The 115,343-nt window shown below is 47.2% G+C and carries 104 protein-coding genes, 2 tRNA genes and 1 riboswitch (2 of these 107 only partly in view); of the genes, 23 read left to right on the forward strand and 83 right to left on the reverse strand.

Annotated elements, in window-relative coordinates:
* Nucleotides 1-229, forward strand: partial view of a site-specific integrase gene (locus CHI14_RS09640; protein ID WP_095288222.1) — the 3' portion only. The gene continues 923 nt to the left of window position 1, outside the view; 229 of the gene's 1,152 nt are visible here — the last part of the coding sequence; its start codon lies beyond the left edge, outside the window; the stop codon is at nt 227-229.
* Nucleotides 230-290: 61 nt separating this feature from the next.
* On the opposite strand, the gene sufB is transcribed toward CHI14_RS09640, so the two are convergent.
* The 7 genes from sufB to CHI14_RS09675 all read right to left on the reverse strand — a co-directional run bounded on the left by sufB (nt 291) and on the right by CHI14_RS09675 (nt 6,999).
* Entirely contained in the window at nt 291-1,688 is a 1,398-nt protein-coding gene (gene sufB / locus CHI14_RS09645; protein WP_095288223.1) for a Fe-S cluster assembly protein SufB, read from the reverse strand.
* Between the two features lie 20 nt (nt 1,689-1,708).
* The gene (sufU, locus tag CHI14_RS09650) at nt 1,709-2,140 is read right to left on the reverse strand and encodes a Fe-S cluster assembly sulfur transfer protein SufU (RefSeq protein ID WP_095288224.1); all 432 of its coding nucleotides are present in this window, start codon (nt 2,138-2,140) and stop codon (nt 1,709-1,711) included.
* Nucleotides 2,130-3,350 carry a cysteine desulfurase gene (locus CHI14_RS09655; RefSeq protein WP_095288225.1) on the reverse strand — a complete coding sequence of 407 codons (1,221 nt, stop codon included), beginning with the start codon at nt 3,348-3,350 and terminating at the stop codon, nt 2,130-2,132. Before CHI14_RS09655 ends, sufU begins: the two co-directional genes overlap by 11 nt.
* A complete protein-coding gene (gene sufD, locus CHI14_RS09660) occupies nt 3,347-4,651 on the reverse strand; it encodes a Fe-S cluster assembly protein SufD (RefSeq protein WP_095288226.1) in 1,305 nt (434 codons plus the stop codon). The genes CHI14_RS09655 and sufD overlap by 4 nt, the downstream gene beginning before the upstream one ends.
* A 24-nt stretch (nt 4,652-4,675) precedes the next feature.
* Nucleotides 4,676-5,458: a Fe-S cluster assembly ATPase SufC gene (sufC, locus tag CHI14_RS09665; protein WP_095288227.1), complete on the reverse strand. Its 783-nt coding sequence runs from the start codon at nt 5,456-5,458 to the stop codon at nt 4,676-4,678.
* Nucleotides 5,459-5,823: 365 nt separating this feature from the next.
* Nucleotides 5,824-6,399: a DUF1802 family protein gene (locus CHI14_RS09670; RefSeq protein WP_095288228.1), complete on the reverse strand. Its 576-nt coding sequence runs from the start codon at nt 6,397-6,399 to the stop codon at nt 5,824-5,826.
* 138 nt (nt 6,400-6,537) lie between these two features.
* Nucleotides 6,538-6,999, reverse strand: coding sequence for a Dps family protein (locus CHI14_RS09675; protein WP_095288229.1), 462 nt, complete (start codon nt 6,997-6,999; stop codon nt 6,538-6,540).
* Between the two features lie 297 nt (nt 7,000-7,296).
* Here CHI14_RS09675 and mtnK point away from each other — a divergent pair, with 297 nt between their 5' ends.
* Nucleotides 7,297-8,514, forward strand: coding sequence for an S-methyl-5-thioribose kinase (mtnK, locus tag CHI14_RS09680; RefSeq protein WP_095288230.1), 1,218 nt, complete (start codon nt 7,297-7,299; stop codon nt 8,512-8,514).
* Between the two features lie 22 nt (nt 8,515-8,536).
* Nucleotides 8,537-9,610 carry an S-methyl-5-thioribose-1-phosphate isomerase gene (mtnA, locus tag CHI14_RS09685; protein WP_095288231.1) on the forward strand — a complete coding sequence of 358 codons (1,074 nt, stop codon included), beginning with the start codon at nt 8,537-8,539 and terminating at the stop codon, nt 9,608-9,610.
* 160 nt (nt 9,611-9,770) lie between these two features.
* Here the strand turns inward: mtnA and CHI14_RS09690 are convergent, their stop codons facing one another.
* Nucleotides 9,771-10,073 carry a YunC family protein gene (locus CHI14_RS09690; protein ID WP_095288232.1) on the reverse strand — a complete coding sequence of 101 codons (303 nt, stop codon included), beginning with the start codon at nt 10,071-10,073 and terminating at the stop codon, nt 9,771-9,773.
* A gap of 336 nt (nt 10,074-10,409) precedes the next feature.
* Here CHI14_RS09690 and CHI14_RS09695 point away from each other — a divergent pair, with 336 nt between their 5' ends.
* On the forward strand, nt 10,410-10,985 hold the full coding sequence (locus CHI14_RS09695) for a hypothetical protein (RefSeq protein ID WP_095288233.1): 576 nt from the start codon (nt 10,410-10,412) through the stop codon (nt 10,983-10,985).
* Nucleotides 10,986-11,123: 138 nt separating this feature from the next.
* Here CHI14_RS09695 and CHI14_RS09700 read toward each other — a convergent pair whose 3' ends face one another.
* Nucleotides 11,124-11,510 (reverse strand): DUF423 domain-containing protein, encoded by a 387-nt coding sequence (locus tag CHI14_RS09700; protein WP_095288234.1) that lies wholly within the window; start codon nt 11,508-11,510, stop codon nt 11,124-11,126.
* Nucleotides 11,511-11,791: 281 nt separating this feature from the next.
* On the opposite strand from CHI14_RS09700, the gene CHI14_RS09705 reads away from it, so the two are divergent.
* A complete protein-coding gene (locus CHI14_RS09705) occupies nt 11,792-12,226 on the forward strand; it encodes a hypothetical protein (RefSeq protein WP_095288235.1) in 435 nt (144 codons plus the stop codon).
* Nucleotides 12,227-12,279: 53 nt separating this feature from the next.
* Nucleotides 12,280-13,128 carry a DegV family protein gene (locus tag CHI14_RS09710; RefSeq protein ID WP_095288236.1) on the forward strand — a complete coding sequence of 283 codons (849 nt, stop codon included), beginning with the start codon at nt 12,280-12,282 and terminating at the stop codon, nt 13,126-13,128.
* A 102-nt stretch (nt 13,129-13,230) separates the two neighbouring features.
* On the opposite strand, the gene pdaA is transcribed toward CHI14_RS09710, so the two are convergent.
* Nucleotides 13,231-14,013 (reverse strand): delta-lactam-biosynthetic de-N-acetylase, encoded by a 783-nt coding sequence (pdaA, locus tag CHI14_RS09715; RefSeq protein ID WP_095288237.1) that lies wholly within the window; start codon nt 14,011-14,013, stop codon nt 13,231-13,233.
* Between the two features lie 120 nt (nt 14,014-14,133).
* The gene (locus CHI14_RS09720) at nt 14,134-14,532 is read right to left on the reverse strand and encodes a hypothetical protein (RefSeq protein WP_095288238.1); all 399 of its coding nucleotides are present in this window, start codon (nt 14,530-14,532) and stop codon (nt 14,134-14,136) included.
* 148 nt (nt 14,533-14,680) lie between these two features.
* Here CHI14_RS09720 and cysC point away from each other — a divergent pair, with 148 nt between their 5' ends.
* Nucleotides 14,681-15,316, forward strand: coding sequence for an adenylyl-sulfate kinase (cysC, locus tag CHI14_RS09725; protein ID WP_095288239.1), 636 nt, complete (start codon nt 14,681-14,683; stop codon nt 15,314-15,316).
* Between the two features lie 109 nt (nt 15,317-15,425).
* Here cysC and CHI14_RS09730 read toward each other — a convergent pair whose 3' ends face one another.
* The 9 genes from CHI14_RS09730 to CHI14_RS09765 form a co-directional block, all read right to left on the reverse strand.
* Nucleotides 15,426-17,261, reverse strand: coding sequence for an ABC transporter ATP-binding protein (locus CHI14_RS09730; RefSeq protein ID WP_095288240.1), 1,836 nt, complete (start codon nt 17,259-17,261; stop codon nt 15,426-15,428).
* Between the two features lie 3 nt (nt 17,262-17,264).
* Nucleotides 17,265-18,455, reverse strand: coding sequence for a nucleotidyltransferase domain-containing protein (locus CHI14_RS09735; protein WP_095288241.1), 1,191 nt, complete (start codon nt 18,453-18,455; stop codon nt 17,265-17,267).
* A complete protein-coding gene (locus CHI14_RS09740) occupies nt 18,445-18,927 on the reverse strand; it encodes a lasso peptide biosynthesis B2 protein (protein WP_095288242.1) in 483 nt (160 codons plus the stop codon). The genes CHI14_RS09735 and CHI14_RS09740 overlap by 11 nt, the downstream gene beginning before the upstream one ends.
* A 4-nt stretch (nt 18,928-18,931) precedes the next feature.
* Nucleotides 18,932-19,231 carry a lasso peptide biosynthesis PqqD family chaperone gene (locus CHI14_RS09745; protein WP_095288243.1) on the reverse strand — a complete coding sequence of 100 codons (300 nt, stop codon included), beginning with the start codon at nt 19,229-19,231 and terminating at the stop codon, nt 18,932-18,934.
* Complete coding sequence (locus CHI14_RS09750) at nt 19,228-20,172, reverse strand: HPr kinase/phosphorylase (protein WP_095288244.1); 945 nt, start codon at nt 20,170-20,172, stop codon at nt 19,228-19,230. Before CHI14_RS09750 ends, CHI14_RS09745 begins: the two co-directional genes overlap by 4 nt.
* A gap of 137 nt (nt 20,173-20,309) precedes the next feature.
* Nucleotides 20,310-20,441 carry a paeninodin family lasso peptide gene (locus CHI14_RS29680; RefSeq protein ID WP_127536564.1) on the reverse strand — a complete coding sequence of 44 codons (132 nt, stop codon included), beginning with the start codon at nt 20,439-20,441 and terminating at the stop codon, nt 20,310-20,312.
* Between the two features lie 55 nt (nt 20,442-20,496).
* Entirely contained in the window at nt 20,497-22,434 is a 1,938-nt protein-coding gene (locus tag CHI14_RS09755; RefSeq protein WP_095288245.1) for an asparagine synthase-related protein, read from the reverse strand.
* Nucleotides 22,431-23,702, reverse strand: coding sequence for a sulfotransferase family protein (locus CHI14_RS09760; protein WP_481856397.1), 1,272 nt, complete (start codon nt 23,700-23,702; stop codon nt 22,431-22,433). Before CHI14_RS09760 ends, CHI14_RS09755 begins: the two co-directional genes overlap by 4 nt.
* A 378-nt stretch (nt 23,703-24,080) precedes the next feature.
* On the reverse strand, nt 24,081-25,412 hold the full coding sequence (locus CHI14_RS09765) for an MFS transporter (protein WP_095288247.1): 1,332 nt from the start codon (nt 25,410-25,412) through the stop codon (nt 24,081-24,083).
* 260 nt (nt 25,413-25,672) lie between these two features.
* Between CHI14_RS09765 and yhbH the strand changes: the two genes are divergently transcribed.
* A complete protein-coding gene (yhbH, locus tag CHI14_RS09770; protein WP_095288248.1) occupies nt 25,673-26,839 on the forward strand; it encodes a sporulation protein YhbH in 1,167 nt (388 codons plus the stop codon).
* Complete coding sequence (locus tag CHI14_RS09775; protein WP_095288249.1) at nt 26,836-28,272, forward strand: SpoVR family protein; 1,437 nt, start codon at nt 26,836-26,838, stop codon at nt 28,270-28,272. The genes yhbH and CHI14_RS09775 overlap by 4 nt, the downstream gene beginning before the upstream one ends.
* Before the next feature lie 90 nt (nt 28,273-28,362).
* Here CHI14_RS09775 and CHI14_RS09780 read toward each other — a convergent pair whose 3' ends face one another.
* The 4 genes from CHI14_RS09780 to CHI14_RS09795 all read right to left on the reverse strand — a co-directional run bounded on the left by CHI14_RS09780 (nt 28,363) and on the right by CHI14_RS09795 (nt 35,478).
* Entirely contained in the window at nt 28,363-30,843 is a 2,481-nt protein-coding gene (locus CHI14_RS09780) for an EAL domain-containing protein (RefSeq protein WP_095288250.1), read from the reverse strand.
* Between the two features lie 354 nt (nt 30,844-31,197).
* Nucleotides 31,198-32,202 (reverse strand): LacI family DNA-binding transcriptional regulator, encoded by a 1,005-nt coding sequence (locus tag CHI14_RS09785; protein WP_095288251.1) that lies wholly within the window; start codon nt 32,200-32,202, stop codon nt 31,198-31,200.
* A gap of 130 nt (nt 32,203-32,332) precedes the next feature.
* Complete coding sequence (locus tag CHI14_RS09790; protein ID WP_095288252.1) at nt 32,333-33,337, reverse strand: globin-coupled sensor protein; 1,005 nt, start codon at nt 33,335-33,337, stop codon at nt 32,333-32,335.
* A 245-nt stretch (nt 33,338-33,582) separates the two neighbouring features.
* On the reverse strand, nt 33,583-35,478 hold the full coding sequence (locus tag CHI14_RS09795; RefSeq protein WP_095288253.1) for a PrkA family serine protein kinase: 1,896 nt from the start codon (nt 35,476-35,478) through the stop codon (nt 33,583-33,585).
* Between the two features lie 358 nt (nt 35,479-35,836).
* Between CHI14_RS09795 and CHI14_RS09800 the strand changes: the two genes are divergently transcribed.
* A complete protein-coding gene (locus CHI14_RS09800; protein WP_095288254.1) occupies nt 35,837-36,700 on the forward strand; it encodes a DUF2161 domain-containing phosphodiesterase in 864 nt (287 codons plus the stop codon).
* A 110-nt stretch (nt 36,701-36,810) separates the two neighbouring features.
* Here the strand turns inward: CHI14_RS09800 and CHI14_RS09805 are convergent, their stop codons facing one another.
* From CHI14_RS09805 to CHI14_RS09815, 3 genes are all read right to left on the reverse strand, one after another.
* Entirely contained in the window at nt 36,811-37,500 is a 690-nt protein-coding gene (locus CHI14_RS09805; protein WP_402873007.1) for an FMN-dependent NADH-azoreductase, read from the reverse strand.
* Nucleotides 37,501-37,683: 183 nt separating this feature from the next.
* The gene (locus CHI14_RS09810) at nt 37,684-38,907 is read right to left on the reverse strand and encodes an aminotransferase-like domain-containing protein (RefSeq protein ID WP_095288256.1); all 1,224 of its coding nucleotides are present in this window, start codon (nt 38,905-38,907) and stop codon (nt 37,684-37,686) included.
* 138 nt (nt 38,908-39,045) lie between these two features.
* Nucleotides 39,046-39,702: a response regulator transcription factor gene (locus CHI14_RS09815; RefSeq protein ID WP_095288257.1), complete on the reverse strand. Its 657-nt coding sequence runs from the start codon at nt 39,700-39,702 to the stop codon at nt 39,046-39,048.
* A gap of 428 nt (nt 39,703-40,130) precedes the next feature.
* On the opposite strand from CHI14_RS09815, the gene CHI14_RS09820 reads away from it, so the two are divergent.
* Together CHI14_RS09820 and CHI14_RS09825 are read left to right on the forward strand one after the other, a co-directional pair.
* Nucleotides 40,131-40,541, forward strand: coding sequence for a uroporphyrinogen-III C-methyltransferase (locus CHI14_RS09820; protein WP_095288258.1), 411 nt, complete (start codon nt 40,131-40,133; stop codon nt 40,539-40,541).
* Entirely contained in the window at nt 40,538-41,602 is a 1,065-nt protein-coding gene (locus tag CHI14_RS09825) for a phosphodiester glycosidase family protein (RefSeq protein WP_095288259.1), read from the forward strand. Before CHI14_RS09820 ends, CHI14_RS09825 begins: the two co-directional genes overlap by 4 nt.
* A 348-nt stretch (nt 41,603-41,950) precedes the next feature.
* Here the strand turns inward: CHI14_RS09825 and CHI14_RS09830 are convergent, their stop codons facing one another.
* The 7 genes from CHI14_RS09830 to CHI14_RS09860 all read right to left on the reverse strand — a co-directional run bounded on the left by CHI14_RS09830 (nt 41,951) and on the right by CHI14_RS09860 (nt 53,226).
* Entirely contained in the window at nt 41,951-42,967 is a 1,017-nt protein-coding gene (locus CHI14_RS09830; protein ID WP_095288260.1) for a LacI family DNA-binding transcriptional regulator, read from the reverse strand.
* Between the two features lie 154 nt (nt 42,968-43,121).
* Nucleotides 43,122-46,493: a GH36-type glycosyl hydrolase domain-containing protein gene (locus CHI14_RS09835; protein WP_095288261.1), complete on the reverse strand. Its 3,372-nt coding sequence runs from the start codon at nt 46,491-46,493 to the stop codon at nt 43,122-43,124.
* A 123-nt stretch (nt 46,494-46,616) separates the two neighbouring features.
* Nucleotides 46,617-48,782, reverse strand: coding sequence for a beta-glucosidase BglX (gene bglX / locus CHI14_RS09840; protein ID WP_095288262.1), 2,166 nt, complete (start codon nt 48,780-48,782; stop codon nt 46,617-46,619).
* 132 nt (nt 48,783-48,914) lie between these two features.
* Nucleotides 48,915-50,513: a type 2 periplasmic-binding domain-containing protein gene (locus tag CHI14_RS09845; protein ID WP_095288263.1), complete on the reverse strand. Its 1,599-nt coding sequence runs from the start codon at nt 50,511-50,513 to the stop codon at nt 48,915-48,917.
* 56 nt (nt 50,514-50,569) lie between these two features.
* Entirely contained in the window at nt 50,570-51,472 is a 903-nt protein-coding gene (locus CHI14_RS09850) for a carbohydrate ABC transporter permease (RefSeq protein ID WP_095288264.1), read from the reverse strand.
* Nucleotides 51,473-51,490: 18 nt separating this feature from the next.
* The gene (locus CHI14_RS09855) at nt 51,491-52,450 is read right to left on the reverse strand and encodes an ABC transporter permease (RefSeq protein WP_095288265.1); all 960 of its coding nucleotides are present in this window, start codon (nt 52,448-52,450) and stop codon (nt 51,491-51,493) included.
* Between the two features lie 11 nt (nt 52,451-52,461).
* Nucleotides 52,462-53,226 carry an alpha/beta hydrolase gene (locus CHI14_RS09860; RefSeq protein WP_095288266.1) on the reverse strand — a complete coding sequence of 255 codons (765 nt, stop codon included), beginning with the start codon at nt 53,224-53,226 and terminating at the stop codon, nt 52,462-52,464.
* 465 nt (nt 53,227-53,691) lie between these two features.
* On the opposite strand from CHI14_RS09860, the gene CHI14_RS09865 reads away from it, so the two are divergent.
* Complete coding sequence (locus tag CHI14_RS09865; RefSeq protein ID WP_095288267.1) at nt 53,692-54,615, forward strand: serine hydrolase domain-containing protein; 924 nt, start codon at nt 53,692-53,694, stop codon at nt 54,613-54,615.
* A gap of 97 nt (nt 54,616-54,712) precedes the next feature.
* On the opposite strand, the gene CHI14_RS09870 is transcribed toward CHI14_RS09865, so the two are convergent.
* The 15 genes from CHI14_RS09870 to thrS all read right to left on the reverse strand — a co-directional run bounded on the left by CHI14_RS09870 (nt 54,713) and on the right by thrS (nt 71,509).
* Entirely contained in the window at nt 54,713-54,967 is a 255-nt protein-coding gene (locus tag CHI14_RS09870; RefSeq protein ID WP_024629045.1) for an AbrB/MazE/SpoVT family DNA-binding domain-containing protein, read from the reverse strand.
* 171 nt (nt 54,968-55,138) lie between these two features.
* Nucleotides 55,139-55,603 (reverse strand): tRNA (uridine(34)/cytosine(34)/5-carboxymethylaminomethyluridine(34)-2'-O)-methyltransferase TrmL, encoded by a 465-nt coding sequence (gene trmL, locus CHI14_RS09875; protein WP_095288268.1) that lies wholly within the window; start codon nt 55,601-55,603, stop codon nt 55,139-55,141.
* Between the two features lie 137 nt (nt 55,604-55,740).
* A complete protein-coding gene (gene serC, locus CHI14_RS09880) occupies nt 55,741-56,829 on the reverse strand; it encodes a 3-phosphoserine/phosphohydroxythreonine transaminase (RefSeq protein WP_095288269.1) in 1,089 nt (362 codons plus the stop codon).
* Between the two features lie 229 nt (nt 56,830-57,058).
* Nucleotides 57,059-58,483, reverse strand: coding sequence for a type I glutamate--ammonia ligase (gene glnA / locus CHI14_RS09885; protein WP_095288270.1), 1,425 nt, complete (start codon nt 58,481-58,483; stop codon nt 57,059-57,061).
* A 402-nt stretch (nt 58,484-58,885) separates the two neighbouring features.
* Nucleotides 58,886-59,950: a 3-deoxy-7-phosphoheptulonate synthase gene (aroF, locus tag CHI14_RS09890; protein WP_095288271.1), complete on the reverse strand. Its 1,065-nt coding sequence runs from the start codon at nt 59,948-59,950 to the stop codon at nt 58,886-58,888.
* Nucleotides 59,951-60,187: 237 nt separating this feature from the next.
* Nucleotides 60,188-61,141: a 4-hydroxy-3-methylbut-2-enyl diphosphate reductase gene (locus CHI14_RS09895; RefSeq protein ID WP_095288433.1), complete on the reverse strand. Its 954-nt coding sequence runs from the start codon at nt 61,139-61,141 to the stop codon at nt 60,188-60,190.
* 67 nt (nt 61,142-61,208) lie between these two features.
* Nucleotides 61,209-62,669, reverse strand: coding sequence for a sensor histidine kinase (locus CHI14_RS09900; RefSeq protein WP_095288272.1), 1,461 nt, complete (start codon nt 62,667-62,669; stop codon nt 61,209-61,211).
* A gap of 1 nt (nt 62,670) precedes the next feature.
* Nucleotides 62,671-63,360, reverse strand: a complete 690-nt coding sequence (locus CHI14_RS09905; RefSeq protein ID WP_095288273.1) for a response regulator transcription factor — start codon at nt 63,358-63,360, stop codon at nt 62,671-62,673.
* Nucleotides 63,361-63,547: 187 nt separating this feature from the next.
* Entirely contained in the window at nt 63,548-65,230 is a 1,683-nt protein-coding gene (locus CHI14_RS09910) for a S1C family serine protease (protein ID WP_095288274.1), read from the reverse strand.
* A 147-nt stretch (nt 65,231-65,377) separates the two neighbouring features.
* Nucleotides 65,378-66,040, reverse strand: coding sequence for a response regulator (locus CHI14_RS09915; protein ID WP_095288275.1), 663 nt, complete (start codon nt 66,038-66,040; stop codon nt 65,378-65,380).
* Complete coding sequence (locus tag CHI14_RS09920; protein WP_170948079.1) at nt 66,037-67,071, reverse strand: HAMP domain-containing sensor histidine kinase; 1,035 nt, start codon at nt 67,069-67,071, stop codon at nt 66,037-66,039. Before CHI14_RS09920 ends, CHI14_RS09915 begins: the two co-directional genes overlap by 4 nt.
* 3 nt (nt 67,072-67,074) lie before the next feature.
* Nucleotides 67,075-68,124, reverse strand: coding sequence for a cell wall-active antibiotics response protein LiaF (liaF, locus tag CHI14_RS09925; protein WP_095288276.1), 1,050 nt, complete (start codon nt 68,122-68,124; stop codon nt 67,075-67,077).
* Between the two features lie 181 nt (nt 68,125-68,305).
* A complete protein-coding gene (locus CHI14_RS09930; protein ID WP_095288277.1) occupies nt 68,306-68,524 on the reverse strand; it encodes a hypothetical protein in 219 nt (72 codons plus the stop codon).
* Nucleotides 68,525-68,636: 112 nt separating this feature from the next.
* On the reverse strand, nt 68,637-69,362 hold the full coding sequence (locus tag CHI14_RS30630; protein ID WP_481856401.1) for a 3D domain-containing protein: 726 nt from the start codon (nt 69,360-69,362) through the stop codon (nt 68,637-68,639).
* A gap of 209 nt (nt 69,363-69,571) precedes the next feature.
* Entirely contained in the window at nt 69,572-71,509 is a 1,938-nt protein-coding gene (gene thrS / locus CHI14_RS09940; RefSeq protein WP_095288278.1) for a threonine--tRNA ligase, read from the reverse strand.
* Between the two features lie 75 nt (nt 71,510-71,584).
* Between thrS and CHI14_RS29685 the strand changes: the two genes are divergently transcribed.
* Nucleotides 71,585-71,788: a hypothetical protein gene (locus CHI14_RS29685; protein ID WP_141236654.1), complete on the forward strand. Its 204-nt coding sequence runs from the start codon at nt 71,585-71,587 to the stop codon at nt 71,786-71,788.
* Between the two features lie 138 nt (nt 71,789-71,926).
* Here CHI14_RS29685 and CHI14_RS09945 read toward each other — a convergent pair whose 3' ends face one another.
* Nucleotides 71,927-72,880 carry a putative sporulation protein YtxC gene (locus tag CHI14_RS09945; RefSeq protein WP_095288279.1) on the reverse strand — a complete coding sequence of 318 codons (954 nt, stop codon included), beginning with the start codon at nt 72,878-72,880 and terminating at the stop codon, nt 71,927-71,929.
* A 173-nt stretch (nt 72,881-73,053) separates the two neighbouring features.
* On the opposite strand from CHI14_RS09945, the gene CHI14_RS09950 reads away from it, so the two are divergent.
* From CHI14_RS09950 to CHI14_RS09965, 4 genes are all read left to right on the forward strand, one after another.
* Nucleotides 73,054-73,458 carry a hypothetical protein gene (locus tag CHI14_RS09950; protein ID WP_141236655.1) on the forward strand — a complete coding sequence of 135 codons (405 nt, stop codon included), beginning with the start codon at nt 73,054-73,056 and terminating at the stop codon, nt 73,456-73,458.
* 303 nt (nt 73,459-73,761) lie between these two features.
* Nucleotides 73,762-74,256: a cation:proton antiporter regulatory subunit gene (locus tag CHI14_RS09955; protein WP_095288281.1), complete on the forward strand. Its 495-nt coding sequence runs from the start codon at nt 73,762-73,764 to the stop codon at nt 74,254-74,256.
* 4 nt (nt 74,257-74,260) lie between these two features.
* Complete coding sequence (locus CHI14_RS09960) at nt 74,261-75,499, forward strand: cation:proton antiporter (RefSeq protein ID WP_095288282.1); 1,239 nt, start codon at nt 74,261-74,263, stop codon at nt 75,497-75,499.
* A gap of 110 nt (nt 75,500-75,609) precedes the next feature.
* Nucleotides 75,610-76,515, forward strand: coding sequence for a YitT family protein (locus CHI14_RS09965; protein WP_095288283.1), 906 nt, complete (start codon nt 75,610-75,612; stop codon nt 76,513-76,515).
* Between the two features lie 128 nt (nt 76,516-76,643).
* Here CHI14_RS09965 and CHI14_RS09970 read toward each other — a convergent pair whose 3' ends face one another.
* The 7 genes from CHI14_RS09970 to CHI14_RS29955 all read right to left on the reverse strand — a co-directional run bounded on the left by CHI14_RS09970 (nt 76,644) and on the right by CHI14_RS29955 (nt 84,419).
* Nucleotides 76,644-77,657: a zinc-binding alcohol dehydrogenase family protein gene (locus CHI14_RS09970; protein WP_095288284.1), complete on the reverse strand. Its 1,014-nt coding sequence runs from the start codon at nt 77,655-77,657 to the stop codon at nt 76,644-76,646.
* On the reverse strand, nt 77,654-78,619 hold the full coding sequence (locus CHI14_RS09975) for an aldo/keto reductase (protein WP_095288285.1): 966 nt from the start codon (nt 78,617-78,619) through the stop codon (nt 77,654-77,656). Before CHI14_RS09975 ends, CHI14_RS09970 begins: the two co-directional genes overlap by 4 nt.
* 215 nt (nt 78,620-78,834) lie before the next feature.
* Nucleotides 78,835-79,974, reverse strand: coding sequence for a cyclic dehypoxanthinyl futalosine synthase (gene mqnC / locus CHI14_RS09980; RefSeq protein WP_095288286.1), 1,140 nt, complete (start codon nt 79,972-79,974; stop codon nt 78,835-78,837).
* A 382-nt stretch (nt 79,975-80,356) separates the two neighbouring features.
* Nucleotides 80,357-81,526, reverse strand: a complete 1,170-nt coding sequence (locus CHI14_RS09985) for a trans-sulfuration enzyme family protein (RefSeq protein ID WP_095288287.1) — start codon at nt 81,524-81,526, stop codon at nt 80,357-80,359.
* A complete protein-coding gene (locus CHI14_RS09990; RefSeq protein WP_095288288.1) occupies nt 81,519-82,706 on the reverse strand; it encodes a PLP-dependent transferase in 1,188 nt (395 codons plus the stop codon). Before CHI14_RS09990 ends, CHI14_RS09985 begins: the two co-directional genes overlap by 8 nt.
* Before the next feature lie 24 nt (nt 82,707-82,730).
* A complete protein-coding gene (gene metA, locus CHI14_RS09995; RefSeq protein ID WP_095288289.1) occupies nt 82,731-83,648 on the reverse strand; it encodes a homoserine O-acetyltransferase MetA in 918 nt (305 codons plus the stop codon).
* A 240-nt stretch (nt 83,649-83,888) separates the two neighbouring features.
* Nucleotides 83,889-84,014, reverse strand: a riboswitch (SAM riboswitch).
* 261 nt (nt 84,015-84,275) lie between these two features.
* Nucleotides 84,276-84,419, reverse strand: a complete 144-nt coding sequence (locus tag CHI14_RS29955; RefSeq protein WP_170948080.1) for a hypothetical protein — start codon at nt 84,417-84,419, stop codon at nt 84,276-84,278.
* 49 nt (nt 84,420-84,468) lie between these two features.
* Here CHI14_RS29955 and corA point away from each other — a divergent pair, with 49 nt between their 5' ends.
* Nucleotides 84,469-85,404: a magnesium/cobalt transporter CorA gene (corA, locus tag CHI14_RS10000; RefSeq protein ID WP_095288290.1), complete on the forward strand. Its 936-nt coding sequence runs from the start codon at nt 84,469-84,471 to the stop codon at nt 85,402-85,404.
* A gap of 96 nt (nt 85,405-85,500) precedes the next feature.
* Here the strand turns inward: corA and CHI14_RS10005 are convergent, their stop codons facing one another.
* The 8 genes from CHI14_RS10005 to CHI14_RS10040 all read right to left on the reverse strand — a co-directional run bounded on the left by CHI14_RS10005 (nt 85,501) and on the right by CHI14_RS10040 (nt 92,647).
* Nucleotides 85,501-86,502 (reverse strand): HRDC domain-containing protein, encoded by a 1,002-nt coding sequence (locus CHI14_RS10005; RefSeq protein WP_095288291.1) that lies wholly within the window; start codon nt 86,500-86,502, stop codon nt 85,501-85,503.
* 181 nt (nt 86,503-86,683) lie between these two features.
* Complete coding sequence (locus tag CHI14_RS10010) at nt 86,684-87,562, reverse strand: ROK family protein (RefSeq protein WP_095288292.1); 879 nt, start codon at nt 87,560-87,562, stop codon at nt 86,684-86,686.
* 70 nt (nt 87,563-87,632) lie between these two features.
* A complete protein-coding gene (locus CHI14_RS10015; RefSeq protein WP_095288293.1) occupies nt 87,633-88,322 on the reverse strand; it encodes an MOSC domain-containing protein in 690 nt (229 codons plus the stop codon).
* A 30-nt stretch (nt 88,323-88,352) separates the two neighbouring features.
* A complete protein-coding gene (locus CHI14_RS10020; RefSeq protein WP_249281055.1) occupies nt 88,353-89,459 on the reverse strand; it encodes a phosphodiester glycosidase family protein in 1,107 nt (368 codons plus the stop codon).
* Between the two features lie 5 nt (nt 89,460-89,464).
* Nucleotides 89,465-90,358: a 5'-3' exonuclease gene (locus CHI14_RS10025; protein WP_095288295.1), complete on the reverse strand. Its 894-nt coding sequence runs from the start codon at nt 90,356-90,358 to the stop codon at nt 89,465-89,467.
* 174 nt (nt 90,359-90,532) lie between these two features.
* Nucleotides 90,533-90,898: an arsenate reductase family protein gene (locus tag CHI14_RS10030; protein WP_095288296.1), complete on the reverse strand. Its 366-nt coding sequence runs from the start codon at nt 90,896-90,898 to the stop codon at nt 90,533-90,535.
* Nucleotides 90,899-91,091: 193 nt separating this feature from the next.
* Nucleotides 91,092-92,075 (reverse strand): RluA family pseudouridine synthase, encoded by a 984-nt coding sequence (locus CHI14_RS10035; RefSeq protein WP_095288297.1) that lies wholly within the window; start codon nt 92,073-92,075, stop codon nt 91,092-91,094.
* On the reverse strand, nt 92,072-92,647 hold the full coding sequence (locus tag CHI14_RS10040) for a cob(I)yrinic acid a,c-diamide adenosyltransferase (RefSeq protein ID WP_095288298.1): 576 nt from the start codon (nt 92,645-92,647) through the stop codon (nt 92,072-92,074). The genes CHI14_RS10035 and CHI14_RS10040 overlap by 4 nt, the downstream gene beginning before the upstream one ends.
* Before the next feature lie 227 nt (nt 92,648-92,874).
* On the opposite strand from CHI14_RS10040, the gene CHI14_RS10045 reads away from it, so the two are divergent.
* The gene (locus tag CHI14_RS10045) at nt 92,875-93,486 is read left to right on the forward strand and encodes a DedA family protein (RefSeq protein WP_095288299.1); all 612 of its coding nucleotides are present in this window, start codon (nt 92,875-92,877) and stop codon (nt 93,484-93,486) included.
* A 115-nt stretch (nt 93,487-93,601) separates the two neighbouring features.
* Here the strand turns inward: CHI14_RS10045 and CHI14_RS10050 are convergent, their stop codons facing one another.
* The 7 genes from CHI14_RS10050 to CHI14_RS10080 all read right to left on the reverse strand — a co-directional run bounded on the left by CHI14_RS10050 (nt 93,602) and on the right by CHI14_RS10080 (nt 97,865).
* On the reverse strand, nt 93,602-94,141 hold the full coding sequence (locus CHI14_RS10050) for a bifunctional adenosylcobinamide kinase/adenosylcobinamide-phosphate guanylyltransferase (protein WP_170948081.1): 540 nt from the start codon (nt 94,139-94,141) through the stop codon (nt 93,602-93,604).
* Nucleotides 94,142-94,175: 34 nt separating this feature from the next.
* Nucleotides 94,176-94,727: a type 2 periplasmic-binding domain-containing protein gene (locus CHI14_RS10055; RefSeq protein ID WP_095288301.1), complete on the reverse strand. Its 552-nt coding sequence runs from the start codon at nt 94,725-94,727 to the stop codon at nt 94,176-94,178.
* A gap of 159 nt (nt 94,728-94,886) precedes the next feature.
* Nucleotides 94,887-95,075 (reverse strand): aspartyl-phosphate phosphatase Spo0E family protein, encoded by a 189-nt coding sequence (locus CHI14_RS10060; RefSeq protein WP_336780208.1) that lies wholly within the window; start codon nt 95,073-95,075, stop codon nt 94,887-94,889.
* A gap of 222 nt (nt 95,076-95,297) precedes the next feature.
* Complete coding sequence (locus tag CHI14_RS10065; RefSeq protein WP_095288303.1) at nt 95,298-96,506, reverse strand: aminotransferase class I/II-fold pyridoxal phosphate-dependent enzyme; 1,209 nt, start codon at nt 96,504-96,506, stop codon at nt 95,298-95,300.
* A gap of 13 nt (nt 96,507-96,519) precedes the next feature.
* Nucleotides 96,520-97,020, reverse strand: coding sequence for an Lrp/AsnC family transcriptional regulator (locus tag CHI14_RS10070; RefSeq protein WP_095288304.1), 501 nt, complete (start codon nt 97,018-97,020; stop codon nt 96,520-96,522).
* A 181-nt stretch (nt 97,021-97,201) separates the two neighbouring features.
* The gene (locus tag CHI14_RS10075; RefSeq protein WP_095288305.1) at nt 97,202-97,597 is read right to left on the reverse strand and encodes a spore coat protein; all 396 of its coding nucleotides are present in this window, start codon (nt 97,595-97,597) and stop codon (nt 97,202-97,204) included.
* 37 nt (nt 97,598-97,634) lie between these two features.
* Nucleotides 97,635-97,865, reverse strand: coding sequence for a hypothetical protein (locus tag CHI14_RS10080; protein ID WP_095288306.1), 231 nt, complete (start codon nt 97,863-97,865; stop codon nt 97,635-97,637).
* Nucleotides 97,866-97,964: 99 nt separating this feature from the next.
* On the opposite strand from CHI14_RS10080, the gene CHI14_RS10085 reads away from it, so the two are divergent.
* A complete protein-coding gene (locus CHI14_RS10085) occupies nt 97,965-99,185 on the forward strand; it encodes an NAD(P)/FAD-dependent oxidoreductase (protein WP_095288307.1) in 1,221 nt (406 codons plus the stop codon).
* A gap of 69 nt (nt 99,186-99,254) precedes the next feature.
* On the opposite strand, the gene CHI14_RS10090 is transcribed toward CHI14_RS10085, so the two are convergent.
* The 4 genes from CHI14_RS10090 to CHI14_RS10105 form a co-directional block, all read right to left on the reverse strand.
* Nucleotides 99,255-100,469: an MFS transporter gene (locus CHI14_RS10090; protein ID WP_095288308.1), complete on the reverse strand. Its 1,215-nt coding sequence runs from the start codon at nt 100,467-100,469 to the stop codon at nt 99,255-99,257.
* 120 nt (nt 100,470-100,589) lie between these two features.
* The gene (locus CHI14_RS10095; protein WP_095288309.1) at nt 100,590-101,156 is read right to left on the reverse strand and encodes a hypothetical protein; all 567 of its coding nucleotides are present in this window, start codon (nt 101,154-101,156) and stop codon (nt 100,590-100,592) included.
* Between the two features lie 125 nt (nt 101,157-101,281).
* Nucleotides 101,282-101,701, reverse strand: coding sequence for a DUF350 domain-containing protein (locus CHI14_RS10100; protein ID WP_249281056.1), 420 nt, complete (start codon nt 101,699-101,701; stop codon nt 101,282-101,284).
* A 70-nt stretch (nt 101,702-101,771) separates the two neighbouring features.
* Nucleotides 101,772-104,138, reverse strand: a complete 2,367-nt coding sequence (locus CHI14_RS10105; protein WP_095288310.1) for an endonuclease MutS2 — start codon at nt 104,136-104,138, stop codon at nt 101,772-101,774.
* Nucleotides 104,139-104,326: 188 nt separating this feature from the next.
* Between CHI14_RS10105 and CHI14_RS10110 the strand changes: the two genes are divergently transcribed.
* Nucleotides 104,327-104,692, forward strand: coding sequence for a phage holin family protein (locus CHI14_RS10110; protein ID WP_095288311.1), 366 nt, complete (start codon nt 104,327-104,329; stop codon nt 104,690-104,692).
* A 247-nt stretch (nt 104,693-104,939) separates the two neighbouring features.
* Nucleotides 104,940-105,329, forward strand: a complete 390-nt coding sequence (locus tag CHI14_RS10115) for a cupredoxin domain-containing protein (RefSeq protein WP_095288312.1) — start codon at nt 104,940-104,942, stop codon at nt 105,327-105,329.
* A 102-nt stretch (nt 105,330-105,431) separates the two neighbouring features.
* On the opposite strand, the gene CHI14_RS10120 is transcribed toward CHI14_RS10115, so the two are convergent.
* The 7 genes from CHI14_RS10120 to CHI14_RS10150 form a co-directional block, all read right to left on the reverse strand.
* Nucleotides 105,432-108,140 carry a hypothetical protein gene (locus CHI14_RS10120; RefSeq protein WP_095288313.1) on the reverse strand — a complete coding sequence of 903 codons (2,709 nt, stop codon included), beginning with the start codon at nt 108,138-108,140 and terminating at the stop codon, nt 105,432-105,434.
* 138 nt (nt 108,141-108,278) lie between these two features.
* Complete coding sequence (gene pheT, locus CHI14_RS10125) at nt 108,279-110,732, reverse strand: phenylalanine--tRNA ligase subunit beta (RefSeq protein ID WP_095288314.1); 2,454 nt, start codon at nt 110,730-110,732, stop codon at nt 108,279-108,281.
* A 69-nt stretch (nt 110,733-110,801) separates the two neighbouring features.
* On the reverse strand, nt 110,802-111,836 hold the full coding sequence (gene pheS / locus CHI14_RS10130) for a phenylalanine--tRNA ligase subunit alpha (protein ID WP_095288315.1): 1,035 nt from the start codon (nt 111,834-111,836) through the stop codon (nt 110,802-110,804).
* Nucleotides 111,837-112,253: 417 nt separating this feature from the next.
* Nucleotides 112,254-114,149 carry a ribosomal protection-like ABC-F family protein gene (abc-f, locus tag CHI14_RS10135; RefSeq protein WP_095288316.1) on the reverse strand — a complete coding sequence of 632 codons (1,896 nt, stop codon included), beginning with the start codon at nt 114,147-114,149 and terminating at the stop codon, nt 112,254-112,256.
* Between the two features lie 553 nt (nt 114,150-114,702).
* Nucleotides 114,703-114,773, reverse strand: a tRNA-Gly gene (locus CHI14_RS10140).
* Nucleotides 114,774-114,784: 11 nt separating this feature from the next.
* Nucleotides 114,785-114,858 (reverse strand) — tRNA-Pro (locus tag CHI14_RS10145).
* A gap of 142 nt (nt 114,859-115,000) precedes the next feature.
* Nucleotides 115,001-115,343 carry the 3' portion of a bifunctional diguanylate cyclase/phosphodiesterase gene (locus CHI14_RS10150; RefSeq protein WP_095288317.1) on the reverse strand. It continues 1,784 nt past the right edge of the window, so the window shows 343 of its 2,127 coding nt (coding positions 1,785-2,127); its start codon lies off the right edge, out of view; it ends in the stop codon at nt 115,001-115,003.

Raw genomic sequence — 115,343 nt, forward strand, 5'->3', positions numbered from 1 at the left:
CAGAGAATATTTCAAAAAAAATTGCAAACGAGCAAATTTACCAGACCTTTCACCCCATGCACTTCGACACTCGCATGCTGTACATTTACTTGAAGCTAAGGCTGACTTAGCATACGTTTCTAAACGTCTAGGACACGCAAGCATAAAAATGACTGGCGACACTTATACGCATATAACAAAAAAGATCGAGGATGATTCCCTCGACCTTTATCAGCTTTACATGAAATGATTTAGGACCAATTTAGGACTGTGACGCCCCAGAATACCGGATAGCCCTTGCCCCACAAGGGTTATCCAATAGATCCTTCCATTTCGAATTTGATCAATCTGTTCATTTCTACCGCATATTCCATTGGCAATTCTTTCGTGAACGGCTCAATGAAGCCCATGATGATCATTTGTGTTGCTTCAGCTTCGGTCAGACCACGGCTCATCAGATAGAAGAGTTGGTCCTCAGATACTTTCGATACCGTAGCTTCATGCTCCAGCATAATGTTGTCATTCATGATTTCATTGTAAGGAATTGTATCCGATGTGGACTCATTATCCAGGATGAGCGTATCACATTTGATATTGGACTTGGCACCTTCTGCTTGACGACCAAAGGAAGCCAGACCACGGTAGGTTACTTTACCACCATGCTTACTGATGGATTTGGATACAATCGTTGAAGTCGTGTCTGGAGCCAAGTGGATCATTTTCGCACCTGCATCCTGATGCTGATTTTTGCCAGCTACAGCGATGGAAAGTACGGAACCTTTTGCTCCACGGCCTTTCAATACAACGGCTGGATATTTCATTGTCAGTTTGGAACCGATGTTACCATCGACCCATTCCATTGTTGCGTTCTCTTCAGCAACTGCACGTTTGGTTACCAGGTTGTAGATGTTTGGTGCCCAGTTTTGAATCGTAGTGTAACGAACACGGGCATTTTTCTTACAGATGATCTCAACCACGGCACTGTGGAGTGAGTTCGTGCTGTAAATTGGAGCTGTACAGCCTTCAACATAATGAACGAAGCTGTCTTCGTCAGCAATGATAAGTGTACGCTCGAATTGTCCCATATTCTCGGAGTTAATCCGGAAATAGGCTTGCAGAGGCACTTCACATTTAACGCCCTTAGGCACGTAGATGAAGCTTCCTCCAGACCATACAGCACTGTTCAGTGCTGCAAATTTGTTGTCCGCTGGCGGAATTACCGTAGCGAAGTATTCACGAAGGATTTCCGGGTGCTCTCTAAGAGCCGTATCGGTATCCATGAAGATTACGCCTTGGTCTTCCAGTTCTTTTTGCATGTTGTGGTATACAACCTCAGATTCGTACTGAGCGGATACACCTGCAAGGAACTTTTGCTCTGCTTCAGGAATACCCAGTTTATCAAAGGTTTCCTTGATTTCGGAAGGAACCTCTTCCCATGTTTTACCTTGTTTTTCAGAAGGACGAACATAGTACTGGATATCGTTGAAATCCAGCTCATCGAGATCTCCGCCCCATTTTGGCATTGGCATTTTCTCGAACTGTTTCAGAGCTTTCAAGCGGAACTCGAGCATCCACTCCGGTTCGTTTTTAATCCGGGAAATTTCGGTAACGACTTCTGCAGTCAGACCTTTACCGGTTTGAAAGATGGATTTGTGCTCATCGCGAAAACCATATTTATACTCTTCCATTTCTGGTGCTTTTTTAGCCATCTTGCTCTACCTCCCTATCGTTATTGTACATTGTCCTCTTCGTCAATCCCTTTGCGTAATGCATTCCAGGCCAGAGTGGCACATTTGATGCGTGCAGGGAACTTGTTCACACCGGATAGGGCTTCGAGATCTTCATAATCGTCGAAATCGACTTCTTCCCCTTTCATCAGTGAGGAAAAACGGTCAGCCAGATCGAGCGCCTGTTCCATCGTTTTGCCTTTGACAGCATCGGTCATCATGGACGCCGACGACATGCTGATGGAACAGCCTTCTCCCGTATACTTGGCTTCCTGGACGATTCCGTCTTTCAGTAAAAGCTGCAATGAAATCCGGTCGCCGCACGTAGGATTGTTCAAATTCACCGTGACAGCGTCATTATCAAATGTTCCGCGATTACGCGGGTTTTTGTAGTGGTCCATTATGACACGCCGGTACAGATCATCAAGTTGCATCGCCAAAATACTCCTTTGTCTGAATTAAGGCGCTGACAAGCCGGTCCACATCTTGTTCATTATTATATAGATAGAAGCTTGCACGAGCTGTTGAGCTGACTTGCAGCCAGCGCATAAGCGGCTGGCAGCAGTGGTGTCCGGCACGAATGGCTACACCACTCGCATCCAGTACAGTTGCCACATCATGTGGATGTACATCCCCCAGGTTGAAGGTGACCACACCAACATGACGTTTCGCTGGACCATAGATGGTCAGCCCGTCAATCTCTGCCATACGTTCTGTTGCATAAGCTGCCAATACACTTTCATGATGGGCAATCTCATCCATGCCAATCTGCTCCAGAAAATCGATGGCTGCACCCAGACCAACCGCACCTGCAATAATAGGGGTTCCGCCTTCGAACTTCCACGGAAGCTCTTTCCAATTGGATTCATAGAGACCAACATCATCAATCATTTCACCGCCGAACTCAACCGGTTCCATGGACTCCAGCAGCGCCTTTTTGCCGTAAAGTGCACCGATCCCGGTTGGTCCGCACATTTTGTGACCAGACAATGCATAGAAATCACAGTCGAGATCCTGTACGTCCACCTTCATATGCGGAGTGCTCTGTGCGCCATCTACAACGATGACAGCGCCATTGCGGTGTGCAATTTCAGCAATTTGTTTTACCGGATGAATGACACCCATGACATTGGATACATATGCGATTGCTACAATTTTTGTTTTGTTCGTAATCGTCTTCTCCACATCTGCCAAATCGATATTGCCATCCGGCTGAAGCGGAATGTATTTCAATGTTGCACCTGTCTCCTTGGCAACCTGCTGCCAAGGAATCAGGTTGCTGTGATGTTCCATCGGTGTGATAACGATCTCGTCGCCTTCTTTGCAGACAGACCGGCCGTAGGACGAAGCCACCAAATTGAGGGCTGTTGTTGTCCCACGGGTGAAAATGATCTCCTGTGTACGACGTGCATTGATAAACTTGGCGACCTTCTCGCGTGCACCTTCATAGGCATCCGTAGCCCGGCTTCCAAGTGTATGCACACCGCGATGCACATTGGAGTTCTCAAATTCATAATAATGCTTAATCGCATTGATAACGGCCAGCGGCTTCTGGGAAGTCGCTGCGTTATCTAAATATACGAGCGGGTGTCCGTTAATTTCCTGGTGGAGGATCGGGAACTGCTCGCGGATGGACGGGTTCATTGTCCCAGTTTCCGTTCAATAAGGGACTGCAACTGGGTACGCAGTGCTTCCAGAGGAATATCCGCCACCACCGGAGCCAGGAAGCCGTAGATAATCAGACGTTCAGCATCCGTACGGTTAATCCCGCGAGACATCAAGTAATGGATCTGTTCAGCATTGACTTGACCTACGGAAGCCGCGTGACCTGCTGTAACATCGTCCTCGTCGATCAGAAGGATTGGGTTGGCATCTCCGCGTGCTTTCGGGCTCAGCATCAGTACTTTCTCTGTTTGCTGACCGTCCGCTTTGGTTGCACCTTTCTCAATCTTCGTGATTCCGTTGATAATGGCAGAAGCTTCTTCACGCATAACTGCGCGAGTAATCATCTGGCTCGGCGTGTTTTTGCCGAAGTGACGAGCTTCTGTAGTGTAGTTGATTTTTTGAGATCCGGAACCAACAGCGATGACTTTCGAATCCGAGCTGGAGCCATTGCCTTTCAGCACGGACATCGTGTTGCTGGCTGTATCGCCGTTGTTCATTTCACCAACGATCCACTCGATTGTGCCATCGTTCTCGACCACTGCACGGCGGAAGGAAACGTCAGTAACATTCGTAGACAGCTGATGAACAGACGCGAAACGTACTTTTGCACCGGATTTTACGAAGACTTCCACGACACCGTTATGGAAAACAGGTGCGGACAGTTCGCCGGAAACATAGTTGTCGACGTAAGTTACAGAGCTGTTCGCTTCAGCAACAACGAGGACATGAGGTGCAAATGTGGCAGTTGCATCATCTGTGAGCAAAACAGCTTGAAGCGGAACTTCAATTTCCACATTTTTAGGAACATAAAGGAATACTCCACCGTTCCAGAGGGCCGCATGCAGAGCGGCAAGGGAATGCTCATCTGCCTTCACAGCTGTGTTCAGATAAGGTTTTACCAGATCACCGTGCTCGCGAACCGCAGTAGCCAGATCCGTGAAAATAACGCCTTTGGCTGCCAGATCAGCAGATACCTTGGAGTATACTGTGCTGGAATTACGCTGGATAACCAGACTGCCTTCAGCTTGATCCTGAACGAGATCTTTAATCGAAGCAGGTACTTCTTCCAGAGAAGAAATAGCTTCACTTGCTTTATATGTGCCATATTCGCTGACATTCCAGCGTTCGATTTTTTGTTTTTCCAGTTTCGGAAGCGCAAGACCACTTGCAAGCTTAAGGGCTTCAAGCCGCTGCTCGGTCAACCAGCCGGGTTCGTTGTTACTTTCCGACAAGGCGCGAAGCGCTTCAGATTCAACCGGAAGAATTGTTTGTGTAGTCATCGATTATCCTCCTCCGTTTTGTCTTTACGCTTCTTGGCCTACAGTTTCATCCGTGATTCCCAGCTCTTCCTTAACCCAGTCATATCCTTCTGCTTCCAGACGGTGAGCTAGTTCAGGTCCGCCGGATTTCACGATACGACCTTGCATCATAACGTGCACATAATCAGGTGTGATGTAGTTCAACAAACGCTGATAGTGAGTGATGATGAGGAATCCACGATCTTCGCTCTTCATTGCATTTACACCATTTGCTACAATTTTCAGAGCGTCGATATCCAGACCGGAGTCGATCTCATCAAGAACTACGATTTTTGGATCGAGCAGCATCATTTGCAGAATTTCGTTACGTTTTTTCTCACCACCGGAGAAACCTTCGTTCAGGTAACGGTGTGCAAACTCTGGATTCATGTCGAGTTCTTTCATTTTGCCTTCCATTTGACGAATGAACTTGATCAGGGAGATCTCGTTACCTTCGCCGCGACGTGCGTTAATTGCACTGCGCAGGAAGTCGGAGTTCGTTACGCCTGCGATTTCGCTCGGATATTGCATAGCCAGGAATAGACCTGCACGCGCACGCTCATCTACTGCCATGTCCAATACATCTTCACCATCAAGGGTTACTGTACCGTCAGTTACTTCATATTTTGGGTGACCCATCAGAGCCGATGCCAATGTGGATTTACCTGTTCCGTTCGGACCCATGATTGCGTGGATTTCTCCACCTTTCATTTCCAGGTTAATGCCTTTCAGGATTTCTTTACCTTCGATCGTCGCTTTCAGACCTTCAATGACGAAATTCGTAGCCATGTGTATTGTTTCCCTCCATTGATTAAATTGATGTTTGCTGTCGAAAACGAAAAAGCGCCTATTAAATATCTGAACAGGGCTTCCCCTGAATTTCTACAAGTACCGCAATTTCCAAAGCAATAATCACTTTAGAATAATTCTAAACTGATTCTCATTGATTATCAAGTCATTTCCGAGAACACTTGTCCTCTCAGGAAACATGTTTCTACCTGATTCTATAATAAAAGCGGGTTTGAATCAAATGAGAAACCGTTATTTCTTCCAACTCACAGTGAGAAAAATCACTGTAATTCATTATTTCATTCCATATTAATCTGCCAAAAAGGGCTTATCCATAATCTGGACAAGCCCTTCCTTATTTCATTTTATATTTTGAGCATATCGTTAATCTTCTGTACCTGTTCGTCAAAATCCGCAACATCCACCACCGGCGTCATTTCGCGCGGCACCGGACCATTCGGAATGGAAATCCAGGAACGGCACCCATTATATTCGGGCAGCACCGGTATTTCCATCGGTTCATTCAAACGGTACACACGGAGTATCAATACATGTAACGGATCTTTCCGTTTCCACTTCAAGCGGTCTTCGGCAAAATCCGATGTCCACATATGAAAGTCATGAAGTCGGTCCAGCATTTCCTGATCTCTGATCTCCAAATCCTGTATCACTTCGGCATATGCAGTGATGCGGATTGTCGAAGCTTCGGGCACCCATTCGGCCAATGATTCTTCAACATACGAATGATCGGAGGACTTAATCAGTTCTTTACGCTGATGTTCATAAGTCGGATACAGATAAAATGCCGGACTTTTCAGCTCAAAATGTCTGGTTTCCTCCACAATACCGCCTTTGCGCATCACCAGAATCTGGCGACCGCTTTCCAGCGCTTTAATTGCGGAAGCCCACTCTTTTAATGCAGGTATCGTTGCACCTAACATGCGGATCTCCTCCCGTAATCTGTCTTGTCAGCAGTATAGACGCTTTGTCTGTTCCTGACAACAGCTTAAGATCAAGGGTTAGGGAAGTGTTCCTTTAAAGAAGACATTAACTTTATTATAAGGCTCTATAATTATGTCTTAACCCAAGAAGGAACGCAGCATCCACATGTGTTTCTCCAGATCGGCTTTGAAACCGGTCAGCATGTCGGATGTCGGCTGGTCTTCTGCAGCTTCCGCTACTTCGATACCTTCCTGGTACTCATTGGACAGCGTAGCAAAGTCCTCGATCAGGTTTTGGACCATTGTTTTTGCATCTTCGCCACCTGCGGCTTCCTGGATGGAAGCGAGCTCAAGGTACTCTTTCATGGTAGCTGCAGGGCTGCCTTTAAGCGTAAGAATACGCTCAGCGATTTCATCCATTTGTACAGTAACTTCATTATAGAACTCTTCAAATTTCACATGAAGCGTGAAAAAGTTTGGTCCTTTTACATACCAGTGATAGTTATGGATTTTGACGTACAGGACGTTCAGGTTAGCTACCTGACGATTAAGTACTTGTTCTACTGATTTCGCTTGATCTGTTTTGTTTTTTGTAGCCATGTGAATCCCATCCTTTATTATAAAATTAGTCTATTATGTTGTGTTGACAGATGAATCTGCCTTACATAACAGAGAGTTAAACAGTTCGTCACCGCTGCATAGCGGCTGGCCTTGTAGGCGGTAATTGTGAACCGTCCGGCCTATTTGTTTTTACCCTGGCACACCCGCTTCGAAACAAGTCCAACAGGGCTCGCCTTAAAAAAAGGGTACAAAAAACGGGTTAATTCCGATATACTGACTTATACCAAGCAAAGAAGTGGGTTTTCCTGTTTCTTCATATATATGGAGGTGGCATCCTTGTCTCAATATCACTCGTTAACCCCCCAAGAAGCAATCGAGCTGGCCAAAACCTTACCGGGTCCATTTACGGCAGATGCGAATCTGGAATGCCGTGAGATCGGAGACGGTAATCTGAATTTGGTTTTCCATATCACGGATCAGAACTCCGATAAAAGTATCATTATCAAACAGGCCCTTCCTTATGCGAAAGTCGTTGGCGAATCTTGGCCTCTGTCTCTGGTTCGTGCCCGGATTGAACGTGAAATTCTCCAGGAAGAGTATCGTCTCTGCCCAGGAATGGTGCCAGAAGTGTACCACTATGATGATCATCTCGCGTTGACGGTTATGGAAGATCTCAGTGATCATGTGATTATGCGCAAAGGTCTCATTGAAGGTGGCACATACCCTCTCTTCGCACAGCATATTGGAGAATTCATGGCAAGAACGCTTTTCTTCACATCCGATCTCGGCATGAATCAACAGTTGAAGAAGGAAAAGCAGGGTCGATTCGTGAATCCGGATCAGTGTAAAATCACGGAAGATCTGATCTTTGACGAACCATATCGGATCGCTGAGAAAAACAATTATGAAGCTTCCATTGAGGACGAGGCTGAAGCCCTTCGCACAGACGGACCATTGCATCTGGAAGTGGCCCTGCTTCGGGAAAAATTCCTCACCCATGGACAAGCTCTGCTTCATGGTGACCTTCATACGGGAAGTATTTTTGTCACACCAGAATCGACCAAAGTTATTGATCCCGAGTTTGCCTACTATGGTCCAATGGGATTCGACGTGGGTGCTGTACTCGCCAACCTGTTTTTGAACTATGCTTCTCTGCCAGGTTGGATTCAGGATGAAAACGCACTGCGTGACCGTGAAACGCTGTTGCTTGATATGGTTCGTGATGTATGGAATGAATTTGAGACCCGCTTCCGTGCATTATGGGAATCTGATCTCGTTGATCCAATGGCGAAGGCCCCGGGATATCAAGACCTTTATGTACAACAATTGTTCAGAGATTCCATTGGCTTCGCGGGTGCGAAAATGGTACGCCGCATTGTCGGCCTTGCCCACGTGGCAGATATTGATACGATTCAGGATGCTACAGAACGTGAACGTGCTCAGCGCAAAGCACTTGCTATTGGTAAAACGTTAATCAAGAGCAACCGTCGACTGAATACCATTGGTGAAGTGCTGGACCTTGTGTCCACAGCCATCTCCTCAATCAAAGTTTAAACTTAGGAACGGAGGAACATCCATGACAACCCCTGAACATAAGCCTCTGTCCTCCCTCAACTGGAAACAGGACAAGCTTGAAATGCTTGATCAACGCCTTCTGCCCGAAACGATTCTAATGCTTAAGCTATACACGCCTGAAGAAGTGTGGGAAGCGATCCACTCGATGAAAGTCCGCGGTGCTCCAGCTATCGGAATCGCTGCTGCGTTCGGTGTCGTGTTGGGGGCTAAAGCTTACGATGGACTTTTCATTCAAGGCTGGCTTGATCATGTAAAATCCACTTGCGCCCATCTGGCCACTTCACGCCCAACAGCGGTGAATCTGTTCTGGGCACTGGATCGAATGATGCAAAAGGCAAGTGATCTGGCTGAAGCTGGAACAGGTATCGAAGATAGCAATGCTGCACTCGAAGCAGAAGCTCTCCTGATTCAAAAAGAAGATGAAGAGGTTTGCCGGATGATCGGAGAACATGCCCTTCCACTCTTCGAAGATGGTATGGGTGTGCTTACGCACTGCAACGCTGGTGGACTTGCCACAGCCAAATACGGCACGGCAACCGCGCCAATGTATCTCGCTCAGGAACGTGGCATTCAACTCAAAGTTTTTGCAGATGAAACTCGTCCTGTTCTTCAAGGTGCACGGCTTACCGCATTTGAACTGCAGCAAGCGGGTATCGATGTTACCCTTCTATGTGACAATATGGCAGGTATGGTGATGTCCAAAGGATGGATCCAAGCCGTTATCGTTGGTACAGACCGCGTCGCGGCAAACGGCGATGTGGCGAACAAAATCGGAACATACAGCGTAGCAGTGCTTGCCAAAGCGCACAATATTCCGTTTTATGTAGCCAGCCCGCTGTCCACCATTGACTTGTCCACACCTTCCGGGGATCTCATCCCGATTGAGGAGCGTTCTGCCGAGGAAGTAACCGAAGGCTTTGGCAAACGTACAGCACCACAAGGGGTGAAAGTATTTAACCCTGCATTTGATGTAACGCCTAATGAGTATGTAACAGCAATTATTACGGAAAAAGGTGTCGTGCGTGCTCCGTTCAAAGAAAACCTGGCTGCCTTGTTTGCCAAGGAAGAAGTATAAAGTAGCATCTGACTTAGATGCTGCACATAAAAAAGGGCCCCTAAGTGGCCCTTTTTACTTTTTCTTATAAAACCCTTGCAGACTTCAGTCGAGCCATAAACAGCACTGTTTCCAATCAATCTCAGCTGCTCACTTCCGTTTCATCTGACGTTATCCCGGATCAGATCATCTTCAGCAATGCCTCTACACCTGTCATACCAACCGTTATGCCCATCGCTTCAGCTTCGGTTGTAACGGACTCCATCGGCGCATGTAACAGCTGTTCCAGTGTTCGCACACCAACCGCTCGAGCTGCAATAATTTTGCGATCCCCAAGCTTTTCGTTAAGTAATCCGACATCAAGTGCTCCACACATGATATATCCTTTGGATGTGTTGATTGTCAGTAACGTCGTTTTGGGTAACTTCACTTCCACCCCAACCAGCACATGCTCTCCAACTACAATCGGCTCCATGCTCACCATAATCTCACGATCCACCTCCTATTCCCGCAGGTCAGGATAATTGTATGCCCCATTCCGAGTCTCGGTGTGGACACCTGCGGAAAACAAACTAAAAGGCTTAAAATGCTCACTTTGAATTTAAATTGGATCATTTAAGATATATACTCAATTTCTCACGACATCCCATAAAATTAAATAGATGCAGAATATGTATCTGGCCATATGAAAACTATATCAGCCCCGCAGTGCTGCTCGTTATATTCTGTGCCTCTAGTACTATGATTATTGCCACATTAATGATATAGTGAATTGAAGCGTATTTATCGACTGACATATCTACAAACGGGGCTGGGATGAATGAAGGAAACCTTATCCAACGGAGAAGAAGTTGGCTTTTTATTTAATGTCGACATTCTTATCAAAAGCCGCTCGAATGCCTTGGCGCTACAGTCCCTGTTGGAGCTCATGAACAAAGAGGAACAAATTGCGGACTTTCGCATTCAATCTGGCTTAGAGCTTGGCAAGATTATTGAAGCAACGATCCAGTCCAGGAAAGATTCGATCACCTCCCTTCACCACGAACGGAAAAAATCTCAATTGAGCGGACTGAAAACAGCTCCATCGAATCAATCAACAAATTCATCAAACTCGGCAAAACCACAAGACCAAAAGGAAACGGTTTCTTCTCAGAATTCAGCTGCACCAGAGTCGGCCAGTTCTTCTCAGGGAAATTCCTTTGATGAATGGATTGATACCCTCATTAAGGAAAACCGGCTTACCCGAATTGTGGTCAACAACAAGAACGGCAAACATCAGAGTATTCCATGCCGCATTTTGAATTTTGATCGGGATAACAGCATTGTAAGTGTCTACCATGTGGATGAAAAACAGGTCTACTCATTCCGAACGAATGAAATTGACGAGTTTTTGTAGATCCATTACGAACGCAAACCAAAAAAGCAGCTTACGTGGAAATTTCACACCATTCCTCGTAAGCTGCTTTTTCCATTCTCATGTAAGCTGATTCCTACTTCCAGCGGACAATTGACCAGTTGGGTAGTCACACCCTAGTTAGGAGCGCTCTTTCCCTCGTTGCCACACATCTAAGGCAAATAACAGCCATCCAGCAATAAAAGCAACTCCACCAATAGGTGTAATGGCACCTAAAACTTTGATGCCCGTAATACTAAGTACATACAAGCTGCCGGAGAACACAATAATACCGATAAACAAAAGACGCGCTGCCCATTTTAGCTTGGAGGACCCCCCAAGTTGACCAGCTGTTAACCCAACAATCAACAGGGCCAGGGCATGAATCATGTGATACTGCACTCCGGTTTCATATACGGCAATGGCATCTGCGCCGATTTTTTCCTTAAGCATATGGGCTCCGAACGCGCCAATCGCTACAGACAGCATTGTCATTACGGCTCCAACTGTCATCCATACTCGTTGCATTTCACTTCTCTCCCCTTATGTCATGTCACACTAATGCTTATTTTAGCGAATCTCTGAGCTGTTTACCAGTTCAGTGGGATGTTATGAGCTTCCATACATATGGCGTTGAGATGTAGATCGAAAGGTTCGTCTGATGGGGCATAAAGTAAAGAGAAACCTTGATTTTTATCGGTAGTTGTGGAAAAGTAAAAGGGTCTGTACTCCTGTAACCATCAGGAGAATCACCATGCATATATGAGGTTAATAACAATCAATAACGAGTAGGGAGGGATATGATATTAATGGAACATCAAAATACGTATGAACAAGCCGGAAGCAATGATCCTTTTACGACCAATCCGGCAGATGCAACAGATCCCGTACTGAACAGAACGAAACATTCAGGTCCGGGTATCGCAAGTTTTGTCATTGGACTGGTAGCACTCTTGGGTTTTATTTTGACCTTCTTCCTCGCCACCATTGCACTCAGCAGTGCTCTTGGGACGATAACACAACCTGTGCAGGTTGAGGAAATTGCTTTGCATCCAGCTGTGTTGCTGGCATCCCTGTTTATCCTGGTTTGCCTTGTTCTAAATCTGGCCGGTCTTATTCTCGGAGTCATCGGCCTTGTGCTTAAAAATCGTAAAAAGGTATTTCCCATTATCGGTACAATCCTTAATGGTATCATGATCCTTACATTTGCAGGACTTATTCTGGCAGGCATTTATATGACGTAAACCAACCAGACCACAACCATTTAGCCAAATTCTCGTATCCAAAGGAGATCGACATGTCAAGAATCAAAATTTTTGCAGATAGCACGAGTGATCTGAATCCAGACTGGATTAAGACTCACGATATCGGGATTATTCCGTTGTACGTTGTATTCGGTGATGAATCCCTGAAGGATGGTGTTGAGATCACACCTGAACTGCTGTATGAGCGCGTCAGCAAAGACGGACGACTGCCCAAAACGGCTGCTCCATCCCCTGCTGACTTCATGACGGCTTTTCAACCATACATAGAACAAGGGGACGACATCCTGTATATCAGTTTGTCTTCTGAGCTTTCATCCACTTATCAAAACGCACTGCTGGCAAGTTCAGAGTTCCCCGAAGGCCGCATCTCTGTTGTGGACTCACTTAATCTTTCCTCCGGAATTGGACTGCTTGTCATGAAGGCAGTGCATGCTGCGCAGAAAGGTCAGAGCCTGAAAGAAATCACTCATTTGGTTGAAGCAGTGAAGCCCAATGTACGGACCGAATTTGTGATTGATACTTTGGAATATCTGCACAAGGGTGGACGCTGTTCAGGCATGCAAAATCTGATTGGAAGCCTGCTCAAGATTCGCCCCGTCATTCGCGTAACGGATGGCAAGATGTCACCAGCCTACAAAGTCCGTGGAAAAAGGGAAAAGGCGCTGGATCAAATGCTGCAAAATACACTCACCGAAAAGCATCAGATCGACACAGACCTAATTATTGTTGTACATACCATGGCTGAAGAGGATGCACTTGAGCTGCAGAAATCCCTGCAGGAACAAACGGGTGGACGGGTTGAATTAACTACAGCAGGATGTGTAATTTGCAGCCATTGCGGGCCCAAAACAATAGGTATCATCTATAACACGGTTTTGTAATAAAGCAATTCACGTTACGTTGGTTAAACGACGATAACCAGCGCATAAAGGGCATCCTAGCTGCATGCAGCCACGGATGCCCTTTTACATTGCTCCTTACCACTAATAACTTTTTGTTTTCAAGTCATTCAAGCTCTTGAACGCATATCCTTGTTTCCGTGCTTCATCTATGATCGAGCCCAGTGCCTCTGTGTTATCTTTGGAGACGGAATGCAGGAGAATAACAGCCCCAGGATGTAATTGTTTGAGCACCTGTTGACGTGCATAGTCAGCTCCGCGCTGTACATTGACATCCCAGTCCTTGTAAGCCAGTGACCAGAACACATTGATGTACCCCTGAGCATGGCTCTCCGCAAGCGTTCGGTTATTGAATATACCACGCGGCGGACGCAAAAAAGTGGCTTGCTGGCCGGTTAAACGATTCACTTCCGCTTTCACCTGTTCAAGCTCCGTTTTCAGCTTTTCGTTGGATACCCGGGTCATATCCGGATGGCTCCAGGAATGGTTGCCAACAATATGTCCCTCAACTGCCATGCGCTTTACCAGTTCCGGCTGATCCTTCAAATAATGACCAGTGACGAAAAATGCAGCAGGAACTTTCTTATCACGCAGCACATCCAGAATGGCAGGTGTAAATCCATTCTCATATCCGTTATCAAACGTGAGATACAATTCTTTTTGTTTGGTATCCCCCAAAAAGATGGCTTCATTATTTTCCAGGATCGACTTAAAACCTTCCTGGTCAATAGAGGGCAGCTGCCCGTTTTGGCTTCTCTTAAAGCCAAAGTGATATGCTCCGGTAACGGGCGATGCTTCAGTGTGCACCGGAAAAATGCTGAACGCCAATACGGCAGTCAACAGCATATATAAAACCAGTCGCTTCATATTCAACCGCTCCTGTTCCTGAATAATGGGTTGTCGCTTCCAATCACGAGCCCCTTCAGGTAATATGCCACCGGAACAGCGAATGTATGTACCTTTTCCATGACACTTGCCATGACCGTATTAGAATCGTTTGTTGTTTTGTTCGGGTTGATGCAGCAACTCAATTAAGGTTTGCGGCTTGCCGCTGGAGGACAACCATTCCCGGACTGTTTCGATCGCCTTCGTTTGCCCGTCACCACGGTCACGCCAGGTCAGCAGTTCGATAACCTTAATAATAAGTGCCGACATGCTGTCGTAATCCATCTCAGAACGATCTGCCCGCATCTTATGATATAGCGCCTCTTGCTCCCAATCGAGTAATATCTCTTCACCAATCGTTGGTTTCATTAAGGTGTAAGCCCTATTACACCCGGAGCATCGTACGGTACTTATCTGTTGTGCAGCAAAACTCACAAGAATGTCATGCTCACAGTCCGCACATTGAAAGCTAACCTGTATGTTCTGTATTTTTTCGTTCATATTGCTCTTCCTCCTGCTATGGGTGTACTACTTCTATACCCGAAAATGATGAAGTTCACGCTAAACCTCAGATCACTAAAGATAGTGCTATATTATTCTAAATATGTTAAAATATATTACATATCATGAGTTGGAGAGGCGGATTTCCATGTCGAAGGAAGAGCGCAATATTACTTGGCAGCAATCGAGTTTAAGCAGGAATGCACGGGAATTACATAACGGACATCGCAGCCGCGCGTTGTGGTTTACCGGATTATCCGGTGCTGGTAAATCCTCACTTGCATTTGCCTTGGAACAGCATCTGCATGACCGAGGCGTTCATTGTTATGTACTTGATGGAGACAATGTGCGTCATGGGCTCAATCGCGATCTTGGTTTTACATCGGAAGATCGACAAGAGAATCTACGCCGCATTGGTGAAGTGGCCAAATTGATGGTGGACGCCGGATTACTCGTTCTTTCAGCCTTTATTTCTCCTCATGCACAGGATCGGGAAATGGTCAGACAATTATTTAAACCTGAAGACTTTATTGAAATTTATGTGCAGTGTTCCATCGAAGAATGTGAAAGGCGCGATCCAAAAGGGTTGTACAAAAAAGCTCGCAGTGGGGATATCCCCCATTTTACCGGAATCTCGGCACCTTATGATGTTCCAGAGGATCCTTCACTGATTATTGATACGGAACAACTGCCTTTGGACGAAGCCGTTCAAAAGATTGTGCAGTACCTGGAATTGACAGGTGCACTTCAGCTTCCTCTCACTCCCACTACCAGTCAGATTTAATCCGAATACGTATGGATTCAGTTATGGACCCATTACAGACAAAAGGCACAGTGACGACGATCCTGTGCCTTTTTGGAATGTGCGTGAGTATGATTTTATCGATCTGTTACTAGCCTACAACACCGGCCTGCATATTCAACAACTTGCTGAAGGTTCCTACCGGGTCAGCGGATAATTGTTGATACCCTCCCTGCTGGATTACTCGGCCTTCCTCCAGTACAATCACCCGATCTGCTGTTCGAATCGTGGACAACCGATGGGCAATTACAATAATGGTAACATGTCCTTTGAGTCGTTCAAGCGCCTCATGGATGTGCTGCTCATTCTCACTATCCAGCGCACTTGTGGCTTCATCCAAAATGAGTACAGACGGATTACGCAGCATCGCTCTTGCCAGTACAAGACGCTGGCGCTCCCCCCCGGATAACCGAATTCCACGATCTCCAATCATCGTATCCAATCCGTGAGGAAGTTTGCGGACAAATGCTGCTGAGGAGGAAAACTGCAAGGCTTGCCACATCTGTTCCTCACTCGCGTCAGGGTCAACCAGTCGCAGGTTCTCACGAATGCTTGTATGGAACAGAAATGGATCCTGGGACACATAACCAATTGAACTTCTCCACGCCAATAACTGCTCCTCAGACAGTGGAATACCATCAATGAGAATTTGCCCACTTTCTGGACGGACCAGCCCCATAATAAGATCAATCAAGGTACTCTTTCCAGCACCTGATTTACCCACAATGGCTGTCATCCCTTTCGCAGGAATGGATGCACTAACATGTTCGAGCGAATAAGATGAACTGCCCTCATAGCGGTAATTGACATGTATACATTCGATGGATCGCATAAGACCAAGCGGCTGAATCGGATGAATGTCTTTTTTGGTAGTCCGGTTTGAAGCTCCTGCACCTGTGGTAGAACTACTAATTTCACGACTTAAATTCGTTTCAGCCTGCAGCTTTCTGACGAGCTGAAAGGCGGGCAGCATTGAGCTAATATACTCCAGATTGGACTGAATGGATGTAAACCTGGGCCACAGCCGGGAGAAAATGAGAATGATCAGCAGTAAACTCGCCGGAGGTACAGCAAGAACACGCAGTGACAGGTAGATGAAGGCGGCAATAATAACAGCCGAGGATACGCGGTGAATGAGCTGTGTTCCACTGTTCAACTGGCTGAATTGAATGACATTTCGCTCGATGCGTTTGCATATTTTTTCAAACCATCCGATATGCGACTCCTCAAGCATGTTGCTCTTGATATCCTTGATACCGTTAAAATGCTCTGTAATACCATTATAATAGTGCTGGGATAACTCGGATGTCTGATCACCGATCTGCTTGGCCCGCTGCACGAACTTCTTGAGCACGAAGAACAACAGAAGTCCAAAGACGAGTACGATTGCAGTTAACTTCGCAGATAGCCAAAAAGCGAGCCCAATCTGAATAGCTGTAAAAATCAAGGACGCAGCCATTTGCAGGATCAGATTCGTGCCTTGACTGACTCGTGCAAGTTCTGTCGTTAATATATGGTTAAAATCGGATTTTCGTTTTTGGAGAAAAAAAGACCATTTGGCCATAATAATGGCCCGATACGTTTCCTGTCTCAAGGTTCTTATAAACTGCTGTTGAATTCGGGTATTTCGAATCGTCTGCATACGTTGGAGCCAGGCCTGTCCGGAGAGGATAACCACGAAAATGCTCAATATCAATACTAATTGACTGTTGTCGGAAAGACGACCTAACCATTCGGACAGCCAGGATAACTGTATACCGGTTGTACCCATCTCAAATATACCGATCAAACTTAACATGGGGACTAACATATAAATGCCAATTCCCTCCATCAAACTAATGCAGATCATGCCTAGTAAGTTCCAATAGAGAATGGGTCCTGTTACCTCACGAAGCTTGCGCATATAAAATCGAAGTTCTGAAATCATTCGTTAACCCCTTTCCGTCATCGCGTTCCTTTTCATTCGCCGCCAGAACCAGAGGAAAGGACGTAACGGAAAATACAGAAAGTGCAAAGAGCGAGGAAGCGGCATTTGTTCCACATCCCAGGTACTTGGATATAATCGTTCAATGAAGAAAAACATTTTCTGTCTGGTACTTCTCAGTGCAAACAGATAGGAGCGGTAACTACGTAAATTCGCCGGCGTGTCCAACATATCATTCATAAATAAAACACCATGTTTAGCCAGCCGTTCTCCTGCGCGTTCTTGAGAGGACATTAAGCTGCGATAATCGGTATCCAGTGGTGTGTTCATCAGCACGGATACAAGGCGAAGCGCCTGGGCACCAATAACGAGCCGCCCTTCCGCTTTCAGGCGTCTGGTTAACAGATTTACATCTACAGGCATACTGCGAATCATCTGATCGATGTCCATGAGCCAGCGCAGTCTGAACCAGCCATGTCGGGCGCCGTGAGTTACCAGATATGCCCATAAGTCTTCTCTTTCCAGCATGCGGATCGGGGTTTGTGTATACGTACTGAACCGACTCCGCTGCCACAGCAACTCAAAGTCCGTTTCTTTTCCGGAATCCGGATTAAGCCGCCAGTGGATTTCCACTTGAGTTTTCTTGAGAGGATGCTTGTAACAGATATGATGCTCCCGCCACTTCCAGCTCTGCACGGTCGGGCGCGGTTTGCCTTCCTTGGATACATAACCGAGCCTTTCCAGAATCTGTTCGGCAGACTCCACATCATCAAAAGGAATGAGAATGTCCAAATCCTTGGATGTTCTTAAGGATACATCTCCGTAGAGATCGTGGGCGAGTGCAGGCCCTTTTAACGTAATACTCCGAATTCCCTGTTCGTTAAAAGCTCCGCAGACCTGTTCCATCTCCGCGGTCAGATGCAGCATGCGAAACGTATTCGCCGTATATTCCTGCCTTAAACTCTCCACAACAGACGTAGGAATGAAGGGAGATTCCAATGTTTTGAGTTTCATATATAGGACCGAGTACAATCTGTGATGATAGACAAGTCGTACAAAGAGCTTCCAGTCTATTCCTTCGGTTATAGCTTTGACTTCTTCTGGAGCAAGTCCGTGCAGCTCATCTTTCATGATTGTCAAAATGAGCTTGAGCTCCTGCGGAAACCCTTTTGTGTAGTCATCAAATTCAGGATTCATAGACAATTTCTCCAGTTCCCTTCTCCGGACAACGCTTGCCAAACACGCCGACAACCGTATATTGGTCCATAGTATCTGCTCCGGTTACGATAATTTTCCCACTTCGCAGCCAGGCATGAGCCATCATTTGTCCTTGCTTATTGCGCGCAGTTCCCATGTACAGCGTACTCTCTATTTTGCGGCGTTCCAGCATCTTCATTGCAGCGATCGCCATGACTAGACAGCGGCTTTCCCATAATGTGTACTTGCTCGCCAGCAAAATGGCCTTGGAAACATGTCTAATCGCTATAATCTGATTTCGATTCAAACCGTTCATCGAGGTTTCATATTGTGCTGTGCCGAGCCCAGGGGCGATTTTGGCAAAAGGTCTGGCTTTGAGGATTCGTGCCCACCCCAAATGAATGTAAGCCTCCCATACCATTAGCCTGACTTCACGGGGCAATGAACGATAAGCTTTGATTTTGCGCAGCATTATCTTAATCCTCGTGAACAACGTCGATTAATCCCTCACGGGACATGTGCTCAAGAAACGGAATGACCTGCGCATGACATGTATCTGCATCAATCTCGTATTCGGAAGCCAGAACATCAACCAAGTTGGCGATTGTCCGTTCCTGAGACAGCAGTTCCCAGATGCGCCCGCCTGTACTGCCCAGATTGTAGTATTTTCCACTTTGGATACTCATCATGACCTTTTCTCCGCCCATATCACTGACAAGATTGCCTTCCTTCTGCTTCACACGATCTTTCCAATCGAATTGTTTTGTACTTTTCATTGTTCTGTGTGCACTCCTTTGCGTACATGATCTGTGATCCGTTCAACCATCTCAAATGCAGTAAAATCAGAACCTGACCTCGTCAATCTACAAATTTCTATGCTCGCTGATAATCTGGAAACGGTCTCGAACAGCCACTGTGCAAGGCCTTGTCTTGCGACAAGAGTACTTCGGAAGGTATGTGTACACAGCAGATGAAGTCTTTCCAGTCCGTGAACCTGCGTCAATTGAATGGGCTTCCTTACGTCATCCGGTTTGGGATTTAGCTCAAAAATGCCGGCAAGCGGGACAGCTCTCTCATGAAAATAATGTTTAACCGGTATCGCATACTTCGTTATCTCGGCATGCACGGTGGCATAATTCTCTTCTTTCATACCAAACCCATCCAGGCTGGGCTGCCACAGCTTCTGCTGTGGATACCCTGGAGATACAATTGCTCTTCCTCCGGCATCCCAGGTTAATGCAACGACGTCATCGGTTAGAAGCGGATACCCGCGTGAAGCCAGAGCTGCCGATAAAGTGGATTTCCCAGCACCTGAATGCCCCACAAATGCATAAGCCCAGCCATCAATAACCACAGCACTTCCGTGTAGTGGCAGGATGCCCCGCTGCATCATGATGACGGCCATGCAAGTACCTAGAATAAACAAGCGGACTTTTTTTTCATCAGCGTTCTGCTTAGGGTTAACGATAATTCTGCGTCCTTGCTCAATCAGGAAGATGCCTGCATCTTCAATTCGAAAAAAAAGACTGCCGTCACGAGATACGAAATTTTCATTCCCCACATTCCACGCTTCCCAAAGCGCGGTTAAATCGGCAGACTGGATATGTACGTCAATATCACCAGCATCCTGACTACTGTTCTGCACGATCTGGAGTTCTGGCATTTGAAATTGGCTTAGCCAACGCAATCCATATGCTTCATACTGCACAGGCAACAATGAATGACTCCTCCTTAGCAATGCGGAATGTAAAAAAGCCCTTATATTCATAGGAATCAAATATAAGGGCGGAGGCGAAAAGATGATGTTGTCTTTCCGCCCTTTAAGTATGATAGCTCTTCTTAAAACTTAATAACTTAGGAAGTTGGATCGTAGAGATCAGCATCGTGCTCGGAGATCCAGTCGATTTGTCTGAATCCAGTTCCAGCCATAGTTTGGTTTACTTCCAACACTTCCAGTGCAGGTGCTTGCCATTCTTTCTTTTCCATTGTTGTCACCTCCTTTCAAGAGTCTACAATGCTGCCTAGTATGTAAATCTAACGTTTAAAATTTGCGGATGAAGCGGTATACGATCAGGCTGTGCATCATCAAACGCATATCCGGGTGAGAAGCAAGTTCAGGCCGTGGCTGTGGAATGTTTTTAAGGGCCAATTGTATCCGGTCGGTGTTTAATATGCCGGCTACACGACTATCAGAACAAAGCGTCTGCACTTCTGCGGTAAAAGCTCCCCAATCAGGGATCATCCGGTGCAGCCAATCCGCGGGCTGTATGCCGCGAACACGTTGATTGAGTCTTACCTTGTCAGGCAATTCAGGTGAAGTTGCACGCCGGATCAGGGAGCGATCTGTTCCCTTGCTGACATACTGTTCGATGGGCACCGATAGGCAAAATTGAATGACGCGGGCATCACTGGTGGGATCACGCTCCCATGCCCGGTAACGCAAGGAACATTTGGTAGCTACTGCTCCATTTTTGTTTGCTATGGCCAGATTGTTGAATTTCTCGGCTCTTACTTTCAGCGCATCTGCTCTAGCGCCTCCCTGAAGCGTAACCAGTGATCCGAGTCGCTCCAGCACCCCGGTTCTGCTCGCAAATTCCGGATGTATAAGTTGGGTGGTCGCGACATTGGCAGCCCCTTTCGAGGCCGTATGGAAACGTTCCGGGTAGGCCTTTTGTGCGGTAATACGAGCAATTCTGGAAAATTTCATGCCTGTTCGCTGGGAATATTGCCTCATCTCCTGCAGCATGCGGATCCAGCGGCCGCGCTTCATCAGACTGGCATAATAGTCCAGTGCAGGCCCCCAGGAAATGGTGAAATTCCCCCTGGCACCTGTAAGGAGAACACCTGCATCCTGCTGGCTTGCCTTTTCGTAAAACCCTCGGATCCAGAATGAATTTTCAAAATACTTATAAGGCATTTCCATCATGTCCAGCCAGGTATCGATCTCACTAAAAGGACTTCTGCCCTCGAAATCAAGATAGTTCTCCGATATATTCCCGATATGATCCACTGTGGAGCGAATGAAAGGTCGTTCATCTGCGAGCAGCGTTTTGGAAGTATAATCCGTAAAATCAGACACAGGCACGTAACTGTACGCATTCAGTCTTTTCCCCTGACTGCGCAGGGAGCCAGAAGCAAAGCCGACAACAGCACCAGAATCCAGTCCACCGCTTAGTGCAGCTGCTACCTGCCGATGGGTTCGTAAGCGGGCACTGACTGCTTGAGTGAATACATCACGAAATGCTTCAACGTATTCCCCATCGGATTTGAGAAGCAGCGGCTCTACTTCGTCCCAGCGATGATACTGCTTCAGTTCCACTTTAAAAGTGGCCGCTCGAAAGACTAGGGTATGGGCAGGAGGTAACTGGTTCACTCCACAATATGCCGTCATATGAATATCTGCCGAGCCATGCATTTCCGGGATGGCCAGAAATTCGGATAACCAGGTCTCATTCAAATCCTTGGTGACTCCTTCCAGATCAAGCAAAGGGCCAATGAGTGTGCAAAATGAAAAACGTTTGCCGTCATGCCGATAATACAACGTCCTCATGCCGGTAATATCCCTCGCTGCAAACAATGTCCGTTTGCGGTCGTCCCAGATTGCAAAAGCAAAGTCCCCAATCAGCTTGCTGGCTGCCTGTTCACCCCATTGCTGATAGGCTCGCAAGATCAGTTCACTGTCCGAGAGGGCGGACAACTGGCTTCTGGAGATGAATAACTGATCAGCGAGCTGCTCCCGGTTATCCAAAATAGCATCCGCGGTTATCGTGAGACCACTGAGCTCATCAACCAAAGGCAGCTTCTCATGGACTGACTCGGGTGTAATCCACTGAGCATGACAACTCAGGAATGCCTGGTTCCCTTTCCAAACCCCGGTTGTATCCGCCGGAATATGTCCCAAGCTCGCGTACAGGCGCCAGCTATCTTCCCAAAACGCTTCCTGACCATCGGTATGAACAATTCCCGCTATGGCACTCATGACTTTCCTCCCCGAAGTATCTTGCGCTGGGATGCCCACGCACTGATTTGGTTACCAAATGGAATCCAGGATTTAATTCGCTGAAGCTTGCGATGAGCAGAAGCCAGCTGCTTCTTCAATCGTTCCTGCTCACTGTATCCTCGCTCCAGGCGGTTATCTGCTGCACGAAGTGCTGCTTCCAATTGTCTGATTGTGGCCAGCGCAGCTAAGGTTGGATCTGTATCGGACTCCGAACGGTGGGCTGCTCCGTACATCTCATCTCTCGTCGTACTTACGGACGGGGACCCCTGTATGCTGTAATGCGGTTTCCATCTGCAACCCGTTGCTTCCATAAACTGATGGCTAAGTCGTTCAATGACTTCCTGGTCCGGGGCTGCTTCATAACGGACTCCTGTCCATTGTTCTGCCTCTTGCAGCTGTTCTGAGTAACCCATACGATGGAACACGTCTGCTCCCAGAACGCGGCAATATGCTTCGACTTCAGTTGTGGTTAGTATACTTTTCCAGTTGTTAACAGAATTTTTGTGTGCTTCTTGATGCGTGGACAAGAACGGGTCTCCGACTCCCATACTGTAGAACATGTTGGATTTCGAACTGTCTACATGAAGGCCATATTGCTCCATGCCCTCTTCATATCCAACGCCGAGAAACTCACATAACTTCTCGACTTCTTCTTGAGGCTTGGAGACCAGCTGTTCATAACGAAGCTCGTGTGCATTTGCATGCTTTACTGCAAAATAATCATTTAAGCGAAGCAAGCCGAGCGTAAGATCAACGGCTTTCATATTCAAATGGGGGCTTTTTAGAATGCTGACCAGATCAAACCCTTCTCCTTGGTTACGATTAACTTTCTTGTAGGAAGCAGCGATGGAGAGTGGATTACGCTGAAGGTGGATACGCTTGGACTCTGGAAAAAGTCGATCCAGCCATTCGAGCATATAGTAATAACGCGGAGATTTATCGACAACGAAATCTGCTGCATTCCCCTGCAGAAATCCGTTATATATTTCAAGGGCAAAGCTCCTGCATGCCTTTTCATATACATCATCTGAGACCATGGAACTATAGAATTGACGAACAATGGGGCTTCCTCCGTAAGGACGAGCATCCGCTTTCGACAGATCCACCAGATTCATCAGAAACCACATTTCCTGTGTTGCAAATATGCGGCTGTGGTTCTGCAGCATGACGGTGGACAATGAGCTTCCACTACGAGGGACACAGAGTAATAAGACAAGTCCGTTACCTTGAACATCTACCACCGGCATCCCCTCCTCTGTCCGAATATAATGAGCATGCAGTTGGTCATTGAATTCTCATCCTTTTTTTGAAGAAACAGAAGATGTACAATTCCAATTCTATGATGTTTCGACATCTTTCAGATACGTTGTGTATTCATAGTTTTACTCTATGATACAAAATGTATCATGTCAATCTTTTATTTTCACTTTTTCATAATTTCCTTTTCCGTTCACTCTTTTCCCTCCACCGACAACTCAGCACTCCATACTTATTCCACTGTCCCTACGAAATATGACTGTGCACAAACATGAAAAAACTCCGAATCTGTTTCTGATAAACAGTTCCGGAGCAGCTATTTTTTTTATTATTTCTTTTCAAAAAAAGGGTTGTGTTTTATTGATTTACTATGCCTTAATGTTCACTTCAGGAGAAGGGACAATGGATCCCAAAATACGGCTGTCTTCCCGATCTGCCTCTAGTGCGTCGTTCATGCCTTGCTTTACTTTAACTGTCATTAGAACGGCCATACCTGCAAGGAAGAAAAAGAGCAGGGAAAGAATGCCCCACCTGCTTGAACCCGTAATCTGGCCCACCCAACCAAAAACAAACGGGCCGAAAATGGATGAAAATTTGCCGGTGATGTTAACAAAGCCAAAATACTCCCCTGTTCTGCCTGAAGGCATCAGGTTGCTAAACAATGAACGGGCAGTGGATTGACTGACACCTTGCACTACGCCAACGAGCCCGGCAAGCAAGTAGAAATGGATCGCTTCTGTCATGAAATATCCGAGGATGACAATACACACGTAGATGGACAGACTTAACATCAATATCTGCTTCGCTCCCCAGCGCTGTGCCCATGCGCCAAGCAGCAAGGTGCATGGGAAACCGATAAATTGGGTGAGCAGCAATGCAAGCATCAAATCGGCTGTCCCGATGCCAATACTTGTCCCATAGATCGTCGCCATTAGAATGATCGTATTGATTCCGTCATTAAAAAACCAAAAGGCTACCAGCATTCGAATCAGCTGGGGAAAACGAAGCATTTGGCGAAAGGTTTGGCGTAATCTGCGTATGCCTACCTCTGCGTATCCCTTCCACGATTCAGGCATATCCGGTGCCGCAGGACGGCGGGGAGCATGACGGAACAGCGGGATGGAGAATAACAGCCACCAGAGCGCTACGGAGATAAAGGCAAGTCTGGTACCTGCCAGTGTACTTCCCATCCCGAACCAACCAGGCTGCTGGATCATGAGCATGTTGACTGCCAGAAGTAATCCACCGCCAATGTAACCATACGCATACCCTTTGGATGAGATCATATCCCTGCGGTCTGCAGACACCAGATCTGGCAGCATAGCATCATAGAAAGTATTCCCGCCTGCAAATCCAATGGTCGAGATTACAAGCAAGGCGGAGGCCAGCAGCCATTCCCCTTCCCCAACCGTGCTGAAGCCCAGTGTTGCAATCACTCCCGTGATAGCAAATACGCGCAGAAAATCCCCTTTACGTCCAGACAGATCCGACAACGCTCCCAGCAGGGGGGTTAACAAGGCCACACATAACATCCCGATCGAGTGCGTATAGGCCAGATAAGATGCTGCTGTGTCTTCATCCAGTGTTGCCGCAGCTACCGAAGCATAGAAGACCGGAAGTACAGCGGCCAGTACGGTGGTCGCGTATGCAGAATTGGCCCAGTCGTACATAATCCAAGCTTTAACGGCCCGTTTATCCAAGTAGAATCCTTCCTTTTCATGCATTCCTGAGAGAATGCCAATTCAACGCCTGTCCCTATTTTAAAGGAAGTTTGTCATACTTGTTCATCGTTTCTGTAAAAAGTTCGAGCTGCATCAGGCATTTTGAGCGGTGATCGAAATTGCAGTCGCGTAAATTGTATCATTTTATCTCCTCTCGCATCACATATCGTCCCCGCCGGTGAATATACTTAATTACCGACAGGCCAAACTGTGCCGCGTAATTAATGGGGGGTGCCTACATGTCAAATTCACACCAGCCTTACTCGTTCGTCGTATCCCGGGAAGATTGGTCGCTTCACCGCAAAGGGTACCAGGACCAGCAGCGCCATCAGCAAAAGGTTAAGGATGTCATTAAGCAAAATCTGCCTGATCTGATTACGGAAGAAAACATTATCATGTCCGATGGACAACAAATCATCAAGGTACCGATCCGCAGTCTGGATGAGTACCGTTTTGTGTATAACTACCAAAAGCAGAAACATGTCGGTCAAGGCGACGGTGACAGTCAGGTCGGAGATGTCATCGGTCGTGATCCTGCCTCACAAAAACCGGGCAAAGGCGAAAAAGCCGGAGATCAGCCTGGTCATGATATCGTAGAAGCCGAAGTCAGCATTGAAGAACTGGAAGATATGCTGTTCTCTGAACTTGAGCTTCCGGATCTGAAGCAGAAAGACAAGGATCAGATTGAAACACATACCGTGGTATTCAATGATATCCGCAAAAAAGGCATGCAGTCCAACATTGACAAGAAACGAACCATCCTTGAAAACCTCCGGCGCAATGCCACAACCGGGAATCCGGGTATTCATCATATCAGCCCGGATGATCTGCGTTACAAGACATGGGAAGATAAAATTATCCCACAGTCCAACGCCGTCATTATCGCCATGATGGATACTTCCGGGTCTATGGGTTCTTTTGAAAAGTACTGCGCTCGCAGCTTCTTCTTCTGGATGACCCGTTTTCTGCGCCGTCAATACGAGAAGGTTGAAATTGTGTTCCTGGCTCACCATACGGAAGCCAAAGAAGTGACGGAAGAGGAATTTTTCACACGCGGCGAGAGCGGAGGAACGATCTGCTCCTCTGTATATATGAAGGCTCTTGATATCATTGATCGGCGTTACCCTCCTTCCAGCTACAACATCTATCCGTTTCATTTCTCAGATGGGGATAATCTCACCTCGGATAATGAACGCTGCGTGAAACTGATTGGTGAGTTAATGAAGCGCAGCAACATGTTTGGATATGGAGAGGTCAACCAATATAACCGCAGCAGTACATTAATGTCGGCTTACCGACATATCAAGATGGATCAGTTTATGTACTATGTGATCAAAGAAAAAGGCGAAGTGTACAAAGCTTTGCGCAGCTTTTTCCAGAAACGGGAAGGAGGCAGCGTAAGATGACAGATGAAATCCGCGACCTTGAATACGCCATTGCCGAGATTATGGAGATTGCCGATGGATTCGGCCTGGATTATTATCCGATGCGTTATGAGATCTGCCCGTCAGACATCATTTATACCTTCGGAGCCTACGGGATGCCAACCCGGTTCAGTCACTGGAGCTTTGGGAAAACCTTTCACAAAATGAAGATGCAGTATGATTTTGGCCTCAGTAAAATTTATGAGCTTGTCATTAACTCCAACCCTTGCTATGCCTTCCTGCTGGATGGCAATTCCCTGATTCAGAACAAATTGATTGTGGCCCACGTGCTCGCGCACTGTGACTTCTTCAAAAACAATGCCCGTTTCTCCAAATCGAACCGCAATATGGTCGAAAGTATGGCCGCCACGGCGGACCGGATCAGCAACTACGAAATGGAGTACGGAACCGAAGCTGTTGAGTCATTCATTGATGCCGTGATCGCCATTCAGGAACATGTAGACCCTCAACTCATCAACCCCCGTCATTTGGACAAACAACGTTATATGGAGATGAAAATGCGGGAGCAGCGTGGTGAAAAAAAACCACGTCCAGAAGGACGATATGACGACTTATGGTCGCTTGACGATATGCAGAAAGAGGAAGCTCCATCCGACGGAATCCAGGTCCATCACTTCCCTCCCGAGCCGGAAAAGGACATCATGTGGTTTATTCAGGAGTTCTCGGAAGTGCTGACGGATTGGCAGCGGGATATTATGAGTATGATGCGTGAAGAGATGCTGTATTTCTGGCCTCAGATGGAAACCAAGATCATGAACGAAGGCTGGGCTTCCTACTGGCATCAACGCATTATACGCGAGCTCGACCTGAGTAGTGAAGACACGATTGAATTTGCCAAATTGAACTCTTCCGTGGTGCAGCCCTCCAAACAAAGTTTGAATCCGTACTATTTGGGGCTGAAAATTTTTGAAGATATTGAACGCCGCTGGGATCATCCATCCAGGGAAGAACAGGAGCGCTTTGGCCGCAAACCGGGTCAGGGCCGTGCCAAAATGTTCGAGGTTCGCGAATTCGATTCTGACACCTCCTTCATCCGAAATTACATGACGAAGCAGCTGACTGAAGATCTGGATCTCTATGTATTCGAGAAAAAAGGCCCGGACTGGAAAATCACCGACAAGTCCTGGGAAAACATACGTGATCAACTTGTATTCTCTCGTATTAACGGAGGCTCTCCGTATCTGGTCGTTCAGGACGCCGATTATCTGCGGACAGGTGAACTTGTGCTGAAGCACCAGTATGAAGGCATTGAGCTGGACCTGAAGTATATGGAGCGCACCCTCCCTTATCTGTACCGGCTCTGGGGGCGAACGGTTCATCTGGAAACCCGGGTCGAGGATAAACCCATCTGGTTTACCTATGACGGCAAGAAGCATCACCGGAAATTTATGTAAGTTTCTTCTATATAAAAGCATACCCAAAAAAGCGGCAAGTCCCTGGCAGATGGCGGGGACTTGCCGCTTGGCATGTCTAAACAAATTTACTTAGCCAAGAATGATGGGATTTCCCGGCAGGCGCAGCGGAACAAAGAAATCATGCTCCACTTCACTTGCTGGCAGTGGACGGCTGAAGTAATATCCTTGAATTTCCTGGCAGTCATTTTGCATCAGGATATCGAGTTGTCCTTTGGTCTCAATGCCTTCTGCAATAACGTCCATCTTCAGATTTTGTGCCATGGAGATAATCGTCGCCACAATCGCCTGGTCACTCTGATTCTCGGTGATGTCTGTAACAAACGAACGGTCAATCTTCAGCTTATGAATCGGAAAATGCTTCAGGTAACTCAGCGAGCTGTACCCTGTACCGAAATCATCCAGGCTAATCTTGACTCCGAGGGATGTAAGCTGATTCAGTATGCCTGTTGAGACTGAAGCATCCATCATCATGCTTTCCGTAATTTCAAGTTCCAGGTAGCGGGCTTCCAGCCCTGTTTCCTCCAGTGCATGTTGAACCTGCTCCACGAGATTGGACTGATGAAATTGCTGGCTGGACAGGTTTACCGATACCGGAATTAATGGACCACCGTTAGCATGCCATTGTTTCATCTGCCTGCAAGCTTCCCGCAGCGTCCAGTTCCCAATGTCATAAATGATACCCGTTTCCTCTGCAATGGGAATGAACACATTCGGTGACAAAATCCCCTTGTGTGGATGCTTCCAGCGAATCAGGGCTTCCACACCGATCATCCGACTATCTGCTGTGCGAATCTGCGGTTGGTAATATAGAAGCAATTCATTGCGTTCGAGCGCTTTGCGCAGATATCCCTCCAGCTCAATACGCTCATACAATTCCGAATCAAGTTGTGTAGTATAGAACTGAAATCCGTTTTTGCCATTTTTCTTCACTTCATACATGGCGGTGTCCGCATGCTTCAACAGGGTATCCACTTCCGTTCCATGTTCGGGGTACATGGCGATACCGATACTGGCTGTAACGTAAAAATCATTCTCTTTTAACCGGTACGGCAATTGGATAGCTTCAACAATTTGTTCCGCCAGTCTGGCCACACGCTCCTCATTCCCCTGTTCATTCATGACGACCATTGTGAATTCGTCACCACCCATTCGGGCCAGCATCACGTTATCCATCCCTTTAGGATCGGATGCACGGATTGCCTTAAGAATTCGGTCGCTGACTTCCCTAAGAAAAACATCTCCAATGGAATGGCCCAGCGAATCATTGATCATTTTGAAACGGTCAATATCCATCACCATTACGGCAAACGAATGAACGGATATTTCGGAAGCTGCAATCGTTTCAGCCAGCACCTCATCCAGTTTACGTCTGTTCGGTAGGCCTGTAAGCGGATCATGTGTGGCCTGATGACGAATCATCTCCTGAGCCTGCTTCTCCTCGGTAATATCCTTGATTAGAATATGGCTGCCAACATCGGTACCTTCGATCAAAACAGGTACTACACTAATGCTTAAATCCAAATGCTGCCCATCCATCCCTTTCATACTTGCCGTATAATAACGCTGTTCAAGGCTTGCACCCGATAAATCCACACTTTGAAGCTCATCGGAACTCCAGTGGATATCAATATGCTTCGATATTTCATCCAGAGAGCGATGAATGACTAATCGCTCTGGATATCCAGTAATCCGCGTAACTGCAGCATTTAATCCTTTGACAATTCCTTCATTGTTTACCGATATAATGGCGTCTGAATGGTTCTCATACAGAGCTTGATACCACTGCTCATTTTCACGAATTCGCTGATCCTTTATGGACATTCGTTGATTGATATAAATGCCAAAGAGCGTCAGTCCAAGGGTAAGGAACGTACCTGCTGCAACCAGGTATGCCAGTAGCCCCGGTTCAATCTGCATCATGGAGTTTACCATCTGGGCATGCGTATGCTGATGAAACTGCGCAGCAGACATCCCTGTATAATGCATACCTGTAATTCCCAGCCCCATAATGAGCCCACTGCCGCATTTGTAAACCCATGTGAACCATGTCCGGTGCTTGCTTAAATAAAACATAAGCCATAGGGCTGCAAAGGAGGCACCTGCTGCGATCAGTACAGAAGCAAGCACAATATCTGCCTCATAACTGATTGGAACGGACATGGCAGCCATACCCACATAGTGCATGCTGGTGATACCCGCAGTCATGAGCAGACCGGCAGCAACAATCTGGCGCACATTGCCCGATTTCCGGCCTGCAATGTGTAACGCAATCCCGGATGCAGCAACTGCGAGCAGGACGGACAGGACAACTTTGTCCATGGAATAGGAGACATGCATGGGAAGAACAAAAGCCAGCATGCCCACAAAATGCATGGACCAGATGCCAAGTCCCATGGACATGGCACCGCAGGCAAGCCATACCCTTCTGGATATTCCTTTCGACAAGCTTACCCGGCCAGCAAGGTCAAGTGCAGCATATGATGCTAGAGCAGCAATAATGTAAGATAAAACAACCAGTTCCAAGTTATACGTTCCATGTAGGTGTTCCACGCTGTCTTTCCTTTCAACCGGGAAGTATCTTGTATGTAGGCATAATGTAAAAAAGAAGGCAGTGCACTGTCCGGGTGACAGGCACTCCCTTCGTTTCATTTTGACTCGTGACCACCAGCTTCCATAGCACGGCAGCCATACATCAGAAACCCGTTAATAGTGATGTATATAGTCTAAACGTCCTAGTGACGAAAATCAACACTTTTTTCCAGTATTAAGGAACATGAATATACGTTGTTAAACTTCAAAAAGGAAGCGATTTTGACATGAAGATTCCTTACGGCATCTATGTATTCTTCTCTCGTTTACATACCCAATAAGCACAGCCAGCAGCTGTGCTTATTTCGTGGACCGTTACTCTTTAACAGGTGCAGTGGTCTGCCGGACAACCAAATTGGACGGCTCCGTAATAACCGGCGGAGAATAATCCGGATTTTCAATCATCGCAATCAGATACTCAATCGACTTGATGCCGATCGAATAGATGTTTTGATTAATCGTGGTTAACCCCGGCTTAAATACCTGAGCATAATACGTATTGTCAAAGCCAACGACTGAAATGTCTTCAGGCACGCTTAGGCCGTGTTTCTCAATCTCATGAATGGCACCGAATGCGGCCATGTCTGAGGCGCAGACAATTCCTGTTGGTTGATCTTTCAATGCAAGCAATCGCCGTGCAGCCTTGCTCCCCTCTTCAAAGGAGTAATCACATACTTCCAGATACACGGTTGAATACGGAATACCGCACTCGCGCAATCCTTCACGGTAGCCTTCCAACCGAAGATTGGCCACGGCGGGGCCAAGTGTACCCGAGATATAGGCAATCTTGCGATGACCCAACTCATGCAGATACTTAACACTCATTGCAATCGCATTGGAATTATCTGTAGTAATATATCCGGCCCGTTTGCCAAACAAGTCTGTATCAATAAACATGGTCGGAATCTCAGCTTGAACCAATTCCTCAATACTTTTGTTGTCTCTTCCTTCTCCGAACACAACAACGCCATCCACATTCCGGCTGCGGCAATGTTTGATAAACGAGTATCCCGGATCGTCGAACCGTGTGGACAAACGCACAAGATCATAACCGCTATTCTCCAGTGCTGTCTTGATCCCTTCCAGCAATTCCGAAACAAACGGATTGGTGAAGGGAACTGTGAGCAGCACCCCTACCGTCCATGAACGGCGTTTTACAAGTCCGCGTGCCACCACATTCGGTTGATATTTCAATAGTTCAATGGCTATATTGACTTTTTTGCGAGTTTTGTCACTTACATCGGGATAATCGTTCAGCACTTTGGAAACGGTTGCAACAGATACGCCCGCTTCTTTGGCCACATCATGGATAGAAGCCACCTGATCACCTCAACCTCTTTCAAATCCCCTGTCTCCGGCTGCATTTACTATGTCATTCGGCAGGTTTGTCTACCCATTATAGCTTAAAACAGCCAGAAACGGTATCGTTGGATCCTGGGTTGCTAACAGCCTATATTTGCCTGTCCAATTTTCTCAGATCTAGTGCAAGATTCTCCATCGTGGTTGCGAATACAGCAAGTTCCTCCGAACGGGAAGCTTGGCGTCTCGCTCCTTGAGATGTGTGCTGCGATTCTTGTTGTACACTTCCAAGCTTCCTCATAATCTGTTCGAGGTTCGCCTGGATTTTCCCCTGTGCCTCACGTGAACTGGCCGCGAGCTTCCGGACTTCACTCGCAACAACCTCGAACCCCCGGCCGAATTCGCCTGCATGCGCAGCTTCGATGGCTGCATTCAGACCAACCAGATGACTTTGCTCCGAAATTTCACGAATAAGTTCTCCCATCTTGCCGATCTGATGGATCTCATCGGTTAATGCCTCCAGCAATTCATGGGCTTGATCTTGTGAAGCAGCCGTTTCTCTCGCAACATCGGAAATAGCCTGGGCATTCTCGTTCAACTCACAGATCATTCCCGTCAGTTGCTGGGTAATCTGCGTAACGGCCGTCAGAGTATGCTCCTGTTCTGCAGCAAGCTGGTGCAGCTTTTCCTTTTCTTTCTTCTCATAAGCTTCAAGAACAAGCTGGGAGTCGAGATTAAACATTTTGCTCAGCGACTGAATCACACGATGCCAGGAATCAGGGATGACTTGCTGAAAGATGCTTGTTGCAATATCGAGATAAACCATATATGTCCCCAGATAATAATCTTCAGATAATCCAATGCGTGAATGTACCAATCCAATCGCAATACGCTGTTCAATATACGCCTCGTCTACTATGCCATCCGTCATGGACAGCCAGTACATTTGCTGCGTTTCTTTCAACCGTTCAATGGAAGAAAACTGTGTAATCAGCTCTGCGAGTTCAGGATAACCTCCGACATGATTATAGAAGTGATCCACCACGTCATGTACAACCTTCTGGAATACCGGCTTGTGGTCGGCAAGCAATTGCAGATCCGCTCTGGTGAGTCCAATATAATCGAGTTGCTTTTGTCTTGCTGCAGTAATACTCATAACTAGTTCTGTCAACTCCTTAATAACTACTAAAAAACACCAATTTGTAAAATTACTGTACCGATTATAGACTAAATGGCCTAAATTTACATATACCATTGGAACTAATTTGTCATGAATTTGACTTGTGGTGTCAGTTTTTTCGAGATTTTCATCGACTGTTCATGCAAAAAGACTCCTTTACCTGCCGTGAAGGAGCCTCACAGCAGGCATCAGGAGCCTGATCCGGAATGGTTTTGAACCTGTTAGCGATTCAGCAGACTGCCCACATAACGCAGCAGTTCATTTGCGCTGGCTGCCGTATATCCATGTTCTTCAATTAGGCGTTTGATAACCTCGTTCATCCGTTTCAATTGTGTAGCATCTGGTGTTTTGGTTGAAGTTGTAATCTTGACGATGTCTTTCAGGTCTGCAAACAGCTTCTTCTCAATCGCTTCCCGCAGTCGGTCGTGGCTGCTGTATTCAAACTTGCGCTCTTTGCGGGAGTATGCTGAAATTCGGATCAGAATCTCTTCCCGGAATGCTTTTTTCGCATTTTCGGATATGCCAATCTGCTCCTCAATCGAACGCATTAAACGCTCATCCGGATCCATCTCCTCATCGGTTAACGGATCACGGATTTTGGACCAGTTGCAGAAGGCCTCGATGTTATCGAGGTAATTTTCGAACAGTGTTTTGGCAGACTCTTCAAACGAATACACAAATGCTTTTTGCACTTCTTTTTTAGCCAGTTCATCATATTCTTTACGCGCCAGGGCAATAAAGTTCAGGTAGCGCTCGCGTTCTTCTTTGGTAATGGAAGCATGCTGATCCAGGCCGTCCTTGATTGCCCGCAAAATATCCAACGCGTTAATGCACTGAAGGTTTTGCTTAATCAAAGCACTGGATATCCGGTTGATGACATAACGTGGATCGATGCCGGACATGCCCTCATCCAGATACTCGTTTTGCATTTCACGCAGATCGGCTTCCTTGTAACCCTCAACTTCCTCACCGTCATACATCCGCATCTTTTTGACGAGATCCATGCCTTGTTTTTTCGTTTCCTTCAGGCGGGTAAGTATGGAGAAAATGGCTGCGGTCCGCAGCGCGTGCGGTGCAATATGAACATGTTTCATGTCACTTTGCTGAATGAGCTTTCCATAAATCTTCTCTTCTTCGGAGACCTTCAGATTATATGGAATAGGCATCACAATCATCCGGGATTGCAGGGCTTCATTCTTTTTATTCGAAATAAATGATTTGTACTCAGACTCATTGGTATGAGCAACGATCATCTCATCAGCACTGATTAAGGCAAACCGGCCTGCTTTGAAATTGCCCTCCTGCGTGAGCGATAAGAGGTTCCACAGAAACTTTTCATCACATTTCAACATCTCCTGGAACTCCATCAATCCACGATTCGCCTTGTTTAGTTCCCCGTCAAAACGATACGCACGCGGGTCGGATTCGGAACCAAACTCGGTAATCGTCGAAAAGTCGATGCTGCCCGTGAGATCTGCGATATCCTGGGACTTCGGATCGGACGGACTGAATGTTCCGATTCCTATTCGGTTGTCCTCGGAGATGATAACCCGTTCTACCTTGACACGGCTGATATCCCCGCCATATTCGGTCCGAAGTCTCATCTGGCAGGATGGGCACAGGTTGCCCTCAATACGGACACCAATCTCTTTTTCCACTTCGGGACGAAGCTCCAGAGGGATTAAGTGCAGGGGTTCCTCATGCATCGGGCATCCCTCGATGGCGTAAACGGCACCCTTTTCCGTCCGCGAGAACTGTTCAAGACCGCGCTTCAGCAAAGTGACGAGCGTCGACTTCCCTCCACTTACCGGACCCATTAGGAGCAAGATCCGTTTCCGTACATCCAGACGGCGTGCTGCCGAATGGAAATATTCCTCGACCAGTTTCTCAATGGAGCGATCCAGTCCAAAAATCTCCTGTTCAAAAAACTTATACCGTTTATGCCCCCCGACTTCTTCCACGCCAAACGATTCAATCATCTGATACACTCGTGCGTGAGCCGTCATTGCCGGAGTCGGGTCCTCTCTCAGCAGAGCAATATAATCTTCAAATGTTCCATTCCAAGACAAACGGTCACTCTCTGCCCGATATTCCGCAACGCGTTCAAAAATATTCATGCTTGGTACCTCCCATGGCTCCTTTAGTGTGATTGTCAACCATTCCGAATGGTATGAAGAAATCAATAGAATTGCAGCTCCTGCTTGAATACCAATCTGCGGTCCGGATTAGTCCCGCCACCCTCTGTCCAAACGTCTTGTATTGTTGTGAAAAGTGTATTACATACCTATGCGGCAAATCGGATAAGTTGACCTCTTTTTTTCAATTCATGATTCATAATTTCAGCTTTTCCCTGTTCTATCAGACATCTTGTGCCCTCAGAAAAAAATGCACGGTTATGATATAATTAAGGTTCTAAATTCAGGAAACCGGACAACGTCCCGCCATGGACAACTTCTTGGGAAAGGAGGAGGAATGATGGCAGTAAAATACGAGACCGAGTTATATTCGCCACTAAAAGCCTTTTTCGAACAGCAGGGATTCCTGATCAAGGCTGAAGTCAGACATTGCGACCTCGTTGGAGTCAGATCCGATCAAGACGAGCCCCTTATTGTGGAGATGAAAAAAACCTTCAACCTTTCGCTGTTGCTTCAGGGGATGCAGAGGCTAAAACTTAGTCCATTCGTTTATCTGGCTGTAGAGCGTAATCGGAGCAAACGCGGGGCTGTTAACCAGCGCTGGAGCGAACTCACAGCACTGTGCCACCAGCTCGGGCTTGGCCTGATTACGGTGACGTTCTATAAGACCAAGTCACCATTCATTGATGTGCTGTGTGAGCCTGCGGCATTGAAACGTACAAACCAGATTCCTTCCCGTAAAGGTGGGGTAAGGCGTCAACGGCTGCTGAGGGAATTTGAAGAACGCAGCGGAGACTACAACACGGGCGGCAGTACCCGCAGGCAGCTGGTAACCGCATACCGGGAGAAGGCGCTGCGTGTCGCCTCTGCCCTGCGAACCCAAGGCGAAGCTTCTCCTGCTCTACTCGCAAGACAAACCGGAGTCGGATCCGCTGCAGCCATTTTGCAGAAAAATTACTATGGGTGGTTCGAACGATTGTCACGCGGTAAATACGTACTTACGATCAAAGGGGCACAAGCCCTGACCGAGCATTCTCATATGCTGGAAGACCATGATACGTTGGAACATGATCTAATGATGTCAGGAAGTCTGGACTCCTCCGAAGATTTTATTGTGGAAGAGCTGGGGGGAATTGCGGAGGCAACTGAGCAGTATCGGGTACTCTTAGACGAAGCTTCTAACCCGTTGTCCAAAAATAAATAAACAGTTAAATAAAGAAAGATAAATGTTTCAGCAATCATGATGCATATAAAAGAGCCTGTCATCTCGGAGGAGATCACAGGCTCTTGCTAAATAATTCTATATAATAGCGATTAGAAGCTTGCTGCTACTTCAGTTGCCAATTTCAGGCCAGCATCAACGATCTCTTGGGAACGATCAGGTGAAGCGTTGTGACCTTCAACGATAACGAGCTCAGGGTTTTGGATACCCCAGAAGTTCAGTACGTTTGTTACATATTTTACGGACATTTCAGCAGATGCCATTGGCTCAACGGAGTAAACGCCGCCACGTGCATTCAGCAATGCCACTTTTTTGTCCCCAACCAAACCTACAGGGCCTTCAGCTGTGTATTTGAACATTTTGCCAGCTTGGCTCAGGTAGGAAATGTAGTTTACCAGTGGTGCAGGAACAGTGAAGTTCCACAATGGGAATGCAAATACTACTTTGTCAGCTGCCAGGAATTGATCTTGCAATTGTGCTGCGAGTGCAGCAGCTTGCTGCTCTTCAGCAGTTGCTTCGATACCATTAGCTGCTTTATATCCACCTGTGATAACAGTGTTACCGTAGTAAGGGATATCTGTATTGTAGAGATCCAGCTCAGTGATGGTGTCACCTGGGTGGGATTCTTTGTATGCGCTCAAAAATGCATCGTACAATTTTACGCTGACTGCTTGATCCGCAGGACGGTCGTTTGCTTTTACAAATAGAATGTTGGACATGTTCGTTCCCCCGTTAATTAAAATATATGAGTGCTTCTCCTGAAATCGCAATGAATACAGCATGTATAAAGAAAATAACAACTCATTAATACATATTATATATAAAAATGTTAGTGGATGCAATAACGTAATTACTTTGGGTTATGAACTCTTTTTATTGTTCTTCAGAATTTCATAAATTTACTTAGGAATCGCAGTTCTCACTTTCTTTTGAAGAAACCCGCTCTCGCTCTCTTTATCATTCTGCTAATTGCGAGCAGTGAATTCCGAGATGGCTTCACTGATCAGGTTCATGCCCAGCAGCAGCTCGTCGCGTCCAGGATGACTGAAATTCAATCGAATGTGACGGTGATCCTGGACGCCCGTGGAGCAGAGAGAGCCTGGCAGAAAGGACACACCTTTGGAAAGTGCCACTTTGAGCAATGCTCCGCTATCCAACCCCTCGGGAAGTTGAACCCACAGGTACATGCCCCCTTTGGGGATGGTATATTGAACCCCTTTCCAGCCTGGCCTTTTGAGCAACTCAAGCATCAGCTTCAGTCTGATTTTATATTCCCGGTTTAGCATAGAGAGATGGTCACTCCATTTAAATGGAGACTGGGCGAGCAGCTGATATAATAACCGCTGATTCATTGGACTGGATTGCCCGTCTGCAATCCGCTTGACTGAAGCCATGGCTTGTATCAAGGCAGGATGTCCTGCTGCCCAGCCCGTGCGCAGTGCAGGTGCAACCGTTTTGCTGAACGAACCAATATACAGTACATGCCCGCCTTGATCAGCAGTATCGAGCGCAAATAACGAAGGAAACCTGCGATAGAAGTCGGCCGTCTCCAGACCGTCGAAGTGGAGCTCTCCATACGAGTCATCCTCAACAAGCAAAACCCCGTAACGAGAGCACAGATCAAGCACAGCCTCTCTCCGTTCCATGGACCACAGCACGCCCGTCGGATTCGAGAAGCTTGGCGCAGCAAAAAGCAGCTTCGGTCTAAGCTGCTGCATGTGGTGCTCCAACAGATCTGGCAATATGCCGTCTGAATCGCCAAGGACAGGCACAATTTTGGCCCCTTGCATTTCCAGAACTTCAAGACAACCCGGAGAGGTAGGGTGTTCTACCAATACGGAATCCCCTGGCTCCAGCAGCAGACGCATCACCAAATCAATTGCCTGCTGGGTTCCTGTGGTTAATAAAATCTGCTCTGGTACTGTACGTATGTCTTTTCGGATATTCCAGTCCGTGTCCAGCCACTCTCTGAGAGGCCTGTAGCCTGCCGGTTCACCATACTGAAGAGCAGATGGCCCAGAACTGAATACAGATACAGCCGCTTCTTCCAGCAGCTTGAACGGAAATAATTCCTCTGCAGGTAACTCTTCGGCCAGAGAAATGAAATAATCCCGGCCAGACATTTCACGAATATCCCGGAGTGGTGAAGACAACAGTCTGTTTGTACGGGAGGCGAAGAAATATTTCATCGGTCCGTTCCCCTTTCATCAATTCCGAACTGTGCTCGCAGTCCACAGCCACTTCAACCTATTCCTGCTGAGCGCCGAATATGACGATTGGACCTGCCTCCTGATTCAAATCCTGCACCTTTATTAATGAAGAACGGATCAGGAGAGCGTCTTGGCCTGTCTCGCATATAAGGCATAGCGTTCAATAGCTTGCGCGCGGCTGCTTACATCCAGCTTCACATAGATTTTGCGCAGATAGTTATCAATGGAACGTCGGCTGACGTTAATCTCACTGGCTATTTTATCATAGGTTACGCCCTGAACAATTCTTTCCATGATAAAAGTTTCGGTTTCTGTCAGTTCCACCAGAAATTCTTCTCCCGGAGAGTCAGAAGGCTGAGCCCATTCACTGCTTGTAAGCCAGGAGATCGGAATGGATACGCACCCCTCCCGCAACCCGGAAATAAGGTGAATCAGCTGGCTAGGGGAAGCCTGTTTCGACAGCATGCCGCTTGCACCAAGACCCATAAGATGACGAAACAACTTCACATTGTCTTCATCTGTCAAAATAATAACATGACTATGCACGGATGCATTCTTCATCTGAGTAATATATGGATCTGCTTGCCCTTCAGGAAGCCGATAGTCCATTAAAATGAGATCAGGTTGATGGATCTTCACCAATTCTAGTCCTTCTGTACCTGTTGAGGTCATTCCCCGTACAAGTAAATCCTGCTGCTCTTCCAATATCAATTTGGTACCCAGCATGCTGGTGGGGTGGATATCTACGATGACCACCTGCCATACTTTTTTCATGATTGTTCCCCCTGGTTATGTATTGGACAATACTTTTCTACTTTTTTGCCTTGATTCTATCACCATACTTGCGACAGTCCACGTATAGAAGAAGCAAAGTCGAATAATGTCGAAATATGATGAATAAATGGATGAACAGCCATACATCTGCTTTATTTCACCAAAACTGCATCATGACCTTGCAATATATATGCCTCACTCATGCAAAATATAGTATAATTTTCCTGCATCTCTAGCTAAAAAGGTCGAAAATCCTGCCCAAAGTTCCTACTTATTGCATCTATAAGAAATTGTATCCTAGGACTTCCATCCGATGCAATCTCTTTTTATCCTATTACTGAAAGAATTTCATTTTTGCGTAATCAATAGTGGCATGATAGAATGAGGATTGGAATTTTTTTTACCTATTAATAACCAGGAGTGATGATATGAAACCTTCTGCTCAACCTTCTGACATCCATCACACCCGGAGCGCCAAAGGCAATGCCGGATCTTCAGTCAAGCTTTTTCTGGTCATGTGGATTGTTCTCATTGCACTGGGAGTTGTGGGAACCTACTACTATAGTAACCATCTTCAGAAGCAGATGCTTAGTCAGATTCAGGCCCATAATCAGCAGCAGATTGCCGCGCTAAAAGCGGACTACGAAAATCAGCTAACAACGATATCGAAGGAAGTAGCCGACCTGCAGGGACAAGTTCAATCCTTCAATGAGCTGCTGACGTTTACTAAGGATAATGCAAGCGATAAAACGGATAACAGCAATAAATTGTACACCCAGCTGAGCGAAGTCAAAAAGCAACTGGAAACTCTCCAGAAAAAGATGGACCTGCTCAAATGATTACACCCGTAAAACAGGTTAATCGTTTTTTTATGCTTGCACTTGCTCCTTTTATTGGATTGATCATCTGTTTGCTGCTGCTTCGCCCCCCGTTTGAACCCGGGGATTTGATTCATTCCGGACTGTCAGAGGAAACGATTACTCCCCAGACCCAGGCTATTCGCCAGGAGCTTGCTGGGGCCAAGGAAGCTGCCGTTCAAACTTCTTCTTCTATTAAAAGAACAACAGAGCTGTACAATCGTACGACAAGTACGATGTCTACCATTGTACAATCGGCGTCGGTACAAGCCGCACGTCCGGAAACGATATACAACCAGCGTATTTCGTCCAAGCTTGGCGTTCCCATTGAACGGGTTAACAGTGACCGGCTTACGATTGAACTCTATCGTGTGAACCCTGGTACGTATAAGGGTTACGCGATGAAAGTTAAACTGAAGGACCCTACGGCCATGAAAATGGCTATGAGCAGTGAACCTGGAAAAGCCGAGACAACCATGCAGGCCGTTAAACGAAATGGTGCGATCGCCGGAATCAATGCAGGCGGATTCGCAGATAGCGGTGGCAAACGATACCCGCTCAGCACAACGGTCATGGACGGTAAATATGTGAACGGCTTCCAAGCCAGTTTCAAGGATCTGTTTTTTGTAGGACTTAACGATACGGGCAAACTGGTAGGCGGCAAATTTTTTGATAAAAACTCCCTGGATCGCCTCAAACCACAGTTCGGTGCAACTTTTGTACCTGTACTGCTTCAGAACGGCAAGAAAACAGCCATTCCTGCCAAGTGGAGGGTGTCGCCCAAGAGGGCTCCGCGTACCGTAATTGGCAATTACAAGGATGATCAGCTGCTTATTATGGTCGTGGATGGATATAACGAAAGCGGAAGCTCTGGTGCCACTCTTGAGGAGCTTCAGGGTCGATTATACAAACTGGGCGTAGTGGATGCCTACAATCTGGATGGCGGCGGCTCCTCCTCGCTAATCCTGAACAATCGGGTTGTCAATCATCCATCAGACGGCAATCTAAGACCTGTGCCTACTCACTTTTTATTTTACAAATGATCCTGTATAGGCATTCCTTTTCTTCCTTTATTGGTTATAATAGAAGAAAGTGCTAAATGTACAGGAGGTGGCAAGTGTATGTCGTTCTCATTGACATTCTGGATTATTGCAATTGTACTTGCATTGTTCATGACAGGCATTTTCACTGCAGCCTACAACAACGACAAAACCAAGGGCCTTTAATGGCCAAGCCTCTCCTTGTGAGAGGCTTTTTTCATTGTGTTCATATACCAAGAGACAAGGCTTAAAAGAATGCTGTAATTCTTCTAAGCCTTGTCTCTCGGGGTACAGGATCGGCATCGCTTAAGCTATTCGTGATGATACAATTTACGGGGTCGTCCTCTCGCATCAAGAGTTAACCACCCGTTCATGGCGAATAGGCAATGGGATCTCTTGTGGAACCTGTCTGCAAACTGAACCGCCATCCACCAATGTAACGTAGATTCGTTCATGATCCACCGGTTCTCCGGCAATAATTTTGATTAACTGTTCCGCTGCAAGGGACCCCCATTTCCTTTTGGAATAATCAATGGTGACCAGTCTTGGTTGAACATATTTGCTCAGTTCAATGTTGTCAAAACCGATTACATCAATATCCCGGCCAATCTGCAGCTCACTTTCGGCCAAGCGATTACACAGACCGATGGCCATCTCGTCATTGAGACAGAATACTGCAGCCGGTCTCGTATACTCTTGAATAATTAACTCAGCAGCCTGCTCTCCGCCACTTTTCTCAAAGTCTCCCACAATCTCGATCCATTCCACATTTGCTTCCCGCTCGGTCACTTGTCTTACCGCTTTCATCCGCTGTGCCGAGTCAAATGAACCCTCCGGACCGGTTACGACATATATTTTCGTATGTCCCTGCTCAATCAGATGTTCCATCGCCAATGTAGCTCCTGCCTTGTTATCCAGCAGTACCTGATTAATATTCGGATGATGAAGCTCTCGGTCAAGAACGACAATTTTATGTCCCCGATCGGCATATTGCAGCAGCTCCTCGCTGGCAAATGTATGATCGAGAATAACCGCTCCATCAATCATTCGCTCCGGAAGCATCCGGTGGGACTGCTTGCCACTGCAGACGATCAAGTCATAACCCTGAGCGTTACAAACCGTTTTCATGCCACTAAGCAAATCCCCGTATACATCTCCGCTAAAGTCTGTCAGAAATACCCCCAGAATTTTGGATTCCCTTTTCTTCAACGTTCGTGCGGCAGCGTTCGGAACATAGTTCAGCTCTTTGGCAATGGCCAAAATTTTGGAACTGGTCTCATCTGTCACTTTATTGCTGCCATTCAGCGCATAAGACACGGTGGAGATCGAAACTCCCGCCTTTTTGGCGATATCCTTGATACTGACCACAATCTTCGCTCCCCTGTTATGTTCATCAGGCCCTCCGGGCTGGAGGACCTGACTTCTTGAATATTTGGTAAACGGACTAACCTTTATCTGATGACACCCTGGGTTACAAAATCATCTTTCGATCGCTGTTATCCCCAGAGTTGTCCTGCAATGTTTAACTGTAAATCTCGATCACGTTACCTTCGCCCAGACCTTGTTCTAGGGTTGTACGTGAAATACGCAGTCCCCCCTGACGATAAGGCTGCTGCAGTCTCGTCGTCTCCACTTCCTTGCCGCTCAGCAGCACACGTTTTACCGTTTCTCCGCCAAGATGATAGACAAAGGTCACTTTCTTGCCGTTATATTGGAAATCAAAGTGCAGGCCATCCAGACTTGCCGGAAGGATGGGATCAATTACGAGATCCTCTTCCTCTTGACGAATGCCCAGTGCGTTCGAGATCAGTTGGTTCATGTAAATCCCTGGTCCGCTGGAATAGATTCTCCACCCGCCTTTTACCTGAACATCACCGGTGCGAAGCTTATCGAACTGCTCCTGTGCATCATAGCGGTTGCTAAATTTACCATCAGAACTGCTGAAGTAAGCATTGCTCTGGCGAAGATCCGCATTAGGCACGACTTGCTGAATACCCACAGGGTTGATGATGCCAAGGCCATTCCATACTTCCTCGGGATTGCCAAGCTTCGCCATGGCTTCAATGTAGCGGATATGTGCATGCACATATTGCAGGCCAACTTCACGACCGAAGTTGGACGCCTGTTCCGCACGTTTGAAATGTGTGCTTACCCCTCCATCATATTGGGCTGGGCGGTTCATAAGCCGCACGCCGTCCGGGCAGAACAATTTTTCCTTAATCAAACGATAGTGGGACGCCGCCTGTTCAGGCTCCAGAAGCTCGGCAATCATGCTGCGTGTCATCGGCAACAGACGGTACTGAATGCCAGTCTCACTGTCATCCGGATGCAGCATCCGTTTGGCTTGCTCCGGGTCTTCCATATATACGAAACCAGGAATAACATCGGTATCCAGCATGTATTTGTTGAAGTCCTTTTTAACCCCTGCAGCCATGCTGCTTAATTCTGCCGCTAATTCCGGCTTCACAGGCACAAGTGCTCTGGATAGCTGGCTCAGTGTTTGATACGTCAGGGCAACGGTCCAGCTGCTGACCATATACTGTTTCAGTTGCGCATTCGCGGGTTGAAGTGTATCGTCCCAGTCTCCATCACCATACGAGGAAAGGAATGTATCGTGCAGGAAGTGGCTGCGGATATATTCGAGCTCTTTCTGCGCATGCTCCAGCACGGATGCTTTCTCTTCACTAAAATGGAAACCATGTTTAACGGTGTAAGGAACCTCTTCATCCAGAATGGAGTAATCCTTGGTCGCAATCAGGTAGTCACTTAGTACTTTAAGCGGCCATACAATGATATCTCCATGGCTCTCTTCCTGCTGAATTTTGAAATAACGGTCAAACATGAACCATTGCGGCCAATTGCCGTCATCCTCATACTGATGCGAATACACCATTTTCAAAATATCGCGGACCTGTTCATATTTCTGCGTAGCCATAAAGTATTCGACCGGCCCCTGACATACATCCCGTGTACCCCAAGCTGCGCCACCATATTGCTCCAAACCGTGCGGAACGGAGTAATGGACCAGCATATTATGGGTATACCACCATGCAAGCGCATTGACCTTGAACAACTCTTCTGCATTTGGCTTCCCAGGACGCGACAGATGGAACCCGTTCATGACTTTCGCATAAAAGGCACGATAAGCATCCACTTCCTTCTCGAAGCTGCGTGTGGACAACACCACACTCTCTCCTTCAAGCAGGCCTTGAATGGTCATTGTCCATTCAGCCGTACTCCCCAGCTGCAAGGTGAAAATGGATCCGTCACCCGAATTCACACCACTCGCCAGTCGGGTCTCATCACCAACTTTCACTCCCGCTCCGCTCACTGACATGCGATATTCCAGATTCGGGTATTCCTTGGCGCTGAGGCTGTCCGTATTCGCCTTAATGCGAAGTTCACCGTTCTGTTCGGTGACACGGGCAGGTAATTCATATTCATTCACATTCATGGTGATCTGATTGGTGATCAGGTAGCGATAAGCGATTCCTTTTTCCGATTTCACATGCAAACGTATTTCAGGAGTATCCAGTGTTGTATAGTTCGTGACAATCAGCGTGTCCTGATCCGTTTTGTAATACCAGCGCACATAGTTGAAGCCCATCTCGAAGAGAGAAGGCATGGTGAGCAGATGGAAGATTCCGTCCATCTCCACGTAGATCCGCTGACCGGAGGATTTCGCGATATTCAGCGCACTGCGGGCATTGCTCATCATTTTGTTAAAGTTCGTATTGCCCACAACGATGTGTGAGTTAAAAATACCGTACATATAGGAAGTCGTCGTAATCACATTCTCGCCCAGCTTCACATTGTTTCCGCTCATCAGAATATGACCGTGCGGACGCTCCACGCGCATTTCCTTTTCCTTGAGGACGATGTGCTCATAAGTGTCTGTGAAAAATGCCAACAGTTCTCCATCGACACGTTCTTCCTGATGTCTTGTTGAAGCCGGGAAGCGGGCATTGACTTCGTCATCAGACATAGCCAAAGTACGAAGGGGCTCACCCAGCGTCGGGTTCAGGGAAACTTTAGCTAAAGCGTTGGCAGAAGTAGCTGCAGCAGCTCCGTTTCCTTTACTTTTCACTTCATATTCGTTCCAGGCTTGTTCCACCACATCCTTATATTCCAATTCCTTAATGGCTGGCGCATGATTCGGCTGGAAAAGGCCGTAGAATACAAAGCGGGCTTCGCCATTCAAAACCACAGTTTCTGACTGAAGGGCAGTATATGCAAATTCATATTGATATACTTCATTTGCCAGCGACGGTTTAAGCAGGCTTTCCGGAATATTCGTTTCTTTGTAGCTTAAGCCAAAGAATTGGAATCCATCGGTTGAATACCCCGCAGCACGAGTTAGAGATCCCTGCTGCACATAGGGAAATACCCCGCCCTGGGGTTGATTTTGCCTGGATGCTACGACATAACCCCATTTGTCATCCTCAAATACGGCATGATCGATATATTGCGAAAGATAAGCTTCATTGCTTCGTACCGCTCCGGGGTCAGCTATGCCAATGTCTTGGCCGTAGATGACATCCACTTTTTCCCCGTGGCCGTTAACCGTTACATCCCAGAACCAGACTCCATGAGCTGTCGGTGCAAAAACAACCTGATAAGTCACCCCTTCCGCATTACCCACCCACACCAAGTGGTCTCCGTCCTGATGAACCTGGCTCTCGGAATGGATGCCAAGCATGGGAACATAACGAATACTGGATTCATCATGAAAACGCAAATAGAGATTATTCAAGGCCCCGTCTACCGGGCTTGTCATTAATTGATTGATCATGGCCTGTCCACTTGCAGCCTGGAACAGATCACCACTCTCCCAGAATGTGAAGTTCAGCTCGCCGGCTTGAATGTTGATTTGCGATCTAGTCATCGTATTCATGTATCTATTCATATCCTCCTATCCTGCCTTCTTCCCCTGCCAAGCAGCCATGAAGAAGGCAGTGCAGCTCCACTGCATTTTTATGCTAATATCCAATCACTCACTTATGGTAACTTGCATTCATTAAACCAACTTGAACGTGCTTTCCAGCGTATCGCGGCTGTTAGGGCCGACAAAAATCTGGAATGTCCCTTTGTCACTGCGATAAGTCAGATCGGAATGATGATAGCGAAGTTGTTCCTCATTTAACGTAAATGTAGCCGTACCGCTCTCGCCTGGCTCAAGTGCAAGTTTCGTATAACCCTTCAGCTCACGCATTGGACGTACTACCTCACCGGTTACATCACGCACATAGAGTTGAACCGTCTCCACACCTGCGCGCTGTCCGGTATTCGTTACACGAATCTGGATGCTGATCGGTTGATCGACACTCATCTCCTGGCTGGACACTTCCAGATCACCGTATTCAAACGTGGTGTATGACAAGCCATAGCCAAACGGAAGCAGTGGATCGTTCGGGCTATCAATATACTTTGAAACATAACGCTCTTCCGTTTTCTCCGGGTTCAGAGGACGTCCTGTGTTGAAATGGTTATAATACACCGGGATCTGACCGACGGACTGCGGGAACGACATCGTCAAACGTGCAGATGGGTTCACTACACCTGTGAGAACATCAGCAATCGCTGCTCCGCCTTCACTGCCCGGGAACCACGCTTCAAGTACAGCATCCGATTCTTCAAACACGCCATGCAGATCCAAAGGACGACCATTAAAAATCACGCTAGCCATCGGTTTGCCTGTCGTCTTCAACTGTTTGATGAGTTCAAGCTGAGCTGCTGGCAGACGAATATCGGTACGCGAACCACCTTCACCACTCATTTCAGAATCTTCACCCAGAGCCAGAACGATAAGGTCAGCCTTACTCGCCGTTTCCATGGCTTCAGCGATTTGTTCCGAGGTGATCGTGTGAACGCCACTTCCTTGGGCCATGTGAACCTGTCCATGCTGCATACGCTCCTGCAGTGCCGTTCCCAGCTTGACAGCATCCGCCTTCACCCCTTCACAAGACCACCAGCCGAGAATGTCTTCACTCTGGGCAAAAGGCCCGATCAATGCGATATTCGCTTCCGGCTGAAGCGGAAGTACGCTGTTATCATTTTTCAGCAAAACAGCCGATTTGGTTGCCAGCTCGTAGGATACCTGACGATGTTCCTTCGAGAATACAATCTCACGTTCGCGTTCCGGGTCAGCGGCACGGAGTGGATTGTCGAACAATCCCAGTTTTTCTTTGAGCTGCAGAATACGGAGTACAGCCTCATCGATAAGCTTCTCTTCCACTTCTCCGCTCTGGATCAGCTCAGGCAGATGATTAACATAACAAGGGGTCATCATCTCGATATCTACGCCTGCGCGAATGGCACGGTATGCCGCTTCACGATCATCTTCAGCTGCACCATGCGCAATCATCTCGCGGATGGAAGCCCAATCCGAGATCAATACACCATCGAAGCCCCACTCGTCACGTAAAATGTCACGCATTAACTTTTCATTACCGCTCGCCGGGATGCCATCTACTGTATTGAACGAAGCCATCACCATTTCGACACCTGCATCCAGGGCAGCTTTGTATGCTGGCAAATAATACTCACGCAGATTGCGCTCGGACATATCTACCGTGTTATAGTCACGTCCGCCTTCAGCAGCACCATATGCTGCAAAGTGTTTAACACAAGCAGCGAGACGATCTGGCTCATCTTTCAAACTGTCGCCCTGATATCCACGTACAAAAGCCGCCGAAAACAGGCTGTTGAGGTACGGATCTTCGCCTGTCGTTTCCATCACGCGGCCCCAGCGAGGGTCACGTACCAGATCCACCATTGGAGAAAATGTCACATGCAAACCGGATACTGCCGATTCGCGTGCAGCAATCTCTGCACTTTTCTCAGCCAAGTCCGTATCCCATGAACACCCAATCGCCAGTGGAATCGGGAAAATCGTTTTAAAACCATGCACGACATCCGCCATAAACAACAGCGGAATACCGAGACGGCTTTTTTTCAGATAGGCCTGCTGTACATCAATAATGGCCTGTGCGCCTGACAAGCCCAGGATGGAGCCACTGGCAACGACAGATTGCTCTGTAATCCCCATTTCTTCCATCGGTCCAGTAATCTGGCCTTGGGCATCTGTCCCTTCGTAAAAATTGGCGGTCAATTGAAGAAGCTGCGCCGTTTTCTCCTCCAGCGTCATCTGTTTGACCAGGTCAAGCAACTGCTCATTATTCATATCCGTTATCCTCCACTGCATGTTGTTGAAATAAAGAACCCGGCTGCGTTCGGGGAGAGACCGCGCACCGGGTTCAGAATGGTGGGCTGACAGATCGTCCTGTCATGTCCCATCTTGTTAACTACTGAATGATTACTTGAATTCGCTGTTCAGTTCATCCAGGTAAGGTTGAACCAGGGACATCTTGCTGTTCACCCATTCTTTCCAGTTAGCTTCCAGATCTCCACTTTTGAGGATCAGGTTGGCATATTCGTTCTGGTAATCGAATGAAGCTTGACTCTTAGCTTTGGAATCGTACAGGTTGACATCCCAGTCGTATGTTGCGAGCGATTTACCTTCTGTACCGAGTTTTGCTTTTTCCTCGAACAGTTTTACGGCTCTATCACGGTAATCCTTTTTAATAGCAGGGTTTACAACACTGAAGTCGTCACCCAGTAGATACAGACCTTCGAAGCGTGCTGGGTATTTGTCTTCCAGAACTGTTCCTTCTGGCAACAAGCTAACCAGTTCGTTGTTCTCATCATATTTCCAGTCCGTTCCTTCGAAGCCCATGTTAATAAGCAGCTGTCCTTCTTTTGTCGCGGAGTAGTCGATCAGATCCATAATTCGTTCAAATTTCTCGTCACTGATCTCAGGGTTGAAAATCAGCGCGGACCAGAAGTTTGCTTGCTCCAAGTTACGGTATTTCCCGTCATCTCCAAGAACGATTGCAGTGTGTACCAGCTCATCACTATCTACACCCAGGTTCTTTCTCATATCGGTGTCCAAACCTTGTCTGTATGAAGCCAATCCACCTAGACTTGTAACTGCCGCAGTACCTGTTACTTTAAAGTTGTTTTGACCTTCATTGTTTTTCCATGTGTAGAACTCTGGATTGAGCAGTCCATCCTTATAGGCTTTTTGCATCAATTTCAGTCCTGTCAGCGTCTCGGGATCTGCTGGTCCCCAGTGGAACTGACCATCTTCACCTTTATAGAACGGAGAATCCGTCATGGCATGCACGCTGTTCGGCATAATCATGTTTGTCATAGCGTCTGCTGCATTGTAGGACAGCGGTACAAGTTTGCTGCCTACTTTGCCTGGATCTTTTTCTTTCACAAGGGCAGCATATTCATTAATTTCTGATGTTGTATACGCATCTTTTAACTCGAAACCAACCGCTTCAGCCCAGTCCTTGCGGAGAGCAATAACCCCGATTTGGTTTGTCAGTGGATCAGCAGGTTTGTTCTCATAATAAATTGGTCTAGGCAAGAGATACGTTCCGCCAGTCAGTTCTTCCAATTTATCTCCGAGTCCTGTCAAGTTGTAAGCTGCTGCCACGTTCGGCCAGCGTTCCTTCCAGTCATCCGGGAATTTGTAGAAGAGCCCTTGATCAATATTGTTCAAGGCATCACCGTGAACATAGTTCCATACGGATACATCCGGCAAATCTCCTGAGTTGATCCACAGGCGAAGTTTCTCGCCCCATGAATCCCAGTCAATATAGTTGTAGTCCCAAGTTACATTGAACTTGTCTGTCCAGAATTTATGGAACTCATTATCCATGTTCCCGTTTTTTACTTCCGTAAGGTTAGCTACAGAGATGGTCAGGTTATCTGTATAATTTCCCTCTGCATCCTTCTCGTTGCTACCCTCCGAACTACTACTGGAACAAGCTGTCACCACCAACATCAACATACAGAGCGTGATGGCAAAAATGGATCTAACAGACAACTTTTTGTTCGTCTTCATGCTTTTACCCCCATGTTTTTTAGTAGAATTTTAAGTCGAAAATCCTATACGTATAATCAGGTCTTGATAGCCCCTGTTAATACCCCTTTGGCAAAGTGCTTTTGCAGCATTGGGAAGAAACACATAATTGGCACCATAGTGACAAATACCGCAGCCATTTTCATCCCCATTGAGAAATTGCTGACTTGCGTTGCATCCACGCTGGAAGCATTGGAGGCATTGGTTTGTGATGTAGATATAATCGTCCTAAGTACATTTTGCAGTGGTAACTGATCTGCCTTTCGCAGGAAGATCATCGCATCGTACCAACTATTCCAGTAGGCTACGCCATAGAACAGCGTGATCGTAGCGATAATGGGTGTAGCGAGCGGAAGAACGACATTGAACAGTATTCTCCACTCCCCTGCACCATCCAGTCGCGCAGATTCCATTAGCGATTCCGGCAAAGTGTAGAAGTAGTTCATCATCAGGATCATGTTAAATGCACTGAAGCTTCCCGCCAGAATAACGGACCATAGTGACCCCGTCAGATGAAGTGATTTCATGATCAGGTAGAGTGGTACGATACCACCATTGAAGATCATGGTGAACAGCACTAGGAAAAAGATAAATTTCTTGAACGGAAAGTTGCTGCGACTTAGTCCATACGCCATGCTTGTTGTCAGGAACATACTGAGAGGCAAGCCAATCACCAGTAGGATCAGTGTATTTTTGTACCCCGAAAGGATCGTCCCGTCCGCAAACAGTGCTTTATAGGAATCCAAAGTGAACTCTTTAGGAAACATCAATAATGGATTGTCGGCATATTCTTTCTGTGTTGCAAACGAGATCATGATGACATTCCAGAACGGAATCAGAATCATCAGGGCAAGCACAAGTAAGATGGCGAAGATCACGTAATCCAGAAGCGTCATTCGTTCTGTACCAATCTTCGACTTTTTGTTAGCTTTCTTGCTCATTTCATTTTTCCTCCTTTCTTATCGGAACAACCCATCTCCGCCAAGCAGCTTCGCAAATCTGTCAGCAAGGAGCAGCAAGATCATATTCACAAGGGAACGGAACAAGCTGACCGCTGTCGAGAACGAGAAGTCGGTTGATGATTGGAACGTAATCCGATAAATATATACATCGAGTACTTCCGATACATTTTTGGTTGCGGCATTTGCCAAGTTGAAGATCTGATCGAAACCGGATGACATCAAACCACCGACAGACAGGATAAACATTACGGTGATGGTCGGCAGGATGTTCGGCAGCGTAATGCGGAACATTTGCTGCAACCGTGAAGCTCCGTCGATCTGTGCAGATTCGTACTGATCCTGATCGATACCCGAGATCGCAGCAAGGAAGATGATGGCACTCCATCCGCTTGATTTCCAGATATCTGTTAATAGAAGCATCGGTACAAAGTTGGATTCGGAACCCAGGAAGTTAATCGTTGGCAATCCAAGCAATGCTAGCGTGCTATTCACCAAGCCGTCATACGCCAGCACATTGATGACAACCCCGGATACGATAATCCATGAAAGGAAGTGAGGGAACGTAAGAATCGTTTGGAACCACTTTTTCCCTCTGCGCATCCGCAGTTCGTTCAGTAACAGGGCCAGAATAATCGGGAACGGGAATTGAATAATCAGCTTCAAAATGTTGATATACAATGTCCGCCATACCGCGTCGATAAACGTGGGATCCCGGAAAACGTATTTGAAGTTCTCAAATCCGCTCCAAGGACTTCCCCAGATCCCCAGGTTCGCCTTGTAATCCTTAAATGCCAGTGACAGGCCGCCCATTGGCAGATAGGCGAACAAGATTAGCCAGACAAGCCCCGGGATAAGCAGGGTGTACGTCATTCTGTGCTTCCAGATTTCACTCCAGAGCGAATTCCCTTTCAAGTTTCCCTTCAGCTTTTTGCTAGGTCCTTCGGCTGCAGGTTTCAATTTGCATCTCCTCACTCTACTTTGGTCTTGTCGTTATACAGAAAATCAAACATCGTTCTCAGGTGCTGCTCCCAAAATCTCCATTCATGAGCTCCCGGAGATTCAACATACCGGAACGGATACGCAGTTCCCTGCATATACTCGGCGAAGCGGCGGTTCATTTCAATAAATGGATCACTTTCACCGCAGCAGCTGAGCACATCCGGCAAAGGTCTGCCCTCTTCCAACAATTTGGCTGACAGTGCGTAAATGTCCTGATCAGGCTTTACCTGTAACCGTTCTCCAAAAACCGCTTTCATTTCCTTGATCATACCGGGTGGCATATGGGGATCATGAAGCCTGGTCTGAATATCGGTTACTCCGGAAAAAGAAACCACTTTGCGATAACGTTCGGGATAAGTCAGTGCACATTTCAGAGCACCATATCCTCCCATGGACAATCCCGCAATGTAAGTCTTCTCGGGATCCGTGTTCAGGTTGAGCTGACGTCTGCAAAACTCGGGCAACTCCTGAGTAATATAATGGAAGTAATTCAGGCCGTACTCCATATCGGTGTAGTAGCTTCGGTTCGCTTCCGGCATGATGACCGTACAGCCATATTGTGCAGCGTACATCTCGATTGTAGTCAATCGCTGCCATGTACTCGCATTATCGCCTGCCCCATGCAGCAGATATAGCGTACCGCCTGAAGTCTCTCCGGAGTCACTGGACACTACGTGTATGCTTGTGTTCATGCATAACGTAGGCGATCCGGTTTCGATCGTGATGTGTGCCATATGGAACCCCTTTCATCATCAGCTGTTGCCTGTACTTTCTCTACTCTTGCTTTTCTGCTGTGACTTCTTCCCATTCCCCCGTAATCTACTAGGTTATCGAAACGATTTTCTCGAATCGTTTCAAAACATAGCTAACGTTGATTCACATGGACTTAAAAACAGCATTTTTTACTTGGAAGCGATTTCTTCGAATCGTTTCGAATAAATCATAATCCCGATGAGTAAATCCTGTCAATAACCTTTTTACAAATTTCGCGTTATTTTCTCAAAAAACTTCTTATTCAAGTGTAAATTTGCGTCAAAAGGCACTTTATTTGTGTAAATTCACCCTTTTGGTAACCGTTTGCACATCTTTCATTGACATCACTTTCAGATTGTACTAACATAAATCCTAATTTTGGTTCCAGATTACGGAAACGTTTCACCAATTCAAAATATCGTCTTTTTTATGGAAAGGAAGTTGTTATGTCCAGCATCGTTAATAGCTTTGTTCATCATATTGAGGCTCAGCAATTAAACGTACTGTCGGTTCGTGTTCTGCAGCATGGAGAAACACGTGGAATGTGGGATCGGACTGAGGATACGCGGCGCTTACAGCATTCAATCAGTAAGTCGTTTACATGCATGGCTGTAGGATTGGCACTCGAAGAAGGCATATTCACACTCGAATCCAAACTGGGAGAATACTTCACATGGCCAACACCTGCTCCTGACCTAACAGCCTTCTCTCCTGCGGATCTCACACTGTATGATCTGCTGCGGATGTCTTCAGGGCATGATGTGCCTGTGCTCTGGGCGGAGGAACGGGCCACGCTTGCGGAGAAAGATTGGGCTAAATATTACATGTCACTTCCAATCGACAGAGTCCCTGGCGAAGCATTTACATACAGCAGTGCCGATACTTTTATGATCTCGGCCATGTTTCAGGCAGCCTCGGGCCAGACCGTAAAAAATTATCTGATTCCCAGACTGTTTGAACCGCTGGAGATTTACAACGTCGAATGGGAAACCTCTCCACTGGGCATTACATTAGGCTGTGCGGGCTTGCAGCTTACGAATGAGGAATTAGGCAGGTTCGGACAGTTTTTGCTTCAGAAGGGCAATTGGAAAGGCAGTCAGCTGGTTCCTGCGGAATGGATAGACCAAGCCACAACTCGCCAGATTACGACGCCGGGCGAAGGCGATTGGGGACAAGGATACGGATATCAATTTTGGCTATGTTCTCACAATGCATACCGTGCTGATGGGGCTTATGGTCAACTATGCGTGGTCCTGCCCGAATTGGACGCTGTAGTTGCCGTTAGTAGTGACGAATTAAACATGCAGGCCATTTTGGACCTGATCTGGTCCGATATCTTTCCGCATCTTGAAAGTAAACCATTAAGCTAGTCTATATGATTATAAGTTAATTGTATTTTTGCAAAACATTTTGAAAAAACAAAAGAAGTATCATGCCTTTATCGGTCATGATACTTCTTTATTTTACTTACCCGTGCTGTGGAAGCTGGGTCATTTCATCTAGACATTGTGCGCATATGTAACGCTCTTTGAACTCATTGACTTCTTCCATCGATCCGCAGAAAATACATTTTGGACGGTATCTCTCCAGAATGATATGGTCCCCTTGTACTAAGATCTCTACAGGATCTCCCTCATTCATTTGATACCTTTTACGCAAAGATTTAGGCAATACGATCCTACCCAATTGGTCAACTTTGCGAACTACTCCAGCTGGCTTCATAGCTACGGCACACCTCTCCTATCTTACTCTAAATTTCTAGGTACAATTGTACTATGTTTAAAGATTCGCCAAGATTTTGTCGAATCCTGCTGGAAATAAACATTTTTTGTCCTTTTTTTTGAAAAATGTTTTTTTAGCGAATTCTAACAAGCACTTGAACGCGAATATGGATCAATCCAAGCCCGGAAAATTCAATTGTCGTAATGCTTCATATACGATAATTGCCGCCGAATTGGACAAGTTTAATGAACGTACATCACCTGTCATGGGCATTCTCATGCAAGTTTCCGGATTGGCAGCAATTAATTCAGGAGGTAGTCCTTTGGTCTCTTTGCCAAAAACCAAAAAATCTTCATCCTGGAATGTAAAATCGCTATAGTTGTTTTTCGCCTTCGTGGTTGCGTAGAAAAAGCGACCCTCCGGATACTTTTCCTGAACCTCTGCGAATGAATCATGATATTCAATGTGAACTGCATGCCAGTAATCCAGGCCAGCCCGCTTCAAGGTAGCATCATCCGTCCGAAATCCGAGTGGGCGAACCAGGTGCAGATGGGTTCCCGTAGCCGCGCAGGTGCGAGAAATATTGCCAGTATTCGCGGGAATCTCCGGTTCAACCAGAACGATATGCAAAGCCATATGTGTTCAATCTCCTTTAAGTTCATGTATCTGTTGCAATCCTCTAATTCTAAAGAAAAGCCTCCCACACGTCAATGTGGAAGGCTCTGGAAGGGCTAGATTGGAAGGCTAAGGCCTCTCATCCATTCCCCTATGATTTAACCATTTGTCTTCTGAAAGTGGCTCATAAAGTCTGTCAGTGCCTTAACACTCTCATAAGGCGCTGCATTGTAGATGGATGCACGAAGGCCTCCAACACTGCGGTGTCCTTTTAATCCGACAAACCCTTCCTGTTCGGAAGCCTTAATGAATTGTTTCTCCAATTCTTCCGAAGCAAGGCGGAATGTCACGTTCATCAGGGAACGGTCTGAAGCATCAACACAGCCGCGATAGAAGTCGCCTGAGGAATCAATGGTATTATAGAGCAATTCCGCTTTTTTGATGTTCTTTTGCTCGATCCCTTTCAGTCCACCTTGTTCTTCAATCCATTTCAGAACTTCATTGACCATGTAAACAGAGAAAGAAGGCGGGGTATTATACAGGGAATTGTTTTCGGTATGTGTGCTGTAACGAAGCATCGTTGGAATCGTTTTTGGCGATTCGCTTACCAGCTCCTCCCGAGCAATTACCACTGTAATCCCGGATGGTCCAAGGTTTTTCTGTGCACCCGCATAAATCATGCCAAACTGAGTAAGATCGAATGGTTTACAGAAAATATCACTCGACATGTCAGCAATTAAAGGTACAGATCCCGTGTCCGGGAAAGACTTGAACTGTGTACCCTCGATCGTTTCATTGGATGTCAGATGTACATAAGCTGTGCGGTCAGGCAAACTCAGGTTCGATACATCAGGCAATTTCATGTATTTATCGGCCTCGGAAGAAGCTGCGATGTGGGTTTCACCAATCAGCTTCGCTTCAGACAACGCTTTTTTCGCCCAGCTGCCTGTCATGACATAGCTTGCAGTTTGGCCTGCCCCCAGAAGGTTCATCGGCAGCATGGCGAACTGGGTGCTCGCTCCGCCCTGAAGAAATAGTACCTTGTACCCCTTCGGATTGCCTAAGAGCGACAGCAAACGCTCCTGAGCTTCATTATGTACGGACTCGTACACTGCCCCACGGTGAGACATCTCCATAATCGACATGCCTGTGTTACGAAAATCAACAAATTCTGCTTGCGCACGCTCCAAAACCTCCAGTGGCAGTGCCGCTGGTCCTGCATTAAAATTATACGCTCTCTTTGTCATTTTTCCCCCGCCCTTTCCATCCGTAGCTTACATATGAAGTAAATATTATCGCTATGATATCAGTATTCCCTATCCGCATCAAGGGCAATAAGCACTGAAGCTGGCAATTAGGGTCATCAAAATACTTTATCACCCTGCAAAGTTAACGTACTACATCATCCATTCATGGAAAAGCCTCCGAGAGCGAGTCCCGGAGGCTTAAATTGTAGGTACACTTCTTTCGATCAGATTAGCAATCGAAGTAAAGGCTGTACTCGTGCGGATGAATGCGAATAGCTACAGCTTTTGCTTCATCACGTTTGAGGTTGATGTAGTTCTCGATGAATTCTTTTGTGAATACGCCGCCTTCAGTCAAGAACTCGTTGTCTGCTGCCAGAGCATCAAGCGCCTCTTCCAGGGAAGCTGGAACGCTGCGGATGTTTTCTTTGTCAGCATCTGACAAGTCATAGATGTTTTTGTCGAGTGGACCGTAACCAAGCTCAGTTGGGTTAATTTTGCGTTTGATTCCATCCAGACCCGCCATCAGCATTGCGGAGAATGCCAGGTAAGGGTTAGCAGTGGAGTCAGGCGTACGGAACTCGATACGACAACCTTTAGGTGTCACAGCTGCAACCGGGATACGTACTGCTGCAGAGCGGTTACCTTTGGAGTAAACCAGGTTTACCGGTGCTTCGTAACCAGGTACAAGACGTTTGAATGAGTTTGTACTTGGGTTAGTCAACGCGATCAGAGCTGGTGCATGGTACAGAATTCCTCCGATGTAGTGCAGAGCCATTTCGCTCAGGTTTGCATATCCCGCTTTGTCGTAGAACAACGGGGAATCGCCATCGAAGATGGATTGGTGAACGTGCATTCCGCTACCATTATCACCGAACAATGGTTTCGGCATGAATGTAGCTACTTTGCCATATTGACGTGCAGTGTTATGCACGATGTATTTGTATACAAGCAGGTTATCTGCTGTTTTCTTCAACGTATCAAAACGGAAGTTGATTTCGGCTTGACCAGCGGTTGCCACTTCGTGGTGATGACGCTCGATCGACAGGCCAGCTTCTTCCAACAGACGACACATTTCACTACGGATATCTTGTTGAGTATCCACTGGTGCTACAGGTACATATCCGCCTTTAGTGCGAACTTTGAAGCCCAGGTTGCCGCCTTCTTCCTTGCGGTTCGTGTTCCAAGATGCTTCTTCGGAATCAACGTAGTAGGAAGAGCTGTTTGTGCCACTCTCATAACGTACATCGTCGAAGATGAAGAATTCGGACTCAGGTGCGAAGAATGCTGCTGTACCTACACCGCTCTCTTTCAGGAAAGCTTCAGCTTTAACAGCGATGCTGCGTGGGTCGCGCTCATAGCGCTCGCCATCTGGTGTGAAGATATCACACATAACATTCAATGTAGGGTGTGCAGTGAACGGATCGACATAAGTCGCTTCAGGATCTGGCATCATAACCATATCGGACTCTTCAATTCCACGGAAACCTTGGATAGAAGAACCGTCAAAAGCTACTCCATTTACGAATGTGTCTGCATCAACAGCCGAAGCTGGCAACGAGATGTGATGTGCACGACCAGCTAAATCTACAAAACGAAAATCTACCCACTCGATGTTGTTCTCTTGAATTGATTTCAATACGTTTTCAACCGACATGTATTCGTCCTCCCAAATATTCCGAACAATAAACAACCCCACGAAAGAAAATGTCCATATTCGAATTTTTTTCTGTCGTCATTATAATTTCTTAAACATGACATCGTCAATACTTATGTAAGGTATTTTTTGCGACTATGTTAGCTATACTTACATTTTATAAATCCCCAAACTTCACATAACAATGATTTAACTATATATTTAAGCGAGTTAATGCGGTAAAGTAACTGTAATAACATCCTAAAACATGGGGAAAACATTACATCATAAATGTTTCTTATCACTATTGATTAATAAATGTATTCAATCCCCCTATGATATGAAAAACCGGACATCCCCCCTGCTTCATTCTCAAGAATGAAACGAGGGAAATGTCCGATTGTATTGTGGCTAACTATAAGATTAGACGCCTACTCTTGCCGGGAAAAACTCGGCAGGTTGTTTGGCTGTATTAAACGTTTTGCCCACGATTGGAGCGAGTTTCTCCAGATCCTGCAGCAAGTTGGCGAATTGGTCAGGGAACAGGGATTGTACGCCGTCACCTGTCATGGAGTTGTCTGGATCTGTGTGCATCTCGATGATCAGTCCATTGGCACCAGCAGCAACAGAAGCTTTTGTCATCGGTTCTACCAGTTCCCGACGTCCTGTACCATGGCTAGGATCGGAAATGACAGGCAGATGGCTAAGAGACTGCAGCACAGGAATCGCCGACAGATCGAGCGTATTGCGAGTATAGGACTCAAACGTACGAATGCCGCGCTCACAGAGCATTACATTAGGGTTACCGCCGGCAAGGATGTACTCAGCCGCGTTCAGAAGCTCATCGTATGTCGCACTGAAGCCGCGTTTCAGCAATACGGGTTTGCCGCATTCGCCCAGCTTACGCAGCAAATCGAAGTTTTGCATGTTCCGGGTACCGACTTGCAGAATATCCGCGTACTCCGCACAAATATCCACGTATTCTGGAGTCATGACTTCCGTGATGGTCAGCAGGTCATGTTTCTTGCCAGCTTCAGCCATCATGATGAGCCCTTCTACACCTGTTCCCTGAAAGCTGTAAGGACCGGTACGAGGTTTAAATGCACCACCGCGCAGTACCTGGCCACCAGCAGCTTTCACAAGACCGGCAATCTCGTCAATTTGGGCTGCAGATTCAACCGCACATGGTCCACCCATAACGACAAGTTCTTTTCCGCCGATATCCACTCCCTTAATGGAGATGACAGTATCTTCAGGGTGAAAGTCACGGCTGGCCAATTTGTAGGACTTCGAAATTCTTACGACGTTCTCTACACCCTTCATTTGACGGAGATGTTCCTGCATTTTGGGTTCCACTTTGCCAATCAATCCGATGATGGTACGATCCTCCCCGCGGGAGATATGCACCTGAAGCCCTTCCTTTTCAATCACAGCGACGATATCCTGAATCTGTTCCTCCGGTGTTGCCTTGCCTGCAATAACGATCATAATTAATTCCCATCCTTCCTTGTATGAGAGCACCAAACTGTTTCGATGTGCATCTGATTATAATTAAAAGTTCTGTTACGCTTAAACGCTTGTTCGCTTTTAAGCTTTTATCCACTAAAGTAAATATATCATAGTCTGCCATTCTCGTCAAGATGGCTACGAGTGCGCTTAATACAAAAGAAATCCTGTGCCGCATGCCCAGATTCAAGGCTGCAGCACAGGATTCTTCGATTTTTGTTACGTTGTGCGGGTCTTCTCCCGCACTGGGGGCAGCAGTTTGCTCATGTTGACGGTACGCTTGATTTCCCACGTCTCCGGTTGATCATGCTCATATTGCTCCAGATAACTGATAACTTCCTTCGTAATCGGAGTCGGCGTCGAAGCACCTGAAGTTACGGCTACCTTGTTTACCCCTTTCAGCCATTCCTGCTTGATCTCGGACACATCCGATACCCGGTAGGCCGTTACGCCCGCAATCTCTTCCGAGACTTGTGCAAGCCGGTTCGAGTTGTTACTGCGCGGGTCACCCACAACGATAACCAGATCAGACTGACCGGCCTGCTCAGCCACAGCTTCCTGACGAACTTGTGTAGCCAGACAGATCTCGTTATGAATTTCAGCGCCCGGGAATTTCTCCAGAAGGCGGCTCATGATGTGTTTGATATCCCATTGGCTCATCGTCGTCTGATTGGTAATGAGAATCTTGCCAGCTGGAACATTCAGTGCATCAATCTCTTCTTCCTTCTCAATCAAATGCACCTGGTCAGGCGCAACTCCTATAGCCCCTTCGGGTTCAGGGTGATTCTTTTTGCCGATATAGATGATCTGATAACCTTCAGCCGTTTTCTCCCGGATCAGGTCATGCGTCTTGGTTACATCCGGACATGTTGCGTCTACTGTAGTGAGTCCTTTGTCACGTGCCATTTTGCGTACCTCAGGAGATACACCGTGGGCCGTAAAGATGACCGTTCCGCTCTCTACCTGACTCAAAATTTCAATCCGATTCGGACCATCCAGTGTAATGATCCCCTCATCTTCAAAGGAATCCGTCACATGTTTGTTATGCACAATCATACCCAATATATATATAGGCCGTGGTAAATCAAGATTACGTGCTGCCTGACGTGCCAATACCATGGCATCCACAACTCCGTAACAATACCCTCGCGGCGAAATTCGCAGTACTTCCACTTGGTTGCCACCCGCTTTCTTTTTCAGCATCACTGCCGATGTAATTGCAGTCCAGTCTATTATACCTTTATTCGATAGGTGGAGCAAAGACAACTGGCATCCAGATGATGAAAGTCGTTCCTTCACCGCGTCTGGTCACGACCTCAACGGAGCCCATATGCTCCTCAATAATCCATTTTGCAATAGATAATCCCAGTCCAATGCCCGGTGTAGCTCCGCGGGATTCATCCGCACGATAGAAACGATCGAAGATAAACGGCACCTCATCCTTATCCATACCGATTCCTGTATCACTGATCCGGAGACCAACCTGCCCTTTGTATAGGATGGCGTCAAGCGTTACCGATCCGTCCGGAGTGTATTTGAACGCATTTTCAATGAAAATAAAGAGCATCTGCTGAAGATAGTCTTTGCTGCCGTTCACATAAATACCATTTAAAATCGATAAATCGCCAACCCGCCATTCCGCGTGGCGATCCAGGAAATGTGCTCTGCGAGCTACTTCTTGCACCAAAATTTGCAGCGGAATCGGATTCAGTTCTATTTTCTGTCCTGTATCGGCCCTTGCCAGTGACAGCATGTCACTAATCAACCTGCTCATGCGTTTGCCTTCGTCCGCCATGTCTTCAATCGCTTCAAGCGACATCTCCTTGACGGTCTCCTCGTCCAGATTCGGTCGGTCATTGCCTTCCTGATCCCATAACTTTTTCAGGAAATCCACGTTTCCCCGAATCGTGGTCAGCGGTGTACGCAGCTCATGAGAGGCATCGGATACAAATCTGCGCTGAGCAGCATTGGTCTCCTCCAGGCCGCGGAAGGACAGTTCTGTCCGTTCGAGCATGTTATTCACCGTTTCGATTAAACGACCTATTTCATCCTTTGGTCCCGTATATTGTATCCGGACACTCAGATCGTCACCGGATTGAATCTGATTGGCTGCATCAATGACATTGACGAGTGGGCGCATCGATTTGCGGGCAAGAATGAGACCTGAAGTAATGGCCAGTGCCATGGCCACAAGCCAGCCAAAGATCAGAATGTTAAGCAGCGCCTCCAGCAATCGTTGCTGTGAACTTACATTGGCACCGACCTGAAGAAGTCCCCTGATTTCATTGGTTCCCTGGAGAGACAAGGGCTGCTGATTCACGAGAAAAGGAGTTCCATGTACATAGAGCTTAGATATGCCACGCTCCTGAAGGATGTCTTCCAAGTCAATGACATTAAAATAAATACCTGCTTTTCGCATGTTCTGAGAAACTTTGACAGATCCACTCTGGTAGTCCACCAGTTGAATATAGATCTGAGCTTCCTGAAGCTGACTCTCTGTAAACGAATCAATATCGAGGGATTGGGATAATGGATTCACGCCAATTTGCTCGGTAATTCGTTGGCTTTTGACTTTTAGCTGCTGCTCCACTTCCTGATAAGAGTTAAAATAGACAAAAGCATAGATTACGACACCCCAAAAAATAAGCACAGCTGCCAAGATGCCAGAATACCATGCGGTTAGTTTTAACCGAATGGACATGTCAGGAGTCACCCCTCAGAATATAACCCGCTCCACGAATCGTTTGGATTAAGCGTTTACCTCCATACTCTTCCGTTTTTTGCCGGAGCATCGCAATATATACTTCCAGTACATTTGACTCGCCGCTATAATCATAACCCCAGATCTTATCCATGATCAGATCACGGGAGAGCACTCTTTTCGGATTTTGCATAAACAAATTCAATAGTTCGAATTCCTTCGCTGTCAGCTCAAGACGTTTCCCATCACGCAGCACTTCGCGGGAGTCATTATCCAATATAATATCTTCGTAAACGAGCCGGTTATCCGGCGTTTCTGCAATATCCGATTTACGACGCAGCAGGGCGCGGACACGGGCTAGTAATTCTTCCAGTGCGAATGGCTTCACCAGATAATCATCCGCTCCGGTATCCAGACCGGTCACCCGGCTCTGAACCTCGTCCTTCGCGGTTAACATAAGCACAGGTACTTTGCTTCCTGCTTCCCTTAATCGGCGACATACTTCGAAACCGTCGATCTGAGGCATCATCACATCCAGCACCACTACATCCGGTTCCTTATCCATCAATTTACTGAGACCCTCAGCCCCATTGGAAGCAGTCTGTACCTCATACCCTTCAAACGCCAGCCCCCGGCGGAGCATGGACACGATTTTTTCATCATCATCCACAATCAAAATAGTTGAACGCATGGTCTTTCTCCTTTATTCTCACATTTTAATCTCATTGTAACAGCCAGAAGCCCAGTCTGCATCTTGACTGCATTTTTCGCTTCTCCAAGCTCTTGCTTGGTATCTGTAATCATGCCTTCATTAGGACAAAAAAAGCGAAAGGGCCCTCAAACCCTTCCGCTCTCTGAATCTCGAACCACCATTCATATTATGGTTGTGTTTGTTGCTGTTGATCAGATGTTTGTGAAGTATCATAGTCGTTTTTGTTGCCGATTTTGATTTTGATATCCATCTTCTTGCCATCGCGTACCACATTCAATGTAACTTCACTGCCGATTTCCTGAGTTTTGATGAAATCAATCAGGTCTTGGCTTGTGCTGTACGGCGTTCCATTCGCACCCGTGATGATATCATAGGCACGCAGATCGGCTTGGTAAGCCGGAGACTGATAGATGGTGCTGGCTACGACAGAACCTTCAGTAATATCCGTTCCCATTTGTTTCGCCACTTCAGGCGTCAGCGCCATCAGGGACGCACCGATGAACGGAACCGGCTCTTTTGGAACTTCTTTGTTTTCTTTCAGATATTTCACGGCATCCGAGATGACGCTTGAAGGGATCGCAAATCCAATACCTTGCGCATCAGCGCTAACGGCTACGTTCATACCAATGACTTCACCGTTAAGGTTAAGCAGCGGACCACCAGAGTTACCTGGGTTAATCGACGCATCGGTTTGCAGCAGATGGCTGTATTCGCGGGTTTTACCTGTTTCTTCATCCGGAATGCTGATTGTACGTTCTTTGGCACTTAGTACACCTGCAGTTACAGTATGCTCGAACCCTTCTGGGTTACCAATGGCAACAAGCCATTCACCAACCTGTGTGCTGTTTGAGTCGCCAAGCGGAGCAACAGGGAAATCATCGTCACCGCTGTTTTTCTCGATTTTCAATACGGCAAGGTCAAGATCAAAGCTGCTTCCCAGCAGTTTGGCTTCGTAAGGTTTGCTGTTGTTCTCCAGTGTAACCTGAATGACATCTGCCCCTTGAATAACGTGCTGGTTTGTCAGGATATATCCTTCTTTGTCAAAAATAAATCCGGAACCAATGCCGAGGGGAACAAGTTGATTGCTTCCCTGCTGCTGCTGCTGCTGGCCTTGGTTGCTATCCGTTCCGCCGCTTCCGTTACCTCCATTACCGAAGAAGTATTGATATAACGGATCACTCATCGTGGATCCACCTTGGCTTCCACTGCGTGCGGACTGCGTAGCCAATGTTTCAATCTTTACAACTGCAGGACTTGTGCTCGTCACTACAGAAGAGACATCCTCTTTACCTGTTGGCAGAAGTGATGCAGTTACATTATTGCTGCTGCCTGTATTCGTAGAAGTCGATTCCTGATTTGTGCTTTGATTCTCTGCACTTGTTAAGGCTTCTTGCGGAGTAAACATGTTCGTGCGGTCTGCCGTGTACATCAGTACTGTAATGACCAGCATCCCTGCTATAAAGGAAAACAATAATGATCTGACTGAGGAGCGAGGCTTACGGTTGTTGTAGTTCCAGTTTCCATTTCCGTTTTTGCCACCGTTGCCACCATCTCCACCGTTTCCGGAACCGCTGCCTCCGTTGCCGCGGCCCGCCTGTTCGGAAGATCCGTTATTGTAATGCATCGGAAGCGGCTTGACAGGGTCGGGTCTTGTGATCTGTACATTGCCCTCTTCACGGTCGCTATGATTCACATGACTGCTTGCTGTATCTTCCTGATTCACGGACTGAAAAGGTCCATAAGAATAATAGTAAGAGGATTCGTCCGTTCCGGATGTATTGCGGTTATCCGCTTGCTTTGTTTGGTCTTCCTCGTCTTGACGATTCGGTCTGTAATTACGTTCGTCCATGCTTTCTACCTCCCAATCTCTTCTTCGCAAGAGATATTCTTTAACTGTCCTTATTTTGTACTTTAAACCTTAACCGTACCTTAAAAACAATTAAAAAGGAGATAAAAGCACGCAATAATAGAACATTTTTCCCGTTAAATCAGCATTTTAATCCTTGTTCTTCACCCAACCCTGACGATGAGCGTAAATGGCCAGTTGTGTACGATCGTCCATTTCACACTTCATTAGCAGGTTGCTTACATGTGTTTTGACGGTTTTGACACTTATATGTAGTTCTTCTCCAATATCTTTGTTGGTTTTGCCTTCTGCAATGAGCAAAAGAACTTCCTTCTCCCGTTCGGTCAGACCGGATTCGTTCTCTCTCGCCGTGCGCTGCCTGATTCCCCGGGTTAACGCCTGGGACACATCTCCCGTCATGACAGGCATTCCCCGATAGGCTCCCTGAAGCGCATAGATTAATTCTTCAGCAGATACAGTCTTCAGGACATAACTGACGGCTCCCGCCTCAATGGCCTGCACCACCAGATCATCCTCGAGAAAACTTGTAAGCATGACTATTTTGGAACCCGGAAATTCACTCATGATGGCTTGCGTAGCCTCGGCCCCGTTCATGACAGGCATCATCAGGTCCATCAATATAAGATCAGGCATCTCACTCTGATCCAGCTTGCGCAGCTGATTAAGTGCATCCTGTCCATTTCCCGCTTCTCCCATCACATGAAATGTCGGCTCAAGCATCAGGTACGTTTTCAAGCCCATTCTCACCATATCATGATCGTCCACAATCATTACATTCACTTTTCCGTTCATTCCGTTTCCCCCTCTGGTTCATCCGGGAATTTGGGGATAAGCACCCGTACTGTCGTTCCCGCTCCCGGTTTCGAAATAATCTGGACATCTCCGCCAAGCTTTTCTGCCCGTTCTCGCATGGTGGACAATCCATAGGACCCTGGCCGCTCAACTTGCATGAAGCCCTGACCGTCATCGCTTATGCTCATGCTGATCTGATGCTCGGTCTCCCGTATGGACAGACTAACAAGTCCAGCCTCCGCATGCTTCACTACATTGGCAACGGCCTCCTGAATAACAAGAAACAGCTGGTGCTCGATGGCATCCGAGACGCCGCCATCCAGTTCCAGCTCTTTCACTCCCTTTAATCCATTCTGTCTGCAGTAATCCGGAAACCATCGATCCAGTGCCTCAGCCAGGTCCCTTCCTTCAAGTTCCACCGGACGAAGCTGAGCAATGAGACCACGCATCTGACGTTGCGCGGTATGCGACATCTGGATTAATTGGTCAAGTACTTTATGTCCGTGTTCGGGATTCATCTCAAGCAGTTTGGGCAAGGAAGACGCTGACATATGAATGGCGAACAGCTGCTGGCTTACCGTATCATGAAGGTCCCTCGCCATCCGTCTGCGTTCTTCAAGAACCGCTCGTTCGGAAGCCTGTTCTTTCTCGATCACTTCCTGCTCACCCAGACGCTGGAGCAGTCTCATTTTTTTCTCAATCGAATCCATCATGACGTTAAACTCCTGGTATACCCGGCCGAACGAGGCATCATCTGCCTCAGGCATGCGAACGGCCAAGTTCCCCTTGGATACTTTCAGCATATTCAGGTCCAGCAGGTCGATTTTGCGCTGGAGCCGCAGTGCAGCAATATATCCGGTAACTACAGTCGCCAGCACAACGACAGCCACATACATCCATGCACGCTGTCGTCCTGTTCCCATCAATACCTCTCCGTACAGCAAGTAGAACCCGCCCAGTGTAATCAGCCCGGTCAGGGCAAAATACATCATTAGTTCCCACTTGTTGGCCTTGAGAATCGTTCGAATCATGCGTTAACCCACCTTATTTACTTTGACGTCTCCGATAAATACACTTACTACGATCCGCACCTTTTTTCCTGCTTCGCGGTAATGGGAAGTTTCGGCCTGGGCACTACTGAGGAATCCTCCCCGTTTTTGGTTCAACAGCGACATATCTCCTATAAAGGAGTTCGTGGTGACAGTGACTCCCAGATCCATGTCTTCCGGCACGAATACCTTTACATCCCCAATAAATGAGGAAATGTTGATTTTGGTTTCGCCATAAGGGATTTGTGCTTTCGTCAAGTCAATAACCGTATCACCGATAAACGCCGAGATATTCATCGGTTTAAGGGAGAACACTTCCTGTCCCATATAGAGGTCACCGATAAATGCTGATTTGTTAACGGTATTTCTGTTGCTGTAATCTTCATATTCACTACCGTATCCGCCATCACCATAGTGACTTCCATACCCGTTACCATCTGGACCATGTGAATGGCTATGGGAATGAGAATTGTGCTTTTTCTTATGGTGATGTCCCTGATGCGATTCATTTTCAGCCCCATTATTGGAGTATGGATCGTAATGATTGTTTTTCGGCTCCTGTTTGGGTTTCCCAAACGTCTTTTCGAATTGTTCGTCAAAAGAAGAAGGCATTTCCAGGTCCTCGGAAGACAAGGGCTGGTATGGTTCAGGCGGTGGAGGTGGCTGCATTTTGTCCTGATGTTTGCGATCACGGCGACGGGGGCCAATTAGAACAAACAACCCTCCTCCAATTAACATGATTGGAATGAGATAACGAATGAACTCACCCATGGAATAATCAATCCAGCCGAGATTTCGTGACAGGAAGTATCCACCTATAGCAAGGACAATGACAGGTCCAATCATGGCGTAACCGCCATTGCGACGAATTTCAGTCACTCCTTTTACGCCCCACCAGATTAGAAACAGCGGCCAATATGTTCTAAATATATATCCTATATCAATGTCATAACCCAATTGCCGAAACAAAATGATTGCACCAACGGCAATCAACGGTATGCCAACCCACCAGCGGTCTCGCATAGATCGTTTCATCGCTCATGTCTCCTTCGTCTGTATTCTGTATCCAGTGTACCTCAGACAAGGGTTCGATAACAGCGGCGGCAGATGGAATTCGTCTCGGTCTCCAGACTGAGGACTGAGGATATTTATGTAAATTTATCAAAAAACTAAAAACACCCTGGAGCGTTTGCTCCAGGGTGCCTTGAATCATTATTTATTTTTGAAATTTGCCTGCACGGCCCACTTGGCCTGTTTGTCCAGTGTTTTCTACACCGAACTCTGCATTGTATTTTTCATCAGGTGTTTGGAAATTTTCTTGTACTTTGTTTTGCTCGGATTGTTTCACTTTGCTTGCCGCAGTTTCCTGTCCAAACTCTGCATTGTACTTCTCGTTTGGCGTTTGATACCCTTGTCCTTGTGTTCTTTTAGCCACAACGAATCACCTCTCTCTTCATATTTACGCTGCATTGCTGCTGCGCGGGGTTCGTCCCCAGTCAGTATTATGTGAAGAGAGCACTTCAGTTATTCATCCTTAACATTCCAAATTAAACGGCCTTGTCTAACCATGAATCCGGCACGGATTTGTACACATCGATTGCTTCAGACAACTCGTCCAGCATCTTTTCCGTGCACTTTCCGTCACCTTGTTTAATCACCTGTACCTCGACGTCCTTTTTGCCCCACTCCTTATACACTTGCTTCGTGGTCGGAAAATAAAGGTCAATTTTATTACCCTTGATGGCAGAACCTGTGTCCGCCACGATACCGTAACCATACCCGGGAATATAGAGAATGGAGCCGAGCGGGAATAATTTGGGGTCAGCAGCAATGGTTGACACCGTCTCTTTGTCTCTTCGTACCTTCACCCCGGAGTAAGTAATACCATACTGAGGATGTTTCGGTCCTTTACCGGTTGACTCTACACCTGCCGTGTAACCCGTCGCGGTCACCTTTTGGGTTCCCAGTACCTGTTCTGAGCGCGGCGCCATCACAGGCATGGATGGGTCGAGTACAAGCTGCTTGCCTGGGACATCCGGCTTAGGAATGACAATGGGCTGTGGAGACCACAATAAAGCCATATAGACCATCGTCGTGACCTGTACCTGATCACTGTATTCATAATCATGGATCGATACCTCAGACTGACTTTCAACATGCCGCGTTGCAGCTTGATCCTGCCGCTTGATGACATGCAGCACTTCATTTTCCTCTTCAAATGTATACGCCTCTGCCTGATTCCAGGACAATACCAACCCAATGGATATGACCATACTTGAAATCAGAACCCGTAATTGTTTTGTTTTCATTGCATTTTGCTTTTTCATTTTAAAACCTCCCCCTTACTGCAAAGGTTTTCCAAAAAGCAAAATGCTTATACATTTTCTACTTCACTAGGTTCCAGCACATGAAAAATAGCAAAAAAACCGTCTGGGAGCATGGATTAGGCCATGCCCTGACGGTCTTTCTCAAATGCATATATTTATATTGATCTTGTGCTGATTTCTTCTTTCAGTTGAGCTACGATTTCAGCCACAGGTTTCATGCCGAGATCGCCTTCTCCGCGTTTACGCACAGACACTGACTCGGCACTGCGCTCATTCTCACCAACGACAAACATATAAGGCATTTTTTCAAGTTGTGCTTCACGGATTTTGTATCCAAGCTTCTCGTTGCGCAAATCAGCCTCAGCAGAAATTCCCGCGCGCTTCAGTTTCGCTTCCACTTCACGTGCGTAATCGTCGAAGTTTCCGGATACCGGAATGACTTTTGCTTGGACAGGAGACAGCCACAGTGGGAATGCTCCCGCAAAGTTCTCCAGCAAGAATGCAGTGAAACGTTCCATTGTACTGATTACACCGCGGTGAATAACGACCGGTCGATGTTTTTGTCCGTCATCTCCGACATATTCCAGTTCGAATCGTTCTGGGAGCAGGAAGTCCAGTTGTACGGTGGACAATGTTTCTTCCTTGCCCAGTGCTGTTTTGATCTGCACGTCGAGTTTCGGACCATAGAATGCAGCTTCACCCTCTGCTTCATAGAAAGGCAAGTCGAGTTCTTCTACAACTTCACGCAGCATGCGTTGGGACATTTCCCACATTTCATCGTTTTGGAAATATTTCTCGGTATCCTGCGGATCACGGTAAGACAGGCGGAAGCGATATTCATGAATACCAAAATCCTTGTAAACCGTTTGGATCAATTCAATAACACGAGCGAATTCTTCCTTGATCTGATCCGGACGACAGAAAATGTGTGAGTCGTTCAAGGTCATCGCACGAACGCGGTGCAAGCCAGTCAGTGCACCCGACATCTCGTACCGGTGCATCATGCCGAGTTCGGCAATCCGGATCGGCAGGTCACGGTAGCTGTGCATGCTGGACTTGTACACCATCATATGGTGCGGGCAGTTCATTGGACGGAGTACGAGTTCTTCGTTATCCATTACCATTTTGGGGAACATGTCCTCTTGGTAGTGCTCCCAGTGTCCAGACGTTTTGTACAATTCCACATTACCGAGAACCGGTGTATATACGTGCTGGTATCCAAGACTTTCTTCCAAATCCACAATGTAGCGCTCCAGCGTACGGCGCAGTTTGGCGCCGTTTGGCAGCCAGATTGGCAGACCTTGTCCAACCAGTTGGGAGAACGTGAACATTTCTAGCTCTTTACCCAGCTTGCGGTGATCGCGTTTACGTGCTTCCTCCAGGAAGTGCAGATGCTCATCCAGCTGAGCCTTTTTCACAAAAGCTGTACCGTAGATACGCTGCAGCATTTTGTTTTTGCTGTCACCACGCCAGTACGCACCAGCAACATTCATCAACTTGAACACCTTGATCTTGCCTGTGGAAGGTACATGAGGTCCGCGGCACAGATCGAAGAACTCGCCCTGCTCATAAATGGTAATCACGCTGTCTTCCGGCAGATCACGAATCAATTCGAGTTTGTAAGGATCGCCCACTTCTTCAAACGTTTTGATTGCTTCAGCACGGCTGACTTCCTTGCGCACGATTGGCAGGTTTTCACTAACGATACGTTCCATTTCCTTTTCGATCTTTTGCAGATCTTCCGGGTTAAGCGGGTGCTCCAGGTCCATATCATAGTAAAATCCGTCTTCGATGACAGGTCCAACGCCAAGGTGAACCTCTTTGCTGCCATATAGGCGCTTCACAGCTTGAGCGAGCAAGTGAGCTGTACTATGACGCATCACTTCAAGTCCGTCTGGTGAGTCAAAAGTTACGATCTCTACCAATGCTCCCTCGTGAAGTTTGGTCGACAAGTCCACCACGATTCCATCCAGCTTCCCTGCTACGGCGTTTTTGCGCAATCCGCTGCTAATGGATGCTGCTACGTCCTCAATACTGCTGCCATCGGCGTACTCACGTACTGAACCATCCGGTAGTTTAATGTTAACTGCCATTTGTCTCATTCCTCCTGTAAATGTAACCTTGTCCATCAACATCATGGACTGATGATCTATTGCTATTCCTGCTGATTGGCAAAGAACGCAAAAAACACCCGTCCCGGCAAAGGGACGAGTGTTGTATACTCGTGGTTCCACCCTAATTCAGCTGTTTCATTCCTAATTGAAAGTACAGCCCTCATTGGCATGACGGTAACGGGCATGACCCGGCATATCCTTACTCACGGAACGATTACATTCATCTCCGTTTTCAAAACTGCAGCTACAAAGGGGTAAACCAAACGTGGCATCCGGAGGAAATTTCAGCCTGGTTCCCTCTCTCTGCACCGACCGTGCGTATGGTCCTTGTCTTTGTCAACGCTTTTGCTTATTGGTAAAAGTTCATCCATAAAAACATGTTCATTAATTCATGGATCAACAGTTATTATAATTGCCGAGATCACTTGCGTCAAGGCCTGACAGCAGGCCGGAACGAAGCACTTCACACTCCGGGCAATGATGACATAATTGAACCTTGTCCTCGAAGATCTGGCGAATCGTCGATATAATCGGCAGATCGGGTGTGTTGGTATGAAGCATCACTTTTTCGGGAGATATCGATATAAGTGTGCTTACAATCATGTCTTCAATATCCATTTCCAGTTCAAGACCAGGCATCTCCACGACGACTTGCTCATCTTTTTGCACAGGGAGCTGGTTAAGCCCTGCATCCAGAACCTGAAATTCATGCGAGCCTTTGTGCACCAGATGGACCAAAGGAACTTTGGCTTCCTGAAAGAACACAAAATATTTTAACAGTCCCATGAATTCTTCGTATTGACGATCCATCCAGAATTCATCCAGTGCATACTCCACCAGTTCGTGCAGTTCCTGTTTGTATTGCTTCATTCGAAAATGAAGAATGCCTTCAAGGTGAAAGAAATGAACCTCCTCCAGATCATGTCTCAGACCATTTGCGAGGGTTAAACGCCGTTTCTCTCGAAGCCCTGGTTGATCCAGATCACCGTTGAATAACAAGGGCATGCAGATCCGGTGTACCTTCTCCACTTCATATTCATCCATAACGGAACAGGCCTTGGAAATCATGTTTTCTACAATGGAGCGCTCCCGGGTATCCATAATGAAATCAGCCAGTCCTTTGGCAAGCAAGTCACTGATCTGAGGCAGCCACTGCTGAAAGTCCACGTGATTTTCATTCCCTCTGCAGACCCAGGCTGCTTTGCCGTCATTATGTTTGAAGGTGAGCCGGAAACCTCTTTTGCTTATATGTAAACCTTTGGTTTTTTCTTTGATGCAGCGATAAAATTGATCTGCTTCCTCTTGCCCTGACACATCGGTCCATACGGCGAACAGCTCCACAAGAATCACTCCTTTCCTTCCTGTTCAAAGTATATGGCAAGGCCGAGGGGGATATACGAAGCGGATTGATGGAAAGCGTGTCATCATTTCTCAGTATATTTGTAAAGAGGTTTGGAGTTCAGACAAAATTGTGTTATTATTTTGATAACAGTATGTTTCACGGAAAAGGGGGGGAAGCCAAAATGAGACAACTACCTAGAATGCTCCGCAGTGCTTTTATCATCATTTTGTGTTTGTTCCAAGCGTTGTGCTTCCCTATTCCGATGCAGACAGAATCCGCTGTTGGCGTATCCGTTGATGCCACTTCCAATAAGGAAGTGTTATTGCAAATACCCGAAACTCAGCAAAAACCTGCTATCCGCAAATACTCGCAAGTCATGGTCAAGCTGATTGCAGTGACGAATAACAAGCCTGTATTTTTGGTGCTTGCCTTATTGCTGATGCTGCGAATTCCTACTCCGCGTCTGCCCTTTAAACCGTTGATCTGTCTGTTTAAGCGCAGATTATTTCTGCTACCCATTAAATTCACCAGTATGTATTTGTCCCTCGCCCCTCATGCACCAAGATACGTAAACGCCCTTCACTAGGCGTTGCACCGTATGTTCGGTTGCCATGCATAGAGACATCTCTGTCCAACAGACGGTGTACTTGTGCATAACTTATAACCCTTTAAGCAAACGTTAGTTAACGACAAGGTTAACAGAGTGTTACGATGTGTGTTTGTTATATCCAATTTTGTTCAAAATTCAATGTATACGGCTGTGTGTCAGGAGTGCCTGGCTCTATTTGCCCGCATCATTTAATGTTCCTTCCAAATACAGATCATTCTATTTTCGGGAAATAAGCCTGTCTTCTGTGGCCAGCCCCTAATTTAAGGAGGCATACTATCCATGGATGTACGTGAAACAGATTTGCCGGGAATCGGCAAGAAGTTCCAGATTGAAACGAGCAGCGGAGATAAAATTGTGATCATTATTCATGATGATGGACGGCGTGAAATGTACCATTTTGAATACGACGATCCGGATCAAAGCATCTCCATGATTACCCTCGATGATTATGAAGCCAGACAAATTGCCGCTATCGTTGGCGGATTGACCTACAAGCCAAAACAGCTTGAAAATATTGAAGTTACTTTTGATGATCTGATTATCGAATGGTACAAAGTCGAATCCTCCTATGGATGCATCGGCAAGTCCATCGGTGAATTGAACGTTCGTCAAAACTCTGGGGCAACGGTTATTGCCGTTGTAGAGAGAAACCACAAAAAACATATCAGCCCCGGTCCTGAGGTCGTGATTACTGCAGAGTCTACCGTTGTCGCTGTTGGCGAACGCAATCAGCAGAAACTCTTCAAATCCCTCCTCCTGACCGGAAGGGGGTGAGTTGATGGATCATCTGATTTTTGAAGTAGGTCTGGCGCTCGTTCTCATTGCTGCCGCTGGCCTCTTATCTGCCAAATTGCGTTTTTCGGTCGTCCCGTTTTACATTCTGATCGGGATGGCCGTTGGTCCACATGCCATGCAAATATGGCATCTGGACTTCCGTTTTATCGAAAGTCAGCCTTTCATCGAATTCATGGGCCGGATTGGTATCCTGTTCCTGCTCTTCTATCTCGGTTTGGAATTCTCGGTAGGACGTCTGATCAAATCCGGTAAATCCATTGCCGTTGGCGGTTCGATCTATATCGGGATTAACTTTACACTTGGATTAGTTTTCGGATTTGCATCCGGCTTCCCACCAGCCGAGGCACTTGTTATTGCAGGGATTACCACCATATCCTCCAGTGCCATCGTGGCCAAGGTGTTAGTCGATCTGAAACGTACAGCCAACCCGGAGACGGAAATGATTCTTGGAATTATCATGTTTGAAGACGTGTTCCTGGCTGTCTACATCTCCATCCTATCCGGATTGGTGCTCAGTGACTCATCCTCGATCGGAGGCGTCATCGTATCCGCGCTTATCGCGCTTGGATTCATGCTCATTGTCATCATACTGGGGCGCAAAGCGACTCCGCTGCTCAACAAGCTGCTTAAAATACGTTCCAATGAATTGTTTTCACTTGTGATTTTTGGTGCATTGTTCCTGGTAGCCGGATTCTCCGAAACCATTCACGTGGCTGAGGCCATCGGTGCATTACTTGTTGGTCTGGTCCTGGCAGAGACAGAACATGCCAAACGGATTGAGCATCTGATCCTGCCGTTCCGTGACTTCTTCGGAGCCATCTTCTTCTTCAGCTTCGGATTGTCCATTGACCCTCTGTCCCTTGGCGGAGAAGCCGTATGGCTGGCTTTGATTGCTGTTGTTATTACGCTATTCGGTAACTTCCTGGCAGGCATGCTGGCCGGACGCAGTGCGGGACTGTCTCCGAAAGCCTCTGCTAATATTGGTTTAACCATTGTATCCCGCGGTGAATTTTCAATCATCATGGCCAACATGGGTAAAGCCGGTGGACTCTTGCCGCTTCTCCAGCCGTTTGCCGCACTGTACGTGCTGATTCTGGCCATACTTGGACCGTTATTAACCAAAGAGTCCAAACATGTGTTTAAAATTTTGGATAAAATATTCAAGTTCAAAGATCCTCGGAAGAAGAAAGAAGAACCGAAGGTTTTACAGAAAGAAGGATAAAACCTGTGCCTGTTCAGAACAGGCACAGGATCGTAACCGCGGCTCCTCGCCGATCTTCTGTGATCAACCCAGGGAGAATGGCTCGCCAGCCGCACGAAGGAGGATGACGTATGAAAGCACCTCTGATATCGGCTAATCCGGTGCCACAAACCGCTAAGACCAGAATATCATCCACCCGCCGCTTCCTGAATCTTTTGCTGGTGATCGTCGGTGGGATTCTGGCCTCCGTGGGACTTGAATTATTCCTGCATCCCAATAAGATTATTATTGGAGGCATTACAGGCATATCTTCTCTGTTCGCGCATTGGACTGAGATGAGAATTGGATTGTTCCTGTTCTTATTCAATGTTCCGTTTATATTTTTATCCTACAGGCTGGTGCAAAAGAAATTTGTACTCGTTACTGTACTGGGTCTGGTTGTCTTTTCGATTGGTGCCATCGTGCTTCATCCCATGCCGCCTCTGGTTGAACATCCGCTGGCTGCCGCCATGTTCGGCGGACTATGTCTGGGTGTTGGAATCGGACTTGTGGTGCGGTATGGCGGGACACTGGATACGCTGGAAATCGGTGATCCGTCCTCCCGGCCACCTGAACGGGTATTTAGCGGGAAACGGATGCTTATCGAAAAAATAATCATGCTGCTCAACTTGCTGATTCTGACAGCCGCTGGTGTTGTCTTTGGTTGGGATCAAGCGATGTACTCTGTTATTGCCTATCTAATTGCATATGAAATGGTCTATATCGCATTCCGCGGATTCAGGACCACTCGCAAATTGTACATTTTGACTACCCAAAGCTCGCAGGTTGAAAAAGCCGTTCGCAAACGTCTGCGACGGGAACCCGGATCTCCTATGGCATCTTCTGAATCGACTTCCTTCGTCCCTTCTGAAGGATGGGTTCACAACATCCCGGGGGCATTATACTATGAAGTTCATTTTCTGGAGATGATCTGGCTGAAATCCATTGTGCGCCATATTGATCCGCACGCTGGAATTGTCACTCATCCGGAGAAATGATAACAAGCTTCATAAAATCATGAACCCAAAAACTCTCTCTAAACCCTGTGATAGAATATCACTTCAGGTTAGAGAGAGTTTTTTTATGTTTCTATTCCTGCATGCCTCATTTTCGATCCTCTATACTTTTATAGTTCAACTATTGCTTTTACCACATGTGTATCTGGGAGCAACCACTTGTCCATGGCGGAAGGAAGCTCAGTTAAAGGCTCCCGATGCGTAATGTAGCCATCCATGCTGAGCTTTTTCTGACGCAAAGTCGATATCACTTGCTCAAAATCCGCACGCGTTGCATTGCGACTGCCCAGTATGCTCATCTCCCGTTTATGAAACTCAGGATCATGGAACGTTATATCGGCTTTGACCAGTCCCACATAGATCAATTGTCCGCCATGAGCTACATACCGAATGGCCTCATTCATGGACTGCACATTGCCTGTTGCATCAAACACAGCGGTAGCGTAATCACCTTCCGTCACTTCAGCCACCTGCTCCACCACTTGATCTGTTGCCTGTATTAAAACATCTGCCCCAGCCCAGATGCGGCTTAGTTCCAAGCGGTCCAGGTTCCGATCAATGGCAATTACTCGTGCTCCGGCCTGTTTCGCAAAAGCCATGACACCAAGTCCGATCGGCCCTGCGCCGATTACTATAATCTGCTCCCCAGGCTGCACACCTGCTCTTCTCACTGCATGGGCACCGATACTGAGCGGTTCAACCATTGCTGTTTCATCCAGGGTCAGTCCTTCCGCCTTAATCAAATGGGAAACAGGCACGCTGATTCTTTCGCGCATACCTCCATCCACATGTACTCCCATGACCTGCATGGATGCACAGCAATTGGTTTTCCCTGTTCGACAGGCAATACAGTGACCACAGTGCAGATAGGGAATAATGCTTACCTGATCTCCAACTTGAAGGCCAGCAGTATTCGGGCCAATGTCATCAATGATCCCTGACAGTTCATGTCCCAGAATACGAGGATAGGTAAAATAGGGCTGGTTGCCTTTATAAGCATGCAGATCCGTCCCGCAGATGCCAATCCGCTTGATCGATACAATGGCCTCATGTTCAGCTCGGATGGGTTCGTCGGTGTCCTGTATTGTCAATCGATTAATCTCTTCACACACAACAGCTTTCATCCCTGTTCCCCCTTCGCTGCTTTCTGTTGTGGTTCGTTATACTCGGGACGGCCACTTGTCCACGTTATGTTATGAACGGGTGCCAGAATGCGCAGTACCTCTGCCAAAAGCTCTTCATCGAGCGGTTCATCTACCCACTCCGCATTATGACGGATGTTAAGTTCACTTGCGCTGCTCACCAGTGTGGTTGGGATCTGTTCATTTGCCGTAGCAAACTGCACAGCCAGCTTGGCAATATTTGCACCTTGCTCTGCACAGAACTGCGCAGCTTCAAGACAGACTTGTTTGACGCGTTCCTCTGCTGGATGCCAGGCGGGCGTCCCTCTTGTACCTAATAAGCCCATGGAGAGAGGCGAAGCATTGACGAGGCCAACTCCCTCTTTTTCCAATAAAGGCAGCAGGGACAACAATGAGGTATCATTCAATGCATAATGACAATACGAGATGATGGCATCGGCATCAATCTGCGGCAGCACTTTTTCGAACAGGGGCAGGGGCAGACCACAGACTCCCGCATGACGAATTACACCCTGCTCCTTCAGTTCCAGCAAGGCTGGATAGGCTTCTTCAATAATGATCTCTGCTGGTGCAAACTCAATATCATGCAGGAACAGAATATCGATATAATCGGTGTGCAATCGGTCCAGACTTTCCTTGACGCTATCCTGTATGCGCTTACGGGAAAAATCAAACTCATTCTCTCCGTATCGTCCCGCCTTGGTTGATAAAATATATGAACTGCGCGGCTGGCTTCGTATCGCTTCCCCAAGTACCGTCTCTGCCTTGGTTAGACCATAATAGGGTGACACATCTATATAGTTCATTCCTGCATCCAGAGCTGCATGTACCGTACGAATACCTTCCTCGCGGTCAATATCGCGAAACACCGAACCCAGGGAAGACGCGCCAAAACTCAACACAGGTACATCGAGACCGGTCCTGCCAAGCTTCCTTCTCTTCATTCACTTGCTCCTCTCCAGCATGTCTGTTGCTCCGTTTCTTTCATTTTAACAGTTCAATATCAATATAAAATATCGCCATATGCGTAATATGTACTCTTTCATGACCTAGGAATGGCCCCTTATGGCAAGCATCCAACAAAAAACCACGGATTACCCTTCAATGGGCAGCCCGTGGTCTTCAATTCTAATATCTAGACATAGATAAATCCTCTTTATTAGTTTTGCATGACAAAATCTTGCTGCACAGAATTCTCTTCTTCATCAAACATGCGCAGAATATCGTATCTTGTATTACGCTGTGCCGGAATATAACCCGCCTCACGAATAAGCTGAAGAATCGAGCCAATATTGACTTTGTATGTAGCACCCGCTGCGGATACGACATTCTCTTCAATCATCGTGCTGCCGAAATCATTACAGCCAAATTCAAGCGATTTCTTACCGATTTCAGGACCCATGGTTACCCATGAAGATTGGATGTTTTTGATATTATCAAGTACAAGTCGGCTGATCGCTACCGTCTTCAAGTATTCTTCCGGAGTTTGGCGCTCCAGTTTCAGATTCGTATTATCCGGCTGGAATGTCCAAGGAATAAATGCAAGGAAGCCTTCTGAATCATATTTGTTCGCAATACACTCATCCTGGGCTTCACGTACACGAAGCAGGTGAAGTGCACGCTCCTCCATTGATTCGCCCAAACCGATAACCATGGTTGCGGTTGTGTTCATCCCGATCCGGTGAGCTGTCTGCATAACGTCCATCCAGTCGCGCCATGAACCTTTCAGACGGCTGATTTTGCGGCGTGTACGGTCATCCAGAATCTCAGCACCTCCACCTGGCAAGGAATCCAGTCCTGCTTCGTGAATGGCACGTACGACTTCTTCCAGCGTAAGACCATCTGAAACTTCTACCATTTTCATAATCTCCGCCGGTGAGAAGGAATGCATGGTAATGTTCGGGAAACGTTCTTTGATTGCTTTTAACAGATCCGTGTAATAGCTGAAAGGCAGGTTGGGATTCGTTCCGCCTTGCATCAAAATCTCAGTCCCGTTCACATCTTGTGTTTCCTGAATTTTCTGGAAGATCACTTCGTCCGGTAATACATATCCTTCATCTGATCCGGGTCTGCGATAAAAAGCACAAAAACGGCAGTACACATCACACACGTTGGTGTAGTTGACGTTACGCCCAATGACAAATGTTCTGTATGGCTCAGGGTGCATACGCTTCATAATAACATTGGCAGCTGCCCCGATTTTGTCGACTTCATTCGATTCAAACAGTTGAATTGTGTCTTCCAGGTCTAATCGTTCGCCCCGAAGGGCTTTATCTAAGATACGGTCTACCGTACTCATCGTAAAAAGCCTCCCTCATGAAGAGAAAATATGTTCACGATCCGTCCCGACTTGTATATATGCCAGCCTTGTGCATGATTGGTTGGTTCCAAACGATTGCGTAGAAATAGAAATTCTAGATGGATTGGAACCTTTCGATCCATTCTGGGTTAATGAAAAAAAACGGCTCATTGAATCTATGCATAAGACGCATCGCTTGCAAGTGCTGGTGGCAACATCGCATTTCTGTACTCTGTCTATCGTAACACAGGTTACATGTGAAAAAAAGCACCTTATGGAAAGGTGCCCTAAATTTAAGTAAAAATATTGACATATTCAATCTATTATAATTCCAGCTTTTTTAGACTTATTTATTGATTGTTCAATTAGTCCAAAATGATGATTATGATTCCTGAAGCGCCTGATCCAGATCAGCAATCAGATCGTCGATATCTTCCAGCCCGACTGAGAAGCGCAGCAGCCCATCGGTAATGCCCCGTTCAAGTCTAACCTCTGCAGGCATTGCTGCATGGGACATCATCGCAGGATAGGACAGAATACTCTCCACAGCACCCAGACTGACTGCTACGATTGGCAGTTTCACCCGGTTAAGCACCGCTTTGGCACGGTCACCCGAGCCAACGTCAAATGAGACAACCGCTCCATAACCCGTGGACTGGCGCTCGTGAGCTTCACGACCCGGATGCTCCAGCAGCCCAGGATAGTATACTGCGGTAATATCGCTGCGTCCGCTAAGCCAGGCAGCCAGCTTCGCCGTGCTTTGTTCACTGTGTGCCATACGAGCTCCGAGTGTTTTCATGCCGCGCATCAGAAGCCAGGATTCTTGAGCACCGAGTACGGTACCAAGCCCATTTTGAAGCTGTTTGAGTTGTCTCCCCAGCTCTTCGGTGCGGGCAACGGCAAGTCCGGCAAGTACGTCACTATGTCCACCAAGAAACTTGGTTGCACTATGTACAACAATGTCCACGCCGAGCTCAATCGGGCGCTGATAATATGGCGTCATGAATGTGTTATCGAGAATGGTAATCAGTTCATGTTCCTGTGCCCAGGATGTGACGGCAGCAATATCCGTGATCCGCAGGGTCGGGTTGGAAGGTGTCTCCATATAGACTGCCTTCGTATTCGGCTTAATGGCCGCCCTCACTTCTTCAATATTGGTCATATCCACAAACGTTGTCTCGATTTGCATTCTGCTAAGAATGGACGTGAGCAGGCGGTATGTTCCCCCATACACATCTTCTGTTACGATCATGTGGTCGCCTGCCGAGAACATCAGGAACACACTGGAGATTGCGGCCATTCCTGAAGAGTAGGCGAATCCGCGGGCTCCACCTTCAAGCAATGTGATGTAATCCTCCAACGCTTGACGTGTCGGATTACCCGAACGGCTGTAATCATGCTGTGGTGGATTAAAGATATCAAAATGATGGAATGTGGATGCCTGGTAGATCGGTACGCTGGAGGCTCCCGTTGTTTTATCGACTTCGTCACCAAAATGCAGCAGCTTGGTATCAAACTTCAATTCGGATTGCTTGTTGTTCTGCTCACTCATGATGTACGCCTCCTTCAACCTCACGCTGCGCAGCTTCCAGGGCATTCCCCAAATCCGCAATCAGGTCGTCTGCATGCTCAATTCCTACGGAGAATCGCAGCAAGCGGTCATCGACACCTACGGCGTCGCGTATTTCGAGCGGGATATCTGCATGCGTCTGCACCGCAGGATACGTCATCAACGATTCAACGCCGCCAAGACTCTCGGCAAAGGCAATTAACTTGATGTGGCGCAGCAACGGTTCAACTAAACGGGCATCTTTGACTTTGAAAGAGAAGATGCCTGTGTTTCCTCTAGATTGTTTCTTCTGCACTTCGTATCCCGGGTGATCTGACAAACCTGGGTGATATACTTCCCCCACGGATGGATGTTCCAGCAAATACTTGGCAATGGTAAGTGAATTATACTCATGACGCTCCATACGCAGCGCGAGTGTCTTCATGCCTTTCATCAACTGATAGGAATCACTTGGAGATAGTACTGCACCAATGGAGTTATGCAGGAATGCCATTTCGGCTGACAATTCCTCGCCCTTAGTGATAATCAATCCGGCAAGCACATCGTTGTGTCCACCCAGATATTTGGTTGCGCTATGAACAATGATATCTGCTCCGAGCTCGATAGGACGTTGGAAGAACGGCGTCAGCAGTGTATTGTCCACAATGGTCAACAGGTTATGGCTTTTCGCCCAGGAGCTGACCGCTTCAATATCCGTAATCATCATAAGTGGATTGGTTGGCGTCTCGATAAATACAGCTTTGGTGTTCGGCTGACGAATGTCTTCCATGGCCACCAGATCATTCGTGTCCACGTAGCTTGCCGTTACGCCAAAACGGGACAGGATACGCTCTAGAAGACGATACGTTCCCCCATACAGATCCAACGAGACAATCAAATGATCTCCCTGTCCAAACATGGCGAAGATCGTTTGCAGCGCTGCCATGCCCGAGCTACAGGCAAAACCGGCATCACCTGATTCGAGTGCGGCTGCAGCTTCTTCCAGCACCTTACGCGTTGGATTGGTTGTACGGATGTAGTCAAAGCCTGTGCTCTGCCCGAGCTTCGGATGGCGGAACGCCGTTGATTGATAGATGGGGAAATTCACGGCACCAGTCACCGGTTCATTGACGGATCCGATTTGAGCCAAGCGGCTTTCGATTTTCAACTTATTGTCTTCCATTGCAGTATCCTCCTGTAATCTCGATTAGATTTGCGGGCCAATATCGTAAGGCGTCTCCTGATACACATAGTAATTGAGCCAATTAGAGAATAATAAGTTTGCATGTGCCCGCCAGGTTGCCGGAGGAACACGGGATGGATCGTCATTTGGAAAATAGTTTCTTGGCAGTGCGATATCCAAGCCCTTGGATGCATCGCGGTCATATTCCCATTTCAAGGACAATGGATCATACTCCGCATGCCCTGTCACAAAAATTTGTTTGCCGTCTTTGGTGGCAACCAGGAAAATGCCAGCTTCCTCCGATTCGGCCAAAATTTCGAGGTTATCGTTCTTCTCAATATCCTCGCGCCGAACTTCGGTATGACGGGAATGTGGGACATTGAACACTTCATCAAATCCGCGAAGCAGCTGTACGTGAGATTTGTTGATCGTATGTGGAAATACGCCAAAACACTTCTCTTCCAGCGCTACCTTAGGTACACCGAAATGATGGTACAGACCAGCCTGAGAAGCCCAACAGATGTGCATGGTCGATGTGACGTTGGTTTTGGTCCAATCGAAGATCTCCTGGATTTCCTTCCAATAATTCACGTCTTCGAAATCCATTTGCTCCACAGGGGCACCCGTAATGATCATCCCGTCAAAACGGCGGTGTTCAATCTCATCAAAGGTTTTGTAGAAAAGATTCAGATACTCCTGTGACGTGTTCTTCGATGTGTGGGACTTGGGATGAACCAGAACGATATCGACCTGTATAGGGGTGTTTCCCACCAAACGAAGCAGTTGGGTTTCTGTTGTTTCCTTGGTAGGCATCAGGTTTAATATAGCAATGCGTAGTGGACGAATATCCTGCTGGTAAGCATGTGTCTCGTCCATTACGAAGATGTTCTCACCTGCGAGGACTTCCTTGGCAGGCAGTGCGTCTGGAATTTTAATTGGCATGATGTACAAACTCCTCCTTGTGCATAGATAGATGCAGCCATCAAAGGCTTGATGTGTTTCACATCAAAATCGTTCTAGACTGCCATGAGCTTGTCTATAGGTGGAGAATTGCAAAAAGCGCAACGCTCTAACCTGACAAATTCAAGTTCCATAGCGATAATCAGTGCTGAGAAGTCGGTGCATATAACAAAGACCTTCCTCGGATTCCGAGAAAGGTCATATGTAAATAGATATGCGCCTCTCTCATCTCTCAGTTACAACAGTGCCTCAATGGACACTAAGTCGCTGCAAGAATTAGCACCGTGCGGTATACCGCCGGTTGCCGGGTTTCATCGGGCCAGTCCCTCCACCTACTCTTGATAAGATTTCGCCTTATTCAATTGTGTATTTAGTGTACTTCACCGTCTACTTTAAAACATTAATCCTCTCACGTCAAGCATGTAGTTTTATGTCTGTTCATGTAGGCCGGAACCGTTTGTCTATCGCTGTCATACACTGCTTCATGGCGCGAAATAGACACATTTTTGCGCTTGAAAGCACCATGTACCAGCGGTATACTAAACAAGTGTTGCAAACCCTTATGTGAGAGGTGACATATTCAATGGATGGCGACCCGAGGCCTGACTGTCAGCCGTATTCCGACAAACTGCATAGAGAATTGACATCAGCATGCCGGCAGCGGGACGTTATTTCCGTTTGTTTATAGAGCGAACGCAGTCCTGACTTCCAGGCTCCGCTGCCGACCGGCTGATCTGTTCTTTTTGCGCCCATATTGATGAAAATCCGCCTGTTTGGCGGGTGCAGAAGGAGTGGATGAACGATGAAAATCCGGTTGGTAAACAACGGTGTATTTATCCCGGTGGACGATATTGAGCAGGCACTGACGCCACCAGCTGAGGGATTTTACTGGATCGATGCAGACGTTGATGATCTGGCGGTACTTCAGCCGCTGTTCATGATGCATGATCTGGCTGTAGAGGACTGTTTAAGTGATGAAGAACAGCGTCCGAAGATTGAAATTTATGAGAGCCATTATTTTATTGTCGTAAACAGCATTCGTTTTGATGACGAGGAGATCTTTTTGCGTGCGGTTAACCTGTTTCTAGGGAGACACTATATCATTAGTGTTACGAAGCAGAAGGTCAGCGAACTGCGGACCTTGAAGCCTATTCTGTGGGAACAGGAAGTCAGCACCCCGGATCGTCTCCTGTATTTGTTGGTCGATTTGATTGTGGATAACTACTTTACCGTCGGCGACCGGATCGAAGCGCGCATTGAGAAATTGGAAGAAGATATTTTGATGCACACGAAAAAATCCCATTTGAATGAAATTATCGGGCTGCGCAGTGAGATTCTGTGGCTCAAAAAAGTGCTGGGACCTCAAAAAGAGGTCATCAACACGCTGAATAAAAAAGACTTGCGTCTGATCGATGATCAACTGCAGAAATATTTCAGTGACATCTATGAGAATGCTGTGAAAATATCCGAGACGTTTGAGACTTATCGAGACCTGATGGGAAACTTGCGAGAAGCTTACCAATCCAGTATCGCCAACCGGGCGAACGAAATCATGCGCGTGTTTACCGCCATTACAACGGTGTTCATGCCCCTGACGGTCATTACCGGCATCTATGGGATGAACTTCAATAACATGCCTGAGCTGGACTGGAAGTATGGATATTTTGTAGTCATTGGCCTGATGGTGACCCTCGGCCTGAGCATGTTCTTCATTTTCCGCAAAAAAGATTGGATCTGAACGTATTCATTCAAAAAGACGAAGCGCTCCCCCCAGGGAGAAACAGCTTCGTCTTTTTTCTTTACTCAAAAACTCTCTCGAAACGATATAGGGTGTCTACCCGGCGTTCCGCTCTGTTTCTACATGTCTTCGGAACCGAATGCGGATCATGCGCAATCTCTCGTACACTTGCTCCAGATTGCCGCTAACCGGCTTATCTCCGCCGTATACTCTATGTAATACAGGTTTCAGGAAACTGTCTCCCAGCTCCTCGTATGCACTCCAGACCGCCTCCTGCTCCTGCTCAGGCATGATCGCAAGCTCTGCATCCAGGAGGCTATCCGTATCATAACCTTCCGTATCAAGTGTCTCCAGCAGTTCAATCAGCTCTCTGCGGGATAGTCCGGAGCGGTTCACAATCTCTTCCAGCGTATACCCTTCCTTCATACCCTCAAGCACCTGCTTGCGAGTGGTGAATTTGTCCAGTTCCTGCTTGTATTTCTGTTCTTTTTGCTTGTATAGCCAGCTCTCATATTCATCTTCGGACAATACCGTTTGTACCCAATCAAGTGGAAAAGCCGTAGAACGCTCTACTCCGCTTGTTAGCTCCATCCACTCCTGACCGTATTCATTTGCCTTGCTCTCCCCAATACCTGGTAACTGCATGAGTTCATCCATGGTTTGTGGTACGAATGCACTGATCATGCGCAGCAAACGATTCGTTGCAATAAAGTATGGGGCCTTCCGGTCAGACGCTGCCCTTCTTCTCCGCCATGTGCATAGATCAGCATATAATTCTTCATTGCCGTAGCGTTCACTATAACAATGAAGACGCTGTCCACCATAACTGCGTAATTTCAGATCTTCTGTCTCATGAAACAGTCCCTGAATCAATAGCCGGTAACCTTCACTCATTCGAATCGCCAACTGGTGGCGATAAATATGGAGCAGTTCTTCCCATGAGCTCCCCTCATACCAGATGCTGTCTTCGCGATCTCCTTCCTCATAATGGCTCCACCCGAGATGCCAGGCACCTTCCTCCTCACCAATCCACAGCTGAGCGTGTTCCTCATGTTGACCTGACAATTTGGACAATCGGTTCATGAAAATGACTTCCATCGATTTCCCCTCCTTAATATTGCAGCCTATTCACAGTTAGATGAGCCGCCTCCAGGCAACAAAAAAAGCACCTCTCCTGCAAATTCATTGCAAGAGAGGTGCTTCCTCATTAACCGTAGTATGCTGTTGCTCATATCTTACCACAATGGAAAAATTCGTCAACCACTTGTGATCAATTGAATTATTTGTTCAAAGCCAATTTGGCCAAGGCCAGCGATCCGCACAAACCGGCATTGTCACCAAGGCCTGGTGGAACGACATACTCGTCGATTCCCGAGTGAAGGGCCGGATGCTGAACATATCCATTTAACAACTCCTGCAATTTGCTGCGTACCATAGGGAACAGATGCTCTTGCTTCATGACCCCGCCACCCATCACAATTTTTTCCGGAGTGAGAATCAGTACATAATTCATGAGTGCGTGCGCCAGATAATGTGCCTCAATCTCCCAGGCTTTGTGATCTGCTTGCAGCTCATATGCCGGCTGGTCCCAACGCTTATTGATGGCTGGTCCCGCTGCGAGCCCTTCCAGACAGTCCCCGTGGTATGGACAAAAACCTTCATATGTATCCTCAGGGTGTCTGCGTACAATAATATGTCCCATCTCTGGATGAGATAAACCGTGAACCATTTTGCCGCCTACGACTGCACCGGCACCAATCCCTGTTCCAACAGTGATATACAGACAGCTCTCCAGTCCTTGTGCTGCTCCCCAGGTTGCTTCTCCAAGCGCAGCTCCGTTTACATCCGTATCAAACGTCATCGGCACATCAAAATGTTCCTTGAGTTTGCCAATGATATCATACTGACCCCAATGAGGCTTCGGTGTAGTTGTAATATATCCGTACGTAGGACTTCCTTCAATCGGGTCAATCGGTCCAAAAGAACCCACGCCCAAAGCTTCAATCCCCTTGCCTTCAAAGAAAGCGATAACTTGCGCCATCGTTTCTTCCGGTGTCGTTGTAGGAAAACTTACCCGTTCAAGCACCTCACCATTTTCAGTTCCAATCCCACATACAAATTTGGTTCCCCCAGCTTCAATTGCGCCTAAAATCGTCAAGTTAGTCACACTCCCAAGTTAGTTTAAAGTGAAATTCATTTTTGGATCTGGACGATGATATGTTGTGAATCTACTGTCCGCTCTCCAGCTTATCCAAACGTTTCAATAACGTTTGCCTCCAGCTATCTGATAGCGTTGGAATAGCCAGTAATGCATGCATTCCGGCGGCATCCTTCTTACCCTGATGCATGACCCGGTTGGCCTCAAGAACGGTCATGGATGCAGGGTCAGTGCGGATACGCCTGAACGGAGAGTCAGGAGCGACTTCTCCCTCCTCCAGTACGCGAAAATAGAAGCCGGTAAAGCCGCTTTCCTGAAAATATACAGGCAGCTCTTTGAAATCATACCGGGCAGCGAGTTTGAAGCAGGGTTGTCTTGGCTGGCTAACCTGAACCAAGGCTCCGCCCAGTTCATATACATCACCAATCCGAACTTGATCCTCGGAGCAGCCTTCAACCGTTAAATTCTCACCACAAGCTCCCCAGTCCAGCTTGCGTTCCATCAGCTGTTCCAGCACGGAATACCGACTGTAATCGTATACACAAACAGCCTTATCCGGTCCGCCGTGATTCTCCAGGTCCGCCTGGCCATCTCCTGTCATTCCAGTGAATGACAGGAAAACCGGGCCGGATACGGGAAGTTTGACAATGCCGCTCAGCACTTCACGTTTCTGGCCAGGCAATGGCTGAGGCTGGCCCACATTAATGGCAAGAACAGCTGTATTACGTTCTGCTGACTGTTGATCATGTGCGATTGTCATGTGCTTCATACCTCCCATAACATTAGTACTTTAACGGACTGAGCCGCCAAAAACGAGTGTATTGCTTAACAGCCGCCCTGGTGAAGTCAACATCTTGCCACCTGCATACAACCCCGAGGAAGCTCCGCCATCCAGATTCATGGCCTGCTTGGCACCAAGCTTCTGCATGACTGCCGCCCACTCCTTAATGGTGGCTCCCGACACAGTTGCAAGCATTACTGAACCGTCAGCCATGATGGCGATCCCGCTTCTGGCACCCGAGGCATTCAGAATCTTGGTATCCTTGAATCCTTCGCTGGTTGGGTTCACGGCGACTTTACCGTCTTTCACCAGACGAGGACCAGCACCAACAGCAGTTACTACGTCTTCCCAAGGAATCTCTTTGCCTGATGCGTTGGTATATCTATAGTTCATTTCTACAGTAGAACCCACGGCGAAGCGATCTGCAGTAGATTTCTGATTGCCTGTAAAGACCAATACAGATCCATTCTTCGGAATCGCTACATTGTTATTGGCTACTTTTTTGGTGACAATCCCTTTCTCCATCACAACTGCAGTACCACCCTTGAATCCAACTTTGGGGCCACGCTCCGGAGTATAGAGCATTGATATGCTCGCATTCGCAGAAGGTGTACGGTTAATGAATGTTGCGTACCAGCTGCGTGACTTACCTGCTGAATCGATAACTTTACCTGTAAGACTTACCTGAAGCGAATCCATAATTGCTGTTCCATCTTCCTTGAAACCTATCGTTGTTCCGTATCGTCCAATATGTATCACTTTTCCATTTGCTATTAACATGCCATAAGGATCTGGTGCTCCATTATACGCTTCAAAAAATGCCCCATTAATGGCTGCTTGAGCACCGTATGATTTTACAATGGAAGGCAATGTAGCCGTTTGTCCTACCTGTTTCTTGGCTAATCCTACAGTCACCGGTGTTCCTTTGGGAATGCTTACCGTTTGTACGGTGAAATTTCGTCCTGCTGCTTTTACTTTCTGTACTTTGGTGCTAATTGCCGCTTTTGCATCAGCTGTTTGCGGAGCGCTTACTGCGCCTGATAGTAATACCGGCAAAGCCAGGACGAGGGCCATAGCCCCTGTCCACCACTTTCTACCGGCACGTTTTGTCTGCATGTTGCTCACCCTATTGCCACTCCCATCCAAGAGCCCAGGCTCTTCATCTCAAGTTGTTCGAACTTGTCCATCACCGTATCCGGATCAAGACGCAATTCACATACATCCAGTGTGCAGGCTACCGGAACAGCGCAGTGAATCTCTGCCAGTTTACGGGACAGATGCAGCATGTCGAGATCATTCTCGATTTTTTTTCGTACCGATGGTGTGAGTTTATCCAGATTATCCAGAATACCCTCAATGGTGCCATATTCCTGCACGAGTTTTAGAGCTGTTTTCTCACCGATTCCACGTACTCCAGGGTAATTGTCACTTGCATCCCCCATCAGACCCTTCATATCAATGACTTGGCGAGGGGTCAATTGCTTCTCTGCCATGAGAGATTCAGGCGTATACACCATGTAGTTGCCGTGGCCTTTTTTCATAATAATAATGCTTGTCCGGTCATTGATCAGCTGCAGCATATCATGGTCACCGGTCAGCACCATCACGTTCATATCCGTCTGCTCCGTATAATACTTGGCCAGTGTACCGATGCAGTCATCGGCTTCATACCCCTCTGCTCCAATGTTCGGAATACCCAGGCTGTCCATGACTTCACGAATCAATGCAAACTGGGGAATCAGATCATTCGGCGCTTCAGGACGATTGCCTTTGTATGCCGCGTACTCTTCACCGCGAAACGTCTTGCCACCCATATCCCAGCAGCATACCACATGACTTGGTCCGAAAGTCTGAACCGCATCCCAGAAATAACGGATAAATCCGTATACCGCGTTGGTTGGCAAGCCTGCCTTTGTCCGTCTGATATATCCGCTTGCAGATGTCGCATAAAATGCACGGAACAACACCGCCATACCGTCTACCAGCAACAAAGTAGGTTCATTACGTTGATTCACTTGATTTTGTTCTCTCCTATCTGTATATAGCAAATAAAATATCGAAACTACTTCAATCATTATAGCATAGTTCCGTCAAGCATCGTTCAGCCAAAAAAGCCCTGAATGTTGAATATTTCAAGGCTGCTAATCGGCTTCATTTATGAATGGACAGACACGTCACTCAGCCTGTTTCTAAGCGTTGTTCCATTGCTGTTCATACGTCTCTTCCTTGAATCCTACGGTCACCTGTTCCCCATCTGTCACGATTGGACGTTTGATCAGGCGGCCATTGGAGGCAAGCAGACGAATCTGTTCTTCAGCAGACATGCCAGGCAGCTTGTCCTTCAACTGCTGCTCCTTGTACACTTCTCCACTTGTATTGAAAAACTTTTTCACTTCAAGTCCGCTCTTCTGAATGAGCTCGGTTAATTCTACCTCAGACGGGGGTGTGTCGAAAATCGGGATTAACTCCAGCTCATGGCCTTGAGCTTCAAGCCATTTTACCGCTTTGCGGCAAGTTCCACATTTCGCATACTGGTATACTTTCAGTTTACTCATTACAATGTCCTCCTAAGTGCTCCGGTATTGATTTATCGCTTTCCTTGGTTGCTTCGTAAATCCAAAAGTCACTCTAAATCAATACCATCGCCATACGTTTAAAACGATTTAAAACAACATGGAACAAGGACTGCCTGCTCCTCGGATCACAGCAGCATCCATAATAGGGTTCACAAATAGTGTTTCGATCCCCCTACAACTCTTCCCTTGGCTTCGCCTCGGTATCTAAACGTTTCTCCAGCGCAGCCATATCTGAAGGAAGAGGTGCATGGAACGTCATGCGTTCCTGTGTAAGTGGATGAACAAACGACAGCTCGTAGGCATGCAATGCCTGGCGATCGATCCACGAGTCCCGTTCTTCCCGCATGGCAGCCGTCTGTTCGTCAATCTCATCCTCAGTTAGTGTCTTGTACATTCGATCCCCGATCAACGGACATCCGACAGACGTCATATGTACACGAATCTGATGAGTTCTACCACTCTCCAGCTTCAGGCTGACCGCACTAGCAGTCCCTCCGTTCCACCGGGTTACCGTGCTGTACAACGTTCTTGCTGCGTAGCCGTCAGGTGTGACAATACGGCGATGAGGCTCCTCCGGATCACGGTCAATAGCGCCATCAACGGACCCCTGTTCAGGAGCAGGACACCCATGCACAAACGCAATGTATTTTTTATCTACGGTTCCTGCGATCATTTGTTCAGACACATGCTGATGCACATATGGATTTTTGGCAATAGCCAGCACCCCGGAAGTCTCCTGATCCAGACGATGAATGGGTCTAAACCGGAAAAGCTCTCCCTTGGATTTCCAGTAATGAACAACACCATTCGCCAACGTTCCTGTATAGTGTCCATGTGTCGGATGCACAATTACGCCGGCATCCTTGTTAACAATAAGCAAATGCTCATCTTCATACAAAATGGAAAAAGGTATGGATTCCGGCAAAATGTCATCCGATTCCTCCTGTTCCATCCGAATCTCCACGATATCACCAGCCGATACCTTCACGCTGATATACACGCGTTCTCCATTTAACATAATTCCCTGCTCCGTGAGCTTCAGCCTGGACAAGAGTTTGCGCGATACCTGCAGCCGCCGCTGAAGCACGGTTTTCAGCAGCCAGCCATCTTCATGTTCGGGAACGGTGTAGACAATCGGCGAATAATAGCCGCTCATTCTTTGCGGCGGAACACTTTTTTGCTCCGTACATATTCAATATCCGACACCTGCTGTCTGGCATTGGCGGTCCGTGCTATAACGAAGAAATAATCAGACAGACGATTCAAGTAACGGCGTACCGAAGGATTAATATCCGTATGCTGTCCCAATGTTACCGTGCGGCGCTCTGCACGGCGGCATACCGTACGGCACACATGAAGCGCTGAAGACAGCGGGCTGCCTCCCGGGATAATGAATCGTTCCACTTTCGGGTTCTCCGCATCATACTGATCAATCCATTGTTCAAGCCGGGTGACCATGTCATCCCGTACTTTGTATTTGGTTTCGCTGATTTTCACAAACGCCAGATCCGACCCGCAATCAAACAATTCTTGCTGAACCTCCAGCAAATGTTCGCGCAAATCCTCGAATTTCCCCTCTGTATCATCGATCAAACTGATTGCCTGGCCGACAAAACAATTCAGCTCGTCTATGGTACCGTAAGCTTCAACGCGATCGTCATCTTTGATCACCCGTCCTCCGATGACCGAAGTTTGCCCTTCATCACCTGTTCGTGTATAGATACCCATTTGCAATCCCTCCAAATGTTTAATTTCATTCACATGGCAAAACATCGGTTAATTCTTAATATGCCTGCCCTTCTAATCTCAACTTAACCAGTATACTTGACCACTGCTTGATACGGAAATGCATTTTTTTCAGAAACCGCTTGTACCCTTTGCGCGTATATATGAATTGGCGTGCTCTGCCCGAGTATACGTCAAATTCAGGTAAATCAAAAGTAGAGGAGACGATTATGCAAAACTGGATAACCGATTTCATGGAACAATACGGCTACATAGGCATCGCACTCATTATTGCGCTTGAAAACGTATTTCCCCCCATTCCTTCGGAGATTATTTTGCCTTTTGGCGGATTTATGACGACGTACACCAGCCTCACTCTTCCAGGTGTTATCATTGCGGCTACCATCGGTTCTGTGCTGGGTGCAGTGATTCTCTATGGGATCGGATTGCTGATTGATGTGGAGCGTCTGGAGAAAATTGTAGATCGCTGGGGACATATTCTGCGAATCAAAAAAGAAGATATCCACCGTGTTGATGCATGGTTTGACAAATATGGAATGTGGACTGTACTATTCTGCCGCATGGTGCCACTTGTTCGCAGTCTCATCTCCATTCCTGCAGGCATGTCCAATATGAAATTCGGTTTATTCGTCCTCTTCACTACCATCGGGACACTCGCCTGGAACATTATTTTGGTCTCGGTTGGGGCCGCGCTTGGCGCTTCTTGGGAAAATATTTTGCACTTTATGGACGTCTATTCACTGGTGGTATATGCGCTCCTCGCCATTATCGTGGTAGGATGCGTAATATGGTGGATCAGACGTATGAAAAAAAGCAAATAGAAATCGCGTCTCACGCAACTGAATTGTAATCAAACATTTCTCAATATAAATAAGCCTCCGTACCACAGTTTGTGGTTATGGAGGCTTTTTTCACCTGGGATCTTGACCTATTATCTCAGGTATCGTGGTACCGTACTTCTCGCTTCTTCAAATCAATGGCTAGTCCCGATACCACCATATACATGCGTTCCGAGTGAGACTGCAGTGCACGATTCACCGATGCCATCCTTGCGGCAAAAATACGCTCCTCTTCCGAAGGATACAGGGAACCCTGCATTTCATTGGTAATGACCAGCAGCTTGCCCTGATAAGATAGTAAGGCATCAAGCAGCTGTTGTGTATGTACGCGTTGTTGATCAAGATCATCCGTTGCTCTAAATCCGGCAGCCATCCACGAAGTCAGACTGTCCACAATGACAATTCGCTGATCAGCCAGAAACAGATTCGATTCCCGATTGATCTGATGAATGACTTCCGTCAGGTGATGGCCATTTCCGGCTGAAATGGCTCGATAATGAGCGGATGGCAGTTCCGGAATCACCGGATCATGATCGCCTGTGGATAAATAGATTCCTTCCCGGCTGATTTGAGCCGCATAACCTAGGGCAAACCTGGTTTTACCACTCCCTATCCCGCCAGTGACCGTAATCAGCAATCCGCTCCCCTCCTTCAGTTACCATACTTATACGCTATTCTGTCAGCGCCTTCAGCACTTTTTTGGATTCTTCAACATTGGCAGCCGATAGCGGAATGGTAGCAAACAGATTTTGGGCGGCATATTCCACATCCTTGAACATCTGCATATCTTCGAGTGGGATGCCATAGAGATGGGTTTCTTGTTTCATATCGGTGCCATTGTCTCCCTGGCCATCTTCAACTAACACTCCGCCCTCAAATACACCACGCTCATACTTCTCAGGATCAAATGTATCATCCAGCGGAATATTGGAACCATTGCTTCCGTATTGTTTCATATCTGCCTCTGGCAGAATAAAAATATCATGACTGCCTGCTGCGTATTCTACCATAATTTTCTGTACATCATACATGGCGCTTGTAATGACTTCCACTTTAGGTTCCTCACCCAGTTTTTGCTGCAGATTGGCCTGTAACTGTTCTCCGATTACGGATGGATTACCTTGATTATCAATGATAAAAATGGTAAATCCGTCTTTGCCACCACATCCAGCGAGCAGAAAAATCAATGATACGAGTGCGGTTAGCCCCCAAAATCTCTTCATTCCAGTTCCCCCTTTAGTCTCCTTAGTACAATATATCACAATTGTTCCACGCACAAAAATAGCCCTTACAAATAAGAGATTCTTATTCCCACCAAAAAAAGAAGACCCCTAAAGGTCTCCTTTAACATTCATATGGGTAACGTTTTCGTAACTATCAATTTATCTCCCTTTAATCGGGTTAGCTTTCATATATTCATTGATCTTCAGATCTAATAAACTGCTGATTTCAATCACAATTTCTGAAGTAAAGGATTTCTCCTCCATAAAAATCTGTTCCATCTTGCGGCGAAGCAGGTGGATCTCATCTTCCAAGGAAATGTCATGCAAAGATTCGTGATCTGGTCTCACCGACCATCGGTCGCCTTGATCGCCTTCAGCCAGGTAATGCCCACGATTAGTCGGTAAATCATATTCTACACAAAACAATGCTAACCCCTCCTTGGAAAATTAGTTTCCAAATATATGAAAAACATATTTCAAATTGAAATTATATCACAATATTTTGTAAATGAAAGTTATTTTTTTCTAAGTTGCAAAATGTCCACATTTCCGAAAACACCCTACTTCTTATTAACCCTCTTTTTGCAGTTTGTAAACAAAATTACCGATTCGTTCCAAAGCTTCATTCAATTGGGTCACTGAAGTGGCATAAGAACAGCGCAAGAAGCCCTCTCCCTGTGGGCCAAACACGTTACCTGGAACAGCTGCTACTTTATTTTCGGTCAGGAGACGTTCGGCAAAAAGATCAGAGTTCAGGCCCGTATTTTGAATACTCGGGAATGCATAGAAGGCTCCCTGAGGCTCATGGCAATCCAGGCCGATGTCACGGAATCCCTGTACGATAAGACGTCTGCGCTGATTGTAGGATTCGACCATGCGGTCTTTCTCTCCCAGCCCATTCGTTAGTGCCTCAAGCGCCGCGACCTGTCCCATCGCTGGAGCACACATTACGGTATACTGGTGGATCTTCAACATGGCGGCAATAAGTTCCGGATGACCGCACATATAACCAATCCGCCAACCCGTCATGGCAAAAGCTTTGGAGAAGCCGCTCACAAGAATCGTCCGCTCCTTCATATCCGGGATTGAAGCGAAGCTGACATGTTTTTGAGTATACGTCAGTTCTGCATAAATTTCGTCAGCAATGACGATCAGATCATGCTTTTTGATGACTTCTGCGATGGGCAGCCAGTCTTCGTACGTCATAATCGCACCGGTCGGATTGCTTGGATAACACAAAATCACCACTTTGGACTTCGGTGTGATGGATGCTTCGAGTGACTCTGCAGTCAATTTGAATTGGTCTTTGGCATACGTTTCGACACCCACAGGAACTCCTCCGCCAATTGAAGCAATTGGTGAATAGGCTACATACGAAGGCTCCGGAATGAGAATCTCATCTCCTGGCACAATTAATGCACGCAGAGCAAGGTCAATCGCCTCACTGCCGCCAACCGTAACGATAATTTCATCCTTGGGATCGTACTTCGTATCAAATTGAGTATCCAAATAATGACTGATGGCTTCTCTCAATTTGGGCATCCCCGCGTTGGATGTATAACTTGTCATACCCCTCTCGAGGGAGTATACGCAAGCTTCACGCATATGCCAAGGCGTAACAAAGTCAGGCTCTCCGACACCGAGCGTAATTATATCCTTGTTGTCACCAACCAGGTCGAAAAACTTCCGAATCCCGGATGGGGGTATCTGCTGAACCAGAGGTGCCAGATACGAGGTCATCTTCTTGTTGTTCCCTGTTGTCTGTTCATTCACTATCATGACACATCTTCCTTTACGGCGAGATCATGAGACGGTTATCTTCCTGATGGTCTTCAAAAATGATCCCGTCCTGTTTATATTTTTTAAGAATAAAATTGGTTTTGGTCGAAAGCACAGAATCAATTGGAGACAGCTTCTCCGATACAAAGTTAGCGACTTCACGCAGGTTGCCACCTTCTACTTCTACGAGCAGATCGTATGCACCTGACATGAGATAGACGGATTTCACTTGTGGATACAAATAAATGCGTTCGGCGATACCCTCAAAACCACGACCACGTTCCGGTGTGATCTGTACTTCAATCAGGGCTGTCACTTTCTCATCGTCGATTTTGCTCCAGTTAACCACTGTAGCATACTTTACAATGACGTGGTCCTGTTCGAGCTGGGCCACAGCGTTCTTGATCTTGTCTTCAGACTCCCCCAGCAGTGTAGACAGCAGCGCCGGAGACCTTCTCGCGTCTTCCTTCAGCAGATCCAGAACTTTTAATTGCAGATCGTTCAAATCTTTCATGACTTTCCCTCCAGCGTCATCCAGGTTCCTGAAAATGAATTAATACTTATATTACATGAATTTAACGTCTGTGCAAAGCTAAAAACCGCCTGCCCTCAATTCAGGCAAGCGGTGGTATGGTCTGGACAATCTATGCTTCAATCCTTATTCTCGGTTATGCTTCAACCTGTTCGCAAAAAGGTTACATGTAATAAGGGTTACCGTAATTAGGTTGATGCTGAGGCACATTAGGCGCCTGGCTATATGGACTGGAAAGTGTATTCTTTTCCTGGATGAACTGATGGCATTTTTGCTGCGTTTGATGTGCAGACTGGATTGATTTGTCCAGCTCGCTCCGTGAGGCTTTGGAAGAAGCAGAATACATGTTGTTCTGCTGCATCAGGTTAAACAGATCTCCTTGCAATCTAAGGGTATCATTCGTCAAATCGGTAAACATTCTGCGGGTAACAGGGCAGGAAGATTCAGTCGTTGCTGTAGTATATTCACGGGAAGTTCGTCTTAAATCCGCAAGAATCGACTTCAGCAGATCCTGCTCCTGCATAAAATTTCCACCAGATGACAAAGATTGAGAGTACACGCGGTTTCCTCCTATACATTTGATATTCTGAGACTACCTAAGACTGTGTTGGTGCAAGAGACTGATGCTGCTGAAGGGCATTGACGAGTGTGCTCAGATGCTGTTCATGTGAGCGTACATACTGATTCAGAGCTTGCTGGATTTGTGGGTTATGTGTGATGGAAGCTGTTGCTGCACACTGTTTGATCAGCATTTCTTCATTGGAGATCGAATCTGCAATGTAGTTCAGTTCCTTGGGACTAAGCGCCTGCATCTGCGTATTTTGCATGTGCTTTTTTCCTCCTTAACCTAAAGTTTATGCGAATTTATTGTTACCTTGTCCTGCAAAAGTATACTTATCTAACAATTCAAACCGAGGTGAGTCATAATGGAACTTATAAATGGCAATACATTCTGGCCAAGTACCTTTACATCCCATTTCAGTTACCCTGCTCTTGAAGGCGAGATCTCCTGTGACTGTCTCATTATCGGTGGTGGGATGGGAGGAGCACTATCCGCCAAACTATTAACCGAAAGAGGTTTGAGTACAGTGGTGATTGATAAAAGAGAAATCGGTCATGGCAGCAGTATGGCTAACACGGGTCTGCTGCAATACTCCAATGACAAAACGCTGACCTCCTGTATACATACTTTTGGTGAGCAACTTGGGGTACGGTTTTATGAACTTTGCCGTACTGCCATGAAGCAATTAGAAGAGACCGCATCGAGTCTCGATCTTGATCCTTGGTATATTCCTCGTAACAGCTTGTACTGTGCAAGCCGAGAAGAAGATATGGATCTGCTTGAAGAGGAATACCATACACTCAAAACCTACGGCTTCGGAGTTGAGCTGTGGAACCGGGACAAAATTCGTGCCCACTTTCCATTCAGCAGGTCGATGGCGCTGTATACCCAAGGAGATGCCGAAGTTAACCCTTATAGGCTGGTACATGGCCTCCTTCAGTCCGCTTCAAAAGAAGGAGCTCAGGTGTACGAACGAACGGAGATGATCCATTGTGACTATGGTGAAGAAGGTATCCTCTGTTATACTCCGAACGGAACAATCCGCGCCAAGCAGGTTATCTTCTCTACCGGTTACGAGACCCAGGAGGTCAAAAATGACCGTGGCGCTTATCTGAAGAGCACTTATGCGATTGCAACCAAGCCACTCAGAGATCTTAGCAGCTGGTATAATCATAGCTTGATATGGGAAACGGCTCGTCCTTATTTATACATGCGGACCACCCCCGATGGCAGAATTATTGCCGGAGGGCTTGATGAGGAAATTCCGCGTGAAGACCAGCGTGCAATTCGGGCCGAGCATAGGGGTGAGGAATTACTTAAAAAGATATCTGACTACTTCCCCCTTCCGGATCTGAAAATAGACTATGCCTGGGAAGCGGTATTCGGCAGCACCCATGATGGGCTTCCGCTGATTGGTCCTCATCCTGAATACCCGAACTGTTACTTTATCGAAGGATATGGGGGAAACGGGACAGTATACAGCATGATTGGTGCATCCATTCTTGCGGATGTGATTACTGGGAGCCATAACGAAGACATGGAACTGTTCTCTCTGACCAGAACCACTAAACCTTCCCCCGTGTAAAATAGAAAAAGGTACAGATCAGGAATGGCTTCCTGAATCTGCACCTTTTTTTGGTTGTGACCAAACGGATCAGGACGCTGGCTTACCCTGCTCCGACCCTACTAGCATTTTACGCATAAAAACCCAGCCAACTAATGGGAAAGCTCCTAAAACCACGATGAGCCAGGTTAACGTACGAAGTGAAGGGCCATTCATTACAATAATGATAAACACGGCAAGACCAGCTAGGCGGCCTGTCATCAGACAGAGCTCCCTTAAAACGACAAGTTCAACCCTTTTCTCCACATTTTCGCCGCTCATGCCCATCAAGTCGAATCCTGCCGCAATCATGGGAAGCATGTATAACGGCATGGCCACCGCTGAGCCAACCCCCATAATCAAAAGCGTGCCATAGCTTACCTTCCAGATGAGAGGCAGAAGAACGAGAAATAATATAATTGCCCCCGTCAACATACCTTTCGATCTATAATGCGGTTTGAACCACTTGCCCGCCATCCAATAACTGACCAAAGCTACAGCGGATGTAATTAATGAGAATTGACCCAGTTTGTACTCCTGTTCCGTGGCTACATAAACGAGCAATGCAATTAGAAAGGCGAATACGCCCTCTCTTACACCTTGGGCAGCCAATCCTAGCCCCAACGGTCTCCACTCGCTGCCTGATCTTGATAATTGCTGCCAGGGTTCCGACCAGCGGTAGGTGCCGCTTACTTTTCTCTTTTTCAAAAAAAAGCTGAAGACAACAGCAATCACGTATATCACAAGTGACACGGTAAAAATGAGCCGATAACCCGAATTATCCGCCATTTTCGAGATAATCAATCCTGAGAACCAGGGACCAATGATTCCTGTCATGGAGCCCAACAACCCGACCCATCCATTGAACAGGTCCCGGTTCTCCCGGTCTGTAACTTCAAAGTACACCACATTAAAAGCAATCCAGAACAGACCCAGAGCACATCCGAGCAATATGCCGAGTGGCCATATCCAATCCACCGCTCTTGGTCCAGCCCAAAGAACAAGCATATAAAAAATGCCAGACAATGCTGTGCCTAGACGCAGTGCACTCATTTTATTATGTTCCTTGACCCATTTACCGGCTAACCAGAATGTCAATCCGAGTGCCAGCTGTTGACTTACTGTAAACCATCCCAGCATCGCATAGTCCGGACGACTCTTCCATAGATATACATTTAGAAACGTCCCCGACAAAGCCCCGGCTAACACAAACAATCCATTCACGCCCAGAAGCAGAATGGATTGTCGGCCCAGAGATATCTTCATCTGCTCCCTCCTTATTCCGCTTGAAGTCAGCGCTTCGCGGCAAGTCTCAGAGTTAACGTACCCCAAGCAGAGGAAAAACATGACGAATCTCAGGAATATTTCATTTTAATGGCGTGGAAATTACTTCTTGGCGCTCAGATTTTGAATCAGGCGCAGACGATCATCTTCAGACAAACTATATTGAACTTGGAAACAGCCGGAGCAGACATACATTTGTACTGTAAATGGCGCATCCAGCAGGGAATCCGTTCTTGAAACCGCGTTAGCTACAGGAGTGAATGTGTCCTTCGTGGACGTTTGTGTACCTGCGAGAATCATGAATTCACGGCAATGTGGACATTCCGGTACTTCTTCCTGCAGATCCAGCTGTTTCTCCACGCCTTCTTCATATAGGATCAGATCATTGCCATCGTCCGCGTATTTGGTTAGTGTTCGCAGTTCAGGCAATTTCAGTTCCACTTCATCTCCCCACAATGCCGCGAGGTCAGTGGTTTGATCGCTGTCCTGAGCATCATCTACATCGTAAATATCGCTGACTTCATCCTCATCCTCTTCTTCTCCAATGTTGATGTTCAGCGTACGGTAACCCTTCAGTTCATTGTGACAATAGGGACACTCTTCTTCAGGGCCCAATTCCTCATCCCATACAATCTCGGTGTGACACCACGGACATACTGTTGTTTCCAATTGAATCAACCTTTCTTTTATACAATCTTATTGTCAGGTGTTCATGACGTATATGACACCGATAGCAAAAAACACAATGGAAGCCGCAAACAAAATTCGTATCAATATCTTCATGCCAGGTCCCCCTACATGATGCTCGCGCCGATGACAAATGACAACGAGACAGAAATAATCATCGATATCAATCCCACTGCCCGGTTATCCCGCTCAATTTCCTTGTCAATGGAGAATACCGGTGTCAGAAACTCAAACAGAAAGTAAGCAATAAGCAGTAGAGCAAAGCCTACAAACGACCATGTCATGGCTTCATAGACAGAAGACTTGGCCTGTATGCAGAATCGAAGCACATTACAGATCCCGAAGATCTTGCCTCCCGTTGCCATGGCAACAGCCAGATTGCCTTTCTTGATCTCATCCCAACATTTATATTTGGTTACAAGTTCAAAACAAGCCAGAAACACAAGCAGCTCCATTATGGCTACTGAGAAAAAACCGAGTACCATCCCCAAGGGATGAGACAGCAATTGGTCAATCGTCCCTTTCACTCACTGTTCCCCTTCCCTGTTCCACTGCCCCTCTCACCACGCAGTGGAACACCGTTGTTTCAAGGTCCGGCTATTCCAATTCTGCAACGGTTACGCCGTTTCCGCCTTCTCCGTAATTGCCCAGCCGGTAACTTTTAATATGTTTATGCTTACGCAGATAATCCTGAATACCGGAACGCAAAATTCCCGTCCCTTTACCGTGAATAATATAGATCTGACCCAGATTCGCCAGGAAGGCTTCATCGATAAAACGGTCCGTCTCCATCAATGCTTCCTCCAGATTGGTTCCTCGCAGATCCAGTTCGCTCTTCACGTTGTCATCACGTGTACGCTTCATGGCAGTGACCGGTTTCTGCTTAGGCTTAGCTTCTGGCGCAGATTGCTTCAGTTCCAGATCATCCAGGGATACTTTCATTTTCATAATCCCCAGCTGTACTACTGCTTCTTTGGTTCCCGATAATTCCACGACATGCCCTTTTTGGTTCAAGCTGTACACATGCACTTCATCCCCTGGGCCGATCGCCCGGGTTTTTGGTGCTGATCCAGTTCGCTTCACTGTCTTTTTGCGTCTCTCCGGCTCAGCTTCATCCAGCTGTTTGCGGGCCGCAATCAGCTTATGTTCTTTCACGGATGCGCCTTCCTCCATCGCAAGCTGACGCAGGTCCGCAATAATTTTCTCTGCTTCGGCTCTCGCCTTGTCCACGATGTTACGAGCATCTTCCTCTGCTTTTTCAATCCGGCGTTCACGCTGCTGTTCCAGCTTCTCGAGCTCGGACTGGTGACGGCTCCGCAATCTCTCCATATCCTGACGGAGACGCTCCGCATTCTCCCGTTCCTGCTCGGCTGTAAGCCGGTTTTCTTCCAGGGAAGCAATCATGTGTTCCACACGCTGATCCTCTTCCTTCACTTCGCCACGAGCATAATCGAGAATGTATCCTGGCAAACCAAGGCGCTCAGCGATCGCAAACGCGTTGCTTCGTCCCGGAACACCGACCAGTAAACGGTAGGTCGGGCTTAGCGTATTCACATCAAACTCCATGCTGGCGTTAATGACACCTTTGCGTTCATAAGCATAAGCTTTCAGCTCACTGTAGTGTGTTGTCGCTACCATGCGGCATCCTGTTTGATGCATATGTTCCAGAATGGAGATTGCCAGTGCCGATCCTTCGGCAGGATCCGTTCCGGCACCAAGCTCATCAAGGAGCACCAGACTTTTGGTAGTCATATTTTTTAGAATTCGAATAATGTTCGTCATATGGCTGGAGAACGTACTTAGATTTTGCTCAATGCTCTGCTCGTCCCCAATATCGGCATAAATTGCGTCAAATACACAGAGCTGACTACCATCTTCAGCAGGAACAAACAAGCCGGACATCGCCATGAGGCTTAGTAATCCAATGGTTTTGAGTGTTACGGTTTTACCACCCGTATTCGGCCCTGTCACAATAATGGATGTATAGTCATTGCCCAGTTCAATGTCGGTCGGCACCACATTTTCAATCGCAATCAGCGGGTGACGCCCTTTTTTGAGCTTAATAAACCCACGATCATTCATGCGCGGCAAGGTGGCTTTTAATTCACGGGCATGCCGTGCTTTGGCGAAGATAAAGTCCAGGGAGCCCAGCAAATCGACATCATACAACAGCCACTCACCCTGCTCACTGACAAGGGCTGTCAATTTCTGCAAAATCACTTCAATTTCGCGTTCTTCCCGAATTCGGGTCTCGCGCAATTTATTGTTCATCGCTACAATGGACTCTGGTTCGATAAACAGCGTGGCTCCTGAACCGGATTGATCGTGTACGATCCCGCCGAAGTAAGAGCGATATTCCGCTTTTACCGGGATGACAAATCGGTCTCCGCGAATGGTGATCAGCTGGTCCTGAAGCATTTTCGATACGGTTGAGGAACGGATCATGGAGTCCAGTTTCTCACGGATTCTGGCTTCTCCCCCGCGAAGTTCACGACGTATTTGGGCCAAAGTTACACTGGCACTATCCGCCACTTCTGCATTGTCATCAATACAAACGCGAATCGCGTCTTCCAGTGCTTTTTGCTCTGACAACTGATCGCTGATAAAGAACAGGGACTCAATCTTCTCATCTTCGTGAAGAGCGGCAATCTGGCGTTTCAAGCGGCGAGCAGCCAAGGTTGTATTGGAAATCCCGAGAAGTTCATGCGGATTCAGGGTTCCTCCAATTTCGGCCCGTTTGACGGATGCCGTGATGTCCACAATGCCTCCAAAAGAAGGCGACCCTTTCAGACGATCAAAAGTGAAGGCTTCATCGGTTTGCTGGAGCAACCGCTTTACTTCTTCCAATTCACTGATGGGTTCCAGTTGTTCCGCTTTCTTCTTACCCATGGTTGTTTGGGCATAGCTTTGCAATGTATTTAAAATTTTGCGGTATTCCAGTGTGTGTAAAATTTTCGTGTCCAAGTGTACAACTCCTTCCAAACTATATCTGTATTATAACGAAAGAAACTTTACTGCGCTATTTAACGAATCCTTCCACACATAAGTTTTGACATCATGCCGCAAACTACAGGTGTCAGGATTTTGCAACCTCTTCATGTGTGATGGTTCCGTATGCATAATCCGATCTGAACTTAAAGGAGGTAAACACGTTGAACTTCTTGGGACATGTCGTACGTTTTATCATCGCTGCAATCGTATTGATGGTTGTCAGCTGGATCGTTCCCGGATTTGCTGTAGGTGGTTTCTGGAGCGCTCTGCTGCTCGCTCTGGTTATTGCACTGCTCGGCTGGATCATTGAAGGCGTCTTTGGCAAAAGGGTCACTCCTTTTGGCCGCGGAATCGTCGGCTTCATTGTCAGTGCATTGGTGATCTGGCTTGGTCAATATATTGTTGACCATGTCGAAGTTAGTTTGCTTGGCGCTATTCTTGCTGCGTTGGTGATTGGGATTATCGATTTGTTCATTCCGGTATCCACACCTTTTGAAGCAGGACGAAGCTCCAAGAATAACAACTAAGAAGCATCTAACTAATGCAACTGCATAGCACCTGCGATTCTTCCTTCAACCTCTGATGGCCATATGCCAGATGAGGTTTTTTCATTTCCATAACCTCTCAGCCATTCCTCAAGATTAGAGAGAAAATCTTACTGGCTAATCTTCAAAAAAACGACATAGCCTTCATGTACAGGCCTTACCATTTTGCGGTATGATGACTTGAGAAATGATTAAAATTTCATCTATATCATGCTTAAGGAGGCTCATAATGAAAAAGACTATGGCTTGGCTTGCAGCCTGCATGTTAATCCTGGTTCTCGCCGCTTGCGGAGCAAGCAAACAATCAGCAGGTTCGGACAGCAGCGGTGAATCCGATGCAGGCGTAACCGCTAGCGAGGAACTTGTCATTAAAGCGAGCAACTATGAATTTGATCAACCGGAATACCATCTTAAAAAAGGGGTCCCCGTTAACATTGTTTACGAAAACGTCAATGGTAATCATGGCATTCTCGTTCCGGAGCTGAATCTTCAGCTGGACACCAGAAACAACTCTAAAGTTATTACCCCTGACAAGGTTGGAGAATTCGAGATGTCCTGCTCCGTGTTCTGTGGAAGTGGACATAGCAGCATGATCTCCAAAATTATTGTCGAAGAATAAGTCACAAGACAATGAGCCCCCGTAACGACGGGAGCTCTTTCTGTATTATAACAAATTGTACAATCGTACGATGCCCATGATTTAAGTTATGATCTGATGCCCTTAGGTCTGATCCTGTTCAATCAATTCGATCCATTCGTTATATTCCGTCTGCAACTTCGTATATTCATCCCGCAGCTGGCGATATTCCATGTTCAACTGCTCTGCCTTCTCCTGCTCCATTTCGCGTTCAACCTGCAGCAGTCGAAGCTGATTCGCAGCAAGTTCGTAGCGCTCACCAATCTCCAGCAGTTCATTTTCCATCGTTTGTTTCTCTTCTATAGCTTCGTTACGGAGCTTATCAAGCTGCTCACGCTCCTGTTCTAGCGCCTCTACCTTTTCAACACTGGCGGCACTTTCCTTCTGCCAGGCATTCAATTCATTCTCAAGCAGGTTCCAGCGTTCCTGCCAGGATTGCTCCTGTACGGCCCATTCATCTGCACGACGCTGCCAAACCTGGTCCTGCTGCTCGGCTTGTTCCACACGAGAGAGTAACCGGGTTTCCCGCTCCTTTAACTCATCCAGTTGTGATATAAGCTCTGCCTGTTTTGCAGACAATTCTTCATGCTTAATCTGCCATTCAAGTGCTTCTTCCTCTGTCTGTGCAAGCAGGTTTCTTTGTTCTGCGATTTGCTCAGTTAGCTTGGCAGCATGCTCGCCGGATGTTGCAATTGCTTGTTCCAGTGCCTGCTTTTCCTGATCCAGTTCAGCAAGCTTGCGCGTGTGATTTTCCTCCCGCTGCAATGCATCCCCATAATCGTTGCGGATTTGTTTATAGGATTCCTGAAGTTGGTTTAGTTCTTCACGGATTCGGTTCAGCTCCTCTTCAAGCTGTTCGCGCTCCTGCTGCACACGACTTGCCTGCTCGTTATAGCGATTCGCTTCTTCTCTGTACCCGCGAGCTTCTTCCTTAACTACGGTTAATTCATCATGAAGGGACTGTACACCAGACTCCAATGTTTCATTCTGTTCTGCTGCCTCAAGCACCTGAGTCTCCAGCTCTCCCATTTCGACTAGGCGCTGTTCGGCCAGGTCTTTCCATGATTTTTCACTTTCGGTAAGCGTGCTGATTTCATTTTGCAGTGTTCGTACGGCAGCATGAGCCTGCTCCAGAACTTTCTGCAATCTGCGTTGTTCATTCTCGGACTTCTCTTCGGCTTCACGAAGCTTCTGAATATCTTTTTCAAGCAGTCCATGCTGCTCCTGTACTTTCCGAAGCTGTGCTGCAAGGGAAGTTTCTCTCTCCACCGTCTCGTTGTATTGTCGTTTCCATTCCTGCTCCGTTTCACGAGACTTTTGCAAAGCAATTTCCGTTTCACGCAGCTGCTCCTGGAGCTGGGTACTGTCTTCCTTGAGCTGCCCCAACTGCTGTTCAAGTTCCGTTATGCGCCGAGCCTGAACTTCCTGATCCTGTTTGCGCTGCGCTTGCTCCTTCCGCAATGCCTCCTGCTCAGCGCGTTCCTGCTGGAGCTGCTGTTCCTGATCAGCGGCCAATTCCTGTACCGCCTCAAGCTGCTTGTGTACAGCCTCTAGCTGGTTCTCAATTTCAACTACACGACCCTCGGCTTGTGTGCGCTCGTTTTCCAGCTGCATCAGCAGTTTCCCGCGCTCTTCCTGCAGTTTGGCCTCAGCATTAGCTGCGGCTTCTGTGAACTGAGAAGCTGCCTCGGCTTTTACTTGTTGCAATTGCTCCTCATAGGCTGCTTCTTTTTCCATCCATTCCAATTCGGCCTGCTCTGAAGATTCGTGGAAATCAGCTTTTAGCTTTTCGATCTCTGTTAAGTGTTCCTCTTTCGCTTGTTGGAGCTGTGATGCCTGCTCTTCCTGGACCTTGCCAAGCTGGACTCTTAATTGCTCGGCTGCCTGCTGCTTCGCCTCTTGCAAGCGCTGATCCGTTTGGGATTGAAGTTCACGGTATTGAAGCTCAGCCTCTTCCTGAACCTTCTTCAATTGACTCTCAGCCTGTTCCAATTCGGACAAAATCGCAGCCTCAGCTTCTTCTTTGGCTGCCTGCACCTGCTGTGCCGCCTTTGCCTCGATTCTCTGGCGTTCTGCGACAGCACGACTCTCCGCTTCCTTAATCTGGGCTGCTGTTTTATCCTGCAGTTCCTTGTATTGTCCTGCTGCCTTCACCTGGCTCTGCTGCAATTCGGCTGCAGCCCGTGCTTGTACTTCCTTGAGCTCCGCAGCTGCCTGGGCCTGAGCCTGCTTAAGCTGGTTGGCCGCCTTCTCTTCGGCTTCTTTCAGGCGCAATTTCATCTTCTCTTCGGCTTCCTTCAGCTGCGCAGCAGTTTGTGACTGCAACTTTTGTTCACGGGCTGCAGCCTGACTTCGTTCCTGTTCAAGCAATGATTGCAGCTTGTTTACTTCATCCTTCTTCTCGGATTGCAGCTTCGCCATGGCCTGCTCTGCCTCAGTCTTCTGCTTGGTCGCTTCAGCCAGCGCCTGGTCACGACGCTCCAGCTCCTTCTGATGTTCACTTTGAATTGCATTCAGCCTGTTCAATTCATTTCGAAGTTCTGTCCGTTCACCAGTCAGCATTTTCAGTTCATTACGGATCTCCTGGGTCTGAAGAGACTGCTCAGCCATATGTACAGCCGCCAGTACCGCAATGCGCGGGGTATCCAGACGGGAATGGTTCTTGGAAATAGCGCTCATGCGCTCATCCACCAGATTAGCTACTTGTTTCATATAGTCGGCACTGCTGCCAACCAGTTTATAGGAAGTCCCGTAGATCTCTACGGTGACGCGTGTACGATCAGGTGTAGTCACAGTTGTGCCCTCCTTCAAGTCTGTATGTTGATTCTAAGCTGTAATGACAAAAAAGTCACATCGATCCTCTAATGCTAAGGATTCGATGTGACTTCAAGCAATTCCTGCTAATTGTTGTTCAAAAAATTGGCTTCTGTTCTATTTGCGCAATTCTGCTCCGAATTGCTCCTCCAGCCGGGCAACCACACGAGCATGAACCTCGGTGATTTCCTCGTCCGTCAGCGTACGCTCGCGGTTGCGATACACAAGCGCCATCGCCACACTCTTCTTGTCTTCACCCAGTTTGCTGCCTGTGAACACATCGAATACCTGTACTGTTTGCAGCAGCTCGCCTGCAGCCTCACGAATCGAGCTGAGCATGGCTCCTGCTTCAATGTCTTTACTTACGACTACGGCAATATCGCGTTCAACAGCCGGGAAACGCGGAAGCTCGCGGTAACGGATATCCACGTCTGCTTCACTATAGATTGCCTCAAGAGCAATCTCTGCGATATACACATCGTTCAGATCATATTGTTGTTGAAGTTCAGGATGCAATTGACCCATGGTACCGATCAATTTACCTTCACCGCCGTCCTTCCCTTCCAAATACACGGAGGCAGAACGTCCTGGATGGAACCCTTCCGGACTGTTTGCAACAAGACGAATGCGTTGTTCCAATCCAACATAGGAGAACAGGTTCTCAAGCGCACCTTTCAGATCGAAGAAGTCCACTTTTTCTACCCCTACATTCCACTGCTGAGCGGCACGGTTACCTGTAAGCAGCAAGCTCAGGACCGGAATTTCATACGGCTGCTTCGTCAGCTTTTCTTCTTCAGTGAAGAACACGCTGCCCACTTCGAATACAGCAAGTGAATCCTGCTTCCGGTTCATGTTGTACACTGCTGCATCCAGCATTTGCGGCAGAACGCTTGTGCGAAGCACGCTGCGATCCTCACTCATAGGCATAGCCAGCTTCACAGCCTTGCTTCCTTCAGTCAATGCGGGGAACAAGGACGCTTTATCCGGATGTACAAAGGAGTAGCTGATCATTTCCTGCCACCCGCTGCCTGCGAGCAGTCCACGAATGGTACGGCGCATTGCCTGTGAGCGTGTGTAAGCTCCTGGTGTTGTCGGTCCTTCAATCAATGTGGTTGGAATGTTGTCGTATCCATACAAACGGGCAATTTCTTCAAAGAGATCTACGTCGCGAGTAATATCGCCTCTGCGCGTTGGTACTTCCACATCAAGCAATCCTTGTTCAGCATCGCCGCATGCAAAGTGCAGACGAGCAAAAATGGTTTTCACCTCAAGCAGTGAAAGGTCGGTTCCCAGATAACGGTTCAGTCTGTCGAGTGACAGCTGGATAACAACCTTCTCTGCCACCTCGGCTCCAGCTTCCACAATTCCCTCGTGTACTTGGCCTTCAGCATAGCGCTGAATCAATTCAGCCGCACGGTCCAATGCCGTGATAACAGCCCCCGGGTCAACTTCCTTCTCAAAACGCATGCTAGCTTCGGAACGCAGCCCCAATTGGCGCGACGTTTTCCGAACCGTTCCGCCGTCGAACTTGGCGGACTCGAGCAGCAGATTGACTGTTCCTTCCGATACCTCGGAATTCTCGCCACCCATTACACCCGCAATGGCTACCGGTTTCACGCCATCGGTAATCAGCAGCATATGCGGTTCCAGCTTACGCTCCTGACCATCCAGAGTCACGATCGTTTCGCCTTCCTTAGCCATGCGTACTTCAATATGACCTTTATCCAGTTTATCTGCATCAAAGGCGTGCAGCGGTTGACCGTACTCCAGCATGACATAGTTCGTGATATCCACGATATTGTTAATTGGACGAACACCAGCCGCCATCAGACGGTTTTGCATCCAGAGCGGAGAAGGCCCTAGTTTGATTCCTGTTACATAACGTGCAGCATAGTGACTGCATTGTTCCTGCGCCGTGATTTCCACCGAGATATGATCGGCAGCAGCATCGCGGGCTTCAACCAGCTGTTCTTTCGGATTAGGCAGCTTCACTTCACGACCCAGAATGGCGCCAACCTCATAAGCTGCACCGCGCATGCTCAAGCAGTCGGAACGGTTTGGTGTCAGGTCCAGTTCAAGCACATGATCGTCCAGACCAAGCACCTGGCTGATTGGTGTGCCGATTTCCGTTTGCTCCGGCAGGACAAGAATGCCTTCCTGCTGATCTTTAGGAAGCAGCTTGTCGTTCATGCCGAGCTCTTTTGCAGAGCAGATCATGCCAAGTGAAACGACGCCGCGCAGCTTGGCTTTTTTGATATCCAAACCGCCAGGGAGCTTTGCTCCAACCAGGGCTACAGCTACCTTTTGACCCGCATCCACATTTTTCGCACCACATACGATCTGAAGATCCTCTTCCTGACCGGCGTCAATGATGCATACGTTCAATTTGTCCGCATCCGGGTGCTTCTCCTTGCTCTTCACATACCCGACAACCACTTTGTTTACGCCCTGGTTGCGGTTCTCCACTACATCGATTTCGATCCCTGCACGTGTAATTTTCTCTGCCAGTTCCTGTGGCGTCACACCTTCAAGGGCAATATAATCAGACAGCCAATCTGTCGATACTCTCATGGACGTTCACTTCCTTAATCTATAAATTGGTTTAACTAACTTGCCTTTAGCGCTTGCTTATCGTAAAGTTTACAGCCGTCCGAATTGCTTCAGGAATGCCATATCACTGTTATAGAAATGACGAATGTCATCGATACCGTACTTCAGCATCGCGATACGTTCTACCCCCATACCAAAGGCGAAACCACTGTACTTCTCCGGATCATATCCACCCATTTCCAGCACCTTCGGATGAACCATTCCGCCGCCCAGAATTTCAAGCCATCCGGTTTGTTTACATACTCGGCAGCCGCTGCCGCCGCATTGTACACAGGTTACATCCACTTCAGCACTTGGCTCGGTGAACGGGAAGAAGCTTGGACGCAGACGAATTTCAGTGTGAGCACCGAACATTTCACGCACAAATTGCAGCAGTGTACCCTTCAAGTCGCTCATGCGAATATTTTCGCTGATGACCAAACCTTCAACCTGATTGAACTGGAAGGAATGCGTAGCATCGTCATCATCACGGCGGTATACTTTACCCGGGCAAATGACTTTGACAGGTACTTCCCCTTTCATGCTTTGCATGGTACGTACTTGAACGGGAGACGTATGGGTACGCATCAACAGGTCTTCTGTTACATAGAAGGAATCCTGCATATCGCGCGCCGGGTGATTCTTCGGCAGGTTCAGTGCTTCAAAGTTGTAGTAATCCATTTCCACCTCAGGACCTTCCGCTACGCGATATCCCATGCCGATGAAAATATCTTCGATTTCCTGTACCACTTTGGTTAGCGGATGCAGACCGCCTTGACGTCCACGACGTCCTGGCAGGGTAACATCAATGGTCTCGGACTGAAGACGCTTCGCCGTCTCTTCCTTCTGGAACTGCTCCTGCTTGCTGTCGATGACTTCCTCAATGGCACCGCGAACATCGTTGGCCACTTGCCCGATTACGGGACGTTCCTCTGCACTAAGTGCACCCATGCCACGCAAAATTTCGGTCAATGCACCCTTTTTCCCCAAATACTTCACACGCAGATCACCAAGCGTCTGCGGATCGTTCACGCCAGACAATTGTTCCAGCGCTTCAATCTTCAATGCTTCTAAACGTTCTTTCATGTGTAATTGCCCCCTTTATGTGGTGTTATTGCAACAAAAAAAGGCCTTTTCTCCCCAAAAGGGACGAAAAGACCGTGGTACCACCCTTGTTAGACATCCGGTGCTGACTGGCCCTTCCGGCCTGCAACACGTCTGTCTCACTCTGTACGGAATAACGACCGTTAACCGTTTGCCCCTACTGCTGAGCCTCAGCAATTGCTGCCAAGTCAAGTTCAGGGAACCGCTTCGGAGTGAATTTCGGCAGCCTTGTTCTACAGAAACGCTCTCAATCTACGGCGCTTCCTCCCTGTCCAGAGGCACTGCTTACTTGTCTCCATCATCACGTTTGTTAATGAGTCAAACCTATATCGACGTATTTATCGATGATCGTTCATTATTATATGCAAATTCAATCGAAATAGCAAGCCAGTCAAGCATCTAATTTTTGCTCACATCCTTCCGCTTAAGCTGGATTAACCGCTCTTGAATGTCACGGATCTCAGTGGCTTTCGCAGCTCGTTCTTCAGCAGCTTCCGGATGGGCTAGGATATCTATGCCCGCATCGCTCAAGGGAGATAGCAGTTCGGACAGTCGCATTTCCAGGCGTAATCGTTCATCATCCGATTCCCGTTGGCCAAGTGAAGAATCTCGGAGCTTTCTCGACTGTTCCCAATCCAGAACTCCTTCTTCAAATACCGCAAACTTCCCTCCTGGATCCAGATCAAGCAAGCGATTTGCCAGCATTTTGGTCAGCATTCGGTCATGAGACACAAGGACCAGAGCGCCAGAAGCCTGTTTTAACACATTCTCCATCACTTCCTGGGTATCAATATCCAGATAGTTTGTCGGCTCATCCAGAACCAGCAAGTTCGCACCGCCAAAGTATAATCTCAAAAACGCAACCCTGCATTTCTCTCCCATACTCAGGTTCCCGATGCGCTTGAATACATCCTCTCTGGTAAAAAGAAAACATCCCAGAATGGTTCGGGCAGCACTCTGAGTCATGGATGGAAGACTGAGCAAGCTGTCCAGCAGAGTCTGATTCTCGGGAAGTCCCTCAAGCTCTTGAGAAAAGTAACCGATCTTCAGCTGTGGATGCCTTCTCACCACCCCCTGCTCTGGTTCAAGTTCACCAATCATCAGCTTCAGCAGGGTCGTTTTCCCCGTACCATTCGGTCCACGTACGGCAAGCCGGTCCCCTCGGCCGACGGCAATTCCCAGATTGTGAAATAACGGATGTCCCCCCGGATATGCGAAGCTGACGTCTCTCATTTCAAGCAGCTGGCGTGCCGCTAACGTGTCAACTTGCAATTCCATGTTTAGCTTGGCTGCATCACGAGGTTTCTCTACCCGCTCATTCTCCAGCCGTTCCAACTGTTTCTGTTTTGCATGGTAACGCGAAATGTTTTTGTTGGCTTTGGCTTTGTAAAAGCTCTGAGTGATCTTAACCTCCACGTCCGTTGCTGAATTGTGGGCCTTATGGAACCACTGCTGATAATTGCGAATGGTCTCTTCAAGCGCTTTGCGCTCCAGTTCCTGTTTGCGGTATAGGGTTTCCTGTTCTCGCCGTTCCCTCTCCTTATGAACTTTGTAGTCAGAATAACCGCCTTTATATTTGGTCAGCGCTTGCGGACTAAACTCAATGACACCTGTTGCTACCTGATCAATAAAGGTCCGGTCATGCGAAACAAAGAGCAGCGTGCCGGTGTAATTGGATAGCCACTCTTCGAGCCAGCGCATGCTATCCTCATCCAGATGATTCGTCGGTTCATCCAGTATAAGAAATTTGGGTTTGCTGATCAGCAGTCCTGCCAGCCTTGCCTTGGTTTTTTGTCCACCACTCAAGGAATGATAGGATCTGTTCCAGTGCTCCGAGCTTAAACCCAGACGGGTTAACACCTTTTCCACCTCGGTCTCCCACATGTAGCCGTTCAGCTGCTCATATTGCTCCATGGCTACGGTATAGGCTTCAAGCAGCCGCTGCTCATCTTCACTCCCACTCATGCCCATACGCCGTTCCAGTTCTTCCAACTCACATTTCACTTCATAGATCCGGCCACTTTCCTTCCGTACTGCATCCAGTACCTTCATACCGGGGTCAATTAGAGAGCGTTGACGCATGAATCCCCACTCCTTCTGCGGGATGTGGCGCTCAATATGTCCGCCTCCCTCCTCTTCCCCTAAAATGATGCGTAACAATGTGGTTTTGCCGCATCCATTGCGACCGAGAATCGCAAGCCGCTCACCTTCGTTAATTTCCAGATTTAATCCTGCAAACAATTCCATCCCGTTCCATTCTTTCGATACTTCATGTAGGCGTACCAATGTCATCATAAGACTTCATCCTTCCTGCGTTAAAAATCAAATTCATCCCGAGCTTCTTCGAGATGATATCGTTAATCTCGATCACGCAGAGCTGCCTCGGCCGCAGGAAACCTTAGATATCATTTCCTGAACAAAAAAACCGCTGGCATCCGCCGGCGGTCTGGCAATTCAGGTTTGCATAAAGCGTCAAAAAACAAGCACAAGGTACACCCAGGTATGACAAATAAACACCCAAGAAGGGTACACAAGCCACAATACTCGGCTAGCACACACACCTGATCCCATAGCTGAATTTGGACACACGAATCCCCTCATTGCTCAGCCGCTTCGGCTGACTGCGTCATACATCTTCTGCAGTTACTGGGGTTCAATTCATGTGTCTTACTTCATGGGACGTGTGGTTACCTCTCATTCATGTATAGTATCAATTTCTCCGTTATTGTACCAGAAGTTGGGGGAATTGCAAAGCTTTGAATGAATGCAAGAATTACTGCGCTTTAATTAATTTGAGCACAAAAAGAAAACCCTCTTGTGATTAACAAGAGGGTTTCTTAATAAGTTAAGCGGGTGATGGGAATCGAACCCACGCTACCAGCTTGGAAGGCTGGAGTTCTACCATTGAACTACACCCGCACAATTGACGATCGGGACGACACGATTTGAACATGCGACCCCCTGGTCCCAAACCAGGTGCTCTACCAAGCTGAGCTACGTCCCGTTAAGTTCCTAAGAATCTTAACACGGTTTTTACAAAAACTAATATAACATGTTCATCCGGTCCTTGCAACTTTTAATTCCCATTTTTTCCTTTTGGGTGACAAACGAAAAAGACAGAAGCGATTCCCGCTCCTGTCTGATGGCTATCCTGTAGGTTTATCCACATCACGTAAAAACCGTTTTTCAAAATCAGCCGCCACAATGGGTTTACTGAAAAAGTATCCCTGCGCTTCATGGCAGTGCTGATCCCGAAGGAACACCAGCTGTGACTCGTTCTCCACTCCTTCGGCTGTCACCTTCAATTGCAGATGATGAGCCATGGACGTAATGGTGGAGACGATCGCTGCATTATTGCGATCCTCCATGACTTCGTTAACGAATGAACGGTCAATTTTGAGCCGATCAATCGGCAGATCCTTCAGGTAATGCAGCGAACTGTATCCTGTTCCAAAATCATCAATACTGATTTGCACACCAATCTCTTTA

Origin of the sequence: Paenibacillus sp. 7516, from assembly GCF_002272715.1 — a bacterium.
GTDB lineage: Bacteria > Bacillota > Bacilli > Paenibacillales > Paenibacillaceae > Paenibacillus > Paenibacillus illinoisensis_A.

Bases quoted from the DNA above. Each gene is read 5' to 3' on its own strand.
- sufB (WP_095288223.1), bottom strand. From the start codon at position 1,688: ATGGCTAAAAAAGCACCAGAAATGGAAGAGTATAAATATGGTTTTCGC.
- sufU (WP_095288224.1), bottom strand. From the start codon at position 2,140: ATGCAACTTGATGATCTGTACCGGCGTGTCATAATGGACCACTACAAA.
- CHI14_RS09655 (WP_095288225.1), bottom strand. From the start codon at position 3,350: ATGAACCCGTCCATCCGCGAGCAGTTCCCGATCCTCCACCAGGAAATT.
- sufD (WP_095288226.1), bottom strand. From the start codon at position 4,651: ATGACTACACAAACAATTCTTCCGGTTGAATCTGAAGCGCTTCGCGCC.
- sufC (WP_095288227.1), bottom strand. From the start codon at position 5,458: ATGGCTACGAATTTCGTCATTGAAGGTCTGAAAGCGACGATCGAAGGT.
- CHI14_RS09670 (WP_095288228.1), bottom strand. From the start codon at position 6,399: ATGTTAGGTGCAACGATACCTGCATTAAAAGAGTGGGCTTCCGCAATT.
- CHI14_RS09675 (WP_095288229.1), bottom strand. From the start codon at position 6,999: ATGGCTACAAAAAACAAAACAGATCAAGCGAAATCAGTAGAACAAGTA.
- mtnA (WP_095288231.1), top strand. From the start codon at position 8,537: ATGACAACCCCTGAACATAAGCCTCTGTCCTCCCTCAACTGGAAACAG.
- CHI14_RS09690 (WP_095288232.1), bottom strand. From the start codon at position 10,073: ATGGTGAGCATGGAGCCGATTGTAGTTGGAGAGCATGTGCTGGTTGGG.
- CHI14_RS09695 (WP_095288233.1), top strand. From the start codon at position 10,410: ATGAAGGAAACCTTATCCAACGGAGAAGAAGTTGGCTTTTTATTTAAT.
- CHI14_RS09700 (WP_095288234.1), bottom strand. From the start codon at position 11,510: ATGCAACGAGTATGGATGACAGTTGGAGCCGTAATGACAATGCTGTCT.
- CHI14_RS09705 (WP_095288235.1), top strand. From the start codon at position 11,792: ATGGAACATCAAAATACGTATGAACAAGCCGGAAGCAATGATCCTTTT.
- CHI14_RS09710 (WP_095288236.1), top strand. From the start codon at position 12,280: ATGTCAAGAATCAAAATTTTTGCAGATAGCACGAGTGATCTGAATCCA.
- pdaA (WP_095288237.1), bottom strand. From the start codon at position 14,013: ATGAAGCGACTGGTTTTATATATGCTGTTGACTGCCGTATTGGCGTTC.
- CHI14_RS09720 (WP_095288238.1), bottom strand. From the start codon at position 14,532: ATGAACGAAAAAATACAGAACATACAGGTTAGCTTTCAATGTGCGGAC.
- cysC (WP_095288239.1), top strand. From the start codon at position 14,681: ATGTCGAAGGAAGAGCGCAATATTACTTGGCAGCAATCGAGTTTAAGC.
- CHI14_RS09730 (WP_095288240.1), bottom strand. From the start codon at position 17,261: ATGATTTCAGAACTTCGATTTTATATGCGCAAGCTTCGTGAGGTAACA.
- CHI14_RS09735 (WP_095288241.1), bottom strand. From the start codon at position 18,455: ATGAATCCTGAATTTGATGACTACACAAAAGGGTTTCCGCAGGAGCTC.
- CHI14_RS09740 (WP_095288242.1), bottom strand. From the start codon at position 18,927: ATGCTGCGCAAAATCAAAGCTTATCGTTCATTGCCCCGTGAAGTCAGG.
- CHI14_RS09745 (WP_095288243.1), bottom strand. From the start codon at position 19,231: ATGAAAAGTACAAAACAATTCGATTGGAAAGATCGTGTGAAGCAGAAG.
- CHI14_RS29680 (WP_127536564.1), bottom strand. From the start codon at position 20,441: ATGGAAAAGAAAGAATGGCAAGCACCTGCACTGGAAGTGTTGGAAGTA.
- CHI14_RS09755 (WP_095288245.1), bottom strand. From the start codon at position 22,434: ATGAGTGCCATAGCGGGAATTGTTCATACCGATGGTCAGGAAGCGTTT.
- CHI14_RS09760 (WP_481856397.1), bottom strand. From the start codon at position 23,702: ATGCCGGTGGTAGATGTTCAAGGTAACGGACTTGTCTTATTACTCTGT.
- yhbH (WP_095288248.1), top strand. From the start codon at position 25,673: ATGTCAAATTCACACCAGCCTTACTCGTTCGTCGTATCCCGGGAAGAT.
- CHI14_RS09775 (WP_095288249.1), top strand. From the start codon at position 26,836: ATGACAGATGAAATCCGCGACCTTGAATACGCCATTGCCGAGATTATG.
- CHI14_RS09790 (WP_095288252.1), bottom strand. From the start codon at position 33,337: ATGAGTATTACTGCAGCAAGACAAAAGCAACTCGATTATATTGGACTC.
- CHI14_RS09795 (WP_095288253.1), bottom strand. From the start codon at position 35,478: ATGAATATTTTTGAACGCGTTGCGGAATATCGGGCAGAGAGTGACCGT.
- CHI14_RS09800 (WP_095288254.1), top strand. From the start codon at position 35,837: ATGGCAGTAAAATACGAGACCGAGTTATATTCGCCACTAAAAGCCTTT.
- CHI14_RS09805 (WP_402873007.1), bottom strand. From the start codon at position 37,500: ATGCTGTATTCATTGCGATTTCAGGAGAAGCACTCATATATTTTAATT.
- CHI14_RS09810 (WP_095288256.1), bottom strand. From the start codon at position 38,907: ATGAAATATTTCTTCGCCTCCCGTACAAACAGACTGTTGTCTTCACCA.
- CHI14_RS09815 (WP_095288257.1), bottom strand. From the start codon at position 39,702: ATGAAAAAAGTATGGCAGGTGGTCATCGTAGATATCCACCCCACCAGC.
- CHI14_RS09820 (WP_095288258.1), top strand. From the start codon at position 40,131: ATGAAACCTTCTGCTCAACCTTCTGACATCCATCACACCCGGAGCGCC.
- CHI14_RS09825 (WP_095288259.1), top strand. From the start codon at position 40,538: ATGATTACACCCGTAAAACAGGTTAATCGTTTTTTTATGCTTGCACTT.
- CHI14_RS09835 (WP_095288261.1), bottom strand. From the start codon at position 46,493: ATGAATACGATGACTAGATCGCAAATCAACATTCAAGCCGGCGAGCTG.
- bglX (WP_095288262.1), bottom strand. From the start codon at position 48,782: ATGAATAATGAGCAGTTGCTTGACCTGGTCAAACAGATGACGCTGGAG.
- CHI14_RS09845 (WP_095288263.1), bottom strand. From the start codon at position 50,513: ATGAAGACGAACAAAAAGTTGTCTGTTAGATCCATTTTTGCCATCACG.
- CHI14_RS09850 (WP_095288264.1), bottom strand. From the start codon at position 51,472: ATGAGCAAGAAAGCTAACAAAAAGTCGAAGATTGGTACAGAACGAATG.
- CHI14_RS09860 (WP_095288266.1), bottom strand. From the start codon at position 53,226: ATGGCACACATCACGATCGAAACCGGATCGCCTACGTTATGCATGAAC.
- CHI14_RS09865 (WP_095288267.1), top strand. From the start codon at position 53,692: ATGTCCAGCATCGTTAATAGCTTTGTTCATCATATTGAGGCTCAGCAA.
- CHI14_RS09870 (WP_024629045.1), bottom strand. From the start codon at position 54,967: ATGAAGCCAGCTGGAGTAGTTCGCAAAGTTGACCAATTGGGTAGGATC.
- trmL (WP_095288268.1), bottom strand. From the start codon at position 55,603: ATGGCTTTGCATATCGTTCTGGTTGAACCGGAGATTCCCGCGAATACT.
- serC (WP_095288269.1), bottom strand. From the start codon at position 56,829: ATGACAAAGAGAGCGTATAATTTTAATGCAGGACCAGCGGCACTGCCA.
- glnA (WP_095288270.1), bottom strand. From the start codon at position 58,483: ATGTCGGTTGAAAACGTATTGAAATCAATTCAAGAGAACAACATCGAG.
- aroF (WP_095288271.1), bottom strand. From the start codon at position 59,950: ATGATCGTTATTGCAGGCAAGGCAACACCGGAGGAACAGATTCAGGAT.
- CHI14_RS09900 (WP_095288272.1), bottom strand. From the start codon at position 62,669: ATGTCCATTCGGTTAAAACTAACCGCATGGTATTCTGGCATCTTGGCA.
- CHI14_RS09905 (WP_095288273.1), bottom strand. From the start codon at position 63,360: ATGCGTTCAACTATTTTGATTGTGGATGATGATGAAAAAATCGTGTCC.
- CHI14_RS09910 (WP_095288274.1), bottom strand. From the start codon at position 65,230: ATGGACGAACGTAATTACAGACCGAATCGTCAAGACGAGGAAGACCAA.
- CHI14_RS09915 (WP_095288275.1), bottom strand. From the start codon at position 66,040: ATGAACGGAAAAGTGAATGTAATGATTGTGGACGATCATGATATGGTG.
- CHI14_RS09920 (WP_170948079.1), bottom strand. From the start codon at position 67,071: ATGATTCGAACGATTCTCAAGGCCAACAAGTGGGAACTAATGATGTAT.
- liaF (WP_095288276.1), bottom strand. From the start codon at position 68,124: ATGAAACGATCTATGCGAGACCGCTGGTGGGTTGGCATACCGTTGATT.
- CHI14_RS30630 (WP_481856401.1), bottom strand. From the start codon at position 69,362: ATGGTCATATCCATTGGGTTGGTATTGTCCTGGAATCAGGCAGAGGCG.
- thrS (WP_095288278.1), bottom strand. From the start codon at position 71,509: ATGGCAGTTAACATTAAACTACCGGATGGTTCAGTACGTGAGTACGCC.
- CHI14_RS09950 (WP_141236655.1), top strand. From the start codon at position 73,054: ATGAGACAACTACCTAGAATGCTCCGCAGTGCTTTTATCATCATTTTG.
- CHI14_RS09955 (WP_095288281.1), top strand. From the start codon at position 73,762: ATGGATGTACGTGAAACAGATTTGCCGGGAATCGGCAAGAAGTTCCAG.
- CHI14_RS09960 (WP_095288282.1), top strand. From the start codon at position 74,261: ATGGATCATCTGATTTTTGAAGTAGGTCTGGCGCTCGTTCTCATTGCT.
- CHI14_RS09965 (WP_095288283.1), top strand. From the start codon at position 75,610: ATGAAAGCACCTCTGATATCGGCTAATCCGGTGCCACAAACCGCTAAG.
- CHI14_RS09970 (WP_095288284.1), bottom strand. From the start codon at position 77,657: ATGAAAGCTGTTGTGTGTGAAGAGATTAATCGATTGACAATACAGGAC.
- CHI14_RS09975 (WP_095288285.1), bottom strand. From the start codon at position 78,619: ATGAAGAGAAGGAAGCTTGGCAGGACCGGTCTCGATGTACCTGTGTTG.
- mqnC (WP_095288286.1), bottom strand. From the start codon at position 79,974: ATGAGTACGGTAGACCGTATCTTAGATAAAGCCCTTCGGGGCGAACGA.
- CHI14_RS09985 (WP_095288287.1), bottom strand. From the start codon at position 81,526: ATGAGTGAGCAGAACAACAAGCAATCCGAATTGAAGTTTGATACCAAG.
- CHI14_RS09990 (WP_095288288.1), bottom strand. From the start codon at position 82,706: ATGGAAGACAATAAGTTGAAAATCGAAAGCCGCTTGGCTCAAATCGGA.
- metA (WP_095288289.1), bottom strand. From the start codon at position 83,648: ATGCCAATTAAAATTCCAGACGCACTGCCTGCCAAGGAAGTCCTCGCA.
- CHI14_RS29955 (WP_170948080.1), bottom strand. From the start codon at position 84,419: ATGGGCGCAAAAAGAACAGATCAGCCGGTCGGCAGCGGAGCCTGGAAG.
- corA (WP_095288290.1), top strand. From the start codon at position 84,469: ATGAAAATCCGGTTGGTAAACAACGGTGTATTTATCCCGGTGGACGAT.
- CHI14_RS10005 (WP_095288291.1), bottom strand. From the start codon at position 86,502: ATGGAAGTCATTTTCATGAACCGATTGTCCAAATTGTCAGGTCAACAT.
- CHI14_RS10015 (WP_095288293.1), bottom strand. From the start codon at position 88,322: ATGACAATCGCACATGATCAACAGTCAGCAGAACGTAATACAGCTGTT.
- CHI14_RS10020 (WP_249281055.1), bottom strand. From the start codon at position 89,459: ATGCAGACAAAACGTGCCGGTAGAAAGTGGTGGACAGGGGCTATGGCC.
- CHI14_RS10030 (WP_095288296.1), bottom strand. From the start codon at position 90,898: ATGAGTAAACTGAAAGTATACCAGTATGCGAAATGTGGAACTTGCCGC.
- CHI14_RS10035 (WP_095288297.1), bottom strand. From the start codon at position 92,075: ATGAGCGGCTATTATTCGCCGATTGTCTACACCGTTCCCGAACATGAA.
- CHI14_RS10040 (WP_095288298.1), bottom strand. From the start codon at position 92,647: ATGGGTATCTATACACGAACAGGTGATGAAGGGCAAACTTCGGTCATC.
- CHI14_RS10045 (WP_095288299.1), top strand. From the start codon at position 92,875: ATGCAAAACTGGATAACCGATTTCATGGAACAATACGGCTACATAGGC.
- CHI14_RS10055 (WP_095288301.1), bottom strand. From the start codon at position 94,727: ATGAAGAGATTTTGGGGGCTAACCGCACTCGTATCATTGATTTTTCTG.
- CHI14_RS10065 (WP_095288303.1), bottom strand. From the start codon at position 96,506: ATGATAGTGAATGAACAGACAACAGGGAACAACAAGAAGATGACCTCG.
- CHI14_RS10070 (WP_095288304.1), bottom strand. From the start codon at position 97,020: ATGAAAGATTTGAACGATCTGCAATTAAAAGTTCTGGATCTGCTGAAG.
- CHI14_RS10080 (WP_095288306.1), bottom strand. From the start codon at position 97,865: ATGCAAAATACGCAGATGCAGGCGCTTAGTCCCAAGGAACTGAACTAC.
- CHI14_RS10085 (WP_095288307.1), top strand. From the start codon at position 97,965: ATGGAACTTATAAATGGCAATACATTCTGGCCAAGTACCTTTACATCC.
- CHI14_RS10090 (WP_095288308.1), bottom strand. From the start codon at position 100,469: ATGAAGATATCTCTGGGCCGACAATCCATTCTGCTTCTGGGCGTGAAT.
- CHI14_RS10115 (WP_095288312.1), top strand. From the start codon at position 104,940: ATGAAAAAGACTATGGCTTGGCTTGCAGCCTGCATGTTAATCCTGGTT.
- pheT (WP_095288314.1), bottom strand. From the start codon at position 110,732: ATGAGAGTATCGACAGATTGGCTGTCTGATTATATTGCCCTTGAAGGT.
- pheS (WP_095288315.1), bottom strand. From the start codon at position 111,836: ATGAAAGAACGTTTAGAAGCATTGAAGATTGAAGCGCTGGAACAATTG.
- abc-f (WP_095288316.1), bottom strand. From the start codon at position 114,149: ATGATGACATTGGTACGCCTACATGAAGTATCGAAAGAATGGAACGGG.